Annotated in this window: 89 protein-coding genes and 3 tRNA genes (1 of these 92 running past the window's edge); 39 read left to right on the top strand and 53 right to left on the bottom strand. The window is 54.9% G+C overall.

From position 1 onward, the window contains the following. From M0G74_RS05635 to arsH, 6 genes are all read left to right on the top strand, one after another. A protein-coding gene (locus M0G74_RS05635) for a carboxy terminal-processing peptidase (protein WP_160153692.1) crosses the window boundary here: on the top strand, positions 1-1,539 show its 3' portion. The gene continues 564 nt to the left of window position 1, outside the view; only the last 1,539 of its 2,103 coding nucleotides appear in the window; its start codon lies off the left edge, out of view; its stop codon occupies positions 1,537-1,539. Positions 1,540-1,665: 126 nt separating this feature from the next. After that, positions 1,666-2,481, top strand: coding sequence for an exodeoxyribonuclease III (gene xthA, locus M0G74_RS05630; protein WP_160153693.1), 816 nt, complete (start codon positions 1,666-1,668; stop codon positions 2,479-2,481). A gap of 234 nt (positions 2,482-2,715) precedes the next feature. Next, positions 2,716-3,060, top strand: a complete 345-nt coding sequence (locus M0G74_RS05625) for a metalloregulator ArsR/SmtB family transcription factor (protein ID WP_201276815.1) — start codon at positions 2,716-2,718, stop codon at positions 3,058-3,060. 46 nt (positions 3,061-3,106) lie between these two features. Next, positions 3,107-3,580, top strand: a complete 474-nt coding sequence (locus M0G74_RS05620) for an arsenate reductase ArsC (protein WP_248215495.1) — start codon at positions 3,107-3,109, stop codon at positions 3,578-3,580. A gap of 2 nt (positions 3,581-3,582) precedes the next feature. Then, positions 3,583-4,608: an ACR3 family arsenite efflux transporter gene (arsB, locus tag M0G74_RS05615; RefSeq protein WP_248215493.1), complete on the top strand. Its 1,026-nt coding sequence runs from the start codon at positions 3,583-3,585 to the stop codon at positions 4,606-4,608. A gap of 17 nt (positions 4,609-4,625) precedes the next feature. Then, on the top strand, positions 4,626-5,345 hold the full coding sequence (gene arsH, locus M0G74_RS05610) for an arsenical resistance protein ArsH (RefSeq protein WP_282450044.1): 720 nt from the start codon (positions 4,626-4,628) through the stop codon (positions 5,343-5,345). A gap of 93 nt (positions 5,346-5,438) precedes the next feature. Here the strand turns inward: arsH and M0G74_RS05605 are convergent, their stop codons facing one another. Then, entirely contained in the window at positions 5,439-6,245 is an 807-nt protein-coding gene (locus tag M0G74_RS05605; RefSeq protein WP_248215489.1) for a S1/P1 nuclease, read from the bottom strand. A 380-nt stretch (positions 6,246-6,625) separates the two neighbouring features. On the opposite strand from M0G74_RS05605, the gene M0G74_RS05600 reads away from it, so the two are divergent. Beyond that, positions 6,626-9,763: a TonB-dependent receptor gene (locus M0G74_RS05600; protein ID WP_248215488.1), complete on the top strand. Its 3,138-nt coding sequence runs from the start codon at positions 6,626-6,628 to the stop codon at positions 9,761-9,763. Positions 9,764-9,858: 95 nt separating this feature from the next. Here the strand turns inward: M0G74_RS05600 and M0G74_RS05595 are convergent, their stop codons facing one another. The 17 genes from M0G74_RS05595 to M0G74_RS05515 all read right to left on the bottom strand — a co-directional run bounded on the left by M0G74_RS05595 (position 9,859) and on the right by M0G74_RS05515 (position 26,368). Then, positions 9,859-12,063 (bottom strand): hybrid sensor histidine kinase/response regulator, encoded by a 2,205-nt coding sequence (locus M0G74_RS05595; RefSeq protein WP_248215486.1) that lies wholly within the window; start codon positions 12,061-12,063, stop codon positions 9,859-9,861. Between the two features lie 69 nt (positions 12,064-12,132). Next, positions 12,133-12,339 (bottom strand): DUF2788 domain-containing protein, encoded by a 207-nt coding sequence (locus M0G74_RS05590; protein WP_160153701.1) that lies wholly within the window; start codon positions 12,337-12,339, stop codon positions 12,133-12,135. Positions 12,340-12,651: 312 nt separating this feature from the next. After that, positions 12,652-12,921 carry an acetyltransferase gene (locus tag M0G74_RS05585; protein WP_248215484.1) on the bottom strand — a complete coding sequence of 90 codons (270 nt, stop codon included), beginning with the start codon at positions 12,919-12,921 and terminating at the stop codon, positions 12,652-12,654. Between the two features lie 344 nt (positions 12,922-13,265). Then, complete coding sequence (locus M0G74_RS05580) at positions 13,266-13,823, bottom strand: type II secretion system protein M (protein ID WP_248215482.1); 558 nt, start codon at positions 13,821-13,823, stop codon at positions 13,266-13,268. Continuing rightward, the gene (gene gspL, locus M0G74_RS05575) at positions 13,824-15,197 is read right to left on the bottom strand and encodes a type II secretion system protein GspL (RefSeq protein ID WP_248215480.1); all 1,374 of its coding nucleotides are present in this window, start codon (positions 15,195-15,197) and stop codon (positions 13,824-13,826) included. Further along, entirely contained in the window at positions 15,198-16,181 is a 984-nt protein-coding gene (gspK, locus tag M0G74_RS05570) for a type II secretion system minor pseudopilin GspK (RefSeq protein ID WP_248215478.1), read from the bottom strand. It abuts the gene before it with no gap. Next, positions 16,178-17,065: a type II secretion system minor pseudopilin GspJ gene (gspJ, locus tag M0G74_RS05565; protein WP_248215475.1), complete on the bottom strand. Its 888-nt coding sequence runs from the start codon at positions 17,063-17,065 to the stop codon at positions 16,178-16,180. The genes gspK and gspJ overlap by 4 nt, the downstream gene beginning before the upstream one ends. Further along, the gene (gene gspI, locus M0G74_RS05560; RefSeq protein ID WP_248215473.1) at positions 17,062-17,496 is read right to left on the bottom strand and encodes a type II secretion system minor pseudopilin GspI; all 435 of its coding nucleotides are present in this window, start codon (positions 17,494-17,496) and stop codon (positions 17,062-17,064) included. The genes gspJ and gspI overlap by 4 nt, the downstream gene beginning before the upstream one ends. Then, a complete protein-coding gene (locus tag M0G74_RS05555; RefSeq protein ID WP_248215470.1) occupies positions 17,480-18,088 on the bottom strand; it encodes a type II secretion system protein in 609 nt (202 codons plus the stop codon). Before M0G74_RS05555 ends, gspI begins: the two co-directional genes overlap by 17 nt. A gap of 17 nt (positions 18,089-18,105) precedes the next feature. Then, positions 18,106-18,534, bottom strand: coding sequence for a type II secretion system major pseudopilin GspG (gene gspG, locus M0G74_RS05550; RefSeq protein ID WP_160153708.1), 429 nt, complete (start codon positions 18,532-18,534; stop codon positions 18,106-18,108). A 62-nt stretch (positions 18,535-18,596) separates the two neighbouring features. Next, on the bottom strand, positions 18,597-19,814 hold the full coding sequence (gspF, locus tag M0G74_RS05545) for a type II secretion system inner membrane protein GspF (RefSeq protein WP_248215467.1): 1,218 nt from the start codon (positions 19,812-19,814) through the stop codon (positions 18,597-18,599). Between the two features lies 1 nt (position 19,815). Further along, positions 19,816-21,294: a type II secretion system ATPase GspE gene (gene gspE, locus M0G74_RS05540; protein ID WP_248215465.1), complete on the bottom strand. Its 1,479-nt coding sequence runs from the start codon at positions 21,292-21,294 to the stop codon at positions 19,816-19,818. Continuing rightward, on the bottom strand, positions 21,294-23,180 hold the full coding sequence (gene gspD / locus M0G74_RS05535) for a type II secretion system secretin GspD (protein WP_248215464.1): 1,887 nt from the start codon (positions 23,178-23,180) through the stop codon (positions 21,294-21,296). The genes gspE and gspD overlap by 1 nt, the downstream gene beginning before the upstream one ends. Positions 23,181-23,347: 167 nt before the next feature. Next, positions 23,348-24,031 carry a type II secretion system protein N gene (locus tag M0G74_RS05530; protein WP_248215458.1) on the bottom strand — a complete coding sequence of 228 codons (684 nt, stop codon included), beginning with the start codon at positions 24,029-24,031 and terminating at the stop codon, positions 23,348-23,350. Between the two features lie 233 nt (positions 24,032-24,264). Next, positions 24,265-25,194, bottom strand: coding sequence for an FAD-binding protein (locus M0G74_RS05525; RefSeq protein WP_248215456.1), 930 nt, complete (start codon positions 25,192-25,194; stop codon positions 24,265-24,267). Further along, on the bottom strand, positions 25,194-25,943 hold the full coding sequence (locus M0G74_RS05520) for an electron transfer flavoprotein subunit beta/FixA family protein (RefSeq protein ID WP_248215454.1): 750 nt from the start codon (positions 25,941-25,943) through the stop codon (positions 25,194-25,196). The genes M0G74_RS05525 and M0G74_RS05520 overlap by 1 nt, the downstream gene beginning before the upstream one ends. A 245-nt stretch (positions 25,944-26,188) precedes the next feature. Then, positions 26,189-26,368, bottom strand: coding sequence for a hypothetical protein (locus tag M0G74_RS05515; RefSeq protein WP_160153715.1), 180 nt, complete (start codon positions 26,366-26,368; stop codon positions 26,189-26,191). 30 nt (positions 26,369-26,398) lie between these two features. Between M0G74_RS05515 and M0G74_RS05510 the strand changes: the two genes are divergently transcribed. Then, positions 26,399-28,021: an electron transfer flavoprotein-ubiquinone oxidoreductase gene (locus M0G74_RS05510; RefSeq protein WP_248216163.1), complete on the top strand. Its 1,623-nt coding sequence runs from the start codon at positions 26,399-26,401 to the stop codon at positions 28,019-28,021. A gap of 154 nt (positions 28,022-28,175) precedes the next feature. Here M0G74_RS05510 and M0G74_RS05505 read toward each other — a convergent pair whose 3' ends face one another. The 4 genes from M0G74_RS05505 to M0G74_RS05490 form a co-directional block, all read right to left on the bottom strand. After that, positions 28,176-30,908: a TonB-dependent receptor gene (locus M0G74_RS05505; RefSeq protein WP_248215452.1), complete on the bottom strand. Its 2,733-nt coding sequence runs from the start codon at positions 30,906-30,908 to the stop codon at positions 28,176-28,178. Between the two features lie 114 nt (positions 30,909-31,022). Beyond that, positions 31,023-32,660, bottom strand: coding sequence for a serine/threonine protein kinase (locus M0G74_RS05500; protein ID WP_248215446.1), 1,638 nt, complete (start codon positions 32,658-32,660; stop codon positions 31,023-31,025). 269 nt (positions 32,661-32,929) lie between these two features. Continuing rightward, positions 32,930-33,484, bottom strand: a complete 555-nt coding sequence (locus tag M0G74_RS05495) for a DUF1285 domain-containing protein (RefSeq protein WP_248215444.1) — start codon at positions 33,482-33,484, stop codon at positions 32,930-32,932. Beyond that, positions 33,477-34,175, bottom strand: a complete 699-nt coding sequence (locus tag M0G74_RS05490; protein WP_160153720.1) for a TetR/AcrR family transcriptional regulator — start codon at positions 34,173-34,175, stop codon at positions 33,477-33,479. Before M0G74_RS05490 ends, M0G74_RS05495 begins: the two co-directional genes overlap by 8 nt. 477 nt (positions 34,176-34,652) lie before the next feature. Between M0G74_RS05490 and M0G74_RS05485 the strand changes: the two genes are divergently transcribed. The 3 genes from M0G74_RS05485 (at position 34,653) to M0G74_RS05475 (ending at position 42,345) form a co-directional block, all read left to right on the top strand. Further along, complete coding sequence (locus M0G74_RS05485) at positions 34,653-37,253, top strand: M9 family metallopeptidase (protein WP_248215442.1); 2,601 nt, start codon at positions 34,653-34,655, stop codon at positions 37,251-37,253. A gap of 153 nt (positions 37,254-37,406) precedes the next feature. Further along, positions 37,407-39,218, top strand: a complete 1,812-nt coding sequence (locus M0G74_RS05480; protein WP_248215441.1) for a collagenase — start codon at positions 37,407-37,409, stop codon at positions 39,216-39,218. Positions 39,219-39,507: 289 nt separating this feature from the next. After that, the gene (locus M0G74_RS05475; RefSeq protein ID WP_248215438.1) at positions 39,508-42,345 is read left to right on the top strand and encodes a TonB-dependent receptor; all 2,838 of its coding nucleotides are present in this window, start codon (positions 39,508-39,510) and stop codon (positions 42,343-42,345) included. A 251-nt stretch (positions 42,346-42,596) separates the two neighbouring features. On the opposite strand, the gene M0G74_RS05470 is transcribed toward M0G74_RS05475, so the two are convergent. Beyond that, positions 42,597-45,551, bottom strand: coding sequence for a TonB-dependent receptor (locus M0G74_RS05470; protein ID WP_248215437.1), 2,955 nt, complete (start codon positions 45,549-45,551; stop codon positions 42,597-42,599). A gap of 169 nt (positions 45,552-45,720) precedes the next feature. On the opposite strand from M0G74_RS05470, the gene M0G74_RS05465 reads away from it, so the two are divergent. Continuing rightward, positions 45,721-47,067, top strand: a complete 1,347-nt coding sequence (locus M0G74_RS05465) for an MFS transporter (RefSeq protein ID WP_248215435.1) — start codon at positions 45,721-45,723, stop codon at positions 47,065-47,067. 64 nt (positions 47,068-47,131) lie between these two features. Further along, on the top strand, positions 47,132-48,232 hold the full coding sequence (locus M0G74_RS05460; protein ID WP_248215433.1) for a Xaa-Pro peptidase family protein: 1,101 nt from the start codon (positions 47,132-47,134) through the stop codon (positions 48,230-48,232). Here M0G74_RS05460 and M0G74_RS05455 read toward each other — a convergent pair. Together M0G74_RS05455 and pepQ are read right to left on the bottom strand one after the other, a co-directional pair. Next, positions 48,216-49,481 (bottom strand): FAD-dependent oxidoreductase, encoded by a 1,266-nt coding sequence (locus tag M0G74_RS05455; RefSeq protein WP_248215431.1) that lies wholly within the window; start codon positions 49,479-49,481, stop codon positions 48,216-48,218. The genes M0G74_RS05460 and M0G74_RS05455 overlap by 17 nt on opposite strands. 4 nt (positions 49,482-49,485) lie before the next feature. Next, positions 49,486-50,865, bottom strand: coding sequence for a Xaa-Pro dipeptidase (pepQ, locus tag M0G74_RS05450; RefSeq protein WP_248215429.1), 1,380 nt, complete (start codon positions 50,863-50,865; stop codon positions 49,486-49,488). Positions 50,866-51,160: 295 nt separating this feature from the next. Between pepQ and M0G74_RS05445 the strand changes: the two genes are divergently transcribed. The 3 genes from M0G74_RS05445 (at position 51,161) to M0G74_RS05435 (ending at position 54,698) form a co-directional block, all read left to right on the top strand. Then, positions 51,161-52,060 carry a dihydrodipicolinate synthase family protein gene (locus M0G74_RS05445; protein ID WP_160153729.1) on the top strand — a complete coding sequence of 300 codons (900 nt, stop codon included), beginning with the start codon at positions 51,161-51,163 and terminating at the stop codon, positions 52,058-52,060. A gap of 4 nt (positions 52,061-52,064) precedes the next feature. Then, a complete protein-coding gene (locus tag M0G74_RS05440; protein ID WP_248215427.1) occupies positions 52,065-53,660 on the top strand; it encodes an aldehyde dehydrogenase (NADP(+)) in 1,596 nt (531 codons plus the stop codon). Positions 53,661-53,729: 69 nt separating this feature from the next. After that, positions 53,730-54,698, top strand: coding sequence for a proline racemase family protein (locus tag M0G74_RS05435; RefSeq protein ID WP_248215426.1), 969 nt, complete (start codon positions 53,730-53,732; stop codon positions 54,696-54,698). 56 nt (positions 54,699-54,754) lie between these two features. Here M0G74_RS05435 and M0G74_RS05430 read toward each other — a convergent pair whose 3' ends face one another. Next, a complete protein-coding gene (locus tag M0G74_RS05430) occupies positions 54,755-55,627 on the bottom strand; it encodes a GntR family transcriptional regulator (RefSeq protein WP_160153730.1) in 873 nt (290 codons plus the stop codon). Positions 55,628-55,728: 101 nt separating this feature from the next. Here M0G74_RS05430 and M0G74_RS05425 point away from each other — a divergent pair, with 101 nt between their 5' ends. From M0G74_RS05425 to M0G74_RS05390, 8 genes are all read left to right on the top strand, one after another. Then, positions 55,729-56,577, top strand: a complete 849-nt coding sequence (locus M0G74_RS05425) for an acyl-CoA thioesterase II (RefSeq protein ID WP_160153731.1) — start codon at positions 55,729-55,731, stop codon at positions 56,575-56,577. Between the two features lie 143 nt (positions 56,578-56,720). Further along, positions 56,721-56,797: transfer RNA gene (locus tag M0G74_RS05420), tRNA-Pro, on the top strand. 279 nt (positions 56,798-57,076) lie between these two features. Then, entirely contained in the window at positions 57,077-58,201 is a 1,125-nt protein-coding gene (locus tag M0G74_RS05415) for a proline racemase family protein (protein ID WP_248215425.1), read from the top strand. Between the two features lie 31 nt (positions 58,202-58,232). Continuing rightward, on the top strand, positions 58,233-59,207 hold the full coding sequence (locus M0G74_RS05410; RefSeq protein WP_248215423.1) for an ornithine cyclodeaminase family protein: 975 nt from the start codon (positions 58,233-58,235) through the stop codon (positions 59,205-59,207). Positions 59,208-59,337: 130 nt separating this feature from the next. Continuing rightward, complete coding sequence (locus M0G74_RS05405; RefSeq protein WP_248215421.1) at positions 59,338-60,609, top strand: hypothetical protein; 1,272 nt, start codon at positions 59,338-59,340, stop codon at positions 60,607-60,609. A gap of 452 nt (positions 60,610-61,061) precedes the next feature. After that, positions 61,062-61,135, top strand: a tRNA-Cys gene (locus tag M0G74_RS05400). Positions 61,136-61,206: 71 nt separating this feature from the next. Further along, positions 61,207-61,292 (top strand) — tRNA-Leu (locus M0G74_RS05395). A gap of 88 nt (positions 61,293-61,380) precedes the next feature. Then, entirely contained in the window at positions 61,381-62,763 is a 1,383-nt protein-coding gene (locus tag M0G74_RS05390) for a serine hydrolase (RefSeq protein WP_248215419.1), read from the top strand. On the opposite strand, the gene M0G74_RS05385 is transcribed toward M0G74_RS05390, so the two are convergent. The 13 genes from M0G74_RS05385 to M0G74_RS05325 form a co-directional block, all read right to left on the bottom strand. Beyond that, a complete protein-coding gene (locus M0G74_RS05385) occupies positions 62,764-63,276 on the bottom strand; it encodes an HNH endonuclease family protein (protein ID WP_236250359.1) in 513 nt (170 codons plus the stop codon). 252 nt (positions 63,277-63,528) lie between these two features. Further along, positions 63,529-64,095 (bottom strand): CDP-diacylglycerol--glycerol-3-phosphate 3-phosphatidyltransferase, encoded by a 567-nt coding sequence (pgsA, locus tag M0G74_RS05380; protein ID WP_160153736.1) that lies wholly within the window; start codon positions 64,093-64,095, stop codon positions 63,529-63,531. Between the two features lie 80 nt (positions 64,096-64,175). Continuing rightward, positions 64,176-65,990: an excinuclease ABC subunit UvrC gene (gene uvrC / locus M0G74_RS05375; protein WP_248215417.1), complete on the bottom strand. Its 1,815-nt coding sequence runs from the start codon at positions 65,988-65,990 to the stop codon at positions 64,176-64,178. A 99-nt stretch (positions 65,991-66,089) separates the two neighbouring features. Continuing rightward, positions 66,090-66,734, bottom strand: coding sequence for a response regulator (locus M0G74_RS05370; protein WP_160153738.1), 645 nt, complete (start codon positions 66,732-66,734; stop codon positions 66,090-66,092). Between the two features lie 565 nt (positions 66,735-67,299). Continuing rightward, on the bottom strand, positions 67,300-68,316 hold the full coding sequence (gene murB / locus M0G74_RS05365; protein ID WP_248215411.1) for a UDP-N-acetylmuramate dehydrogenase: 1,017 nt from the start codon (positions 68,314-68,316) through the stop codon (positions 67,300-67,302). A gap of 100 nt (positions 68,317-68,416) precedes the next feature. Further along, on the bottom strand, positions 68,417-69,205 hold the full coding sequence (gene kdsB, locus M0G74_RS05360; protein WP_248215409.1) for a 3-deoxy-manno-octulosonate cytidylyltransferase: 789 nt from the start codon (positions 69,203-69,205) through the stop codon (positions 68,417-68,419). Between the two features lie 5 nt (positions 69,206-69,210). Beyond that, positions 69,211-70,266, bottom strand: coding sequence for a tetraacyldisaccharide 4'-kinase (gene lpxK, locus M0G74_RS05355; RefSeq protein WP_248215408.1), 1,056 nt, complete (start codon positions 70,264-70,266; stop codon positions 69,211-69,213). Positions 70,267-70,351: 85 nt separating this feature from the next. Next, complete coding sequence (msbA, locus tag M0G74_RS05350; protein WP_160153741.1) at positions 70,352-72,190, bottom strand: lipid A export permease/ATP-binding protein MsbA; 1,839 nt, start codon at positions 72,188-72,190, stop codon at positions 70,352-70,354. A gap of 114 nt (positions 72,191-72,304) precedes the next feature. Beyond that, complete coding sequence (locus M0G74_RS05345) at positions 72,305-72,724, bottom strand: biopolymer transporter ExbD (protein ID WP_248215406.1); 420 nt, start codon at positions 72,722-72,724, stop codon at positions 72,305-72,307. Positions 72,725-72,764: 40 nt separating this feature from the next. Beyond that, positions 72,765-73,388: a MotA/TolQ/ExbB proton channel family protein gene (locus M0G74_RS05340; protein ID WP_248215404.1), complete on the bottom strand. Its 624-nt coding sequence runs from the start codon at positions 73,386-73,388 to the stop codon at positions 72,765-72,767. A gap of 277 nt (positions 73,389-73,665) precedes the next feature. Then, positions 73,666-74,469 carry a hypothetical protein gene (locus tag M0G74_RS05335; RefSeq protein WP_248215402.1) on the bottom strand — a complete coding sequence of 268 codons (804 nt, stop codon included), beginning with the start codon at positions 74,467-74,469 and terminating at the stop codon, positions 73,666-73,668. A gap of 42 nt (positions 74,470-74,511) precedes the next feature. Continuing rightward, positions 74,512-75,348 (bottom strand): hypothetical protein, encoded by an 837-nt coding sequence (locus M0G74_RS05330; protein WP_248215401.1) that lies wholly within the window; start codon positions 75,346-75,348, stop codon positions 74,512-74,514. Positions 75,349-75,543: 195 nt separating this feature from the next. Then, entirely contained in the window at positions 75,544-77,922 is a 2,379-nt protein-coding gene (locus M0G74_RS05325; protein ID WP_248215399.1) for a DNA internalization-related competence protein ComEC/Rec2, read from the bottom strand. 485 nt (positions 77,923-78,407) lie between these two features. On the opposite strand from M0G74_RS05325, the gene M0G74_RS05320 reads away from it, so the two are divergent. Beyond that, the gene (locus M0G74_RS05320) at positions 78,408-79,343 is read left to right on the top strand and encodes a porin (RefSeq protein WP_248215397.1); all 936 of its coding nucleotides are present in this window, start codon (positions 78,408-78,410) and stop codon (positions 79,341-79,343) included. 87 nt (positions 79,344-79,430) lie between these two features. Here the strand turns inward: M0G74_RS05320 and M0G74_RS05315 are convergent, their stop codons facing one another. Continuing rightward, positions 79,431-81,620: an OsmC domain/YcaO domain-containing protein gene (locus M0G74_RS05315; RefSeq protein ID WP_248215395.1), complete on the bottom strand. Its 2,190-nt coding sequence runs from the start codon at positions 81,618-81,620 to the stop codon at positions 79,431-79,433. A gap of 212 nt (positions 81,621-81,832) precedes the next feature. On the opposite strand from M0G74_RS05315, the gene M0G74_RS05310 reads away from it, so the two are divergent. Then, on the top strand, positions 81,833-82,261 hold the full coding sequence (locus M0G74_RS05310; RefSeq protein WP_248215393.1) for a hypothetical protein: 429 nt from the start codon (positions 81,833-81,835) through the stop codon (positions 82,259-82,261). A gap of 242 nt (positions 82,262-82,503) precedes the next feature. Here M0G74_RS05310 and M0G74_RS05305 read toward each other — a convergent pair whose 3' ends face one another. The 4 genes from M0G74_RS05305 to M0G74_RS05290 all read right to left on the bottom strand — a co-directional run bounded on the left by M0G74_RS05305 (position 82,504) and on the right by M0G74_RS05290 (position 87,300). Beyond that, the gene (locus tag M0G74_RS05305; protein WP_248215391.1) at positions 82,504-83,571 is read right to left on the bottom strand and encodes a lipocalin-like domain-containing protein; all 1,068 of its coding nucleotides are present in this window, start codon (positions 83,569-83,571) and stop codon (positions 82,504-82,506) included. After that, on the bottom strand, positions 83,564-85,957 hold the full coding sequence (locus M0G74_RS05300; protein WP_248215388.1) for an ABC transporter permease: 2,394 nt from the start codon (positions 85,955-85,957) through the stop codon (positions 83,564-83,566). Before M0G74_RS05300 ends, M0G74_RS05305 begins: the two co-directional genes overlap by 8 nt. Further along, positions 85,933-86,619, bottom strand: coding sequence for an ABC transporter ATP-binding protein (locus M0G74_RS05295; RefSeq protein WP_248215386.1), 687 nt, complete (start codon positions 86,617-86,619; stop codon positions 85,933-85,935). Before M0G74_RS05295 ends, M0G74_RS05300 begins: the two co-directional genes overlap by 25 nt. A gap of 102 nt (positions 86,620-86,721) precedes the next feature. Beyond that, complete coding sequence (locus M0G74_RS05290; RefSeq protein WP_248215384.1) at positions 86,722-87,300, bottom strand: tRNA-uridine aminocarboxypropyltransferase; 579 nt, start codon at positions 87,298-87,300, stop codon at positions 86,722-86,724. Between the two features lie 65 nt (positions 87,301-87,365). Between M0G74_RS05290 and M0G74_RS05285 the strand changes: the two genes are divergently transcribed. From M0G74_RS05285 to M0G74_RS05275, 3 genes are all read left to right on the top strand, one after another. Further along, the gene (locus M0G74_RS05285; RefSeq protein WP_248215382.1) at positions 87,366-87,758 is read left to right on the top strand and encodes a GNAT family N-acetyltransferase; all 393 of its coding nucleotides are present in this window, start codon (positions 87,366-87,368) and stop codon (positions 87,756-87,758) included. A 107-nt stretch (positions 87,759-87,865) separates the two neighbouring features. After that, positions 87,866-88,819, top strand: coding sequence for an MlaD family protein (locus M0G74_RS05280; RefSeq protein ID WP_248215381.1), 954 nt, complete (start codon positions 87,866-87,868; stop codon positions 88,817-88,819). Then, the gene (locus tag M0G74_RS05275; RefSeq protein WP_248215379.1) at positions 88,816-89,454 is read left to right on the top strand and encodes an ABC-type transport auxiliary lipoprotein family protein; all 639 of its coding nucleotides are present in this window, start codon (positions 88,816-88,818) and stop codon (positions 89,452-89,454) included. Before M0G74_RS05280 ends, M0G74_RS05275 begins: the two co-directional genes overlap by 4 nt. A gap of 9 nt (positions 89,455-89,463) precedes the next feature. On the opposite strand, the gene M0G74_RS05270 is transcribed toward M0G74_RS05275, so the two are convergent. Further along, positions 89,464-90,024, bottom strand: a complete 561-nt coding sequence (locus M0G74_RS05270) for a cytochrome b (protein WP_248215378.1) — start codon at positions 90,022-90,024, stop codon at positions 89,464-89,466. Between the two features lie 275 nt (positions 90,025-90,299). On the opposite strand from M0G74_RS05270, the gene M0G74_RS05265 reads away from it, so the two are divergent. Further along, positions 90,300-90,734 carry an OsmC family protein gene (locus M0G74_RS05265; RefSeq protein WP_248215372.1) on the top strand — a complete coding sequence of 145 codons (435 nt, stop codon included), beginning with the start codon at positions 90,300-90,302 and terminating at the stop codon, positions 90,732-90,734. 541 nt (positions 90,735-91,275) lie between these two features. Here M0G74_RS05265 and M0G74_RS05260 read toward each other — a convergent pair. Next, positions 91,276-92,199: a M14 family metallocarboxypeptidase gene (locus M0G74_RS05260; RefSeq protein ID WP_248215358.1), complete on the bottom strand. Its 924-nt coding sequence runs from the start codon at positions 92,197-92,199 to the stop codon at positions 91,276-91,278. A 175-nt stretch (positions 92,200-92,374) separates the two neighbouring features. Between M0G74_RS05260 and M0G74_RS05255 the strand changes: the two genes are divergently transcribed. The 3 genes from M0G74_RS05255 to M0G74_RS05245 all read left to right on the top strand — a co-directional run bounded on the left by M0G74_RS05255 (position 92,375) and on the right by M0G74_RS05245 (position 94,704). Beyond that, on the top strand, positions 92,375-92,794 hold the full coding sequence (locus M0G74_RS05255; protein WP_248215356.1) for a MerR family transcriptional regulator: 420 nt from the start codon (positions 92,375-92,377) through the stop codon (positions 92,792-92,794). Between the two features lie 3 nt (positions 92,795-92,797). Beyond that, entirely contained in the window at positions 92,798-93,736 is a 939-nt protein-coding gene (locus M0G74_RS05250) for an NAD-dependent epimerase/dehydratase family protein (RefSeq protein ID WP_248215353.1), read from the top strand. Between the two features lie 137 nt (positions 93,737-93,873). Further along, positions 93,874-94,704, top strand: a complete 831-nt coding sequence (locus M0G74_RS05245; RefSeq protein ID WP_248215351.1) for an alpha/beta hydrolase — start codon at positions 93,874-93,876, stop codon at positions 94,702-94,704. A 58-nt stretch (positions 94,705-94,762) separates the two neighbouring features. Here M0G74_RS05245 and M0G74_RS05240 read toward each other — a convergent pair whose 3' ends face one another. Beyond that, positions 94,763-95,767 carry a hypothetical protein gene (locus tag M0G74_RS05240; protein WP_248215349.1) on the bottom strand — a complete coding sequence of 335 codons (1,005 nt, stop codon included), beginning with the start codon at positions 95,765-95,767 and terminating at the stop codon, positions 94,763-94,765. Positions 95,768-95,784: 17 nt separating this feature from the next. Here M0G74_RS05240 and M0G74_RS05235 point away from each other — a divergent pair, with 17 nt between their 5' ends. Further along, positions 95,785-96,729, top strand: coding sequence for a tRNA-dihydrouridine synthase (locus M0G74_RS05235; protein ID WP_348983698.1), 945 nt, complete (start codon positions 95,785-95,787; stop codon positions 96,727-96,729). 39 nt (positions 96,730-96,768) lie between these two features. Here M0G74_RS05235 and M0G74_RS05230 read toward each other — a convergent pair whose 3' ends face one another. Together M0G74_RS05230 and M0G74_RS05225 are read right to left on the bottom strand one after the other, a co-directional pair. Then, the gene (locus M0G74_RS05230; RefSeq protein WP_248215345.1) at positions 96,769-99,174 is read right to left on the bottom strand and encodes a DNA polymerase II; all 2,406 of its coding nucleotides are present in this window, start codon (positions 99,172-99,174) and stop codon (positions 96,769-96,771) included. Between the two features lie 303 nt (positions 99,175-99,477). Continuing rightward, positions 99,478-103,464 (bottom strand): cadherin-like domain-containing protein, encoded by a 3,987-nt coding sequence (locus tag M0G74_RS05225; protein WP_248215344.1) that lies wholly within the window; start codon positions 103,462-103,464, stop codon positions 99,478-99,480. 951 nt (positions 103,465-104,415) lie between these two features. Here M0G74_RS05225 and M0G74_RS05220 point away from each other — a divergent pair. Then, positions 104,416-105,267, top strand: a complete 852-nt coding sequence (locus tag M0G74_RS05220; protein ID WP_248215342.1) for a hypothetical protein — start codon at positions 104,416-104,418, stop codon at positions 105,265-105,267. 198 nt (positions 105,268-105,465) lie between these two features. Continuing rightward, positions 105,466-106,065, top strand: coding sequence for a hypothetical protein (locus M0G74_RS05215; RefSeq protein ID WP_248215340.1), 600 nt, complete (start codon positions 105,466-105,468; stop codon positions 106,063-106,065). A gap of 30 nt (positions 106,066-106,095) precedes the next feature. Here M0G74_RS05215 and M0G74_RS05210 read toward each other — a convergent pair whose 3' ends face one another. Beyond that, the gene (locus tag M0G74_RS05210; protein WP_248215339.1) at positions 106,096-107,127 is read right to left on the bottom strand and encodes a hypothetical protein; all 1,032 of its coding nucleotides are present in this window, start codon (positions 107,125-107,127) and stop codon (positions 106,096-106,098) included. Between the two features lie 286 nt (positions 107,128-107,413). Between M0G74_RS05210 and M0G74_RS05205 the strand changes: the two genes are divergently transcribed. Next, on the top strand, positions 107,414-108,130 hold the full coding sequence (locus tag M0G74_RS05205) for an AHH domain-containing protein (RefSeq protein WP_248215337.1): 717 nt from the start codon (positions 107,414-107,416) through the stop codon (positions 108,128-108,130). Further along, positions 108,127-108,705: a hypothetical protein gene (locus tag M0G74_RS05200; RefSeq protein WP_248215335.1), complete on the top strand. Its 579-nt coding sequence runs from the start codon at positions 108,127-108,129 to the stop codon at positions 108,703-108,705. Before M0G74_RS05205 ends, M0G74_RS05200 begins: the two co-directional genes overlap by 4 nt. A 110-nt stretch (positions 108,706-108,815) precedes the next feature. On the opposite strand, the gene M0G74_RS05195 is transcribed toward M0G74_RS05200, so the two are convergent. Beyond that, positions 108,816-109,454 (bottom strand): hypothetical protein, encoded by a 639-nt coding sequence (locus M0G74_RS05195; RefSeq protein ID WP_248215333.1) that lies wholly within the window; start codon positions 109,452-109,454, stop codon positions 108,816-108,818. Between the two features lie 146 nt (positions 109,455-109,600). Next, a complete protein-coding gene (locus tag M0G74_RS05190; protein WP_248215331.1) occupies positions 109,601-110,593 on the bottom strand; it encodes a competence protein CoiA family protein in 993 nt (330 codons plus the stop codon). A 306-nt stretch (positions 110,594-110,899) separates the two neighbouring features. Here M0G74_RS05190 and M0G74_RS05185 point away from each other — a divergent pair, with 306 nt between their 5' ends. Next, a complete protein-coding gene (locus M0G74_RS05185) occupies positions 110,900-111,829 on the top strand; it encodes a DUF5655 domain-containing protein (protein ID WP_248215329.1) in 930 nt (309 codons plus the stop codon). A 495-nt stretch (positions 111,830-112,324) separates the two neighbouring features. Here the strand turns inward: M0G74_RS05185 and M0G74_RS05180 are convergent, their stop codons facing one another. After that, positions 112,325-115,198: a DNA methyltransferase gene (locus M0G74_RS05180; protein WP_348983697.1), complete on the bottom strand. Its 2,874-nt coding sequence runs from the start codon at positions 115,196-115,198 to the stop codon at positions 112,325-112,327. Positions 115,199-115,343: the final 145 nt, after the last annotated feature.

The raw sequence follows: 115,343 nt of genomic DNA, 5'->3' as shown, positions 1-115,343 counted from the left end.
GACCTGCTGCAGCGCCGTTATAAGGGTCAGCTCAAGCGCCTCGGCCAGCAGAATTCCGACGATGTTTTCGAGCTCTACATGAACTCCCTGACCCGTCTGTACGACCCACACAGCAACTACCTCTCTCCGCGCTCGCTGGAAAACTTCAATATGAGCATGTCGCTGTCGCTGGAAGGTATCGGCGCGGTGCTGCAGATGGAAGATGAGTACACCAAGGTTGCACGCCTGGTCGCAGGCGGTCCCGCCGACCGTACTGGCAAAGTGAAGCCCAACGACAAAATCGTTGCCGTGGGCCAGGACAAAGAAGGTGAGATGGTCGACGTCGTCGGCTGGCGCCTGGACGATGTTGTGGACCTGATCCGCGGCTCGGCCGGCACCTATGTGCGCCTTGAAACCATTCCCACTGGTGGCGACGGCACCCATCGCACCATCACTATCCAGCGCAGCAAAGTGAAACTGGAAGACCAGGCGGCCAAAAAAGCCACCTTCGAGTTTTCCGATGGTGAGCAAAGCTACAAAATCGGTGTAATCAATCTGCCTACCTTCTACATCGATTTCGAGGCCTATCGCCGCCGCGACCCCAACTACAAGAGCACCACCCGGGATGTGGCGCGCCTGCTGGACGAGCTGCAGAAAGAAGGCGTCGATGGCGTGATTCTGGATCTGCGTAACAACGGTGGCGGCTCCCTGCAGGAAGCTACCATGTTGACCGACCTGTTCATCGACCAGGGGCCGGTGGTTCAGATTCGTCATGCCAATGAGCAGATTTCCCGTCACAACCGCTCGCGCTCCCGCGCCATGTACCGCGGTCCGTTGATGGTACTGATCAATCGACTGTCCGCTTCCGCGTCCGAGATTTTTGCCGGTGCGATTCAGGACTACAACCGCGGCCTTGTGGTCGGTAATCAGTCGTTCGGTAAAGGCACCGTACAGACCATGGCACCGCTGAAAGAAGGCCAGCTGAAAATTACCCAGTCCAAGTTCTACCGGGTTTCCGGCGACAGCACCCAGCACGCAGGGGTATCCCCTGATATCAGCATGCCGCAGCTGATCGATAGCGAGAGCGTGGGTGAAAGCGCTTATGACACCGCCCTGCCCTGGGATCGTATCCACGCGGTACGCCACGCCAAATACTTCAATCTGAAAGAACTGGTACCGGAGCTTTCCCGTAAACACGAGAAGCGCACTTCCGTTGACCCGGACTTTGTATTCCTGCGCGAGCAGTTCAAATACCAGACCGACCGCGCCAACAAGAAGTTTGTATCGCTGAACGAGCAAGCCCGAATCCAGGAGCGAGAAGACCTGAACCAGGAAGTTCTGGCGATGGAAAACAAGCGCCGGGCAGCCAAGGGACTGGAGCCCTACGAGAGCTTTGAAGCACTCGAAAAAAGCGAGTCGGAAGATACTGAAACAGTAGGTGGCCCTACCGAAATCACACTGGAAGATGATCCGGTACTGAATGAAGCGGGCTTTATCATGGCGGACTTTGTCGGCCTAAAAAAGCACAAAAGCGCCCCTCAGGTAGCTAATTTCGATTAGCGAACCTGCGCCATAAAACGAGCTGGCCGGGCATGTTTGCCCAATAAAAGAAGCCGGTAACACACCATATCGCCAAAGCCCACGACCCTTGTGGGCTTTGGCTTTTATCATTTCCGGGGAGGGAAAATGAAAGTTGTATCCTTTAACGTAAACAGCATCCGCGCTCGTTTGCACCAGCTGGAAGCACTGGTACAGACCCAGTCGCCGGACATCATTGGCCTGCAGGAAACCAAAGTCACCGACGAGGACTTCCCGGAAGACGTGGTGCGCGACCTGGGTTATGAAGTGATTTACTTCGGCCAGAAGACCCACTACGGCGTCGCCCTGCTCTCCCGCTATCCCTTCCTGAAAAAACAATACGGTTACCCCACCGATGCAGAAGACGCTCAGCGTCGCCTGGTGGCAGGCCAGTTTGATATCGGCGCGGCACAACCACTGACTGTGATCAACGGTTACTTCCCGCAAGGGGAAAACCGCGATCACCCGATCAAGTTTCCCGCCAAGCAGAAGTACTACGCTGACCTGGACAATTACCTGAACAGTGAGTGCGACAAGAATGCACCGGTACTGGTAATCGGCGATGTGAATGTTTCGCCGACCGACCTGGACATCGGCATCGGTGAACCCAATCGCAAACGCTGGCTGCGAGATGGCAAATGTAGCTTCCTGCCAGAAGAGCGCGAGTGGCTGGAGAAAATCCAGAACTGGGGGCTGGTGGATACCTTCCGCGCCCAGAACCCGGAAACCAATGATCTGTTCAGCTGGTTTGATTACCGCAGCAAAGGCTTCGACCGCGAGCCCCGCCGCGGCCTGCGTATTGACCTGATCCTGGCGAGCCAGTCATTGGCAGACAACTGTATCGCTACCGGTATCGACTACGATATTCGCGGTATGGAGCGGCCTTCTGACCACGCGCCGGTATGGGCTGAGTTCAAGGTCTGATCCGCCCTTTCAAGAGCACGGGACTTACCTGTGCTCTTGCCTCCATCTCAATATCTTGTCCTGGCGCTCTGTCCTAGCGCGCCCTCTAACGCCCTCTACAAGCACCCTCCCTCACTCACTCACTCACCTAACAAAACAGTTGAAACTTCACCTATTCAATTTTTCGCACATCTGATATTTCATATATCTGAATTTTCATATATGGTTGCCCAGCATCCTGAGATGAGGCCCAGCGTGAACCCAGTTTCGATCTACAAATGTCTCGCCGATGACACCCGGCTTCGATGCCTGCTACTGATCGCCAGCGAAGATGAACTCTGCGTATGCGAATTGATGGCGGCGCTGAACGAAAGCCAACCGAAAATCTCGCGGCATTTAGCGCAGCTGCGCCAGTGTGACCTGCTTGTGGACCGGCGACAGGGCCAGTGGGTTTTCTATCGCCTGAACCCGTCGTTACCATCCTGGGTAAAACAGGTACTGGAGACCACATTGGACGCGAATCCGGGCTTTATCGCACCAAATGCAACGGCCCTCACACAAATGCAAAGCCGCCCTACTCGGGATGGCCTTTGCGGCTAACGCCACCCCCGATTCAATACGCAAAATCTAAAGGAATGACCAATCCGTGAAACTGCTGTTTATCTGCACCCATAACCGCTGCCGCAGTATTTTGAGTGAAGCGGTTACCAATCACGCTGCCAGTGGTCGACTGGAGGCGCGCAGTGCCGGCAGCCAGCCTTCTGGAGTCGTGCACCCTCTATCACTGAAATACCTCCAGGCACGAGGTATCGCGACCACAGGTTTGCACAGTAAATCCTGGGACGATCTGGAAGACTGGAAGCCGGATGCTGTCATCACCGTCTGCGACAGTGCTGCCGGCGAGGCCTGCCCAATCTGGCTGGGCGATACAGTGAAAGTCCACTGGGGGCTCTCCGACCCATCCAAACTCGAAGCCAGTGACGATGAAGTGGCCGCGGCCTTTAATGAGACAATCGATATTATCGAGACTCGAGTCGCTCGCATGCTGGAAGAAAATTTGGATCAAAAGTTTGGCTCGGAACTGCTTGAGGCCCTGCTGAAATTGACTCAGGAGCAATAAGCATGGGGATCTTCGAACGCTATCTCTCGGTTTGGGTGGCGCTGAGTATTTTCGCCGGCCTGTTGCTTGGCAACCTTGCCCCGGGCCTGTTTCAAGCCATCGCGGGAATGGAAATTGCCCACATCAACCTGCCAATTGCAGTATTCATCTGGGTAATGATTTTTCCGATGATGGTCCAGGTGGACTTCTCGTCCATTCGCCATGTGGGAGACAAGCCGAAGGGCCTGGCGCTGACCCTGGTCGTCAACTGGTTGATCAAACCCTTCACCATGGCTGCCCTCGGCTGGCTATTTTTCCGGGTGCTGTTCGCCGATCTGGTGGATCCTCAAACCGCATCTGAATACATCGCCGGTATGATTCTCTTGGGCGTTGCGCCCTGTACCGCTATGGTCTTTGTCTGGAGCCAGCTGACTCGTGGCGATGCCAACTACACCCTGGTACAGGTATCGGTGAACGATGTAATCATGGTGTTTGCGTTTGCCCCGATTGCCGCCCTGCTCCTCGGGGTCAGCAATATCACGGTACCCTGGGATACGCTGGTGATCTCCGTTGTACTCTATGTCCTGCTGCCGCTTGTCGCTGGAGTTCTGACACGGCGAGTCCTGGACTCGGCCAATGACCACGAGAAACTGAACGACTTTCTGCATAAGGCAAAACCCTTCTCCGTGGCCGGTCTGCTGGCAACCGTCGTTCTGCTGTTCGGCTTCCAGGCAGAAACAATCATTGCGAATCCACTGGCCATCGTACTGATTGCCATACCGCTGCTGATCCAGACCTACGGTATTTTTGCCATCAGTTATGCCGCAGCGCACCGGATGCAATTGCCCCATAAGATCGCAGCGCCCGCCTGCATGATTGGCACTTCTAATTTTTTCGAACTGGCCGTAGCGGTAGCCATCTCCCTGTTTGGACTGCACTCCGGTGCCGCGCTGGCCACGGTGGTTGGCGTGCTGGTAGAAGTTCCGGTCATGCTATCACTGGTCGCTTTTTCAAATCGCACCCGCCACTGGTTTGGCGCGGAAGCTTGAATCCTGAGGCAACCAAGATGGACGACAAGATGGACGACCTGTTAAATATTCAACCGGACTGTTTTCAAGACACCAATCTCGGTCAATTGCAGTCGCCGATCCTTGAGAGCAAGCCCAAGATATTGCTGCTCTACGGATCCCTGCGCCAGCGCTCCTTTAGTCGCCTTGCGGCGAAGGAATCACAACGGATACTGGAGTCACTCGGCGCGGAGACTCGAATATTCAATCCTTCCGGCCTGCCATTACCGGACGATACCGATGCCGAGCACCCCAAGGTACAGGAGCTGAGAGCGCTGGCAAACTGGTGTGATGGGATGGTGTGGTCGTCGCCAGAGCGGCACGGTGCCATGACCGGGATTATGAAAGCGCAGATTGACTGGATTCCCCTCGCCCTGGAAGGCGTTAGACCGACTCAGGGTAAAACCCTCGCCGTGATGCAGGTCTGTGGCGGCTCGCAGTCTTTCAATGCCGTTAATCAGATGCGGATACTTGGGCGCTGGATGCGCATGGTCACGATTCCCAACCAGTCTTCCGTACCCAAAGCCTGGCTCGAGTTTGACGACAACGATCGCATGAAGCCTTCATCTTTCTACGACCGGATTGTAGACGTGATGGAGGAACTGATGAAATTCACCTACCTGCTGAAAGACAAGCGGGACTACTTTACCGACCGCTATTCCGAACGCAAAGAAACCAGTGAGGAATTCCGCAAGCGTATCGATCAGCGGTCGATGTAAAGATGTAAACCATTGGGAAGTATCGCCAGATATGGATACTTCCCCCTCTTTCAGCCCACATCAGCCACCAATCAGCCACCAATCAGCCACCAATCAGCCGTCTTTCAAGGCGGCAGTGAGCACCGCCGCCAGTCGGATTCCTCCCTGGCGCAAACGCAATTCAACCACTGGCTTGTTCACCTGGTAGTAGGCTTCTCCGATTACCTTCTGGTCAGTATAGGCATTGCGATGCGCCAGCCGGTGGGATTCCTCTGCCCAGCTTTCCGGTGTCCCCGGAGCCATAGCGGCCAGATCCTTCCTGCTCAATTGATCAACCTGGGCACCGGCAAAATCCTGCCAATCTCCCAGAAAGCCTGCCGGCAAATAAGTGTCCCAGAGCGCGTGCAAGTTGGTTTCGAATCCGTAGAAGGTGCGCTTCGCATCATTCCCGCCGCGATCTTCCCGCAACCCCGTGTGCATTGGCTGATGCAGATCCTCAATAAAATGCACCAGGAAGAGTAACGCTTCTGCACGCTCACTCTCACGCAGGTTCTTATCCGACAGCTGCTGGCGATAGTGGTGGATTGCTTCGATGATGCACCCCTGTGAAGGGCAGTCCTGAGATTTATTGTATCCCTCCCAGGTTGTAGGCAGGTTGATATAGTGGAGCGGCGCCGCCCAGTTGTAGTTTTCGTTACTGCGAATTCGATCTGCCCAGGTGCCGGCTTCCGCAAGTGACGACTCCCCTTTCACCGCAAGTAACGCAACCACTGTACGCTGGGTATCCGCATCCAGTAATCGCCAGGCAATTTCTCCCGTTGCCCGATGCGCGTCAGCACCCCAGCCAAACCCCGGCAGTGGCAACGCCACAGTCAGAACCAGAGCCATAGCGAATAGCGCTTTTCGAATAAGGTTTTGCATGGTTTCCCCGGTATCGATAACAGGTGAACGGTAAGTAAAGAAACCAACACGGATTATTTATCGTGCGTTTCAAAAGTGGGGCAACCTTACGGAGGATTTATTACAGTTTCGGTGCTCTCCATGAAACTCCTATCGGAGTAACCATTTTGCGATATCTCTGAAATTTTCCCGTCATGCCACTGCAATGGCATTTCGGAAGAATGGGCGCGCCGTCATACGGCAAGACCAATTTGAGATACACACAGGAACTGGCCGCTCGGTTCAATACAGATTTGTCGAATACCGACACGTTGATTGAGCGGATTTTCGAACAGCAGGCGCGAGACCCGCTCGAAGTCCAGTCGCAACCAAGGCCTTTCTCGGCCTAAATGGAGAGTTTCATGAAACACAGCTTTTTTCCCCGAGCCCTGTTATCGGCCGCGGTGATCACCGCCCTGGGCATTGCGCCCTCGGTTATGGCTCAGCAAACCACCTCGTCCATCCGCGGTATTGTGACCAGCGAAGATGGAAAGCCGGTGGAAAATGCCACGCTAACCATCATTCACCAGCCCTCCAACAGCCGCAGTGTTATCCAGAGTAACAATAGTGGCCGCTTCAGCGTTTCCGGCCTGCGGGTGGGTGGCCCCTATAGCGTACAGGTCCAGTCCGATTCCGGTGAAGAAGTGCTGAAAGGCATTTACCTCAGCCTCGGCAATGCCCTGGACCTGCCCATTGATCTGGACAGCGATCGTCTTGAAGTCAACGCCGTTGAAGAGGTTGTCGTTACCGCGGAAGCGCAGGTTTATGCGAATCGCGGTTCCAGCAGTATTTTTGGTGAAGACCAGATTAACAATCTAGCCACCTTCAGCCGCGACCTCAAAGAGATAGTGCGCGCCAATCCGCTCGCCGTTGTCAGCCCGGACGGCAATGAACTGAGCATCGCCGGCACCAACCCCAAGTACAACTCCCTGACCATCGACGGTGTGGGCATCAACGATACCTTCGGCCTGCAGTCCAACGGTTATCCCACCAATCGCCCGCCGATTTCCCTGGGCGCGGTTGAGCAGATATCTATTTCTTATGCACCGTTTGATGCGCGTATGGGCAAGTTCACCGGCGGCAATATCAATGCGGTAACCAAGTCCGGCACCAATGAATTCCACGGCAGCGCCTACATGGAGTCTGTACCCTGGAGTGGAACCGCCAAGGACGACAAACTGCCTGCCGATGGCGCTGTGACCGAGTACGATATCGACAGTGAGGCGGAAACCTATGGTGCGACCTTCAGCGGCGCCATGATTCAGGACCAGCTGTTTTTCTTCTCCTCCTATGAAAAATGGGAGGAAGATGTTGCCTTCAATTACAACCTGAACACACTGGAGAACCACGACGTTACGCCACAGGAGCTGCAGCGCGTACTGGGGATCATGCAGGACGTATACGGCCTGAGCGATTCCGTAGGCTCAGCCCCCCGCCCCGACAGCGATGAGAAATTCCTGGTAAAAGTGGACTGGAACATTGGCGACAACCACCGCGCCGACTTTACCTACAGCAATCAGGAATCCCGCTCTGCACGCAACTATACCGATAGTGACAGCACCCTGAACCTGTCTTCCAACCTGTGGACTCTGGCTCAGGATACAAATTACTACACCGGCCACCTTTTCTCCGACTGGAGCGATGTGTTCAGCACGGAAGTCAATCTGTCCTACAAGGAATACGAGCAAGCCTCTCTGACTAACTCCAACTGGGGTGAAATCAATGTAAGAACAGCCAACGGCACCATCGTTGCCGGCCAGGATGAAAACCGTCATGCCAACGTGCTTGCAAATGAAGTCTGGAACTTCGGCGTACACGGTACCTATATGGCCAATGAGGTCCAGTATCGCTTCGGTGCAGAGCTTGAAGATACCTGGAACTACAACCTTTATGGTCGTCACGCTGCCGGTACCTTTTCATTCGATAGCATTGACGATCTGGAAAATCGCGAAATCGCCAGTTACCAGTACAGCAATGCCTATACCAACGACATTCAGGACATTGCCTACGATGTAAACGGCCAGACCTACTCCCTGTATGCCGACGCCACCCTGGAGCCCTTTGCGGGTTTTGAGTTGGTTGCCGGCCTGCGCTATGAAATGCTGAGCGTGGAAGATTCCCCTAACCGCAACAGCAACTTCGAAGACACCTACGGCTACGCCAACACCGAAAACCTGGATGGCCGCGACATTCTGTTACCGCGGGTTGGATTCAACTGGGATCTGCGTGAAGACCTGACAGTGCGCGGCGGTGTCGGGCGATTCAGTGGTGGTATGCCACTGGTCTGGGTGTCCAACGCCTATACCAATGACGGCGCTACCAAAGATTCCTTTTACACAACGGGCCTGGACAGCAACTCGGTCGACCCTGCTGGTATTCCCCAGGTCGCACTGGACGCCCTGGCACCCGGTGCCGGCAGCACTAACAGTATCGACCCGGACTTCGAGCTGCCTTCCGACTGGCGCTACCAGATCGCGGCAGACTATATGTTTACAGTGCCAGGACTCGGCGACGACTTCACCTGGAGCACCGAGCTGACCTACGTGGACCGGGAGAACTCTGTTTACTGGCGCGACCTCTCCCGTGTAGACAGCGGTGAGCGCGTCGGTGACCGCATTATCTGGGATAACGTTTATGCCGGCACCGAATTCGAAGATAACTACGATCTGGAGCTGACCAACGTCGACAACAGTGGCCGCAGCATTATCTGGTCCACCGCCCTGGACAAGGCATTCAGCAATGGGGTTTCTCTCAACCTGTCCTATACCCATCAGGACATTACGGAAGTAAACCCGGGCACCAGCTCCACGGCCGAGTCCAACTATCAGTACGAGGTGGTTGAAAATCGCAACGTACCACTGGAAGGCACCGCCTACTACGAAATCGAACACCGCCTGGTATTGAACCTGGGTTACCGCAAGGAGTTCATCCAGGGCTACGAAACCAACTTCAACCTGTTCGTCGAGCGCCGTTCCGGGCGTCCCTTCTCCTGGACCCTGGACTCCTATCGGGATGCCGCTTTTGGTGACCAGACCAATTTCGACGATTCCGATGTATACCTGGCATACATTCCGTCCGGTGCTGACGACCCCAATATGGATTTCGACAATGGCCTGAGCTACGCCGAGATCATGGAAATGGTGCGCGCGGCCGGTGTCGAAGGAGCTGCTGGGGGATTCGTGGAGAAGTATTCTGACAATATGCCTTGGGTAACCACCATGGATCTGGCCATTACCCAGGAAGTTCCCGGGTTTATGCCGGAGCATCGGGGGCTGGTCTACCTGACCGTCGACAACTTTGCCAACCTGCTCAACGATGACTGGGGCAAAGTGTACGATCTGGAGTTCCCGCAACAGAAACTGTTCGATTTCACGGTCAATGAAAACGGACAGTACATTTATAACGAGCCTTTCGGCGGTCTGAACAGTAAGAGCTACGCGCGCTTCCAGACTGCGGAATCTACCTGGCGAGTAAAACTGGGCCTGAAATACGATTTCTGATTCGGCTTTTACTCAGGATAAAAAAATGGCCTGTCTGAGACAGGCCATTTTTACTTACACCTCTAGTTGAGGCTCTGATTCGGACTTATTCCGGCTTACTCACCCAGCCAACGCTCCAGGGCTTCCGACAGACTGTCCTTACTGAGGGGCTTGGTCAGGAAGTCATCCATTCCTGCCGCCAGACAACGCCCTTCAAACTGCTCCTCAGTGGTGCTGGTCAGGGCAATGATCGGCAGGCGGTCATCCGGGGAATACTCACTCTCCCAAAGACGCAACTGTTCGATAATTTCAGCGCTGTGCGCGGTGTTCTGCTGGCAGTCGACCAACAGCAGGTCATAGTTGTTATCCGGCATCAATGCCAGTGCGGATTCTATCGAAGGCACGACTTCCACTTGATAACCGAGGGTCTGCAGCATCTCTTCGGTCACCCCCTGGTGCTGACGAGACTCCTCGATCAGCAACAGCTTTCGCTTGCGGTTGCTTTCCGCATTGGCGCACACGACACGACGGTTGCTTTTCTTGAGTCCGCCGAAGAGACGCAATACCAGCGCATCATGAAATTCCTTACGGGTGACCGGTCTAGGTAAATACTGTGCTTCTGGCTCGGCTGCCGCCAGTGCCGCAAATTCCAGTTTGTGACCATAACCACCGAGACACAGTAGCGGAAACTTCAGCGGGTCGGCTCGCGACGATGTGATTACCTGAGTCACTCCCCCGATGAGGCGGGAATCCCCCATTGCCGGCGCCAGAATAACCAGCTGCCCACGGTCCATCGCCTGCATCAGCTCGTCCGCGGGCTCGGTGCTGCCGTCATCCCAGTGCTTGCAAGTGACGTTCATCGCGAATGACTGCAGCATCTGGGCAATGCCATTTACGAATAGCCCTTTCTGGTGCAGCAGTAATACATCGGTATCCTGCAGCCGTCGATCCGGGTTCAGGTAAACCCGCTGATTGGGCTCTATCTCAAATTTGATCACCGCCTGATAGCGGTTGCCGTCGTCCGACGAGTGCAACTGCAGATATCCACCCATGGCCTCGGCCAGCCCCTTGGCAATGTTCAGGCTAAGACCAGTGGTTACCTGTGTCGTGTTCATTCTGGAGAAAGCACCAAAGAGTTCGGACTCATCCGGAAGGATTTCACCGCGACCATTATCCAGGAGCTTGAGCGTCAGTTGCCCTTCATCGCTACTGATCTGCTCGAACGTAGCTTCACCCCAGAGCTCACCGGTCTGGGCAATGATGGTGGCGGAGTCCACCAGGTTACGGATCAACTGTGCGGTCTTGCGGTTATCGCCCGTGACCATAACCGGCAAGTCTTCACTGATCTGGAAGTTGAACTCCAGGCGCTGGCGCTGAGCCGTGCGCGCAGCGAACTTGAACGCCTTCTCCATGGTGCGGACAAGGTTGAAGGGGGCGCGTCGCAATTGGATATCTTTGCGGGCAACGCGGGTGAACATTCCCACGTTATCGACCAGCTTTAACTGCTGATTGCTGGCATTTTTGGCCAGCTTGATCCACTCGCGTTGGCGCTCCGACAGGCGATCGCCTTCCAGCAACGCCAGTGCGCCGAGGGAATCGGACAGCTGGCTGCGAAACTCCTGGCCTACATTGGCCAGAAATTCATTGGTTACTTCTACGGCCGCTTCCGAATGCTTGCGCGCAGCGGCCAGATTGCTGGCTTTCTGCTGTAGCGCCTGCATCGCCGCCACCCGGTCCCAGTAATTTTCGGATTCCCGTCGCGCCTGGTGTGCCATCAACCAGACAAACGCCAGGGTCAGTGCACCGTAGATAGCGCCGATGATGTCGGTAGACAGGAACCCCTGAAGCGCAGCGGGCACCAGTGAGCCAGCGAGAAACCAGGTAAGAAAACGGTGATAAGGGGAAAAAACGGACGCAATACTGGCGCAAAAAACAACAGTGTAAAGCCAGAGAAATTGCGTAGCCGGAGAAAAGCCCAGCAGGAAAGCGTGGCTCAGCAATATGGCGCCCCACCAGATGGCACCGATCGTCGAGGCAAGAAAATAGCGATGCCGCCAGCGTTTGGGGCCCGTGGCGTAGATTTGCTCGAAACGGAATACGTAATAGCCACGAATCAGAGTTACCAGTACGAGGCCGATGGCCAGTACCAGTATCAGCTTTGGCGAATTGGTACGTAATTCGCCGATGGCTACCGCGACGGCAAAGGCAACCAGCGAAAACAGCATCCCGCGGCGACTGTACTTGGCAATACGGGTATCGGTATTGCGACAGACCCGGCGATCTTTCTGTACTTTCAGCTCGGGGTGATCAAATAACGGCATAAGACGAATCCGGCGAATGCTCCATATGTTCGAAATTGGCATCCCAATTTGGAAGGAGCCGCAACGGTTTTACTGACCCAACCCCATGACTTCAACCAGCACGGTTTTGATCACAAAGCCCAGCAAGCCTAGCCCAAGGGCGGTAAACAGAATGAAAGTACCGAACCGACCAGCTTTGGACTCTTTGGCCAGATTCCAAACAATAAACATCATGAAAAGAATCAGACCACCGATACCGAAGAATAAAGAATACTCTTCAAACAGCTCAAAGCTCATGGCACAACATTTCCGCAGTTGGTTCCCAGAAGCCCAGCAGATGGGGGACGCATAGCAGCAGACCGCGAACCGGATACTGCCCAATGCTTACCGGGAAAACACCCGATAACCCCGCCCTGAGGGCCGATGAAAATTTGGCGCGTATTGTATAGGAGGTATTGGTACGAAACCACGAGTTAGCGCTGCCGTTTGCCAGATCAACGGCGGCGAATAGTAGGCGAGCCAGATGAAACACCTTTAGCCCGTGCTGGGCTTGATCTCCAAGGATGGACGAATCAGGACAAAATAACGCCAGTGACGGCCTAGCGGCAGCTAGGCGCCCTGATAATAGTCACTGTCATTGATACGTGTGCCGCATTTGATCCGACGCACTTCGCGGTCCCGGTAGCGACTGTCGTGCCAGCACCTGGGCAGGGACTCCCCGGACAGGAATTGCAAACTGGATTTATCGAACACCTCGGGGTCCTGTACCTCCTCGCCCCAGAGGTGGCGCCCCACCACCGTAAGCTCGTATGGGTTCGCGAGAGTGACGATATCGGCAACCTCAATCAGGTGCTTGGATCCGGAATCTCTTAACAACATTATCAGCCCCTGTTTTCTCTCTAGCTAACTATTTGATCGCTAAAAGTATAGAGAGAAACAGCGCCATTCCTGAGGGAATTTGTCGCTCAAGGAGAGAGCGCAGACAGGGTGAGCCGGTCGAACCCACACGCAAATAAAACCACTAAATCGAAAGATTTATCAAAATATGAAGATAAATGGCCCGAAAATCAGAATGCTAGATCAATTTTGGGTCTGGAATATGTGAAAGCTTTAAAGTCGAGGGAACCTCGCCCCACATCAGTGAGGCTCGGTAGCACGATGTGGCGCCACCCTTTTTTATGGCAGCGCTATCACTCGTAGGTTGCCTAGGTCAGCACTAAAAATTAGCGCTCCAGGGTCAGCCGGACGGAAACCATGCCCTCTTCGCCCAGTGCGTCCACACTGACCGTGCGAATGACAAAACGCTGCTGCAGGAGCGTGTTCAACCAGGGCTGCAGATCCTGATAGCGGACCTCATCAATCCAGAGACGGATGCGACCGCTGCCCTCCGGCTCAAAGCGCTTAATGGTGACTTGATGATTGTTGGCAGCCGCTGTGACCCTCTGCAACAAGGTGCCTTGCGCCTGGGACTGGCCGCCACTGGAACGCTGGATACGCTCCAACTGTGGCCTCTGTTTCTCTATCCAGCTGACCAACTCACGGGACTGCTCCGCTTCACTACGGGCCGTCTCAAAAAAAGACTGGGTGGGCTTGAACAGTCCAAACACAATGATCATTACCCCCAGGAACAACCCGAGCAGCCCCAGGGCCCGCTGGTCATTGGGAGGTAGCGCAGCCCACTTGTGGCGCCATTGTTCAATTGTCTGCTTCATATTGGTTATTGGCTTGGCACTGTTATTGTCGATGCCTGGCAAGGCAACTGTCGATCCTGCTTTCATCATTTATTTCAACCGGATACGCCCGGATACACCCTCTTCCAGTTCATTGGCCGCCAATAGCTCGGCCTTGTACTGGCTGCTGCTGAGCTTGCCGACCACTTCGTCTAGCTGGCCAAGATTGGCCGCCCTCAGCTGCAATACCAGCTCGCCGCGATTGCCATCAAAACGAAGGGACTGCAGTTTGAGATCCCCCGGTTTACCGGTACTCCAGACCTTACTCAACTGCTGCAACTGACCGGCAAACTCACCGCCACCACCGGAGGCTTGATTGAGATAACCGGTGACCTGGCGCCGCAAGTCTGCACTCGGGGTATCCCCGGGAAAAATTTCGGTGAACAGGTTACGCGCAGTGTCGTCCGCCTTGCTGGCCTGCAGGCTGTAATAGGTCCCAGCCCCCAGAAAAAACAGTAACTGGAGCGCAAAGCAGGCGGCCACGGCGATCGCCGGCTTTTTCCACCAGGGACCCTGAGCGCTATGCAGTGACACCTGGTATTCACCACTGAGCAAATTGCCTGGCACTTGCGAGGGTACGGCCTTCAGCAGCCCTGCAATCGGGTCTCCGGTAGCGCAATCCACGCTACCCAGTTGCTGGAATGTCGCCAACTCAAGATCCGTCGGCTCACCCAGCAGGCGCAGGCTGGGAGCCTCTCCCTCACTCGCTGCCACGATCGGCTCGGCGTCGTCACCGGTGTCCTCTGGGGCAAACAGGCTTTCCGCCACAACGCCTGCCAGCGGCCGGTTTACCGTGAGGCCCCGGCCCGCCGCCTGCCAGAAATGCGCGCGATCACGCTCCAACCAGAGTGCCGACTGGCCGGGAGTCGCTGACATAGCGAGTAATCGGTATTCGGGAATAGCCGCTATCACGGGCCACTGGAGGCGCTCAATCTGGCTTTTGAGGGCGCTGAGCTTGTCCGAGGCAACGGCCATGACACTACAGAGGTCGCCAAGGACCGGCTCGCAGACAAAATGCAGGTCTTCCACATCTTCCGCGAGCTGCTCTTCCACCATATAACCAACGGCGCTACTTTGCCGGCGTGCTGCACGCGGTACCGTTTCAAGCCCATTCCAGACCCAGCCGCCCGGCAGCAAAATCAGGGCTCGCTGTCCTTCGTCAAACGTCAGGGCCTCAGCCGTCACATCGCTCGCTGACGGATCCAACGGAGTGCCCCGCTGGTCGGCAGTGTCCAGAGTGAAACCCTGCTGCTCGCCACTCTCCGCCGCAAAGGCACGACGAAACTGGTCATCGACGGAAACTGTTTGCCACCCGTTCTCGGTCCAGCACTGTACGACAACGCCATTGGGCGCCACTGCATGTTCGCCATCGAGCGACCCGGCTCCAGCCTCTCGCAGCCGCAATAATTTCAGTTCCTGGCTCAATTATTCCCCCAGTAATTCCTGCAAAAACTGCCCGGAAAATTCGCGCCTTTGGCGCTGTATAACTTTTACACTGCCGGTGGTGGTGTCGAGCTTCAGAACCGACTCCCAGTATTGCCGATGCTCCAGGCCCAGCTGCACCGCGATATGCGCAACATAATACGCGCTGTTGAAATCCAGTTCTCCCCCGCCGGTGATACTGAAAGCGCTCAGGTCCGCCATCTGGGTAAATACGGTTCCGGACTCTCGCTGGTTGATTAACCCCGGGATATTTGCCGACGGGAACATGGCCGCGAGCAACTGCTCTGAGGCTGTGTTCACGTTGACCTTGGTTCCCGATTCGGGCAGTGCGCATAGCTCCGGCGCAATCAACTGCCACTCTTCCGGTTCAATACCCTGTACCGCACTCAATTCAGATTCGTCAGTAATGAAAGTATCCGGGGTGCGGTAAGCCAGCTCCAGACCGAGATAACCCGTATCTTCCGTGCCCGATGCCAGGGGTGTATCGCCAGGATCGAGCCAGTCTTCAATCGCGAGCGCAAGGTCCGCGCGGGCACCGAGATTGCGCACCAATCGCTGTAGCACCGCGGCGTCGCCGGTGCCTTTGGCCGCAGAGCCCGAAGTTCGACCGAGGGTTAAATTATTTACATTAAAACAGGACTGTAAGTCTTTGATTTGTATGCGGATCTTACCGTTATCCGGATTGAATTCCGTAAGTCGCTGTGCCCAGGGTTCCAGCAGGTTATCGCTGGCAGTACCGGCGGTGCGATCCTCTTCGAAATCCTTCTCCAAAGCGATGATCGCCCAAGCCTCAGCGCCGTGAACGAATTCCGCCAACTGGGTATTGGCCAGGATGGCACTGGTACGGGATATGGCCAGGCGATTGCGGGTCACCGCATGGGTGACCGCGGCGATCGCAATGACCATCACCAGCAGTACCGTAATCAGCGCGACACCGCGCTGGCGCTTCAGGCTTAAGGGGGTCATTGCCTGCCCTCACCGTCGCGGCCGTTGCCATCGCCAGATCCGTCATTCTCTCGGCCCGAGTCACTGCCCGAATCATCACGTGAGTCACCGCCGCCAGCGTCGCTGCCGTCGGAATCCCCGTTGTCGTCGCCCGCCTGTTCGTCATCGTCCCTGCCGTTGCCGCCACCAGAGCCGCCCGACCCGGTACCTGCGACCACGGTATATTCGGGGAGCTGAAAAACGCGGAGCATTTCACCCCCGGTTCTGGTGACCAGCCTGACCTCGATCGCTTTCGGCAAGCGCAAATCCACGGCGCCGGGCGTCGTCATGGAAGACGCCGGAGGCCACTGCGACAGCCATGCCTCGGTATCCCGATCAAAATAGCGCAGGCTGAGATCCATAACGCCGTCGAGAATGGGTTCAGCTACTGGCTCTGAATCTGGACCGCGGTCCAGAATTCGCCAGCGACTGCGCAGCAACAATGCTGTGTCATCGTCGACTTCCGGCTGGTAGCGTTCCCGCTCCTCTTCCTCCGGGTAGCCAATGCCGTAGTGCAAACGCTGCAGGTTACCGCGGGGCTCCCCGGTCAGATTGGCGGCGCCAAGACGTGTAAATTCAAATTCATTACTGCCCCCCTGAAAGGCCGGCTCGTAGCCGCTATACCCGTTTTTGATTGGGCGAACCGTTAGCTGGCGCAGGTCGTCATCCAATCGGTACATGGCCATCGACAGGCGGCGCAGTTCATCCGCGCGTGCGGTCAGCACCCGGTCTGTGGTGAAAAAGGTTTCCAGTAGGGAGTAGGAACCGATACCGATGATAGAAACGATCACCAGTACAACGATGACTTCAATCAGGGTAAAGCCCTGTGACGGGCGCAGTGGCGGCTTTCGCACTTGTTGCTTCACGGCCCCGTACCTCCGGAGCTGGAACTGGACGCCGCCGCAATGGATTGCGCTACCCAGGAGTCGATGGTCAGTATTGGCGGTTTTTCAGGCCAACCAACCTGCACGATGATATGCCGCATGCGCGGTTCACTGGTGCTTTTGACTTCCGCCGAGACTTGCCACTCGCGCCCGGCCAGCAGAACCTTCTCGTTTTTTTTGCCCAGGGGCGGCCAATCAGTGCGCAAGCGAATTTCCGCAAGCGCCTGCTGGGCCACCCAGTTGGCCGTGAGGCGCTCTTCCAGTGCCGTCTGCTGGCGTACGCTGTCCTGTAGGGTTTTGAGGACACTGGCGGCAATCACCCCGAAAATGACCAGGGCGACCATCACCTCAACCAGGGTGAAGCCGCGCTGGCCACGAGCGCCGGTGACTGCTGACTCAGTAATCATCGGCATCCCACTCAAGCTCCATGCCGTGCAAAGTACTGTAGGAAATGATGGCGCCACGGCCTATATCGCCGCTTTTCAAAAGGAATAAGGCAATTTCCACCGGTAACACTTCACCGCTGGAAAGCGCGGCAAACTGGGGAAGTACTTCGTCATCCTTGCCCTTCTTGCCAACCTTACTGTCCTTACGACTGCCGCCGAACGTCGTATCTTTGCTGTTGGCACCGGGAAGTTCGGTTTGCGAGAGGATTTCGAGCCGCATATTTACGGGCAGCTCGTGGGCACTGAAGCGTCGGGCATTGGCAGCATTCGGGGTCGCCGAAAAATCAATCGGCTGCCATTTCATCGTCGATGTGTCATAACGCACAACCTGATAGCTGTTTTCCTCAAAAACAACACCGTAGTGCGCCTTATCGATCAACGCGCGATCGGCAACCAGCTGCAAAAGATTGCCGAGCCGCTGAACTTCCCCGGTCCAATGACGGGTGTCCGTATTTCCCAGGGAAAGCGTCGCCATACCCGCCAGCGAGGCGATGATCACCATCACCACCAGCAGTTCGATCAGGGTAAATCCCCTTTGGCGGCGGGCTGTGACGCGCATGAGGCTTCCCGTCAGCCTCAGAGTTCTGAGGCAAACAGGTCGGCGGCCTCGCCTTCACCACCGGGCTTGCCATCCGCTCCGAGGCTGAACAGGTCGTAAGCGCCAGCGCTGCCCGGGCTGATGTACTGGTAGAGATTACCCCAAGGATCCTTGGCTTCACGCTTCAGGTAGGGCTCGTTCCAGTTTTTGGCTTCCGGGAAACCGGAAGGCTTGGTTACCAGAGCCTGCAGCCCCTGCTCGGAGCTGGGGTAGACAAAGTTGTCCATGCGGTACATGTCCAGCGCCGTTTCAATGGTCCGCAGGTCGGACTTGGCCGCTTTAATGCGGGCTTCACCGGTTTTACCGAGAATACTCGGAACCACCATGGCGCCCAGCACGCCAAGAATCACGATCACAACCATGATTTCGATCAGGGTAAACCCCTGACTCTTGCGCAGATTTTTCATTCCTCACCTCGCGAGTTCAAACGTAAAACATTGTCCACTAATTGACCGTGCTGAACAATTTATCAACCAACCAACTGGTTCATATTCATGATCGGCATCATGATGGCCATCACAATAAACAGCACTATAGCCGCCATGACCAGTAGCATGATGGGCTCAAACAGACTCACGAAGGCGGTCACCGCCCCCTGCAGGTCCTGCTCCTGATTTTCCGCTGCCCGCACCAGCATCTGGTCGAGCGTGCCAGAAGATTCACCACTGGCGATCATATAGATCATCATTGGAGGAAAATATTCCACATCCTCCAGGGCGCGGCGAAGACTGCCGCCCTCCCGTACGAATTTCTGCGCAACCTGAAGCCGCGCTTTCAAATAGTCGTTGCTCATTACGCCACTGGCAATGCCCATCGCCTGCACCAACGGCACACTGCTGCCCGTCAGGATCGCCAGCGTACCCACGTAGCGCGCGCTCTGCCCGCCCCTCACCAGCCAGCCAATGACCGGCATCTCCAGCAGTCGGTGATGGTAGCGGTAACGGAAACCGTCACGGCGCAATAACAGCATCCAGCCAACCACTAGCAGCACAAGGACCGGGGGAATCAGCCAGCCCCAGGCGGAAATGAAATCACTGAGGGAAACCAGAATTCGGGTAGCGAGTGGCAACTGCTGGCCGGTTCCAGTAAAGACTTCGATGACGTCTGGGACGACGTAGACCATCAGGCCGGTAACCACCAGCACACAGATCACCACCAGAACCAGCGGGTATATCAGGGCCAACTGAACCTTCTGCCGGAACTGTTGCTGGCTCTCGGTGTAGTCGCCAAGACGCTCAAGTACCTCGTCCAGATGTCCGGAGTGCTCCCCCGCCTCTACGGTGGCGCGATAAAGCTTGGGAAACGCCCGCGGAAAGCTCCCCAGGGCCTGGGCGAAACTGTGGCCTTCCAGCACCTTGGCGCGCACAGCCAGCACGATACGCCGCACCTTCTGATTGCGGGACTGGTTGGCTATCGCACTGAGGGTTTCTTCCAGGGGGATGCCGGCCCGCAACAGGGTCGCAATCTGACGGGTAAGAAGGGCCAGGGGCTTGATACCCAGCCCCGGGCTACCGGAGAGCAGGCTGGCACCGCCAGCAGCTGAGGTTTCTGCAGCCGCGCTCACTTCCAGGGGAATCAACCCTTTGGCGCGCAACTGCTGGCGCGCGGCTTTGGCACTGTCGGCTTCCAGCGTGCCACGATTTTTGCGGCCGCCGCTGTTGAGGGCGGTGTACTCGAAAGCACCCATCTCAGGACTCCTGGGTTACCCGCAGTACTTCTTCCAGTGAAGTGATTCCGGCCAGTACTTTGGCCATGCCATCGTCGCGGATGCTGGGCCCCAACTTGCGGGCCTCTTGAACCAGCGCGCTCTCAGAGGCGCGGTCGTGCATCATTTGCCGTAGCTTCTCATTCACTGGCACTAATTCATAGATACCTATACGACCGAGATAACCACTGTGGTTGCATTTGTCACAGCCGCCAGGGCCGTAGATGGTACCCGGTGCCCCCTCTTCCAGCCCAAGCATCCTGCGCTCGAACGCATCCGCTTCGTGTGGCTGGCGACAATCAGGGCACAGCACCCGCACCAGGCGCTGTGCCAGTACGCCGATAATGCTCGAAGACAGCAGGAAGGGCTCAATCCCCATATCTACCAGTCGGGTAACCGCACCCAACGCGGTATTGGTGTGCAGGGTGGAAAGCACCAGGTGACCGGTCAAACTCGCCTGAATGGCAATCTGCATGGTTTCCAGGTCGCGAATCTCACCGACCATCACCACATCGGGATCCTGGCGCAAAATGGCGCGCAAACCGCGGGCAAAGGTCATGTCCGCTTTGGTATTCACCTGGGTCTGCCCAACGCCCTCCAGGTTGTATTCCACCGGGTCTTCCACGGTGAGAATGTTCTTTTCGCGGTTATTGATGCTTGAGAGGCCCGCGTACAAGGTGGTGGTTTTACCGGAGCCGGTAGGGCCCGTAACCAGCAAGATACCGTGGGGCCGCCCGAGAAGCTCAGTAATGACCCGCAGATCCCGGTCTGCCATCCCCAGCTGACGCATATCCATCTTGCCCGCCTGCTTGTCCAGCAGACGCATGACCACCCGCTCTCCGGCAGACGATGGCATGGTTGAAACACGCACATCCACCTCGCGGCCACCCATCAGCAGGGAAATACGGCCGTCTTGGGGGACCCGCTTCTCCGCGATGTCCATTTTCGCCATTACCTTGATCCGCGACACCAGTAGCGGTGCCAGTGCACGGCGCGGCTGCAACACTTCCCGCAGTACGCCATCCACTCGGAAGCGTACGACCAGGCGCTTTTCAAAGGTTTCAATATGAATATCCGAAGCGCCCTGCTTGAGGGATTCGGCAAAAATGGCATTGATCAGACGGACGATAGGCGCATCGTCCTCTTGCTCCAAAAGGTCTTCTGTTTCCGGCAGTGAATCAGCGACTGCAGCCAGATCCAGGTCGTCCCCTAACCCTTCAACGTCGGAAAGATTACCGCCTTCGCGGTTTTCGTATTGCCGCTGCAACGACTGCTGGAAATCGTCGGCGTCTACCGCTGCGATCCCGAGCGGCAATTCACACAGGCGCTGAACTTCTGCGAGCACAGTGGGATTCAGTGGCGCCACGTACTGGCATACCGGGGTGCCATCCACCTCTGCCAGCAATACCTGGTGGCGCTTGGCAAAGGCGTAAGGTAGTCGCTTGAGCGTGACTTCTGTCATCACTTGACCGCCTCAGGCTCCAGCGGAAGAGTCTCTTCCTGTTGTTGCGCACTGGCAGGCGGCGGCAGTAGATCCGGCAGGATTTCACCGCGGTTCCAGTCCCAGATGTTACTGGTATTGTCGCGCAATCTGAGCTGACGCTCCTGCATCGCGCGGTAACGGCGACGGGTTTCTTCATAGCCTGCAATCTGAGTGCTCAGAATTTTCGGACGCAGGAATACCATCAGGTTGGTCTTATCCACCGACTTGTCGGAATTGCGGAACAGACGACCAATACCCGGGATGTCGCCGAGCAAGGGGACTTTTTCGTTGATTTCCGTCACTTTGTCTTCGATCAGGCCACCCAACACCAGGATGGCGCCGTCATCGATCAGTACCTTAGTGCGGATTTCGCGCTTGCTGGTCACAATATCCGAGGCTGCGGAACTGGCAACCGGCAGCACGTTTTCAACCTTCTGTTCAATTTCCAGGGTGACGGAATTGTTGTTATTGACCCGGGGAATTACCTTGAGGGTGGTGCCCACGTCCTGCCGCTGGATGGTGGTGAAAGGATCGTTGTTACTACCGGACAGCAATTGCTCACCGGTAATGAAGGGTACGTTCTGACCAACCAGAATCTCGGCCTCTTCATTGTCCAGGGCCATGATGGTTGGTGTAGAGAGAATATTCGCGTTGTTTTCATTCGCCAGCGCATTGATCGCAACACGCACATCCGTGCCGCTGAGGAAACCGAGGTTCAGGCCCTGGCGGACCAGATTCGCCGGATCCAGCGAGAACGGATTGACCTCGGACAGCACATTGCCGTCGGCATCAATAATCGGGGTTTCCGCAAAATCGTTCTGGAAGCCCGCGAAAACATCGTCATCGTTACCGGCAATCCATTTGACCCCGAGCTTGTTGCCCGTGCCTTCGGTCACTTCGACGATGATGGCCTCAATCAGGACCTGCGCGCGGCGCACATCAAGTTTGGCAATGACGCCTTTCATGGTATCCAGCAACGAGGGCGGCGCGGTCAATACCAGTGCATTCAGTTCTTCATTAACCTGGATGCTGACTTCAACATCCGCGACCTGCTGATCTTTTTCGGTTTTCTGGATACTGCCGCTCATCCCTTCAAGAATAGGCTTCAAGTCGGCAGCACTGGCGTACTGCACGTAAACCACGGCGGTATTACCCTCACCGGTCAACGGCTGGTCAAGGCGCTGAATCACTTTTTTGAGCTGGGTGCGGGTTACCGGGTCACCGGTCAGCAGAATACTGTTGGAGCGTTCATCCACGGCGATGCGTAGCGGCTGTACATCGTTGCCCGCCTGTTTGCCGCCACCCTGAAGCAACTCATTGATGACCTGCTTGACCTCTTTCGCAGAGGCAAATTCCAGCGGAACCAACTCGATATCAATGGCACCCGCGCGATCGAGCTGCTTGATCAGGCGTACGATCTGCTCAATGTTTGCCGAGCGATCCGCCACAATCAGGGTATTGGTGTCGGCGTAGGCAGCCAGGTGGCCGGTTTGAGGAATCAGCGGACGCAGCATCGCAATCAGCTGTGCCGCGGAGATGTTTTCGACCTTTACCGTACGCACCACCAGCGCTTCGCCAGGTGCTCGGGTCGTCTCATCAACAACGGGGATTGCCTGCTGTTTCGCAAGGGCATCCGGGACCACTTTCCAGGCATCCCCCTGCTCCACCAGACTGAAACCGTTCACCTGCAGCACCGACATAAACACGTCGAACGCCTGTTCATGGGTCATGGGGTCACCGGCAACGACGGTCACCTTGCCCTTAACATTGGGGTGAACAATGATATTTTTGCCAGTGAAGTCCGCAGCCCAATTGATCAGGTCACGGATATCGGCGTTATCCAGTGAAAGGGTTACCCTTTCCACGGGAGACTGAGCCAGCACCGAAAACGACAACAAAAAACCCAAGGCGACTGCAACTAGCCGTCGGTGAAACAAGCTCATCATTATAATTCTGACTCTGATTCTTATGTGTTCAGTAAGTTATTGGTCTTCAAAAACAGCTGCTACCCAAAAAACAGCCGTTGCCTACTTTAGCGAGTGTCCCGCCCCCCTTGGCGCTCACGGGCCATTTCACGCAGTTGCTCCAGGCGCTCCTTGATGGATTGCTGTCGATCCGCGCGGTCGCTGGTTGCATTGGCACTGATGACCTTGGCAGCCTCGCGCGCGTAGTTAGCGTACTGTTTGGGAACTGTCGGACGCCCATCGGCATCGGGGTAGGTCAATTTCTCCATCTGACCGTTACGGCGTAGGATAATATGGTCAACCTCGACAGAATAGACCTCAGCGCCACCAGGCAGTGACTGTCCTACGTAAAAACGTTCTGCAGGCTTACCCCGCTCAGCGACCAGGGCGCTGGCATGGTCACTCAGGCTGCTGCTGAGCACACCGGACAACACCAGATTCAGCTGGGTAATGGGAATGTTGGCCAGATCCAGATCCGGCTCCGCCTCACTCTTCACTTCTGCGACACCAAAAAATGCCGTAGCGGGCAAAGACTCGGCGGTATTCGCACTTACAGGCCGCGCATTGCGCTCAACCAGCAGCCCGCTACCCGACTCTGAGGGCATTACCAGATGCCCGTATGCCATCAGATTGACGGCCAGCCAACCACCCACAACCGCAAAGGTGGCGAAAAGACTATGCCGTGCGGTGCTGCTACCCGCAGCGCCAGGGGCCTGCAGAGCAGATGAAATTGTGCGCTTTACCAAAGACATGACTAAACCCGTCTCGGCTGTACCACAGACAGCTTGTTTCTCTTAATTGGCGCCTATTCTCTAGGCTTGCCTCCCGAAAGGCAATGTTATGGGGCGTAAAGACCAAAAATTAGCCAACCATTCCCCTGAATCTAGTACTCAAATACCAATTAAACCGCGGATTATGAAGTTTCCACCAAAGAAAAAGGCGGCTTTCGCCGCCCTTTTCCCAGTCAGAGTATATGTACCAACTATTACAGTTTGGTTTCCAACTCTGGCACCGCATCAAACAAATCGGCTACCAGGCCGTAATCAGCCACCGAGAAGATCGGCGCCTCTTCATCTTTGTTGATGGCCACAATCACCTTGGAGTCCTTCATACCCGCCAGGTGCTGAATGGCGCCGGAAATACCCACTGCGATATAGAGGTCCGGAGCAACGATTTTGCCGGTCTGACCAACCTGCATATCATTGGGCACAAAACCGGCGTCTACCGCTGCGCGGGAGGCGCCAACTGCAGCACCCAGCTTGTCTGCCACCTTGTTCAGCAGCTCAAAGTTTTCGCCGTTCTGCATGCCGCGGCCACCAGAGATCACAACACGAGCAGCGGTCAGCTCCGGACGGTCGGAAACGGCCAGCTCTTCACCGACAAACTTGGAAACACCCGCGTCATCCACCAGCTCCACGGTTTCAACAGTTGCGCTTCCACCTTCTGCAGCCACTGGGTCAAATGCCGTGGTACGCACAGACGCAACCTTGATGGCGTCAGAGCTCTGCACGGTAGCAATCACGTTGCCCGCATAAATAGGACGCTTGAAGGTATCGGGACCTTCCACCGCAATGATGTCGGAAATAGGCTGAACATCCAGCAGCGCAGCTGCGCGCGGCAGCATATTCTTGCCGGTGGTGGTTGCCGGGGCCAGCACATGGCTGTAGTTTTTGCCCAGATCGGCGACCAGCTTGGCGACATTTTCTGCCAGCTGGTGTTCATAAGCGGCGTTATCAGCCACCAAAACCTTGTTAACGCCTTCTACTTTGGCCGCTGCTTCACCAACGGCACCACAGCCGCTGCCGGCAACCAGAACATCGATATCACCACCGATGGCTTTGGCCGCTGCGACTGTATTCAGGGTTGCGCCTTTCAGCTCGGCGTTATCGTGCTCTGCAATTACAAGAATGCTCATCAGATTACTTTCGCCTCGCTTTTCAGTTTTTCTACCAGTTCCGCTACATCGGCAACCTTGACGCCTGCCTGGCGCTCGGCCGGCGGCTCAACTTTCAGGGTTTTGGTGCGCGGGGCGATGTCCACACCCAGTTCGTCCGGGTTGGTCACATCCAGAGGCTTTTTCTTCGCCTTCATGATGTTGGGGAGAGACGCATAACGCGGCTCATTCAGGCGCAGATCGGTGGTTACCACTGCAGGCAGCTTGAGCTCAACGGTCTGCAGACCGCCGTCGATTTCGCGGGTCACTTTCACCGAACCCTCTTCGACGTTGACTTCAGACGCAAAAGTGCCCTGACCCATGCCAGTCAGCGCTGCCAGCATCTGGCCAGTCTGGTTGTTGTCGCCGTCGATGGACTGCTTGCCCAGGATAACCAGCTGAGGCTCTTCCTTCTCGACGATGGCCTTCAGGCACTTGGCGACTGCCAGCGGCTGCAGCTCCGCGTCAGTTTCCACCTGGATACCGCGATCGGCACCCAGTGCGAGAGCAGTACGAATCTGTTCCTGACACTGTTTGGGCCCCATGGAAACAGCGATGATCTCGCTGACCACACCCTTCTCTTTCAAGCGCACCGCTTCTTCAACAGCGATCTCACAAAAGGGGTTGATGGACATCTTTACATTGGCAATGTCCACATCCGAACCGTCCGCCTTCGGGCGAACTTTCACGTTGTAATCGACAACGCGTTTCACAGCTACAAGAACTTTCATGAAAATCCCGTCTCAGTAGTCTACTTAGAAGTTGCGACCCGGCAGCCAAAACGACTGGGGCACAACATGGGTAACTCGGGCAGCCTCCCGGCCGAGTCCTATGGCGGCCCTGCCAAACCCGCCACAAGCGAGCAAATTCAGGCACCTGTGAGCCAGCCTCAAGTTCAAACAGTTGTTTGAGCGGCGTGTATGTTGGCCCTTTCACAATCCAAAATCAATAGTTGAATAGTAAGCCTAGCAGCCATTCACAGGATCAATTTCAGGCCATAAATCCGCCCTATTCCGAACCGCAAAAAACGCGCAATTACGCCGCTTTTGCCAGCAGAAATGAAAACTCCTGCAATTGGTAGGCCCGGCTGTTCACCGATATAATGCGCCAGCTTATAAATTGCCTGCCATAATTCGGCGGCTGAATAATTAGACATGCTGAGGAGTGACCTGTGGAACGCGAGTCAATGGAATACGACGTAGTCATCGTCGGTGCGGGCCCTGCCGGACTTGCCGCTGCGATCAAGCTGCGCCAGATCAACGAAGACATTTCCGTCTGCGTGGTGGAGAAAGGCTCCGAAGTGGGCGCGCATATTCTTTCAGGTGCCGTGTTCGAACCCACCGCCCTGAACGAACTCTTCCCCGACTGGAAAGAGCGCGGCGCCCCACTGGAAACCGCGGTCAACGGTGACGACATCTACGTCCTGCGCGGCCCGGAAAAGGCACTCAAAGTCCCGAACATGCTGGTTCCCAGCACCATGCATAACGAGGGCAACTACATCATCAGCCTGGGTAACCTGTGCCGCTGGCTTGCCGAGCAGGCAGAAAACCTGGGAGTGGAGATTTTCCCCGGTTTTGCCGCTGCCGAAGTCCTCTATAACGAAGACGGCTCCGTAAAAGGTATCGCCACTGGCGATATGGGCGTCGGCATCAATGGCGAACAGAAAGATTCCTTTATGCCGGGCATGGAGCTCCATGCCAAATACACCCTGTTTGCCGAAGGCTGTCGCGGCCACCTGGGCAAGCAGCTGATCGCCAAATTCTCCCTGGATGCCGACCGCGACCCGCAGCACTATGGCATCGGCATCAAAGAAATCTGGAAAGTTGACAGCGCCAAGCATAAGCAGGGCCTGGTGGTACACACCGCGGGCTGGCCGCTGGATGAATCCGGTAGCGCGGGCGGTGGCTTCCTGTACCACCTCGAAGACGACCAGGTTGTCGTAGGCCTGATCACCGATCTTTCTTACAGCAACCCCCATGTCAGCCCGTTTGACGAATTCCAGCGCTACAAGCACCACCCGGTAATCAAGCAGTACCTGGAAGGCGGCCAGCGTGTGGCCTACGGCGCGCGCGCCATTGTCAAAGGTGGCCTGCAGTCGCAGCCCAAGATGACCTTCCCTGGCGGCCTGCTGATTGGCGATGATGCCGGCACCCTCAACTTTGCCAAGATCAAGGGCAACCACACGGCAATGAAGTCCGGCATGCTGGCGGCGGAGTCTGTGGCCGAGGCATTGAAAGCGGAGCGCGGCAACGACGAGCTGGGCGATTACAGCGAGCGCTACAAAAACAGCTGGGCCTGGAAAGAACTGCACATGCAGCGCAATTTCGGCCCTGCCCAGCACAAGTGGGGCAATATCTTTGGCTCCGCCTATGCGTTTATCGACATCAACCTGTTCAAGGGCAAACTGCCCTGGACCCTGAGCGATAGTAAAGCAGACCACGCACAACTGAAGCCGGCTGCGGACTGTAAAAAAATCGCCTATCCGAAACCGGATGGTGTTTTGAGCTTTGATAAGCTGTCTTCGGTGTTCATTTCCAACACCAACCACGAAGAAGACCAGCCCTGCCACCTGACCCTAAAAGATGCGGATATTCCGCTGAACCACAACCTGCCGATTTACGATGAACCGGCTCAGCGTTACTGCCCTGCCGGTGTCTACGAAGTCATCGATGAGGGCGACAGCAAGCGCTTCCAGATCAACGCGCAGAACTGCGTCCACTGCAAAACCTGCGACATCAAGGATCCGACCCAGAATATTGTCTGGATCACACCGGAAGGTGGCGGCGGTCCTAACTACCCCAATATGTAATCCAGTCGTTTGTATTAAGGGCACCCTAGGGTGCCCTTTTTTGTACCCGACTATCGCCAATAAAAAAGCCGGACTCTATTGCTAGAGTCCGGCTTATTAAGCATTCCGTGTTGGTTTAGCTATTTGCTTCCAGGAATCTTGTTTTCGTGTCGCATCAGAACTGGTACTGCGCGCTCAGAGCAAACGTCTGTCCCGGCTTCTCTTCAAACACGATTACGCCAGAGCGCTCAATTTCGATCGCCTCATCCAGAATGTTCTGCATCTTGGCCTTGACCGTAATTTCCTGAGTCGGGTACCAGGAGTAAGTCAGATCCAGAGAGTGAAACGGTTTCTCGAAGGCGTCCGGGGCACCGTTACGGCCAGCCAGGTAGAGGCGATCGCCGAAAACGTTGTAACCCAGTGTTGCAGAGTGCATGCCATCGGGAGAATCAAAGCCCAGCATGCCGTTTACCACATACTCGGAAGCACCGGTCATCTCACGCACCGGATTGGTCGGCGCGTCCGCTTCGATACCGGCTACCAGCTCGGTTTCCTGAACGGTTACGTTACCCTGCAGGAAAAAGCTCTCCATGAAGGATCCCATGAAGCCCAGGTTTTTCAGGCCTTCGATTTCCATACCGGTGATTTCACCAGATTCTGCATTGATGATTTCACGAGCCACGTTGGTATCACTGGAACCCGCTTCGAAGAATTCGATCGGGTCAACGATATCCTTGTAGTAGGCGGAAAGCGTCAGGCTGTCGCCCTCGTCGAAGAACCACTCGGCACGGATGTCGAAGTTGGTAATCTCGGAAGGACGCGCATTCGGATTACCCTTGATCTGCTCATCAGTGATGGGATCAATGTAGATAGCATCGGTAATTTCACGCAGGTCAGGGCGAACAGCCGTCTTACTGGCACCGAAGCGCAGCTGGAAGGTTTCCGCCCAGAAAGCCCCCATATACGTCAAAGACAAAGACGGATACACAGCGTCATCAACGTAAGTTGCTTCTGCGAGGGATTCTTCGTCGGTGGCAATCTGCGGATTGTCGACGGTATAACCGTAGGGGTTCCAGTCGAGCGCGACCTGATTGTACTCTTCCCAACGGGCACCAGCGGATGCGCGCCAGGTCTCATTCAGAGTCCAGTCCACCTTACCAAAAGCTGCTTCGGTGAGGGTTGCCGCAATATAACTTTGCTTGTTGGTATTGGCACCCACGCGGTCGAAGACGAAGTTGTTGTCCGGATTGGTAATGTTCTCATCACCAAATACATCACCGAGGTCACCGGCCATGGATCCAGAATCGGCAACGTCAAAGGCGTCGAGGCGCAGCTGGGTCTGTTTATAGGTACGACCTTTCTCGGTACGGGCAAAGCCACCAATCAGCTCGAGCCTGGAGCTCGTAAATTCCACCGGCAGGGTCGCGGACCAACCGTAGTTGATGACATTGTCTTCCAGTTCGGTAAAACGATAATCCGCACTTTTGGTACCCACACTGACGCTGGAGCTGCGAGTGTGCCCAGTATTCGGGTCGGTAATCGTATCGGCGTACACATTCACTTCACTGGGGATATCCGTGGTCGCCACCGCATCCGAGTAGAACCAGTCGACCGTCAACTCTTCCGGCGCCCAGTTCAGCAGGCCACCGGGAATCAGCGCCTTGGTTTCAGGGCCAATGGAGTGCTCACCATTGACCTGGTTTACACGCATTTCACGCTCTTCAAACTTCAGGGAGTATTCACGATTGCCGCGGCCATCGGAAAGCTGGCGGTTTTCGTCGAAGTAATCCCGAATGGAAGTCTCGTCGTCGGTATTGCGAAGGAACAGGCTGGTGGTAGAAATGCTGTGCTCGTCGGCAAAGCGGATACCCAGATTCAAGTTGCCGCTGGCATCTACGGAGTAGGTAGATTCTTTCTTGGTATCAATCTGCTCTTCCGGCTGGCCGTAATCCCGCGCGAAGCGCGTGCTTTCGTTCCAGCGGCTCTTGTAGGATGCACCTGCCAGGAAACCGATTTCCCAGTTGTCGTTCAGGTAGAAACGATTACCCACCGCACCTTTGGCATCGTACTGCGGGTCAACGGTATCTTCCTCGATGCTGATATCGCGGTTCAGGTTCAGAGCCAATTCGCGGTTCAACGCCTGAGCAGCGGCAGTCGCCGCGGCGTCGCTGGCGAACTGCTGGCCTTCCTGCACCAGTGTTTTGCGGATGTTGCCGACACTGATATCGCCCTTGAAGCGCTGCAGCGCAGAGGCAATGCCTTCTGGCATTGCGCGGGTGCCATCGTCAGTTCCGAGGTTGTCGTCACCGCCACCCTGATAGCTCAGTACACCACCACTGGTTTCAGTGTTGCTACCGGTCCCGAGCTCCACGAAATAGGTCAGGTCATCGGGGATGGATTTCGTACGAATGTCGACGTTACCACCACCGAAGGTAGCGGCCTTGTCTGCCGAATAACTTTTCTGTACCGCAAGTGAATCCACCACCGAGGTTGGAAACACGTCCAACGGCACAACGTTGCGGGTCAAATCCGGGGACGGCACAGTAGCACCGTTCAGGGTGGTGCTTGAATAGCGCTCACCAAGACCGCGCACGTATACAAACTTATCGTTCACTAGGGACAGACCGGACACACGACGCAGTGCGGCGGCCACGTTGGAGTCCCCTACTCGGCCGATCATTTCGGAACCGAGAATATCTGTGACCACTTCTTCTTCCAGGCGCTCGAATACCAGAGACTCGGCAGAGTCCTGCAGGCGACCTTGCACCATCACTTCTTCTAATTGCTTCGCTTGCTGCGCCGCCATTTCGTCGGTGGCAATCTCTTGCGCCCAAAGTTGCGGAGCAAAAGCTGAGGCCGTGGCGATAGCCAGTACCAGCGGCGCTCTCTGAAATTTTGCGTTCTTCATTTTCCAGGCCTCAGTTTTCCTGTTATTTACTGTGGTAGAAGCAAACAGGGCGCCGGCTCCCGTTTTGAAAGCGGCGCCCTGTAGATCAGGGCATAAGCCCTAATCTTTTACGGCTTATTCAAACCACAGCGGCTTGGCACGGCTGCCCTGGTGCAGACCATAGGTCCAACCTTGGGTCCAGTCGCTGCCACCCTGAGACAGCGCACCCAGGTAAGCGCGCTCTACCGGGCTTACAGTGGTAGCGGCGTCGTCAACGATCATGCCGTTGATGGAGAAGATGGCCGGAGTACCTTCCAGCAACTGCAGCTGGGTAGCGATGCTGGCAGTCGGGTTTACCGCCGCATCAGCGAACTGGTTGCCATTGGCTTCTGCCCAGGCTTCCAGGTCGGCCATGTCACCTTTGGTCTTGTCTTCACAGGCGAAGATGTTGGAGGTGATGAAGGCTTCATCGGCTTCCAGAGCGGCGACCGTCTCGGCGCTTTCTACACGCAGGCAGTAGTTGCTGCCTTCAACACCGTTTTCGTCCGCTTTAAAGGAAGCGACAACCAGAGAATTGGTAATGGTCGGGTAGATACCCTCACGGAAGCGCCAGCCTGCACCCGGATCGTGAGTACCTTCAGACTGTGGAGACACGATGCAGGTCAGACCGTCGATTACCGGACGGCTGTTGATGCCTTTGGCAATCAGGTCGGCGTTGCGCGCTTCACCGTCTTTGTAAGAACCAATACCGTCGGATTCAATACAGTGGTTGCCGTCGGTTTCGCTCTGGATTACCAACGCATTGGTGATGGTGCCGCGGTAGCCTTCATCAATGTCGATGGAGTCGTCGCGCACGTACAGCGCCACGTAGTTCTCAATGCTTACAGCACCGCCGAAGAACTCGATACCGTCGTCGTATGTGGAGTAAGCCTGCAGGTTTTTAACCACAGTGCCGCTACCTACGGCGTCAAACGCAATGCCGTTCAACTCGTCGCCGTTGGCAACCTGAGCACCGGTGTGCTTGACGCGAACGTAAGTCATTTCACCAGAGCTATCTTCGTTGTTGGCGCCGCCGTAGTTGGACTGGTCGTCGCCGGCAGCGCCTTCCGCCAGAATGTGGCATTCGCCATCCAGCGCCAGAGTGCCCGCATCCAGGTTACCGGTGTAGGCACATTTGTTGGTTACGCCGAAGCCGTTGATGACCATGCCGCCCCACTGGGAAACATCTTCAGGACCTACCGCGCCGCGAACATCGGACTCAGAAGTAAAAGTAATCGGGGCAGATTCAGTACCGCGAGCAAACAGCTGAGAGCCGCGGTTAACGACCATAAATGCGGAGTTGTCTTCGAAGGCTACGGTGGCGCCGGCCTGAATTTCCAGAGCCACACCGTCACCGCCCTTGGCGATACCGGCGGCAGCCATGTCGGCGTCAGAGTCAAAGTTTTGACCAACAAACAGGCTACCAGAAAAAATGTGCGCGCCGCCGTTCGGCAGGGCCGGCAGATACAGATCTTCAACCAGTGGGTTGGCGGAAGATACGAAATCAGTGCCGTAGCTACAGTGAGTACCGTCGTAGGAACCCTGAACGCCTGAGCCAGCCATGGTGGCACAAGGGTTATTGCTATCATCGCCACCGTTGTCCGGATTGGTCACGGAGTTATCAACGGAATTATCGTTGGTTTCAGGCGCAATATTGATACCGCCGCTATCACAACCAGCCAGCAAAGCAGAAATCGCAGCTGCCAGCAGCAGCTTGTTGGATACAAGTTTCATGAATCCCCCTAACAAGGATGAAGTAAATTAATCCGTGACTATTTTTTTAAATGCCAAAGCAATTTGGACGAGGGGGAGTCTAGGAATGGAGTGTTGCGAAAATGTTACGAATGAAAGACGCGAAGAAGAAATTCGAAGAATTTATGCAAAAATATTTCATTGTGAAATATTAATGACAGATATATTTATTTAGTGTTTCAGGGATATTTCAAAGACATCCCGAAGGGACAAAAAACAGACAGGAAGGTGGCGCGGAACTAACAGGAACCTCAATACTCACCGAGCAAAAATTCTTCGCCATTACTTTTCAGCCATAACTGGCACAATCGCGCTGGCGGCTCCTGTGGCGCTCTTGGCTCTGCCCAGTCTATTAGCTGATAGTAAACATCCCGCGACATGCGCCCCTGCAAACCTGGACGTACATCAATATAGGGTATGGGTTGCGGAGGGTCACCAAATGGCTTGAGCAGCAGCGGGTGATCTTTATCCAGAGATACAACCTCACCGGTATTAGTGGTGAGCAAGATTTGATCGCCTTCGCGGGCAGCCTGGGTGATCAAAAAAGGAACATCTTCAACGCGGATACGCCACTTTTCGACCGGAGTCACCAGATAATAGTGGCGCCCTTCCCGCTTGAGGATACTGGCAAACAGTTTCACCAGAGGCAGGCGCTTGATTTCGCTACCCTCGTGGATCCAGTGACCATCGGCCTGAATGACCAGGTCCATATCACCACAGAGATCAGGGTTCCAGGCCTCCACCGGAGGTAGGCCCGGAAATTCCTGCTGGAGCTTCTCAAGCTGCTTGAAGAGCGGTTCAGCCAAAACTACCGCCCGAAGCACTGGGAGGGGTTTGTGCGACCTGCGAGGATTGCGGTTCACCACTGCTGCGGCGGCCAGACATATCGCCGATATGCACGCCCACATCCATAATGAACTCCATCAGACCCTCGCGATCCTCGATCACATCCGAGAAGGACTTGGAGTGATACAGCTCAACGGCCCCCTGAACCAGCGCCCAGTAGGTGGAGTAGTAGTAATAGGCGGGCACTTTCTTCAGCACCCCCTGTTCCATCCGGCGCTCAAAAACACGGTTTAGCGCCGAAGCGTTGGAGTTCCGCAGGGCGTGTAGCTCGGCGATCATCTCCGGGGCAAGATTCAGGGCAATGACCTTCTCTTCCAGGCGTTGGAACAGGCGATCACGCGCCGGATCCGCCATTCGCGACTCGAAGTAGGCCCGGGCGGGCGCGGTAATATCGCCCTGCTCCGCAGTCGCCACGGCACTCTTGAGGCGTTCAGTCAGGGACTTCTCGTAGTCCATCAGTAGCCGCATATAAATCTCTGTTTTAGAGATGAAATGCTTGTAGATGGTGCCCTTGCCGATATCAACGCGCTCGGCGATCTGCTCCACAGTGACCTTTTCTTCACCATGCTCAAGCAACAGCTCCAACGCCGCATCCAGGATACGCTGCTCCCGTGCGCGGAACCGCTGAACCTTCTCTTTTGCCTTATCCATACTTCCGACCTTAGCTGTCCGTGAATTTGGAGACTGAAATTGACTATTCATTCATGAATGATAGGCAATTCCCCCGGAATGGAAAAGGATTTCCCAAATTCGACAAGGGACTCCGCGCCTAATTGATAGGAGAAACCTGCGCCAATAGCACAATTTCCCGCCGGTGCGACCAAAAAGCTGGATCCCAGCCTCTTCCGCCCTTCTTAAATTTAGCGCTTATAGCTCAGATCACCTGATCTTTTTTTGAACGACTTTTCTTCCTTCATACGCTGCCCGTCCCACCGGGAAGCTTTGTCCGCCAATGCCCGCCAAAAGTGTGCGCCAGGACCAAAAAAAACTCTGGGCGCAATGGTATGTTTTTGCACGCACAATAACAAAAGGGCCCGCTATGACGTTATCCATCTGATGACCTGTGGGGCAGTTGGCCACTTTCGCAACTGTCGCACCGCTATAAATCCTTATAAAGAAAGAGAGAACATGAAAAATAATCACATAACCCTGTCCATACACGGACTACTGACGGGGCTTGCAGCAACGCTGCTCGGGGCAGCACTCCAGGCTCATGCAGCGCCGATGCCGGCCACGCCAACTACCAGTACGGCTTCCGATTTCACGATCAGCGCCCCGGTAGAGCCCAGATACAACCCAGAGCAGTTGCAGCAGGCAACACCTCAAGTCGCCACCTTACAACTCCAGAACTTCTCGCTTCTGGCTGTCGAGCCACTGGCCACATGCGATGCAACAGGTTATGCGCAATACAGCGGCCAGGCGCTGGTGGATCATATCCTCCAGTCTGAAAGTAGCTGTATCAACGACCTGTACGACGGCAACAGTACGAGTTTTGCCAGCTTTACCAACCAGAAGATGGTCACGGTCGCCAATGCTGCACAGCAAATGGCGGCAGACTATAGCGCCGCCGATGGCGATGCCAGTATCAACAAGCTGTTCTACTTTCTCCGCACCGGTTACTACATCGAGTACTACTACCCGGATGAGGTCAGCTTTTCCAGCAATGTACAGTCCGCCGTTGTCGGAGCGCTCGACACGTTTATCGCCAACCCGGACTTCTATGCATTGTCGAGTACAAACGGTAGCGCCACCATCGATGCCATTGTCCTGATCGATAGCTCTGAAGAAAACACCCGCTATCTGCCCATGGTCAAAGAGTGGCTGCAGCGGTGGAATGCGCAGGCGGCCGCCATCAGCAGTATGCGCGCGTCGGTTAACGGAATCTTCACGGTGCTCTTTCGCGGTCACTATTCCAGTACCTTTGTGAGCACAGCCGGTAGCGATACCCAATTGATGCAATTGCTGGGTAACTTCGCACGCTCTGACTGGATGCTGGATTCCGAAGCGCAGTTCATGCAGGAAAATGCTGCCCGAGAATTGACCCGCTTCCTGCAACACACAACCAGCCCGGCCTACGATACCGTGGTCGCGCAAACCCAACAGGTTCTCGACCGCTACAGCATGATGGGTACCGGTCAGGGTGTCTGGATCGCCGCAGCAGGCAATGCGGATTACTACGGTGATTGTGCAGACTTTGACATTTGCGGATTCGAAGAAGACCTACAGCAACAGGTACTGGCCAATAACTACACCTGTAGTAGCAGCCTGAAGATCCGCGCCCAGGATATGAGCACGGTGGAATTTGCGGATTCCTGTGATCAACTGGCCGACCAGGAAACCTACTTCCACCAGTTGCTCAATACCAACTACAACCCGGTCGCCGATGATCTGAATACAGATCTTGAAGTTGTCGTATTCGACGATTGGGATGAGTACAACACCTACGCCTCCCTGTTCTATGGCATCAACACCAATAACGGCGGCATGTACCTGGAAGGCGACCCCGCCACGGAAGGCAATCAGGCACGCTTTATTGCCCATGAAGCCGACTGGCTGCGTCCGGATTTTGAAGTCTGGAACCTGACCCACGAATATGTCCACTATCTGGATGGACGCTTCAATCTCTATGGTGGTTTTGGCGATGCACAAACCGGCAGCCACAAAATCGTCTGGTGGATCGAGGGTCTGGCCGAATATGTGTCCAAGAAAGACTACAACGACTCTGCGGTAGACCTTGGTCGCAGCGGCACCTATAACCTGAGTGAAATTTTCGGGAATACCTACAGCAGTGGTCAGGATCGAGTCTACCGCTGGGGTTACCTCGCCGTGCGTTTCATGTTTGAAAAACACCACAACGACGTGATCCAGCTGCTCAGCTACCTCCGCGCGGGCAACTACGATGCCTACCTGAACTACGTAAACAATATCGGCACCAGCTACGACAGTGAGTGGCAAACCTGGCTACAGCAGGTCGAAAGCACCACTGACGGTGACAATGGTGGTGATGACGGCGGTGATGACGGTGGTGACAATGGCGGCGGCGACGATGGCGGCGATACCGGAAGCGACACCCCCTCCCCCATTGTCAACAATCAGGAAATCACCGGCATTTCCGTCGCCACTCAAGGCGAAGATACCCTCTACTACATTGACGTTCCCGCCAATGCCGAGAGCCTGAGTATTGCCATCAGTGGCGGCACCGGCGATGCGGACCTCTATGTACGCCACGGCAGCGAACCCACCGACAACAGCTACGATTGTCGCCCCTACATTGGTGGCAATACGGAAGTGTGCGATATCGCCAGCCCGCAAGCCGGCCGCTGGTACATCCGGTTAAAAGCCTATTCCGCGTTTTCCGGGGTAAACCTGCTCGCAAGCTTTACCGAGGCAGCGACACAAGCGTGTAGCGGTACTCCCGTCGGTTACGGAAACCTGGAGCTGAATACCAGTACCTGTATTACGGATGGCAATAGCATCAACTATTACTATACCTACATCCCCGCAGGCACGAGCTCCCTCACCATCAAACTGTTCGGTGGTGAAGGTAATGGCGACTTGTATGTCAACGATGCAACCTGGGCCAGTAGCAGCGACTACGATCAAAGGTCCACCAACAGCGACAACAACGAGTCGATTACCATAAACAGTCCCGACAGCGGCTGGTATTACTTCTCGGTGCTCACCAGCGAAGGCTTTAGCGGCGCCGGTATTCAGCTGATTGCCAATTGATCGCTGGCCATCCTTTATTGTCTTGATTCATTTTATCCCGGCCCTGAAGGCCGGGATTTTTTGTCTTGCGCCACCACGAAAGAACCACTTCTCTCTATTCGCCGCCCCCACACTTTGTTATTGTGCATACAATAACAAAAAGGAGCTAAGCGAATGCTGAAACACCATCGACCCCCATCCCGTGCATTGCGACTGTGGACGACAGCCGCCATCGTACTGCTGGCCCTGACTTCCGGGTGTGACCAAACCAGCACCAATCGATTAACAACACAATTGAAGAGCCCGGATACCGAACTCTGGTCAACCGGCGATCTCCATCAAACTCATCAGTTCACCGCTGCACTGGCGCAACTCGATCAGCTTTCTGCAGATTCGACGGCGAATTTTGATGACCTGGACGCACTACTCTATTATCTGCGCGCCTACAGTTACTTCGGGCCCCTGGAGAGTATTGATGATTTACAGTGGTTCACCCTGGATAAAACTCTGACCCAACTGCGTCAGCATCAATTATTTGTTCAGCAAAATGATCAGGGGGCGCGGTTACAAGAGCATTTCGCGGTTACCCTCTACCGCTACTACAACCGCGCGCCACTCTCGGCCCGGCTAGCGCCGCATCTCGACACGGTATACGCCCTCCTTAACCGATACGCGCTGAACGCCCCTAAAACAAAAAGCCCGCAAAGTGCACAGGAGCGCTACACCCTCTGGGAGACCTACCGGAGCATCGGGTTTCTCGCCTACGAGGCGCGAAGCAAACCGCTCGTCAAACAGGCGCTGCTTGCCAACACGCCATCCACCGAGGTTCTTATCCGCAACGCGCAAGCGACACCGGACGCTGCCGAAATCGGTCTCTGGCGCCTACAGCATGCTCTCTGGGCTTTAGGCAACCTTCAGGTCATTGTTGACGAAGACGAAAATCGCACAGCGCTGGATGAAACCGTATGGCGACTGCTGTCGAAAGACCTTCCATTTCTCACAACAGAGGATCAGCGCAAGCTCTATACCCGGCCCTATCTGGTTACCTCCTTTCGTGGAAAAAGTGCCTGTGACGACGAGTTTCCGGGGCGCTGCCATTACCCCACGGAAGAGCAGGCACTGCCGATCCAGCACAGTTGTTCACCCACCCTGCTTATCCGCGCGAATAGCATCAGCAATCCTGCACTGGCTGCGGCCTGCGAAACCCTGCTTGCCCAGGAGGGGGACTTTCACCACAAGTTGCAAAGCGATCACAAGCCCGTGGATCAGGACCATAACGATCGCCTGGAAGTCGTGGTTTTTGATAACTACAGCCAGTACAACGAGTACGCGGCCCTGCTGTTTGATATCAACACCAACAACGGAGGCATGTTCCTGGAAGGCGACCCGGGCGAAAAAGGTAACCAGGCACGGTTTATTGCCTTTGAAGCCTTCTGGATGAATCCCGATTTCAGTATCTGGAACCTGGAGCACGAATATGTGCACTATCTGGACGGCCGCTTTAACAAGTGGGGTGGCTTCGGGCATTTTCCCAGTCATATGGTGTGGTGGTCCGAGGGGCTCGCCAATTACATTGCCCAGGGACAGCACTACGACAGTGCGGAACGCGACCTCCACAATACCCGCCCTTCGGAATACCCAACGCTGGAACAGATTTTCGCGACCACCTATGACGACGGTGGAGCACGGGTGTATTCATGGAGCTACCTGGCCATCCAATTCCTGTATCAACAGGACCCAGACAGTCTCGCTACACTGGCCAGCTACCTGCGCAAAAATGATTTCGACGGTTATCGCAAGCAACTCGATCAATATTCAGGGCAGTGGCAAAGTGAATTTTTTGCCTGGCTCGGCCAACTGACACCATCGGAACTGTCTACTCCCACAGAGGAGAAGCTGCCCCGCAAGCTTTACCGCTATCTCTACCGGGATTACCTGCAACCCGCTGATCTTCCCGAAACACCTCAGCACCGCCACCACAGCTGAGGCCGTAAAGCTTTACTGCCCTAGCGTACTTCCCGGGACCTGAAGGTCCCGGGATATTCGAACGCCTTCCCATCTGCGCACGCCTTTCCAACTGCGCACGCTCTCCCAACTGCGCACGCTCTCCCAACTGCTCACGCCTTCCCTACTGCTATTGCCTTACCCACCCTGCGTATTTTGCACATGAGCTATTTACAGCTATTGCACACAAAGTAATTATTGGTTAGCCTTAATTTGATCTTGTGTACCAAGTAAATAAAAGTTGAACATAACAATAATCGGGTAAATCACGATGCAGACATCAAAGAAGTTACTGGCTCTCACTATTGCTGCCGCCGCTGGTCACGGTGGACTGGCACAGGCTCAAACTCAGGATAACGCGCTGGGTGATGCAAGCCTTGAAGAAGTGATTGTTACCGGCTCACGTATCCAACGCAGCACCTTCGACAGCCCCTCCCCCACCTCAGTGATCGACAAAGAGTCCATCAAAATGACCGGGGAACTGAACCTCAACGAGGTCCTGTCCACCATGCCGCAGTTTGGTGCCGGCTATGATTCCACCTCTGGCAGCTACTCCTTTGGTAACTCGGGACTGAATGCACTGGACATGCGGGACATGGGCGTAATTCGCACCCTTTCCCTGGTCAATGGACATCGTCCGGTCCAGATCACCACCGACAGCAATACGATGGTGACGGAGATCGGCATGATCCCCAGTGAACTGGTAGAGCGTGTTGAGGTACTCACCGGAGGCGCCTCCGCGGTATACGGCGCAGACGCTGTTGCCGGGGTGGTGAACTTCATCCTGAAAGACAATTACGAGGGCGTGTCCATTCGCTCGCAACTGGGCACATCGGAAGAAGGTGGTGGCGAAACCGGCGGATTGACGTTCACCTTTGGTGAAAACTTTGCCGACAACCGCGGCAACGTGGCCTTCTCCCTGGACTACTTCGAACAAAAACCACTGCTGTTTCGCGACCGCGACAATGCTGCTGGCCGCACACGCTATATACCCAACCCCAAAAATACCGGCCCGGAAGATGGCATCCCGGATTTCATCATCCACAACAACATCACCTACCCGGATTTCAACATCGCCGGCAACGTCTTCGGCATGTGGAACAATGAATACGGGGATCTCGACTGGTATGGTATTGACGGTGACACTGTCCGCTTGAGAACCCCGGCATCGGCACTCTCACAAGGCTGGATGGCGACCGATGGCAGCGGGTTTGACCCCAATGCCTATAACTTCGCACGCAGTCCGTTCGAGCGATTGAACGGCTACAGCCGCGTGACCTATGAAATTACCGACCGCACCCGATTGTCGGCGGACCTGATGTATTCCAACACCAAGTCCTACGACGAAATTGACCCGGACTTTATCTGGGGCACCTGGGTAACACAGGAAGGCCTTGAAGCCAGCGGTATCACGGTTCCCAATTCCGTGCAGCAACTTCTAACCGACTACGAAGACAACTGGCTGCAAATCCCCTACACCTTTGCGAGTGCCGGCCCTCGCTGGCACACGAACGACCGCGAGTACCTCGCGCTAAGCGCCACTCTGGAGGGCGAATTCGATAACGGCTGGTACTGGGATACCTATATCAACAGTGGTTACACCGATACCCAACTCACCCAGGGCAACAACCTCCGCTACGACCGCATCGACACCAGCACCTTTACCCTGATCGGCCCCTGTGCTGTAGCGGGTAATTGCCCGGAATTTTCTCCACTTACACAGGCCTCCCAGGCGGTCAATGACTATGTCATGACCAACCACGACACCAACACTCAAGTCGTGCAACACGCCTTCGCCGCAAACATAACCGGCGATCTGTTCGCATTGCCTGCCGGAATGGTGAAATTCGGCACGGGCTTTGAGTCCCGTTACGAAAACCTCGACTACCAACCTTCCGAACTGTGGCAGTCCGGTCTGCTCAGCTCGCAACAAACCCCCATTGACGACAAGAGTCGCACCGTTCACGAGGTATATAGCGAGCTGCTGGTACCGCTGCTGGCAGACCTTCCTCTGATGGAGTCACTGGAGTTTGAAACCGCCGTGCGCGCCGCCGAGTACTCCACCGAGGCTGCCAACTTCACCAGTTGGAAAGCCGGCCTGAACTGGGCGCTGAATGACAGCGTACGATTCCGCAGCGTCTACTCCCTCGCTGTGCGTGCACCACAATTGGGGGAAATGTTCCTGGGTACCAGCATCGGCTATTCCGATCTGACAGACCCCTGTGATGCCGATCAAATCGATGGTGGTCCGGACGACGGGCGGCGCAAAGCAAACTGCACAGCGCTCGGCATCCAGGAAAACTGGGATTCCAACCTGAAAGGACAGCGCGGCCAGGTAATCTCCGAAGGTAACGATGCACTGCGTGAAGAAGATGCCACTACCTTTACCGCAGGGTTCGTGTTCACGCCCTCCTTCGCTGAGGACCTGAAATTTTCCATCGACTACTACGATATCGACCTCACCGATATGATCGTACGCTTCGGGGCCAGTAACACGCTTGCCTTGTGTGTCGATTCCGAGAGCATCAACAATGACTTCTGTACCCAGGTAACCCGACTGGCGAACGGTGATGTAGAGTCGGTGCGCGACACCTTCATCAATGCTGACGGCGCGCGTCGCACCGGTATCGATATTGAAGCCGACTACCGCTTCAATCTGGAAGATACCCTGGGTCTACCCGGTGATCTGCATTTCAACCTGGTAGCCAACCGCCAGCTGGAAAGCTCCTACACCTCCACCAACAACCTCACCGGTGAGCTGGAAACAACGGACTACGTTGGCGAATTTGGCACTCCCGAATGGAAAGCCGATTTCACGACTACGTATTACATCGATGACCTGTCCCTGCGCCTCACCAGCAAGTACACCCAGGGTGGCCCGATTGATCTGGACGGTCGCAGTGAACGTTACGAAAGCAGCGTCGTCGAAGACTCCCTGTACTTCAACCTCTGGTCCGGTTACCAGGTAACAAAGTCCACCCAGCTCTACCTGGGCCTGAACAACTTCACCGATGAAACCTGGACGGATCATCCCTCTACCTCCTACGGATCCGCGAACTATTCCTTGCTTGGTCGCTACCTCTACGCAGGTGCCAGCATCAAGTTCTGAACCCGGGAAATCACAGGAAAGATCAAATCACCTTCAAGAGTCGACTCCTAGTCACCCTGTACTCACAGGACCTTGCCCCAAAGGGGATTGTCGGAGAATGTTGTACCTCTCTGCTTACGGCGCCGCTCTGCGGCGCTTTTTTTTGGGCAGCAAACTTCGATAGCGATTTATTTCAATACCTTTATTCGAGACAAAAAAATCCCGGCTTGTGGCCGGGATTTTTATTTGCCTTACGGGTAGCAAGGTCAGGTCTAGAAGTCGTAGCGAGCAACCAGGCTGAAGTAGCGTGCGCGGCTTCGCATTTCTGTCAGACCATAATCCGGGTTGGTGATCAGGCCATTGGTACCCTGAACCGAGCGGATTTCATTCACATCCAGCGCGGCATCGTCATTCAGAGCGTTGTAGATGGTGCCCTTCAACAGCAGGTCACCATCCAGCAGCGGCATGCGATAGGCCAGTGACAGATCCAACTGTTTGCTCCAGGGCAAGTTGCCGGCGGAGCCACGCGGTGCGGGATTGCCATTCTCGTCGTAGAAAGAGACCTCACCGTAGTACTGGCTAATACAGTCGCTCCAGGGACTACCCTCGGCACAGCTGTCTACACCCACCGGATGGATACTGAAGTAGTTTTGCGGGCGCCCGGATACCACAGAGGTAACAAAACCAAAGGTCAGGTCATCGGTCAGGTCGTAATAGCCGTTCAACTTGAAGGCGTGGCGGTGATCGTTGGGCAAATCACCATAACTGTGGTCCATCAAGTCAGCGTAGTCGTAGGAGGTTGTCCAACCGGGATCCGCCTGATTGTTGTCCGTACGTACCAGGCCCTCGGTGTTACCGTAGCTGTGGGACCAGGTGTAGGAAGCATCCAGGAACAAGCGCTCGGTATACTGACCGCGGAGAGACGTTTCCAACGCGAGATAGCGACGTGAAGCCTTCGGTAACGCCAGCTCCTCAGCGGAAAGGTTTACGCTATCCAGCTCACCATCGCCGTCAAAGTCGTAACGGATGTTGACATCCTCACCCGGGTTTAACAGTACGTAATAGCTGCTCTGCCCAACGTTGTCTTCAATCCCATTCGCTTCCAGGTAATTGCTGAGTACCGGGCCGATATCGGCGTCTTCCACCGAGCGTTTAAGATCCCGGTAAACACCGCGAACGCCCAGCACCATGCCATCCAGTACCAGGGTTTCCATACCCAGCGTAAATTCGTCGGCATACATGCCTTCGAGATTTCCACTGGCGATCAGCTCCGGCTCTACAATACCCTGCTGGCGCACCCAGCTATGGAGCAGCGCACCGCGGCTGGGAGAGCCGTCTTCATTCAACAGCACACGTTTATTGGCGTCCATTTCGCCTGGGGCATAGTAATCAAACGTTTCCCGAGAATAGGAACCCTGAGTGATATTCATGTTGGCAGATACCGGCTGGTAGTAACGACCAAAAGTCGCAAACGCCTTACTGTTGCCATCCCCATTGAAATCCCAGATCGCCTGAATACGCGGAGAGATACCGTCGTTTTCTACAAACGCTTCACCGCCGGTTACGGTATTTTCGAATTGCTCATAGCGTGCACCGAGATTCAAGGTGAAGTCATCGGTGACCGACCAGGAATCCTGCAGGTACAGCGCTGTTGCAGATACTGTGGAATCGGTACCACGCACGCGAATTCTGCGCTGAACGAGATTGGTGCCTTCAGGCTGCAGTGATGGATCGTTTACCGTCGCCAGACGTTGTTGCCACCAACCGCGAGCGTCGCCCTCCCCGTTCTGGTTTTCCTGATAGAACACATCCACACTGCTGTAATCCACCCCGACTTTGATCGCGTGATCCAGCAAGTCGTAGCTCAGGTCGAGCCTTACCTGATCACGTACGTAATCTTCATCGTAAATGGTCGAGTCACTGTGATTACTGAAGCTGACACAGGTTGCGCGACAGTCGTACACGGAAGGCAGGTTATTGAGCGCGGAGTTGTAAATCGTTTCCTGGGTACGCCCAGCGGTAACATCGAGTATCAGGTCGTCGCTGAGGCGTCCGTTATAGTGTGCGCCGTATACCTGCCCACCTTCACGGCTTTTCGTGCGCCCCAGGCCGCTGCCAACCTGATTTTCTTCCGGATCATAGGCGAAGCTGTGGTATTCCCCGTTTTCCTCGTTATTGATCGCGGTAAAATCAATCGCGTGGTCATCATTGATGAACCAGTCCAGCTTCACCAACCAGCGATCTTCCTCCCGGGTACGATCGTAATAGCTTGAGCCGCTCGCCCAGGTGTCGTCTGTTTTACGTGGGCTATACAGGGCATAGAAAAAGGCCTTGTCCTGCACGATAGGGCCGCTGGCCCACACTTGCGCCTCCTGGAAATCCATAGCGCTTTGGCGCGTATTGATCGAGTAGGCACCGGCTGCGTTAGTTACGGAGTCATGCTGACTGCGGAGCGAATCCGGATCCATGCGCAGCTGCGAACCGAAATTGAATTCATTGTTGCCGGATCTGGATACGGCATTGATGATCCCGCCCAATGCACCGCCGAATTCCGGGTCGATTGCACCGGTCTTCACCTGTGTCTGGCTGATTGCCTCCCATGGCAGTGCAATGGAGCCGAGACCGGTTTTGATGTTGGAAACATTCAAACCATTCAGGTAGTAGCCGTTTTCCGCAGACGAGGCGCCACCGAAGCTGGAAGCCCCGTTGAAGCTGCTACCACCGGGTATTACCACACCCGGAGCCAGCTGCGCCATGGCCTCGAAGCCAGTATTCACCGGCAGCAATTCCAGCTTTTCCTGGGTGATTACCACACCTGCAGTGGAGGAACCGGTATCGACAGGCCGCTGCATGCTCCCGGTTACTTCCACCACTTCTAGAACCTCGCCAGGTACTGCGAGCGTGCCATCAAAGACAACCGCCTGCCCTACCCGCACCAATACCTCTGGCACATTCGCGCTTCCATAGCCCTCTTTTTCGAAACTCAGGGAATATTCACCGACCGGCAAATTGCGGAGGCTGTATTCCCCCTTTGCGTTACTGGTCACGGTTCGCGTAAATCCCTTGCCCGTATGGGTAACCGTAATCTCTGCGCCCACAAGTGCTTCACCGGTGGAACTGACTATCTGCCCCTTCAGCGTACCACCGGAAGTATCAGCGGCCAGCACACTGGCACTCGCCAGGGTAGCGCTGACAGCCAGGGCTAATAGCTTCTTCTTGATTTCCATGATCTCTAAACCCTCTTTCCTAAGTTTGTTTATAGGTTTCGTTATCTGTTTTGTACGAGGTCTGCGCCAAATATTTTTGCACGCAATATCAACTAAAACATATTGTGTGTACAATGACAACAAATGAGGAGCGCCCGAACAGTGAATAAAAAACAGCAAGAGGTGAGCGATGACGTCTATTTCAACAACAATAAATACACAGACAGAAACCCCGCAGAATCGAGGCTATTTCCCGTCGAGTTTCTATGTCGCAAATGTGATGGAAATCTTTGAGCGGTTGGCGTGGTACGGCTTCTTTACCCTCTCATCGCTCTATATGACAAACAGTGTGAGCCAGGGCGGACTCGGACTCAGTGACGCGGAGCGCGGGACCATTCAGGGCGTGATTCCCTTTTTGCTGTATCTGCTCCCGGTATTCACCGGTGCCCTCGGAGATCGCTACGGCTACAAACGCATGTTTTTCCTGGCCTTCGCGATCATGACGCCGGGTTACTACCTTCTCGGTCAAGTCTCCGGATTCTGGCCGTTTTTTGCCGTTCTGTTGTTTGTTGCCATCGGCGCAGCGATATTCAAACCACTCGTGGTGGCTACGGTCAGCCGGAGCACAAACGACGGTAACCGCGCCCTGGGGTTTGGTATTTTCTACACCATGATCAACGTAGGCGGTTTTGTCGGGCCGATCGTTGCGGGCCTGGTGAAGGGGATCAGCTGGGACTGGGTGTTCTCAGTCGCCGCCTGCTGGATTGCGGTGAACTTCCTGCTATTGCTGTTTTATCGCGAACCCCGCATCGCTGACTACACGCCGGCATCCCAGTCGCGATCAAGATCAGATCAGAGCGTATTCAGTGATATTGCCCAGGTACTGAAGAATCGCCGTTTTGTGGTGTATCTGCTGCTGATGTCCGGGTTCTGGGCCTGCTATAACCAACTGTTCCTGACCCTACCCCTGTACCTTCGGGATTTTGTCGATACAGCGCCACTACTGGCCTGGGTTAAATCCTTCAGCCCATCCGTCGCCGGCGCCATCAGCGAAGGAAACCAGGGACAAATCAGCCCGGAATTTATTACCGCATTCAACTTCGGCAGCATTCTGATACTACAAATCGGTATCAGCCAGCTCAGCAAACGGTTTGCATCACTACAGGTTCTGATATCCGGAACCTGTGTAATGGCCGCCAGCTTCTTATGGATGGGATTCGGCCCCGCCATCGGCGGCGCCGGTATCGTGCTCGCGGTCATTGCCTTCTCGGTAGGTGAAATGCTGACCTCACCAAAAAGCCAGGAGTATGTGGCTGAATCCATGCCTTCTGCGCAGGCAGCCCTGTTCATGGGCTACTACTTCCTATCCATGGCACTGGGCTTTCTGGCAGCCGGCTTACTGTCTGGTTGGGGCTATGGCTATGTAGCAAAAACACTCGGCAGGCCCGACTGGATGTGGGGTGGTTTTGCCGCACTCTCTGTCTGCTGTGCCTGCGCATTACTCTGGTATCACCGGTGTTTACCCAAAATCAGTTAAACGCAAGCAGTAACCCGAACAGACGTCACTTCAATCCTAATGACCGAATAATCCAGGTACACACATGACCCGCCTACAAAAACTGCAGAAAACATTTTTCGGACTCGGTATCGACGGCATGCTGATTACCAGTATGCCCAACCTCCGATACCTTACCGGCTTTGCCAGCGATGAACAGGGCGTTGCAAGCCTGCTGCACGCCGGAGATCACGCTTTCCTCATTACCGACTATCGCTTTGGTGAACAGGCACAGGAACAGTGTGCAGGCAAAGAAATGGAAATTATCGTGCGCGACCGCGCGAAAGAATCCCTCGGCCAGACGATTCAGCGGCTAGCACTCGGTTCGGGCCGAGCCAGACGGTTGGGCTTTGAGCGCGACCACATCAGTTACAGCCAGTGGCAGGCCATCGCCGTGGATCTGGCCCTGGACCCCGGCGGGTTTAAGCCACTGAGTGGCATAGTGGAAAAGCTGCGCCGAAAAAAGGAGCCATCGGAGCTCGAGCATATGCAAAAGGCCGCGCGCATCGCCGATGCGTCACTGGAGCAACTGCTCAGCAAACTTCGCCCTGGAATGACCGAACGCGAAGCTGCCGTGGCACTCGAGCACGCATTGATGACCTCGGGCTCAGAAGGTACCGCCTTCCCTACTATTTTTGCCTCTGGCCCACGCAGCTCGCGCCCACATGGCATGCCGTCTGAGCGACAACTGCGGACCGGCGACATGATTACCATCGATTTCGGTGCCGTGATTGAAGGGTACCGTTCCGACATGACACGCACAGTGGTACTCGGCAGAGCCAGTGAACAACAGCGGGAAGTGTACGGATTGGTAAAAGACGCTCAAAAGCTGGGCGTGGATAGTGTGATGGCTGGAATACCCTGCTCTGAACCGGCAACCATCGTGGCTGAATTTCTAAGCAAAACCCCTTATGCGCGCTTTGCGGGCGACGGGCTCGGGCACGCCATTGGCCTGGAAACACATGAGAAGCCATATTTCACTGCGGGCGACGACACCATCATTGAGCCCGGCTTCGTCATGACGGTAGAGCCGGGAATTTACATTCCCGGCTGGGGCGGCGCGCGCATTGAGGATGACATTGTGGTTCAGGCCGAGGGAATCGAGATGCTAACCCAATTCCCCCGGGACCTTATTGAAATCGCTTAATACTGAATGGGGAAAGGTCAATTTCCGGGGCCTTTCCCTCCAGCTCGTCGGCAAGTAACTCTGCGGTTATGGCCGCTTGCGTAAGACCCAGGTGTTGATGTCCAAAGGCAAAGGCGACGCGAGGATGATGCGGTGCAATGCCCAGTACCGGCAGCGAATCTGGCAATGAAGGCCTGAACCCCATCCAGCGGTGCGCCCCGGTGTTACTGATGTCCGGCAGTAGCGATTGCGCATGGTCAAACAGAATATCCGCACGCGCAAAATTGGGCTCTGCGTCCAGGCCGCCCAGCTCGACGGTACCCGCCAGGCGTAGCCCTTCCTCCATCGGAGTCATAACGAAAGACCGCTCGAAGGACACCAGCGGGCGCGAGATATTGGTCCCGGGCTGCGGCAGCATCAGGTAATAGCCTCGCTCGGTATCCAGTGGCACCTTGTATCCCAGTTGTTCCGCGAACACTTTCGACCAGGCACCGGTGGCAATCACCAGCCGTCGGGAACGGATACTTCGCCCGCTGGAAAGACGCACATCCATGGCGTCTGCCGTTTGCTGCAGGCCAACGACCTCTTCCTGTAGAATTTCCCCACCGCTGTTTTGAAATCTATCGGCGAGCGCGGTGACCAAACGGTACGGATTCGCAGTGTGTGCAGTACGCGGAAAAAACAGGCCACCGACAACGCCCTTGCCAAGAGCAGGCTCCAGTGCCCGAACTTCATCGCCTGACAGAGACTCGATTTCAACGCCATACTCCCTGAGCAAATCAACCGTCGCCCGATTCCTGCCAACGGAGTCCGGGCGTTCGTAGACGGTGAGTGCTCCGCGTTTGGTCATCAGGTCCGTCAGCCCGGTGCGTCCCAGCAACCGGTCGTAACTTTCAATAGAGCGACCGTTCAGGGCCCGCAAATGCTGGCAGGACTTTTCGACATTGGCGGGCGCCGCGGCAACGGCAAACCGCAGCAGCCACGGCAAGACTTTGGGGAAATAACCCCAGCGAATAGAGAGCGGCCCAAGCGGATCCAGCAACAGCTTGGGTACCGACAGGATCGTTTTCATATTCGCCAACGGCAACACCACATCCGTGGCGAAATGCCCTGCATTTCCGTAGGAACAGCCGCGCCCGGGAGAATCCCGGTCAACCAGTGTCACCTGATGCCCGCGGTGCTGCAGCTGCTCTGCCAGGGCTACGCCGATAATGCCCGCCCCGATAATAACCAGTTCGCGGGGATCGGTTGAATTGCTGTCTAGTGGCATCTGCTCAACCCACAGGCTCAATGGCGGTGACTTTCAAAGCATTGACCCCGGCTTCACGCGCCAGCGCCGCAAAGGCATCACGGGACTGGTTTTCAACCCGGTCTTCGTGCACCAATATGCAGTCTTCCACTCGTACCCCACCATATTTCTTGAACGCGTCGACCTTTTCCCAGTTGACCCTGTAACTGTGCTTACTTCTGGATAATTCGCCGAGCAGCATATCCATAAAATAGATTCCCGGTTCAATGGTGAGCGCCTGCCCGGCTTCGATATTTCTCGCATTTCTCAGGTATGGCGCACGCGGGTCACGCAGGCGCGGGCGCTCACGGGGAGCCATCAAGTAGCCGCCTACGTCGTGCACCTGCAGGCCAATAAAATGGCCGAGACCACAAGGGAAAAACACATTGGTAATACCCTCTACCACCATATCTTTGGGCGACATCATTACAAAGTCAAAATCCCGCAGGATGCAGGCGATCAAGTAATGGGCTCGCCAGTGCAAATCGGCAAAGTTCTGACCGATTGCGACTTCGGAAACCAGCGTCTGTTGTGCGGTGTCCAGAGCTTCGAGCAGTTTCGCATAATCGCCGGATCGAAACGCATAGCTGCGGGTAATATCACTGGCGTAACCGAGGTAATCCGCCCCGGCATCAATCACCAGCGAATGGATATCTGCAGGCGACATTTTTTCACGATCGGCACCGTGGTAATGCAATACGGAACTATGAGAATTCACCGCCACGATATTGCCATAAGGCAATTCCGCTTCCAGCACCCCGGCGCCTGCGAGGTATGCGTGATGAATGCCCAGCTCTGTTGCGCCACCCATAAAGGCATCCTTCGCGGCCAGGTGTCCTGCGGCACTCAAGCGATTGGCCCGACGAAGGCACTCCGCTTCATAGGAGGTTTTGTACGCGCGATGGTAGTGGAGCTCATCGATTAACCCCGATGGGTTCGATTGTGACTTGGGCAACTGCGGAAAGCAGGTGCTGTCTTCCCCAATCAAGGCGCAGCCCTCGGTATCACCTGCGAGCGCGCTGATGACATCGTCGAAGGATGTGGCGAGCTCAATGTCAAATGCATCTACCCAGTAACCTTCCGGATCCGCGGGTGGCTTGTGCCAATAATCTTCCGGCTGAAAGTAGATCAACCTGGGTTTTTCCCCGGGGCGAAAATCAATTGCGCAGTGCGGATGTTCGAGCAGCGGAACCCAGTGTTTGAAATGGGGGTTCACTTTGAAGGTGTAGTGGTTATCGTCGAGAAACGGCAACTTGGGCGTGCCCGAATAGATGACCAGACGGCTAAAGCCGTGAAACGCCATCGCGCGGCTGTGGCGCCGGATAATTTCCTCAATATGTAGTTGATACAGGTTAGCCAGTGACATGGGTCGCTCTTCCGGTGGTGGTTAGCAATTTACTGTTGTTCTTTGCCTTCGACCTGTCCGCCGTTTCGCCGCCCATTCCCCCCGGGAGAGGACAAAAAGCGAAATTAATGTTGACAGCCTTCGAAAACTTTATTTATTGTACACAATAACAACTAAACGCAAAGGGCTTTTTTAAAAGTACGTTGATGGACAGTTGATTCACAAAAGTGCCGAGACACTTTTGCCGCGTCCCTTGCTCGGCCCTTGTTGCCCCTTTGCACCACTTAGCACCCCTAGCCCATGATGAGGAAGTCACATGCAAATCGATTGGAGCGGCGTTTTCCCCGCAGCAACCACACAGTTCAACGCCGATGAGAGCCTGAATATTCCGGCCACCCTCAAGCATCTCGATGTGATGCTTGAAGCAGGAATCAATGGCCTGGTAATGCTGGGTACCGTGGGAGAAAACTGCTCTCTCAGCCAGGATGAAAAAATTGAAGTACTGGCGGCCACTGTGAAACACGTAAATGGCCGGGTACCGGTACTCACCGGGGTGTCTGAATACACCACCACCCAGGCCGGCAACTTTGCACGTGCGGCAAAAGAAGCCGGTGTCGATGGCCTGATGGTATTGCCGCCCATGTCCTACAAAGCCGATGCGGATGAGATCGTCGCGCATATTCGGGGTGTTGCCGCTGCAACGGATCTGCCGGTGATGGTGTACAACAATCCCGCCTGCTACGGCGTGGATGTGTCCGCAGCCGCAGTCGCCGAGCTGTCCCAGGTGAAAAACATCGTCGCCGTGAAAGAAGCCTCTGACGATCCCCGGCGCCTGACAGACATCGCCAATCTCGTCAGCGATGATTTTGTTCTTTTCTGTGGTGTTGATGACCTTGCGCTGGAAAGTATTGCCCTGGGGGCCCACGGCTGGATCTCGGGACTGGTCAACGCCTTCCCGCAGGAAAACCGCCTGATGTGGGACCTGGCCACCAGCGGAAACTACGACGAGGCGCGTAAGGTGTATCGCTGGTACACCCCCCTGCTCCACCTGGATACCAAGCCCAAACTGGTGCAATACATCAAACTCGCGGTGCAGGAATGCGGACTCGGCAGCGAACAGTGCCGCAACCCGCGCCTCGCGCTTACCGGTGCCGAGCGGGAGTCTGTGCTGGAGATCATTCACACCGCGATAGCCACTCGCCCGGCCATCCAGTAACACCATGAGTGGAGAATTCGCCATGTACACGGCCCCAGTACTGATCGCGGGCGAGTGGCGACAAGCGGCCGAATCCGGCCGCTTTCAGCCCACCAACCCTTCCACCAAAGAGACCATTGCACGCCTCTACCCGGTCTCCAACTGGCACGACTGTGAGGCAGTGCTGGCCGCCGCTGCCGATGCCGCGGCAACGCTGAGAGCCATTCCCGCAGAAACCCGTGCCCGCTTTCTCGACACCTTTGCCGATGCCATTGAAGCCTCAGCAGACGAGCTCAGCCTGCTGGCCCATGAGGAAACCGGGTTGCCATTGAACCCGAGGCTGCGTGACGTCGAGCTGCCACGCACAACAGGCCAACTGCGAGCCGCAGCTAACGCCGCTCGTGACGGCTCATGGGCCCAGGCCACCATTGATACCGCTTTGAATATTCGCAGCATGCGCGGCCCCATAGGCCCGGTGGTCATTTTTGGTCCCAACAATTTTCCGCTGGCCTTCAACGGCCTCGCCGGTGGCGATTTCGCCGCCGCCATCGCCGCCGGTAATCCGGTGATCGCCAAGGCGCACACCTCCCACCCCGGCACTTGCCACAAACTGGCGAGCCTGGCACGCCAGGCACTGGAACAAGTGGGATTACCCGCTGCAACCGTGCAGATGCTGTATGCCATCAGCCGCGAAGACGGTTATAGACTGATGGGCGACAAGCGCTTGGGTGCCGGTGCGTTTACTGGCTCGCGCACAGCAGGTATTGCCCTCAAGCAGGTCGCAGACAGCGTAGGTACACCGTTTTACGCCGAACTATCCAGCATTAACCCTGTGGTGATGCTGCCCGGCGCTCTGCGCGAACGCGGCCCCGAGCTTGCGGAGGAATTTGCCGGCAGTTGCCTGATGGGCAGCGGCCAGTTCTGCACCAACCCTGGGCTGGTCATCGTCCCCGCTGGTGATGACGGTGAGCGGTTTATCGCCCGATGTGGAGAGCTGTTTGACGGCAGCCAACCCGGCACCCTGCTGAGTGCCGGTACGCAAATGGGTCTGCAGAGGGCCATCGTCGAGCTGCGCGAAGCCGGCGCAGCCCTGGTCACCAGAGTTACCAGCGCCGACGACACCCGTACCTGCGTCCCCAACACCCTGCTGTGCGTGTCCGGTACCGGATTCCTGCAGGCCCCGGAGGCCTTCCAGACGGAAGCCTTTGGCAATGCGGCACTGGTCGTGGTGAGCGAAAATACCGAACAGACGGCAGCCATTCTTCAGCAGCTGGAAGGCAATCTCACCGGATGTATTTACTCATCCACTACCGATGTAGATGAAGAAGCTTACAATGCACTGGCACCCATACTGCGCGAGAAAGTGGGCCGACTGCTGAACGACAAGATGCCCACTGGCGTCGCGGTTTCCCCGGCAATGAATCACGGCGGCCCCTTCCCGGCGTCCGGTCACCCGGGATTTACTGCAGTAGGGATACCGGCATCGCTGACCCGCTTTGGCAAGCTCGACTGTTACGACAATGTGCGTTCCCATCGGCTGCCGCCACTGTTGCAGGATCACAACCCATTGAACGCCTGGCGATCGGTGGATGGCAACTGGACTCAAGGGCCAGTGCAGTAACAAAACCTCTACCGTCAGCACGCGGACAATTATTGACCGCAAACGATAAGAACAATCTGGAGAGTAATTTTGGACGGCAATCAGAACCACACGATTTCCGTGGTGGATTCCCACACCGGTGGCGAACCCACCAGAGTCGTCGTCGGCGGCGGCCCCGATCTTGGTCGCGGCAGCATGGCAGAGCGACTGGCCGTGTTTCAGGAAAAATTCGATTACCTGCGCACCGCGCTTATCCGCGAACCTCGGGGCTCCGACGTTGTCGTCGGGGCCCTGCTTTGTCCGCCACAAAACCCGGACAATGCCGCCGGTGTGATCTTTTTCAATAACGTCGGCTATCTGGGCATGTGCGGCCACGGCACCATTGGTCTTGCGGCCACACTGGCGCGAACCGGGGCCATTACTCCCGGAACCCACCGGCTCGAAACGCCGGTCGGCGAGGTCAGCTTTGTACTGCACAACAACCACCGTGTAAGTGTGGAAAATGTGCCCAGCTATCGCTATCGCAAAGGTGTGCCGGTATATGTGGAAGGCGTGGGTGGATTTAGCGGGGATATTGCCTGGGGCGGCAACTGGTTTTTCCTGATTTCAAACCATGAGCAGCATGTCAGTGTGGACAATACCGACCAGCTCACCGAGTTTTGCTGGCGCGTGCGCCAGGCACTCCGCGAGCAGGGCATTTGCGGTGCGAACGGGGAAGAGATCGACCATATCGAGCTGTTTGCTCCACCGTCCGATCCGGCCGTCGCAGACAGTCGAAATTTCGTGCTCTGCCCGGGCAAAGCCTACGACCGGTCACCCTGCGGCACCGGCACCAGTGCCAAACTCGCCTGCCTGTATAGCGATGGAATCATTACCCCCGGCCAGACATGGCGACAGGAAAGCATCATCGGTAGCGTTTTTGAGGGTTCGGTCCAACCGGTACCCGGTGCGGGGGCGGCACGCGGCGAAGTCATTCCCACGATTACCGGAAGCGCCTATATCAGTGCTGAGTCCACGATTATTTTCGATCCGGAAGATCCATTTGCGCACGGATTCTGAACAAAAAAGGCTTGCCCGGTGGCAAGCCTTTTTTGACTCGAATACGCTGTTCAGAGTTACGTAAACTTTTTCTCATTCAGGTATTCAATCATGCGAGAAACCGCTTCTCGCTGATCCCGGATATGGTGGGTAAGTGCTTTACGTGCGCCTTTCCAGTCCTTCGCCAGCAAACACTCGACAATTTCGCAGTGCTCGCGCGCCATTTCGCGCTTTACCTTTTCATCAATCACGGCGTAATTGAACAGCGCGTTGTAGAAAGGACTATAGCGCTTAAAAAACTCTGAGATATAGCGATTACCACAGCGCTCGATCCAGTAATCGTGCAGGTCGAAGTCCAGCTCCGATGTGGAACTTCCCCGCGCTGGCTTGTTCGCCTTGAGCAGGTTTTCCAGCTCGTTATCGGTAAAATGCCCGCGGGCCAGGTCGAGCGCCTTCAGCTCCAGCATTTCGCGGATATCCAGGTAATCGTGCATATCCTGTTCGCTGAACGGATGCACCCGCCAGCCGCAGCGGGGGACATGCTCAATCAACCCCGCACCCGCCAGGCGAGAAAATATCTGCCGTACTACGGTGCGGCCCGCGCCGTATTGCTCAGCGGTCGCATGCTCGCGAAGGTACTCGGTATCTTGCTTTAAACTGCGCGCGATCACATCCTGGCGGATAATGTCATACAGTTTTTTCTCGGTGGCGTCTTCTTTCGGGGGCTCAAGCTTTACCCCCTTCAGCACCTCTGGCTTCGCCTCCAGGCGACCGTTGTCCTTCCGGTGAATTACGCCTTCGTCCACCAGCTCATCCACCGCGTGGCGCACCGGAGTCAAACTCACCTTATAGTGCTCAGACATGGCACCCAGGGTCAGCTTGTAAGGTAACCGTCCCTCGGCTTGAAGGACGGCTTTTACATCGGATTTGATAAATTCAGTAATGGTCATTTAGCCAGCGCTTGCTATTATTTTCGGTCCGCACCGCGGCCGTTGGCCCCTGCGGCGCAAAATTCAGGTAAAAATTTTACACAAGACAGGCAGTATCGCCCATGTTGGAAAAGTTGAGCAAGCTCCTCGATGTCGAGCAACTGGACACCAATTTGTTCCGTAGCCGGGAGCATGTCGAGAACTACCGCAAAGTGCTCTTTGGAGGCCAGGTACTCGGGCAGGCCCTGATGGCCGCCGCCCGCACCGTTGAGGATCGCCTCCCCCACTCTCTGCACGCCTACTTCCTGCGCCCAGGGAGCAGTGAAAAACCCGTCATTTACGATGTCGACCCGATTCGAGACGGTGGCAGCTTCACCACCCGTCGGGTGGTCGCCCGCCAGAACGGCAAAGCCATCTTCAATATGTCCGCCTCCTTCCAGATCGAGGAGCCGGGTTTCGACCATCAAGCGGAGATGCCCACTGAGAGCTTGATTCAGCCCGAAGAACTGAAAAACACCCAGCAGCTCGCCGAAGAGGCCGGCATGAAAGGCGCCGCCCAGAACCAGCGCCGCTATATGGTGGATTTTCGTCCGCTGGACCCCATGAGCTACTTCGACAACGCCGTACGCGAACCCCGCTGCATGTTTTGGTTCAGGGTCGACGGGCAGCTGTCCGACAGCCCCATCGAACACCGAAGCGCTCTCTGCTACGCATCCGACATGGCGTTGCTGGGTACCGCCCTGCAGCCACACCCCATCAGCCTGTTCGACCCACACCTGATGCCTGCCAGCCTGGATCACGCCATGTGGTTCCACCGGCCCTTCCGGGCGGATGAGTGGCTGCTCTACGTCACCGACAGCCCCTCTGCCAGTGGCGCCCGCGGCTACTGCCGGGGGCAGATCTTCTCAAGGGATGGACGACTGGTTGCCTCCACCACCCAGGAAGGTCTGATCCGCCAGATCAATAAGTAAAACGGCCTTGGGCGCCTTTCGGTGCCCGGCAGTTAAAATTAAATGAAATCAGTGGTTTACAGAGGCGGAACGGCTGTTATAATGCCGCCCGCTTCCCAAGGAAGCCCAAGCAGATTCCGCAACGGAATCAACGCTGTAAAAGTCGGTGAGTAGCGCAGCCTGGTAGCGCACTTCGTTCGGGACGAAGGGGTCGGAGGTTCGAATCCTCTCTCACCGACCATTTCTTGATACATCCCCACCTCAGAAAATTTCACACCCGCGACGCTTCTAGTTTTGTGCGCTGGCACCGTCTAGACCGATCTTATTTTTCCCTCAACTAAGTACATTTGGGGTACTTCTGGGGGTACCGATAAAGGCCCGCGCCCGCTCCCCAAAACCGTCCCCCTGTCACCTGCCCTGCCACCTCCCCCTCAACCCACATCCAACTTTCTTTCATTGCACCCAAAAACATATATTGTTATTGTCCGCAAAGTAACAAATGCATAACGGGGGGAGTAAGATGGATTCAACAGTCGAGGCTGGTCCGTGGGAAATTCTAGATTCTGAAATCCCAGCAAAACTGATCGCCAACTGGCGAAGTGTCGATACCATCGACATGCACACCGGGGGCGAACCGCTTCGGGTTATTTTACGAGGCTTCCCCACGCTCGAAGGCGATAGCGTGCTGGCCAAACGGCGCTTTGCGCAGCAACATCACGACGAATTGCGATGCGCATTAATGTGGGAGCCGCGCGGCCATCGGGATATGTATGGGGCCATCGTTGTTCCCCCGAATGACCCGGGTGCAGATTTTGGAGCCCTGTTCATTCATAACGAAGGTTTCAGCACTATGTGTGGCCACGCGGTAATTGCCCTGGCAAAACTTGCGGTTGAATTGGGCTGGGTTAAACCGGGTATTCCCGGTTCTGAAGCGCCGGTAACGATTGATGCACCCTGCGGGCGAATTCATGCATTCGCGCAAACCGATAGTAGCGGCCGCGTTATTTCGACCCGCTTTCACTGTGTACCCTCCTTTGTTTTCGCTCGCAATCAACGTATCGACGTTCCGGACCTAGGAACCATTCGGTACGACATTGCTTACGGCGGTGCTTTTTACGCGTATGTCGATGCGGCGCAGCTGCCTTTCTCACTCGACTCGAAACACGCTGAGCAATTGATTCACGCAGGTCGTGCAATCAAACAATGCATCCAGGCCAGCGGGCAAGACATTCGGCACCCCACAGAGCCGGATCTGGGATTTTTGTACGGCACCATATTTATGGATATGGCGCCTTTTCAGGCGCCACCTTTGGACACCAATGAATTGCCCAATTCGATTCACAGTCGCAATGTCTGTGTCTTCGCCGATGGCGAACTGGATCGGTCACCAACGGGTTCCGGGGTCTCCGGACGTATGGCACTGCACCTGGAGCAAGGACTGATTGGCCCTCAGCAGACACTGATTGCCGAGAGCATTACCGGCAGCTGCTTCAGGGGAAGCGTCGTGCAATCCCTGCAGTACACGGGGATTCCTGCGGTAATACCAGAGATTTCCGGCACGGCTCACATTACCGGCCAGCACCGGTTTTACATCGATCCAGCAGATCCGCTGCAGCAGGGTTTTCTGCTGGGGCACTCACAATAAACTTCCGATTGACCGACACCGAAGACTTCCAATGCACTTTATTTCTGCCGAAACCGTTCGCGAAACCATTCACTACCCGCACTTGATCGAGGCATTGCGCCAAGCCTTTCGCAGCCAGGACATCGAAGTGCCGCAGCGACACCACCATCACTATCAGTACTCCCGTGACCATCAAAATGAAAACACGCTGCTGCTGATGCCCGCTTGGCAGGCTGACGGCTTCCTGGGAGTTAAGACGGTGGTCGTCGCCCCGGATAATCGTGAACAACCTTCTATTCAGGGACAGTATGCGCTGTTCGATGCGCGCACAGGCACACCACGGGCGATTATGGATGCCGCCAGTATTACGGCCATGCGCACCGCGGCCGCGTCAGCACTTGCCGCCGACTTCCTGGCCCCGGCTGACGCCAGTGTTCTGTTGATGGTGGGGACAGGCACCCTGGCTCCAGAGCTTATCCGCGCACATGCGAGTGTCCGGCCGATCAAAAACGTGTTGGTTTGGGGGCGTTCGCAGGAAAAGGCGCAGCGTATTGTCGACGCCCTTGCCGGCGCACCCTTCTCCATATCCGTATGCAGTGACCTGCAGGAGGGTATGGCACAAGCCGATATCGTGAGCTGCGCCACCCTGAGTAAAACGCCACTCATCTATGGGAAATGGCTCCGGCCCACCCAACACATCGATCTGGTGGGAGCTTATCGACCCGACATGAGAGAAGCGGATGACCTGCTGATCAAGCGAGTCGCCCTGTATGTGGACGTGATGCCCCACGCAATTACGGAGACCGGCGACCTCAGCCTGCCGATTGAAAGTGGCGTGATCAGCCCCAGCGCGATACTGGGCGACCTGCCGTCTCTGAGCCGACTGGATGCCCCGGTCGACCGTACCGGGGTGACCTGCTTCAAATCCGTCGGCCACGCGCTGGAGGATCTGGTTGCGGCGAGCCTTGTATTCAACAAGCTCAACGGGCTGGAACCCGCTGAAGCCCAGGGGATGAGCAAGCAATAGCCTGCGTAGGTCACAATACCGAAGCCGGGGCTCGTACCCTGGCAGATTGAGCGTTACTCTCTGGCACTGTTACTAGAATGTGTTGTCAAACCAACACTCACAGACCACCAAACAGAGCCAGAAAGTATTCATGCATTATTTTTGGAAAGCTTGGTCCTCTCGCGAAACGGCGTCCTTCGGCGCCCTTTTGACGATGCTCAGCCTGTTGTGCGCCCCGCTCGTGCACGCCGCCGCGAACAACACCACTTACGACATCAAATACCAGGTAGAACTTCGCCCTGGCGATGATGCCGCCAGGGTCCGTATCGCCCTGTCCGGCGACGAACTGCCCGCACAGTTGACGCTCCACCTCAACCCCGATCGGCATTCAAAAATATCCGGAGAAGACGTCACCCTGGATGGTGACACTGCTACCTGGAAACCGGGAGCGGGTCACAGTGAAATCGAGTACCAGTTCAAAATTGATGAGAAGAAATCGTCTGGTCGCTACGACTCCCTGATGACGGATAAGTGGACCATTTTGCGCAGCGACAAGCTAATCCCGCCGATATCCGCGCGAGCGCCCAAAACTCTCAAGTCCAGGGCGACACTTCAGGTGAATACCCCGGAGAACTGGAATACGCTCGCGCCCTATGCAAAAGATGAAAACGGCATTTTCCAGCTGAAAGATCCTGGCCGCCGCCTTATCCGCCCCAAGGGGTGGCTGATCTCCGGTCGCATTGGCAGCCGCCAGGAATTCATCGATGGCACAGATACAGTCGTCGCTGGCCCGCGAGGAAAAGGTATTCGCCGACAAGACACATTGGCCTTTCTCGGCTGGACGCTTCCAGAGCTTAAGAAAGTTTTCCCTGAGTTCCCGGACAAACTGCTGATCGTGATGGCGGGCGACCCCATGTGGCGCGGCGGACTTTCCGGCACCCGCTCGCTGTTTATGCACGCAGACAGGCCGCTGATTTCCGGTAACCGAACAAGCAGCCTGCTGCACGAACTTGTTCACGTCGGTACAGGCATCCGCGGTGACAAGGAAAGCGACTGGATCGTCGAGGGCATTGCCGAATATTACTCACTGCAAACGCTGCGCCGCACCGGTGGCATCAGTGAGCGCCGCTTTCAGGAAGCACTGGAAGAACTTGCCGAATGGGGCAAAGACTCCCCCAACCTTCTGGTGAAACGATCCTCAGGCCCAATTACCGCAAGGGGTACCGTGGTACTGCACCAAATCGACCAGCAGATTCAGAAGTCCAGCGATGGAAAACACAGCCTGGACGAAGTGGTAACGGCGATGGCCTCGGAACGGGGAGAAATCACGCTGGAAAAATTCCGCACGCTGGCCGAACAAGCGGCTGGCGCCCCGATTCCGCAACTGGAAAGAGCATTTCTTACAGGCAAAAAAAAGCCCTGACGACGGGGGGGGGGAGAGCGTCAGGGCCAAGACCATTAGGAGTGAAACTTGGAGGATTTCATCCTTACAACACACTGGGCGCCCGTATGGAGGGAGGCGCCCGGCCGGCACTACTAAACACGACGTGGGGGAGATGTGTGCTAGCCAGCTACATTGAGTATTGGACACTCCCCGAGGATTGCCAGTTTTCGTCGTGGGAAAACTTAGAACAATTGGCAATAGAAATCCCGCAACCATTGCTATCTGTTATTACACAAGCGCGGGGGCCCTTACTGAACAATAAGTGAACGAGTTTCTAAGGTTGCACCTTGCCCCTTGACTAATCGTGAACAAACCATAGAATAGCGCCCTCTTACACGCCCAAGGGCACGTAAGTATCAGAAAATGCTAGGATTTTTCAGGGTTATCCGATAGAATCCGCGGCGTTTTCACCGCTATCACAGCGGCACCTAGGCTAGGTGGCAGAGTGGTCATGCAGCGGACTGCAACTCCGTGTACGCCGGTTCGATTCCGACCCTAGCCTCCATTTTCTCTCCGGACCCATCTGTGGGCCGGTTTTATCACTGGTCAATTCCGCACCAGCTGATTGCCCTATCTGCCCGGGTGGTGGAATTGGTAGACACAAGGGATTTAAAATCCCTCGACTTCTGGTCGTGCGGGTTCAAGTCCCGCCCCGGGCACCAACCACCACTTCAGCAAATCCCTCCCTTGATCGCCCTGCCCTACAGCTATATTTAGCCGGGAATAGTGTGAAACAGGCGACCCAACCCCATGGCAATTACACTCCTGGTTAGTGCTGCCTTCATTGTTACTGTTACTATCGTTTTCGCTGCCGCCAGCACCCGCCACCTTACGTTACGCAAGCACCGCATCCGCGCCTCAGCGCAAGAAGCTATCCGTACCCTCCTCAATATGAGCGCAAAACTGGCCTGTTCTGCGCGACACATTTCCGGATTTAGTGACAAGCAGATCCAGCAGGATCTACGGAGCTATTCGCTGCTTTTTTCGCTGGTACGCATTTCTCACGAAAAGAATACGACTACTGCGAAGCTGTGGCGTCGCCTTCGCGCTACCGCCGAGTTTCACCCGGAGTACGGCGCCCGACTCGAGGACAGACCGCCGTCAGGCACCACGCATAACACCACACTCTTCAAAGATCCGAATCCTACACAGACACGCACACCAAATAGCGGCAAAAAAGCCTGCTGCCACAGGAACCAGAAGCTGCAGGCGCTCCTGCAGACACAGCTGCACGAGGACAACCGGCAAGGCCTGGAGACCCGTGCGCTATTGGTGATACATCGGGGACTTCTCCTGGCCGAGGCCTACGGCCCTGCCATCACGCCGTCGACACGTTTGCTGGGCTGGTCCATGACCAAGAGCCTGCTTGCAATGCTGTGGGGCAGAATGGAGGCTCTCGATTTGAGCGAGCGCTCGGAGAGAAACCTGTTTTCGGAATGGGAAGACGATGAGCGCAGCGATATTACACTGGAACACCTTCTGCAAATGCGCGACGGGCTCGCCTTCGACGAAAGCTACCGGACTGGATCGGATGCCACACGCATGCTGTTCAACAGCAACCGCCACTCCCGCTACGCGCTGCAACGCCCCCTGACCCACCCGCCAGGCACCCACTTTTCTTATTCATCGGGCAGCACCAACCTGTTAGCGCGCTGGATGCACCAACGCCTGGGAGGGACGGAGGCTACAGCGCATTTCCTGCACAACGAATTTCTCGAGCCGCTGGGGATGCGTGACACCCTACTGGAGCGCGATGCAGACGGGGTGTATATCGGCAGCTCTTACGGCTACGCCACCGCGAGAGACTGGGGGCGCCTGGGGGCGCTACTACTCAATGAAGGGCGCACAGGCAACCACCCTCTTCTGGATCCCCGCTGGATCCAGCGGGCTACGGCGCCGAACGGAAGCATCAACGATCCGCGCTACGGCTACCAGTTCTGGCTGAATCACGATGCCGGCCTGCCAGCGCTATTTAGCCAGCTGCCAGCCGATAGCTATTTCATGCTGGGCAATCGCGAACAGAAACTGATGATTGCCCCCTCCTGTGAGGCGGCCATCCTTCGTCTGGGCTGGTCTGCAGCCCACTACCCGGTAGAGTCCCGCTTTGGCGAAATACTGGCGCAGCTTCACTGATTAACCGTGACGGTTTTCCAGCAGCGCGAGAAAAATCTGTGATTCCTCAGGGCTCGTCGCCAGTCCGTATTTCTTCGCAATCGCCATAAACCGCTGAATGTAGATGCGGCGAACAGGACCGTATGGCGGCATCCACTGATCCGGCCCCCGGTGCCCCTTGCTCTGATTGCGGCCGTCGTCCACCAGCCAGAGGTTTTCCGGGTCTTCCGCAAAACGACGCTTCTTCTCTCGACTCCAACCAGCGGCGCCATGATCATGGGCCCATTTGAGCGGCACTATGTGCTCGACATCCAGGTCCGAGGCTTTATCAAAGAACTCACCAGTGTAAGGATCCAGCCACAGGCCAAACGCCACCTTGCAATCTTCACGACTGGTAAAGACCACCGGGGCAAGCGAATAGCGAATCAGCAGTTCGTGACGGGTATCCTGGCAGTCTCGATCAAAATCCGACCAGCGCGGCAGCCACTCGTTGCGATCATAGTCCTGTGCGAGGCCGTTACTGCCTGTAAACACGGTGAACAAGGTTAGAAAAATAACAGGGAATCTGGGTCTGGTTACTGCACGCCCGTACACGGGTCACTCCATTGGCGAAATTATTTTCCGAATGGAACGATCGTACAGCACAGTGTGTGGCGCGAAAATCACCGCGCATGAAATGTTGCGTATTTGTGAGGAGTTTGTGAAATGAGTCCCGAAGACAATCGGGACTCGAAGGCGGCGCGAGAATTCAGCGCGTAAGCAAGGCGGGCTATTTATCGACGAGGACTACTCTTCCACTTTTGCGTCGGCCGTCAGCGCGGGCCATGCAGCACGCAGGTACACCACCATGGTCCAGAGCGTCAGCGCTGCGGCGATATAGAGCAGGATATAACCAATGGTCTCCATGACCGGGAACTCCCGGACATCAAAGGCCAGAAGCACGATGATTGCCGCCATCTGCGCGGTGGTTTTGATCTTCCCGATATAGCTGACGGCAACGCTACTGCGCAGACCAAGCTCCGCCATCCATTCTCGCAACGCCGAAACAGCAATTTCCCGCCCGATAATGACTGCGGCCGCAATGGTGAAATAGCGATGGTCGTGCAGGTCAACCAGCAACACCAGGGCCGTTGCCACCATCAACTTATCGGCTACAGGATCCAGGAAGGCGCCGAAAGGCGTGCTCTGATTGAGCTTGCGGGCAATGTAACCATCCAGCCAGTCGGTGGCGGCGGCAATGGAGAAAATCAGCGCGGAAGCAACGTAACTCCACTTGTAAGGAAGGTAGAAGACCAGCACGAACACAGGTATCAGCGCCACGCGCAGTAGGGTTAATTGGTTGGCGAGAGTCATGCTGATCCTTTTACATTCGCTGAACACACTTCGTCGGCAGTGCGTAACTTAGCAATCTGGCACCCAAAAATAAACGCCAATCATTCATTGTGCAGGTTCGAGTATATATCCTGCGCGAGCTTGCGGCTCACACCTTCCACGCTGGCCAACTCATTCACGGAAGCGCGCTTGATTTCCTGCAGTCCACCAAAGTGATGCAGCAACGCCCGCCGCCTGGCCGGCCCCACCCCGGGAATCCCCTCCAGAGGCGATTCCCGTCGCTTCTTGTCCCGTCGCTGACGATGACCGGTAATGGCAAACCGATGCGCTTCATCGCGCACCTGCTGGATCAGGTGGAGTGCCGGTGAATCGGACTCCAAAACCAACTCGCGATTATCGGCAACCACATGCAGGGTCTCAAAGCCCGCTTTTCGGGTAGTACCCTTGGCAACGCCGACAATTTGGACCCCCGTAACACCCAGCTCGTTCAGGGTGTCCACCGCCTGGTGTACCTGCCCCTTGCCACCATCGATCAGCAGGATATTGGGGAAGCGCCCTTCCCCACTGGAAAGACGGGTATAGCGCCGCTTCAGTGCTTGCCCCATAGCGGCATAGTCATCACCCGCGGTAATCCCCTCGATATTGAAGCGCCGGTAATCGGACTTGACCGGCCCACCGGTATCGAACACCACACAAGATGCCACCGTCGCCTCACCACTGGAGTGACTGATGTCGAAGCACTCAAGGCGCTCCGGCAACTCCCCGAGACGCAGTACTTCCTGAAGGTTTTCAAATCGATTGTGCAGCTTCTGCTGGGATGCCGTGCGGCTCTGCAGGTTCTGGGCGGCGGCCTGTTGTGCCATTTCCACCCAGGTAGCCCGATTGCCGCGCAACTTGCTGGCCAGCTGCACGTCCTTTCCAGCCTGCTCGGACAGTGCAGACTGCAGTAGCTGCAAGTCCTCCAGTTGCTCGGAAACGAGAATCTGTCGCGGAATTTCGCGCTTGGCCCCGAGATAAAACTGCGGAATAAAGGCCGCCAGCAACTCATCCGCCCCCAGCCCCAATTTCTCACTGGGATAATAACTGCGACTTCCGAGAATACGCCCCTGGCGAATAAACAATACATGGACACAGCACAGCCCGCCTTCGGTCGCCACACCCAGCACATCCACATCGCCACCGCCGCTTTCCGCTACCTGATCCGACTGTAACCGACGCAGGGCAACAATCTGATCGCGCAAACGCGCGGCCTTCTCAAATTCCAGCGCCACCGATGCACGCTCCATTTCGCTGGCAAGCTCGCGAATGATGCTGTCGCTTTTGCCCGCGAGAAACATCTGCGCGTGCCTGACATCCGCCTGGTAATCTTCCGGGCTGATAAAGTCCACGCACGGCGCAGTACAGCGCTCAATCTGGTACTGCAGACAGGGGCGTGAGCGATTGGCGAAGACACTGTCTTCACAGGAGCGAATACGAAACGTTTTCTGCAGAAAGTTCAGGCTGTCACGCACTGAAGAGGCATTGGGAAATGGACCGAAGTAGTCGCCCTGCTTGCGCTTGGCACCGCGGTGTAACGCAATTCTGGGGAAGGTGTCTTTGCTGGAAAGAAAAATATAGGGGTAACCCTTATCGTCTTTCAGCATAACGTTGTAGGTCGGACGCTGGGACTTGATCAGGCTCTGTTCCAGCACCAGCGCTTCGGTTTCACTGCGGGTCACCGTCACTTCGATATCGGCAATTTTCTCCACCAGCGCCATGGTTTTTACAGTGAGACCGCTGGCCCGAAAATAGCTCGACAAACGATTGCGGAGATTTTTTGCCTTCCCCACATACAACACCTTCCCCTGCCCATCAAACATCTGATAGACGCCGGGTTTACGAGTGACGGTGGAGAGAAAGCGTTTACTATCGAACATCAGGCGCTATTACGAATACTATTTCAGGGAGAAAACCGCCAGATAAAAAAACAGGGGCCGGAGCCCCTGTTTTTGGAATTACTGGTACCAGGGAAGATTTTACACTGCTTCTTCCGGGTCCAGTACATTGTGCTTGACCGCCAGCAAGGTCAATTCCACATCGGAATGCAGACCCAGCTTTTCGAAAATCCGGTAGCGGTAGGTATTGACCGTTTTCGGACTGACCGAAAGCGTTTCGGCAATTTCCGCCACCTTATTGCCGTTGACGATCATGACCGCTGTTTGCAGCTCACGCTCGGAAAGGTCTTCAAAGGGAGACGCACCACCACTTACACTGCGCAATGCCAGCTTGGTGGCCATGGAGCTGCTGATATAGGTTTCACCGGCGACCACAGAGCGAATGGCGCGCACCATTTCTTCAAGGTCCGCACCTTTGGTCACGTAGCCGAGTGCACCGGCCTGAATCAGCCGAGTAGGGAAAAGGTCGTCATCCAGCGCACTGACAGCGATGACTTTGGCGTGCGGGAAGCGCGGAATCAGCTTGCGGGTAGCCTCCAGCCCTCCCATACCAGGCATTCGAACGTCCATCAGCACGACATCGACTGCCGTCTCCCGTACGAATGCGATGGCATCTTCGCCGCTCTTGGCTTCGCCTACCACCTGGATATCGTCGACGTCACCCAGCATGCGCGAAATTCCCATGCGCACCAAGTCGTGATCGTCTACCACTAAGACTTTTATCAAATTAGCCCCAACCACGGATTTTGAGACAGTCTTTTGCAAACTTTTCCTAGTAAATCGACCTTGCAAAAAACTGTGTTTTTTTGTTATCGCCCAGCGGGAAATACCCGCAAAGATCCATCCACAGAGCCCTTAGAGAACATACCAGACAAATGTCTGGATGCAAAGCAAGACTGTACCAACTAGGGGAGGTAGAAAACGGGAGGATTTTTGCAATTTACGGATCAATATAACGGAAAAGCACTGATGTCCGGATATTCCTTTTGGGGAGACCTGCCAGCCCCGGAGAGACGACTTACCTGTCGGGTAATTTGGGGCAGCGGCAAACGCGCAATTCGGGCAATCACTACGTGAGCATCATTTCCTCTTGCCCGAAGAACAAGCAACTTTGTTCCTACCGATCCTTACAGATCGGTAACAGGGATTAACCAATTTCGCGGGAAGTGAAATGCCCTCAGCATTACCCGGGCAGCCCTGGTGGAACAACATGCGCACAGGCTAGCAATGTGCTCAGGGCTGGCAACTCGACTCAATGACAGCAACGCGGCTAAAGGATAAAAAACGTGGCTCAAGGATAGAAACGCGGCTCAGGCTCAAGCACCACGCCAAATTTTTGCTGGATGTCCCGGGCGATATCCTGCGCAAGGTCGACGACCTGACTGCCACAACGATGCCCGGGATTTACGAGCACCAGCGCTTGCCGGTCGTGCACCCCTACCCCATCTCTCGCAAACCCACGCCACCCGGCCTGGTCGATCAGCCAACCGGCGGCAAGCTTCCAGTCATTACCCGCGGCGAAGGCGACAAGGTCCGGGTGCTTTTGCTTCAATTCGGCGTATTGGGACGCGCCCACTACCGGGTTTTTGAAAAAGCTCCCGGCGTTGGGAATCTCGACCGGGTTCGGCAGCTTACTGTTGCGAATCGCGATAACCGCACCGGCAACCTGCTCTGGCGTCAGGTCTTGCTCCCCTTGCTGATGCTCGGCAAAGTATTGCTGAAGCGCTGGATAAGATACCTGCGGCTGCCACCGGGCCGGCAATTTCAGCACCACCTCACAAATCAGGAACCGGTCTTTCGCATCACCCTTGAACAGGCTGTCGCGGTAACCAAACTGGCAGGCCTCTGCGGTGAATGTGACCAGGTTTCCGGTCGCAATCTCCATGGCCGTCAATTGCTCAAACGTGTCTTTTAGTTCGACACCGTATGCACCGATATTCTGAATGGGCGCGGCACCGATATTGCCCGGAATCAACGCCAGGTTTTCCAGGCCGCCGTAGCCAAGCGCCACACTGTGCATCACCAGCTGGTGCCAGTTCTCACCGGCGGAAGCGCGCAGGCGCACACCATCGTCCAACGGCTCAAATTCATGCCCCAACAGGCCAATGTGCAACGCCAGCCCCGGAAAATCGCCGGTCAGTACGATGTTACTACCGCCCCCTAATGGCAAGATCGGAAGTTGCTGCTTGCGGGCAAACGCCAGTGCTTCACGCATTTCGTCATGTGAGGTCGCCGCGCAAAAGTACTTGGCCCGCGCGGCTATGGTCATGGTGTTGAAGGGCTGTAAATCGACGTCAGACTGAATCATGTATTGGCGTTTTCTTCCGGTACCGATAGTTCCAGCTAGGTGAGAGTTCCTGCTAGGCGAGCGCGACGGCCGGCGGTTCGACGGCCTCGGTCTGCTAACTCTATTGGGCAAATAACGCGCGCATCCGGTTGAGATCCTGCTCGGTGTCGACGCCACCGGGCACCTCCTCGCAGGCATCCGCCAGGTGAATCGCGTGGCCGTTGTACAGGAAGCGAAGCTGCTCCAGGGCCTCAAACTGCTCGATTGGCGCCATCGGCCAGCTGACAAACAGGTTCAACAACCCTGCCCGGTAAGCATAGATGCCAATGTGGCGGCGCGGGTTCAGTCCCTCAGGCAGTGGCCCCGGCTCCCGGGCAAATGCATCGCGCGGCCAGGGAATCGGCGCTCGGGAAAAGTAACGCGCCAGCCCGGAGGCTTCAGCCACGACTTTCACGATATTGGGATTGAGGAAATCTTCGGTGGAAGTAATAGGCTCCGCCAAAGTGGCAACGCCGGCTGAAGTATTTTCCGCCAGATTACGCGCGACCTGATCGATCACCGCCGGTGGAATCAGCGGCTCATCCCCCTGAACATTGACCAGAATCCGGTCATCCGCTACCGCCAGGTTGCGCGCCACTTCCTGCAAACGATCGGTTCCCGAAGCGTGCTCCGGGCTGGTCATGCAGACCTCACCACCAAAAGCCCGCACCGCTTCCGCCACCCGCATATCGTCGGTTGCAACCACTACCCGCTCGGCACTGCTTTCACTGGCACGCTCATACACGCGCTGCACCATGGGTTTACCGGCGATTTCCGCCAGAGGTTTTCCCGGCAGGCGACTGGAGGCGTAGCGGGCAGGAATGATGACATCAAAAGCCGGCGCCACCGGCTCTTTTTCTGTTGAATTCATGAGTTCTACTGGGCCTTACTCGAATCAGCTGCATTCGAGGAAAAGTTTTCAAGGTGCTGGTGTATGCGTTGATAGAACAGATCCGGAAACTGTGCCTGAACCTCGATGGCCCACCAGTGCGATTGCCAGAAATCGCGGCATTTGACCGCATCTTTCATGGTCATGATCACCGGAGTAACACCGTCCAGCTGCAGCTCCTGCTGGCTGTACTGGTGATGATCGGGGAACGCCATTTCCATAACCGTATAACCAAGCGCACGCAGTGCATTAAAAAAGCGCTGGGGGTTACCGATGGCTGCCACCCCATGGCAGGGCCCCACCTCCGGCCCGGACTCCAACTTGAGTGTGGACGTTTGATCCAGATTGAACTGGTGCCAGCGGGATGGTGCCAGCTCCATCGCAAAGTCGATCTGTTCTCCGCACTGTGACAGCACCAGCTCACTGGGCTTGCCATTAGCAACCACCATATCCACATGGGCAAGGCGGTCAACGGATTCACGCAGTGGCCCGCGCGGCAGCAGGTGCTCATTGCCGAGCCCCCGCTTCCCATCCACTACACAGATCTCCAGGCTGCGCCAAAGTTCGTAGTGCTGCAGTCCATCGTCCGAAAGAATGACGTCGCAGCCGTGTTCGGCAATTAACGCCTCAGCCGCTTCCGCCCGCCTGGGTGACACCATCACCGGCAAACCGGTCATCAAGTGCAGCATCAACGGCTCATCACCGGATTCCAGGGGGTGAGATTGTGCGGTGACGTTATAGGGATAATGCTTGGCGCGGCCGCCGTAGCCCCGGCTGATAATGCCCGGTTTACGCCCACGCTCCTGTAGCCAGCGGCCGAGCTCCGCCACGATCGGCGTCTTGCCCGCGCCACCAACGGTGATATTCCCCACCACGATGACCGGAACCGGCAGTGGTTTCGCCTGCTTGCGTTGCTTGCGCCACCGACTGCCATGACGAAACACCAACTCCAATGGCGCCAGCAACGGCAGTTGCATGCCGTCACTGTCGCCGCCGTCCGTCGCCGGATACCAGCGTTTGTTCAACCAGTCTTCAAGAGACATTGCGCTGTGCGCCCCCTGTCCAAATCCCTGATGTCATCTTTGTGCGGAGCAGTGTCGAACGTCACCGCTTCCCAAGACACTACCCTTAACCGATTGCGCCGCCTGACTGCTGCTGTAACAGCAGAGCGTATCGACCACCAAGAGCCAGCAGCTCACTGTGGGTTCCACTTTCCACGATACGCCCCTGGTCCATCACCAGAATACAGTCTGCGTTTTCAATGGTACTGAGGCGATGGGCGATGACAAAGGTCGTGCGATTTTTCATCACCTCTGTCAGCGCCGCCTGAATATTGCGCTCGGACTCATTATCCAGGGCCGATGTCGCCTCATCCAGAATGAGCAGCGGAGAATCCTTCAGCAGTGCGCGGGCAATCGCCAGACGCTGGCGTTGGCCGCCGGACAGGATCTGGGCATTGTCACCCAGCACCGTTTGCAGGCCGTCGGGCAACTCTTCGATAAAACCGCGCGCATGGGCCAGATCTACTGCCCGCTGCACTTCCTCTTCCGAGCGGTTTTCCAGCTCGCCATAGGCGATATTGCGGTACACCGTATCGTTAAACAGTACGATATTTTGCGAAACCAGGCTGATCTGCTCACGCAGTGCGGTCACCGGTACCTGGGTAATATCCACCTCATCCAGCAGAATTCGCCCGGAGGTCGGGTCGTAGAAGCGGGAAAGCAGGCTTACCAGGGTACTCTTGCCGGAGCCAGATGCGCCGACCAGTGCCACTGTCTGCCCGGCCGGTACAGAAAAGTCGATATCACTCAACACCGCCGGGCCGTCATCGCTGTAGCGGAACCCGAGGTGGTCAAAGCGCACGGCGCCAGTCACCGGTTTCGGCAGTGCCAGATTGCCTCCGACCGGCTCCTTGGGAGCATCGAACACTTCGAAAATACTCTCCGCCGCAGCAATGCCTTTCTGGATTTCCGCATAAACCTCGGACAGATTCCGAATAGGCTTTGCCAGCGAGGCAGCAGCGCCGATATAAGACGCAAACACACCGGCGGTCATTGATTCGACCATGCCCGGCGCCAGGGCAAACCACACCAGCACCGCCGTGGCCAATCCGACCATTATCTGGATTACCGAAACACTCGCGTTGTCGGCAACCACCAGCTTCATGAACTGCTGGCGGTTGGCGTTACTGGCAGCCTGGAAGCGCGCATTCTCGTAGGTCTGGCCGCCGTACATGCGCACGACCTCATAACCGTTGATCGCTTCCTGGGTGACATGGGTAACATCTCCCATGGTGTTTTGAATACGATGACTCAGCTTGCGGAAACGCTTACCCACCACACTGACAATGACGGCAATAATCGGCACGAACAGGAAAAACGTGAGCGTAAGCTTCCAGTTCACCAGCAGCAGATAGGTCAACAATCCAATCGCTGTAAATGACGAGCGGAACACCGTCTTGAGCGCTTTGGTGATGGAATTGGTAACCTGCTCTACGTTGTAGGCCACCTTGGAAATCAGGTAGGCACCGGTGTAGCGGTCAAAATAGCTGCTCGGCAACTGGCCGATATGCGCAAATAGTTCGGTGCGCAACTGATGAATCACCGCGCGCGCGACATACGCCAGACCGTAGCTCCCGATAAAATTACCCACGGCCCGCAATCCAACGATGACCAGCATCAGTACCGGCACCAGCCAGCGGGCGGTTTCCTGGGGCATAACGCCGCCCGGGAAATATTTGGCGACAAATTGCGCGAGAAACCCCCGCCCAGAATTGATGCCAGAGCCGACGGCATCGAGCAACAGCTCAGTCACCGCAATCAGCGCGACTTCCATGAAGGAAAAGAGGAAAAAGCCGAAAACCGCGACAACAAACAACGGCCACTGGGGAACAGCGTAAGAAAGCAGACGGCGGTAAGTTTGCGCGCCGTGTTGGGGCTTCTGCGCAGGCAGGGGGGATTTTTGCATAAATATCTTGGCAGCGTGTTCTCCGTAAATGGCCACAACCGCAGGTGAAGTACTCGCTGCGGAGGGCGCCGGGGAGCGCGGTTTACGATCCCCGACGGTTCAACACTTTATAGATTACTGTTCGTCCGGCTGCCGGGTGGTAATACTGAGATGCACAAATCCCAGTTGGCCGGCCGCGTCCATCGCACGAACCACCGCCTGGTGTTGTGCGGTGGCATCGGCAGTAATGATCAGCGGGCGATTGTACTCGCCAGCAGACACTTCCGACAGGGCAGATTTCAGCGTGGCCAACTTCTTGTTGATCAGCGCCCGCCCATCGACGGAGTATGAGCCATCTGCGTTAATCAGAATTTCAATGGTTAAAGGAGGACTCTCAACCTGCGGCCCCGCCGCTTCCGGCAGGTTCAGCTGGAGATGGCTCTCCTTGGTAAAGGTGGTAGACACCATAAAAAAAATCAGCAACAGGAATACGACATCGATCAACGGTGTGAGGTTGACCCCTTCCTGCTCGGTATTCTGGCGACGAAATTGCATCTAGCGCTCCTGCCTATATAGCGTAATTGGCGTTGAGCGCTCAGGCTGCAGCTTCAATGCGGCGATCGCTGTGCAGGGCGTCGACCAGTTTGACGGCCTCCTGCTCCATGGTGACCACAATGGAATCGACACGGCGCTGGAAGTAACGGTGCGCCATCAAGGCAGGGATGGCCACACTCAGGCCCGCTGCGGTAGTAATCAGTGCCTGGGAGATACCTCCAGCAAGTACACCGGCGTTGCCGGTGCCCTCAAGCATAATCGCGGTAAATACCTGGATCATGCCTACCACGGTACCCAGCAACCCGATCAGGGGAGCAACTGCGGCGATAGTACCCAGCACATTCAGGAAACGCTCCAGCTCGTGTACTACCTGGCTGGCAGCTTCCTCGATACTGTCTTTCATGACCTCACGGCCATGACGGGAGTTCGACAGACCGGCGGCAAAAATGCGCCCCAGCTGGCTGGAATCCCGCAATTCCTTGATTTTCTCAGTGGTCAACTGGTTGTTTTTTAAACCGCTCCAGACTTCACCCAGCAGGGCGCGGGGGGCAATCTTGCGCTCGTTAAGCGTCCACAGGCGCTCGATGAAAATAGCGATAACAGCAACGGAACAGAGCAGGATTGGCAGCATTAGCCAGCCGCCGGACTTTATTATTTCTAACACTTTTTTTAGGCCCAAAACAACGGTACAAAATGTGACCAACCCCAAGGGTAACGGGTTAGGTAGTAGCGGGAGACTCTACCACAGCTCATCCCGGTGAGCTAAGTGGCCGATGGGCATGTTTTTCATCCTTGTGAACCGGATTGCAATTCCAGCCACGCTGTCAAAAGCGGGCCCGGGCCGTTGATATGGGGCACTTCTGTAGCAGATCAGCGAGCAGATAAAAAAAATAGCCGCACAAGTGCGGCTATTTTTAATACTACGCGAGCTTACCAGCGCATTACTTTCCCGGGCGTTCGGGGCGCTGTGGTTTTTCTGGTCGCTCAGCTTTTTCCGGGCGTACCGGCTTCTCAGGACGATCAACCTTAGCAACGCGCTCGACCTTTGCAGCACGCTCCGTGTTTGCAGTACGTTCCGCACGAGCCAAATCACGGTCTGCATGCTTCTCGGCACGCATGGACTTTTGTAAGTCCCGGCTAGCCAGTTTTTCCGTCATATCGGGACGGTTAGAGTGTATACCGCTCATGATCTCGCCAAGGTTTACGCCCAGCTCCTTGGCAATATTGCCCCAACCCATACCGTCAACCTGGCGCATACGCAAGATTTCGTTCAGGGACTCATCAGCAGTCATGCCAAGCTCGCCTTCCAGCGCTTGTGCCTGGGACATACCTGCCAGTTGCTCAGCCAGTGCCATGGTGATCAGCACATTGCCGTAGCCCATACCGGCGCCCGCGGTGGCCCCTTCTTCAATTTCTACACCGTCTTCAGTTACTTCTACTTCCACACCGTCTTCGGAAACTTCGACGTCAACCACTACGTCCCCCTCGCCCTCTACAACGGGCTCGACATAGTGAATGCTGCCGTCACGCAGACCGGCCACAACACCTTGCGATGCTTCGTCACTACCAAAGAAATCACTGAACATACCCGCGATACGATCGCCTGATACGGTATTGGCAACTTCAACCACCTCAACCTCAGTGGTGTCCGTTTCCGGCATATCTTCGTTTGCCCACACGTGAGAAGCACAGGCAATGCCTGCAAGCACCGCAGCCAGCGCGGTCGTTTTAAAAGGAATATTCATGGTATTTCTCCTGCTTGGCTAATATTTGCACTCGCCAGCACGCTAGTCGCGCGGGCGGTAACTGATCTGGAAACCGACTCCCTGATCGGGACTGCTATCCGTGAGGCCGATGTACCCGTACACCATGCCCGTCCATTGATCGCTGAGCTTGTGGCTCAAATAACCAAAGATTTCCGTTTGTGGATCACTGGCCGACGTCACCGCCTGCTGATAATCCAGCGAGGCGCCGATACTTGAAATTTCGCTAAGGCGATAGCCCGTTCCCACCGAGGTGTACCAGACATCCCGCAACTCGGTTTCCGGAAGGTCACCCTTGTATTTTTTTGCCAATGTAAAAGAGGGCGTCAGGTCGCCAATAACCGTGAAGACTTCCGCCTGCAGCGTGTAATCCGCTTCACCGGTTCCCAAGCCTTTATTCTCATCCGCCAGTGGCAATTTGTATTTGGCAGACAGGTCGACAAAATACTGCTGGGCAATCGGCTCCAAGCTGTAGGTACCGGTCAACCACAAGTCGCCGATACCAGACTCCTTGATCAACAGGGTTTCTTCGCTCGTCTGCCCTCCCCCATTTCCGTTGCCATTGCCGTTACCGTTGCCATTTCCAGGACCGACAACTATTCCGCCATCCCCGCCGGGGATTACGCCACCCGGGCCCTCCATTTGTGTCCAGGGCAAGGACGCCTTGAATGTCCAACTGGCATTCGGTGAATAACTGGCGGTGAAAGGTGTGGAAACGATATCGGTGTCAACGGAATCACCATAGCTTCCGCTACTGATGTCTGTCCCGAGGGAATACTTCCACTCCGATGCGGACGCGCCCCCGCAAGTAACGAGACTCACGACCATTACGGAAGCCGTAGTCAACTGATTAAATTTCATGCAAATAACCGGTACTTCTGTTTGCTGAATGTTGGCGCAACGGTACCACCGCGGCAGAGGCCAAACCTTGACCCAGCTCTCACAGATCCGTCGATTGGAAGACAATTTTCACAGATGGGAAGTAACGGACGGCAAACAGGATTCAGACGTCGCAACCACAAGGCGCACAGGCGCACAAACAGGCGCACACATCCGTCACTCGCAAAGCGCCAAGCCACCGCCATGGTCAGCGCCGAGCCAGAATTTTGGCGCACGCCGTGCGCACTGAGTGTCCGGTGCTCGCGCAACCGAAGACCAGGAGAACGTTATTCCACCCGTTTCTGCGGTATTGAATTGCTGTACCTTTCTCGACGCATAGCGCTCCACCACCTCCGGGTGCGGATGGCCAAAATGGTGTCGAAAGCCAGCACTGAAAATGACTTTGTCGGGGCGGGCCCACTGGATAAAGCCCGCTGAAGAGGAAGTCCGTGAACCGTGGTGCGGTGCTACCAGCACATCTACCGGCGCAAAATCCGGGTACAGCGCCTGCAGCTGAGACTCTACCCGGCTGGAAATGTCCCCGGTCAACAGGATCCGCGCGCCGCGCCAGGCAAGCAGGCCCACGCAACTGTGATCGTTTTCTTCGCCGCTCATTGCCCCCGAGCGCGGCCAGAGCCAGGTCAGCGATAGTTCGCCGAAGGTTTCGCGGTTCCCGGCAATGCAAGGGGAGGCTCCTGGCAAACCCGTTGCGTGATCAATCGCCGCCAATCGATGCGGCAGCCGTCCTGGGCCAATAAGGCGCCGCGCCGGCAGCCGCTGCAACAAGCCAGCAACCCCGCCCGCGTGATCCCGGTCGCCGTGGCTGACCACCAGTGCATCCAGGCTCTGTCGCCCCTGCCCAATCAGGTAGGGCGCCACAACACTGCTACCGCCACTCCAGCCACCTGCGGAATCCGCCCCGCTATCGAATACCAGCGTATGGCGCTCGGTCTCCGCGGCGACCGCGAGCCCCTGTCCCACATCCAGTACCGTGAGCTGGAAATACGGCGCAACCGGCCGCTGCCAGGGCAACAGGCCGACGGCCACCACCGGCAGCAAACACCAACCCAAGTGTCGCCCGGGCACCCCTCGTGGCAGCAGCAGGCAGAAGCAACTGACTGCGAGCATCCCCGCCAGGGCCACACCCGGTACAGGCAGAGATTGCCAACCGGGTAATACACGATCGGCCCACTGCAAAAAGTCCATCAGGCATCCCAGCTGCCAGTCGGAAAACTGCCACAGCGCCGTCTTCAAAGGTGCCAGAGGTACCGCAGCCCCAAGCAAGACGGCAGGGAGAATCAGCAGGCCCAGCCAGGGAATCGCAATCAGGTTCAGCACCAGCCCGCTGACGCTGACTCCAGAAAAGATCAGGACTGAGGGTAACAACAGGCCAACCAAAATGGCCCACTGGCTCTGCATGGCCCCCCGCCCCCAATCCAGCAGCCGGTTAAGTGCGCCTGAATGCGACGAACCGCTGCGCCCCTGAAAGCGCAGTATCAGAACCCCCACCGCCACAAACGAGAGCCAGAACCCGGCGTTCAATACCGCCAGGGGCTGCAGCAACAATACCGCGGCGAGCGCCAGCGCATAGGCCAGATCCGCGCTGATCCTGCGGCGACTCAGCAGTGCCAATATGCCCACCGCCGTCATGATCAAAGCGCGCTGTGCCGACAATGGGGCACCGCTGACCAGCGTATATCCTGCAGCAGCGACCAGCGCAGCCACCCCCGCCAACAGCAACGGGTTCTGCGCATAGCGCCATCCCGTCAAACCCAGCAGACGACCAATCAGTCCACCTAGCATGAAAAAGCAGCCAGCGACCATTCCCACATGCAGACCGGAAATGGCCAACAGATGCGCGGTACCGGTGCGCTGCAGCAGCGCCTGATTCTCGGTATCTAGGCCAGTCTTGTCCCCCAACAGCAAGGCCCCTACCAATGCCTGGTGGTCGAGCCCGCGCTCTTGGATTTGCGCGCGCAACGCTTCGCGCACTGCATTCAGCCCGGTACCCGGAGTTAAAAATTGCGGCGCCCCATCCTGGTCGCGCACATAACCCGTGGCATAAATTCCCTGCTGCAACAGCCAGGCTTCATAATCAAATGTATGAGGATTGGCGCTGCCGCGGGGCCGCTTCAGGCGCACCGTCATTTGCCATTGACTACCTGCAGACAAGTCCCTGAGGGCGGCGCTGTCGGCCCGATACCAGCTCAGGAGCAGGTCCTGCCCTACCAGCCCCGGCTCTGACGCCTCAAGCACACGCGCGCGAAATCGAGCATCCAGGTAGCCGGTAACGGACCTGGGTTTCGGACCAAATGAGAAAGTTGCGGGGGATTTTTGCGGGAGGGAGCGGAGCTCTACACGAACCTTGAAATCGGCTCCATGCAGCGGAAGTGGCAGCCTTTGCGAAAGCGACTGATGATTCGCGGAAAGGCCCCAGCAAGTACCCAGCAGAAACGGCAGGACAAACGTGCAGAGCGCCCCTCGCATACGCCCAGGCGCGGGTACCACGCCGAGGACAACAAGGGTCCCCACGACCAGCACGCATACGCCGGCCATTCCGGTAATGCCCGCCTCAAAAGGAAGTCCTGGCCAGAGAGCTACCTGCCCCACCCCCGCGGCCAATGCCCATAGCCCGAGGCCCGGTCGGGCCTGTTTCCGGCACAGACTTCCCCGGTCGGGCACCATCCTAAGCCCTCCATGCATACCCAATCCGCCCTTCCCTAGGCCTAAAAAACACCAGCACGCCCTTGGCTACCCCACCAAGTCGCGATGCATCAAGCACGTCTGATTTAACTGACCAGGCTGATGAGACACAAGCAGTAAGGCCAGCCAACGAGCGATGAACCCTCCCACCGGCGCTGCCAATCAGTCATAACCTGACTTTGCAGCACTGCACAGTCACAATTCCTTCAAATCCCTGCCCCAATTCCGTCAAAAAACTTTCAAGAAGCTTACACATTTAACCTTTTTGTAACATTTGGTGTGCAAACTGCGCCGCATCTGAACTCAAGCTTACTTCTTAACACTTTTACGAGAAGCATATGAAAAAGACGGCGTTGACACTGGCACTGGCTGCAGCCCTCCCCTCCCTGGCAAGCGCAGAGGTATTTACCTATTACGGTAAAGCCAATGCATCATTCCAGTCCAATGATGAAGGTGACGGCGCAATCACCGATGTCAAAAGTAACGCTTCGCGCCTGGGCGTGAAAGGTGAGCTGGACTTCGATGCCGGAATCCAGGGCATTTACAAAATGGAGTACGAAGTCGACATCGCCGGAGAATCCGACGAAACCTTCAAGCAGCGGGATATCTACGCTGGCCTGCAGGGTGGCTTTGGCCAGATCATCGGTGGCAAATTCGACACGCCGATGAAACTGTCACAAAAGCGCGTTGACCTTTTCAATGACTACGAAGGCGATATCAAAAGCCTGATCACCAAAAGCGACAACCGGGTTTCCAATAGCCTGCAGTACACCACGCCGACTTACGCTGGTTTCCGCCTTGCGGCCGATTACATCAGCAACAGCAAAGCGGATATTTTCGATGACGAAGGCAATGTGATCGATACTCGCGACAACGGTACCTCCATTGCGCTGTCTTACGAAAACAATGGTGTTTACCTGGCCTATGCCATAGACAACGGCGTTGAGGCCAACGATTGGCAAGTATCCCGTTACACAGCCCAATACAATCTGGGTAACTGGCAAGTGGGCGGGCTCTACGAAGAGCAGGAAGATGATGAAAACATCAAAAAGGACGGCTGGGTAACCTCCGTCGCCTACAAAATCAACCAGTGGACTGCCAAGGCCCAGTACGGTCAATCCGACATCATCAAAACCGACGGTGAGACCTTCAGCCTGGGCTTGGACTACAAATTATCCAAGGCCGCCAAGGTTTTCAGCTTTTATACCAACGAAACGGCCGCAGGCGATTTTGAACGCAGCTACGTAGGTATCGGTACCGAATTCAAGTTCTAAACCGCGCTGGTACCAGTAATGTAAAGAGGCCGCCTGGCAAGACGAGAATTCTCGCATTGCCAGGCGGCCTCTTTGCGTTTGGATCACTTAACGAGATGCGCGGGCGGCATGCAGCTTTTTATAGCTCTCGATCAAACGCAGGTGTTTTTCCAATCCTTCCAATTGCATATTGGTCGGGGTAAGGCCATAAAAGCGCAGACTGCCATCCACCGAGCCAACCACCGCATCCATGGTTTCACGTCCGAACATGCGCTGCAGATTGTCAATGTAATCCGCCAGTTCAAGCTCGTCGTCCAGCGCAATTTCCAATACCGCGCGCACTGCCTGATAAAACAGGCCCCGCGCTACGGTGTTGTCGTTGTACTGCAGGAAACTCTCCACCAGCTCCAGCGCCTCCTCCTGCCGCTGCAGGGCCAGGTAAATCAGCAGTTTCAGCTCCAGTACGGTCAGCTGTCCCCAAACGGTATTTTCATCGAACTCAATACCGATCAGGGTGATGATGGTTTCGTAGTTGTCGATCTGACTCTCTTCCAGCCGCTCTACCAGGTCTTCGAGCTGCGCTTCGCCCAGTGTGTGCAGGTTGAGAATGTCCTCGCGGTAATCCAGTGCCTTGTTGGTGTTGTCCCAGATTAAATCTTCCACCGGATACACCTCGGAATAGCCGGGCACAAGAATCCGGCACGCCGGCGCACCCAGATCCTCGTAGGTGGCCATATACACTTCCTTGCCCATCTCTTCGAGAATCCGGAACAGCCGATCCGCTTCGGTTTCGTTGGTATCCGCGTGATTGCCGGAGAAATCCCATTCGACAAATTCGTAATCGGAGCTGGCACTGAAGAAGCGCCAGGACACCACGCCAGTGGAGTCAATAAAGTGCTCCACGAAATTGTGTGGCTCGGTGACCGCGAGGCTGTTGAAGGTGGGAGGCGGCACATCGTTCAGGCCCTCGAAACTGCGCCCCTGCATCAGTTCCGTCAGGCTACGTTCCAGCGCCACATGCAAGCTCGGGTGCGCACCAAAAGAGGCAAAGACACCACCGGTGCGGGGATTCATCAGGGTTACACACATCACCGGGAACTGGCCACCGAGAGAGGCGTCCTTGACCAGAATCGGGAAGCCCTGCTTTTCCAGTTCTTCAACGCCCTCGAGGATTGCCGGGTATTGCTCCAGTACCGCCCGGGGCACATCGGGCAAGGCGATTTCGTGCTCGAGAATCTCCCGCTTCACCGCGCGCTCAAAGATTTCTGACAAGCACTGGACCTGTGCTTCGGCCAGGGTATTGCCGGCACTCATACCGTTACTGAGGAACAAGTTCTCGATCAGGTTCGACGGGAAATAGACTTCCTCACCATTCGATTTGCGCACGAACGGGAGAGAACAGATACCCCGATCGGCGCGACCGGAGTTGGTGTCGACCAGATTGGAACCACCCAGCTCCCCTTCCGGGTTGTAAATGGCAAGGGTGTAGTCATCCAGAATGCCCTCTGGCAGCCCGTCGTCCTCCTCCAGTGCAAACCACCGCTCATTCGGGTAATGCACAAACGGCGCATTGGCAATTTCCTCACCGAAAAACTGGTCGTTGTAGAAAAAATTGCAGTTCAGCCGTTCAATGAATTCACCCAATGCAGAGCAAAGAGCGCTCTCTTTTGTAGCACCCTTGCCGTTGGTAAAGCACATGGGTGACGCCGCATCGCGAATGTGCAGGGACCACACATGCGGCACGATATTCCGCCACGAGGAAATCTCGATCTTCATCCCGAGATCCGCAAGAATCCGGGTCATGTTGGCAATGGTCTGCTCCAGCGGCAGATCCTTGCCCTCGATCATCGTCTGATGCGACGCATCCGGCTCCACCATCAGCAGTGCCTGGGCATCTTCTGCCAGGTTCTCCACCGTCTCGATCTGGAAATCCGGCCCCGTCTGAATCACCTTTTTGACTGTGCAGCGGTCGATAGAGCGCAGAATCCCCTGCCGATCCTTATCTGAAATATCCTCCGGCAGCTCCACTTGGATCTTGAAGATCTGGTTATAGCGATCCTCCGGGTCGACGATATTGTTCTGCGACAGCCGGATATTGTCCGTGGAAATGTTGCGTGACAGGCAATACACCCGTACGAAGTAAGCTGCACAAAGCGCAGAAGATGCCAGGAAATAGTCAAATGGACTCGGCGCCGAACCGTCACCCTTGTAGCGGATTGGCTGATCAGTGATGACTGTGAAGTCGTCAAACTTGGCCTCAAGGCGCAGGTTATCGAGAAAGTTGACGTTGATTTCCATGGAAACTACCGGAATTAGGGGAATTGGAGTGGGCAAATACAGAAGCGCGGCATTATCCCGCTTTTAAGGCCCCTCGTCTTGCTGGGATCGGTTAAAGCCCAGACCTTGCTTCAATTGTGATCTGACGCAAAGCAGCAAACGCGCGTATCTCTATACTCGCCGCCGAGTTTTTAACCAAAAACACCCACCTAAGAGTAATAGACGAGGTACCGATGAAATTGCTCCGTATTGCCCTGCCCCTTCTGGCAACCCTGTTTAGCGCCCCCTCTCTCGCCAACAATAACTCGGGCTTCGGGCTCGGCGTCGCCTATGACCTGGGCGCAGGCGTGACCGCACAGTTCCGGGGAACTTCCATCTTCGTCAACAGCGATGCTATTGCGGTAGATATGCGCCTGCAGAACTTTTACAACGACCGCCGCACTATGCACGCGTACATTGACGCGGGCGGCTTCTTCGTGGGTGGCGATCACGACGATTACAACGACAAAGCCGGTGTCCGCCTGCCAATCGGCCTGTCCTTCGGTATTGCACCGAGCCTGCAAGCCTATATCCAGGCAGTACCAAACTTTGCTTTCAGTGATAACGATCGCAAAGAAGGCTTTGGCGTCGACGGTGCACTCGGTGTTCGCTTGCGTTTTTAACAGCATTTGAACGACTACTGGACACAAGGACGTGTCCTGAAATTATCTGTCCACTGACTACATCAGCCCCGGATAATTTACTCAGAACCCACACCACACCCCCGTGGCATCTTGGATTCATCAACTTCGATTAACAGGTGATCATTCTGGGCGCCCCCCAAAGGCTCCCCCGTGATGGCACCAGCTCCCTATTTCATTTAATACCAACACCTGCTGGGACCTGGAAATTGTGCCGCACGCATTCACTTTCCATAGCCCGTCATTTCCAGGTAACCCTCCCCGGTGTGACTGCCACTGACTGTCACCGGACCCTCCCAGTATCGCAAAGCACCGGAATTCCAGTATTCGCCGGGCCAGGACTGTATTTTGAGATCAATCTTTTCCGAAGGCACCTGTAACTGCCAGACGACCGGCACTTCGCCATAACGCGTGGCGCGGCTTTTAATTGGCCGTAGGCTGAATTTACTACTACCCAGTGTTTGCGCAGCGCCATCGGCGGCAACCAAGGTGCCGAAGAAATAGTCCTCCGCTCCGCGCACCCGAAACAACATCAGGTGCTGGCCGTCGTCCAGGTGCAGTGCCATCCAGTCCCAGCCCTCTTGATCTGATTTCAGGTACTGACTGCTCCACTCGCGATCGAACCACCCTTGCCCACTGACGTTATATTTTTCTGTACCTATTTGTACTTCACCACCGGTTACCTGCAACGGAAAACTGAAATACATCGAACCACCACCCCCGGCAGACTTGGCACTGAACCCGCGGTCGCCATTCAATACAACGGACGCCGATGGCTGCAGTTGAAGACGGTAGCGGAAGTCCTCGCCATCAACGCTCAACACCCAGTTTTTGTCTTCCAGGCTTTCGAGCTGCCAGTGATCAATCCAGGCTCTGAAAGGTTGTGTGTCTACCCCGGCCTGGCCAGTACCTCCCCGGGCTGCGCGGTCAGCGAAGTGATGATCGTCGGGGCGGCTCAGGGCTGCATGGGCGAACCAGACTTCGTTGCGCTGCCAGCCCGGTTGATTGTCACCGTAGGGACCGGGACGAATACCGGTGCGAAACAATGTCCATTGCACACCGAATAGTTCCCCATCCACCGTTTTCAGATTCGCGGTGAGATACCACCACTCGAGACGGAACTCCGGATGCGCCCCCATATCTCGTGGCAGGTTTACGGTCATACCTGGAACCGCCTGACGAAAACCCTCCGGCGAAGCACTCAGCGCTTCGACAGAGGCATCGGTTGCAGGCTCTTTGGTACAGCCCGCAAGCATGATGAAAATCAAAAAAATGCAACAGCGGTTATTCACTTTTCAACGACTCCAGCCGCACTGGATTCCCCACCAGCGCGCCCACAACTGCGCCAATGGACAGACAAAGTACCCACACCTGCAGCCAGAACCCTGGGTAGAAATGCAGCGGCAGTGCCCAGCCGAACGCAGCGGGATTAACCCGGGCAACCAGCACCCAACCCAGAAATATTCCCAGCGGTATCGCCAGAAGGCCCAGTAAACCAGTCACCAGCATACTGTGGGCGATCAGCCGACGGCGCAGGCTGGTGCGCTGTACGCCGTACACATACAGCAAGGTATAACTGCCCTGCCGCAGCCGGAAAATCGCCAGTCCCATCAGTGCCAGCGCGGTCCCCGCCAGTGTTAGAGTCAGCGTGTTTAACAGACGAGTCATCTGGAAGGTTCGTGCAAACGCAGTGTTGGCAGCCTGCTTCAGTCCCTGCTGATCGCGCAGGCGACTGCCCGTGAGCCATGGGTATTTATCCGGCCACTGCTGCCACCGTGTGTTGCCGGGCTCTTGGCTGCCCAGCACAAACGTGGTGTAGCGATTCGGGAGTCCAATTGGCAAAGCCGCGATGGGCAAAAGTAACTCGCCCTCTGGCCGGCCGTAATCGGCGTAGATGCCGAGCACTTTACGGTTCAGTGTCTCTGAACCAAGCCGCAGGGTTACCTGATCGCCAATGCCCAGCGCCTGCCTTCGTGCCAGTTGTTCATTGATCATGACCCCGCCATTCGGCAGTGCAGCCCATTGGTTCGCTATCGCATCAAGAAATGGCCAGTCTTGCAAAAGTGGCGACGAGGGATCGACGCCCAATACGTCCACGGGCAGCGCCCCCAGCACGCCGCGCCCACGCACCATCGGCAGGACGCTGTTCACCCCTGGCAATCTACGCAATCTTTCACTGAATACAGAAACGTCGACCGGGCGCCCCGGGTCGAGATAGAGATCCCCCTGCAAACGCTGGTCGAGCCAGCGCGCAAACGTGGATTCGAAGCCGGTCACCATTGCCTGCACCCCAATCGCCGCAGCAATCGCGAAGGCCAGTGCCGTGAGTGGCAGTTGCAATAGCCGGCACAGGGCGCGCATTTCGGATATGGACCACTCCAGTAGATGCCGGCGATAGTGCCGCTCGGCTCTGCCCAACAAGCACCTAAATAGTCCGCTCAATAATTCAGGTAGCAACAGACCGGCACTCACCAGGCAACCGAGTGTGGCGAGAAAGATCAGCCAGAGCTTGCCCGTCAGCAGCAGGCAAGCCAGTGACACACAGCCAATGGCGATGGCTCCCCACCAACGCCAATTTTCTGCCACTTCCCTCTGCCTCGCTTGGCCGACACGCAAAGCCGGGCGCCCCCACAAATCTGCGCAGGCCCAGGCAACTACTATGGCGAGAATTAATACCAGGCCGAGCCAGGTTCCCGCAGTGGGCGAGTGCTGCGCCAGTGTCTCAACATCGAAAAGACCACTGAGCGTTCCCCGGAATCCATCGCGCATCGCCGCCGCCAGGCGGCCACCCAGCCACAGACCCAGGCTGCCACCTATCAGGGCAACCAGCAGAATTTCGGTAATCAGGGCCAGCCGCAACCGCGTCGAGGGAACCCCGAGCCGTATCAAAATATCCAGGGTACCGCGCCGCTGCTCCGACGCCAGGCGATAAACACTGCGCACCAGCAAAGCGGCCACCAACAGTGTCAGGGCACCCAGCGCGTTGAGGCTGAGGAGAAAGGCATCTACCAGCGGGTCCGGCTCCACGCCATAGTCCTGCACCTGAGCGCGATATTCCGCGGGGAGCGCCATTCGCTGTAATTCCGCCGCCGGCAATAGAATCGCAAGTCTGCCGTGTCCGTTCACGGCCAGTTCTGCCGCAACAGAAATGTCAGTCACTAGTTGTCCCACCGGCAGCCCGTCGATTACCTCCAGCGACAAGTCATCGGTGTTCGGCAACCCAAGTTGCTGCCAGCGCGCGAAGTCTTTCGTGCTGCCAAAAAATCGCGGGCGCTCGAAGGTGGCGATCATTCGCTCCACCAGTTGAATAGCGGCATCACCCCTCTGTCCCGAGGTCTCGGCGTACTGGCGCAGGCAGGCGGCACTGAAGGGGTCAATCCCGACCACCACAGGCGTGTCACTGGCCGTAAAACGCACCTCCATCCGTGGTGACACACAGAGCCCAGCGCGGCGCAACTGCGCGAAGTCCTCCACCGTGAGCTTGCGTTGATCCACACGCTCGATACTCAGTAACGGCTCCAGCGCTGCGCGGGAGCGGACAACGGCATCCTCTGCCGAGCCGGTGAGCGATCGGACGCCACTCCATAGTATGGCGGCACACACCAGGATCAACAGCAGTCCGATCAATTGCCCCGGGTGACGCTGGTAATGGCTCAGGAAGACACGGCCGAGTCCCATGGACGCAGGGCTCCTTCCCGCAGTTCTAGGATCCGGTCGCAGCGCTGGGCCAGCTCCGGATTATGGGTAACGATCAACGCGCCCAGCGCGCGCTCGCGAATCGCGTCAAAAAACAGCGGTGCCACGCGCTGGGCGGTGGCGTAGTCGAGGCTGCCGGTGGGTTCGTCGGCAAGTATCAGGGCCGGGCGCATGGCAAAAGCACAGGCCAGCGCCGCACGCTGGCGCTGGCCTCCGGAGAGTTGATCGGGATAGCGGTGTGCAGTGTCCGCTATATCCAACTGCTCCAGCAGCGCCCTACCCTCATGTTCTTGCAGGCCGGCGAGCCCGGCGCGAAAAGCAATATTGCGGGAAACCGTGAGCGTGGGGATCAGGTTGCCATCCTGAAACAATGTGGCGATACGGGTGCGACGCAATTCGGCCCAATCGCTATCCGTAAGCAGAGAATGCGTGCGGCCGAACAGCTGCAGTTCGCCGCTATCCGGTGGAAGCAGACCGTTCAACAGGTTCAACAAGGTGCTTTTACCAGAGCCAGAAGGGCCGATCACCGCCACCGACTCACCAGCGCGAAGTTCGAGCGATAACCCCTGCAGCACGCAAATCTGTTCGCGTCCGTTGTGGTATGCGCGGCTGAGGTTACGGGCCTGTATTAGCACATCGGTCATTGATCGCCACAAACACTCTGATAGGTACTTCGGGGACGGGTATTTCAGGCTAGCTTATACGACGGGTAATACGACCAGCCAGATACTGTCTCCGCGTAAATGTCACTCGCCAACATTCATTGTTTGCAGCGCGACCATCCTTTTGAAGGGGCGCAGAATTCGCTGAAAGTCCCCCTCCGGCTCAAACTGCGCCATCGCCGCCGCAATGCTTTCGATGGTCGACAAACTGTTCTCTAGTGACGAGTGACGAATCTGGTATTCCGAACTCAGCGCACCTTCAAAACTGACCCGGGGCAACTGCTGTAGCACAGGGTGTAGATGCAATATCTTCTTAGACTTGCGCCAGGTGGCATCAATGACCACCAGCTGTTGCAACCCCTCAGCCTGTGGCGTTCCCGCTTCCATCTGCGGTACTTCCGGCAGCCAGCTCAGGGACGGATAGAGCAACGCCGACCCGGGCTTCAACAGCCGCGCCAGCTCTTGCTCCGGCAAGGTCTCTGCCACAATCAACTCACTGTTTTCCAGACACAGGTGCGCCATGCGCCCGGTGTTGAACGGGTGCTTCTCCTCTTGAGGGTGCTGTATGATGAGCACCCTGATTCGATTGGGGATGTGCACCAGCACGCTGCAATAGCAGACCTTGAGGGGGCGCTGGCAGCTCGGGCAGATTTCGCGTGGCATAAAGAGATATGGACCCAGACTTTTCGATTAATGCATTGACTGCCCATTGGCTCTCCGATGCGGAGATGCCATTAGCCAATAAATTCTACCGCACCCACAAATTCCGCGGCAAAGCACGGCGGCACGATCCCTGTATGGTGATCCGGGATGCCCAAAAGCAGATTATTGCCTGCGGTTCGTTGCGCAAACTGACAGACAGCCAGCTGCTGACCGGCGTTGCGGTTGTTGAAAACTACCGCGGGCACGGCGTGGCACGACTGTTACTGGAACGCATGGCTGAAGCCTACGACGACAGTACATTCACCTTCCCCTATCTCCACTTGGTGCCTTTCTACCAGTCGCTGGGCTACATCGAGGCGGATGAAGCCGGTTTGCCATCGGCGATCGTAGATCGCTTCCATACCTACCAAAAGCAAGGCCGTGATATTGCGCTGATGCACTACCAGCCGCATCCGTAGACCAAGGCCCCCTCCAATTTGTCCGCCAGCGTTTTGATCTAGACTTGGAGTGGCCGCAATTTGGGCCATTTCCCCTGTCGCCAATCTCAATACCGGAGGAGCGCTCGATGACGATCAGCATTGCGAATCGGGCGAGATTGGTATTTGCCGTTGTGGTGCTTCTAAGCGTTGTAGCGGCGGCCATCTGGTACTACCAGAGCGCCGGACGGCATGCGACGTTTCAGATACTCACCGAAGATTCCGTATCCGGATTAATTGCGGGCGCGCCGGTGGAATTCCACGGGGTAGACGTCGGCCGGGTTACCGAAGTGGAACTCACCGGCCCCAGTTCCGTGCGCATCCTGCTGGAAGTTGAAAAAGATGCACCGGTAACCAGAGCGACCGTCGCCACCATCACCGCGCGCGGCCTCGCCACCCGCGGCTTCACCGGCTATGTCTACATACTGCTGGAAAATGTGGGCAACGAGCAGGGCCCTCTCACCGCCGCCCCCGGCGCCCGCTATCCGCGGATCCCCAACACCCCTTCCCGCTCAGTCAACCTGGACACAGCGATCAGCCAGGTCAATCAGAACGTGCAATCGCTGACCGACTTGTTGCGCACTGTGCTGGATACAGACACCATCGCCTCCATCCAACAAGCGGTTGGCAACCTGCAGCAAGTTACCCAGATGCTTGCACAGAATCAGCAGAAGCTCAGTGCGATCATCGCCAATACCGAGCACGCCAGTGGTCGGCTCGGACCGCTGCTGGATTCCAGCAGTGACACCGTCAATGCACTCCGACAGGTGAGCCGAATGCTCGCGGGGAATCAGCAGAGACTCGACTCCATTATCGCCAACACCGAACAGGCGAGCGGCCGGCTGGGGCCGTTGCTGGAATCAAGCACCAACTCCGCAAATGCACTTCAGCTTCAGGTGTTGCCCGAGGCTTATCGGACCATGGCCACCCTCAACCAGCTGAGCCATTCGATGACCCGCCTTACGGACAAGATCAACCGGGATCCTTCCATTCTCGTGCGTGGCAGTGCCGCGCCACCGCTGGGTCCGGGCGAAGCCGAATGAGCGAAAACGGCTCCGCCAGCACACTATCTCAGGCACAAACAATCTGCCGTCTGCTGTTGGCCATTGCCGTCATGTTCACTGCCGGATGCACGCTGTTTTCCCCAGTGGAAAACGACATGCGAGTAGCGGTAATCGATAAAATCCCAGTGGAGCTTCCCCAACAACAGCGCCATTCGGCAACACTGCTGGTACTTCCCACCGCCATCAATCCCGTCTACGACACCATCCGCATGGCCTACCAGACACAACCGCATCAAATCGACTATTTCAGTCGCCATCAATGGGGCGCAACCCCGGCGCAGATGCTACTCCCGCTGCTCGCCCAGACACTGGAAAACACCCATTACTTCAAGGCGGTCACCACACCACCCTATTTCGGGCCGTACAATTACGGACTGCGAACAGAAATCCTTGAATTCATACAGGACTTCACCGCCACACCCGCACGTTTCCACCTGTCCTTGCGGATACAGCTCATGGATGGCACATCAAATCGGATCATCGCCAGCAGAGTGATTACCGTGCGCGAACCCATGATTCAAGTCACCCCAGTCGCGGGGGTAGCAGCCGCCAACGATGCCTCTGCGAACGTGTTACAGCAAGCGGCCCAGTTTGTACTGGAACAGATGCCGTAAAGAATTCTTTTAGTAGCCTGCGCCGGGCAAGATTTTCTTCAGGGTATTATCCCGGCAGATGAAGTGGTGCCTTAGTGCGGCAGCGGCGTGTACGACAATAAATCCAACCAACGTATACCCCAGCCACATGTGCACTTCGATCAGCAGCTGGAACCGGTACTCGTTGTGCGCGATTAAGTCCGGCAACCGCAGACCAAAGAAATAAACCGGAATACTCGCCGCAGAAGACATCAACCAACCGGTAATCGGCAAGGCGAACATCAACCCGTAAAAGCTCAGGTGGACAAAGCGTGCGGCGACCTTCTGCCAGTCGGGGAGCTGATCCACCAGCTCCGGCAGCACATTGCCGACACGCCAAGCCAGACGCAACATGGCCAGCCCTAACGCCAATATGCCGTATTCTTTGTGCAGTAGAATTAGTCGGATTTTCTGTTTGTCGAAACCGACATCCGGCAGGCTGGTCACGTACAGCCCCAGAGCGATGAGTGCGATGAGTAATACCGCCATCAGCCAGTGAAGCAAAATGGCAACTGCGCCATAATGCTGACTAGTATTTGTTATCTTTGTCATTCGACGCGGCTGACCGTCAAGCAGAGTTCACGCACATTCTTTTCACAAAATTGCGCCAAATCTCAACGCGACCAGGTAGCCGCTAAGCCTGGGACCTGACATCTGAAGTACCCTCATCGTATTTTACTTAAGCATATTAGGTGGTTCGCGAAAATTAACTGCCACCTTGAGACAAACCACACGACAAGAATTTATTCTTTCGAGGCCCCATGCATAATATGACCCGACTAAGCTGTTAACGCGCGAGAAAAAACGGCTCGTTAAATGGAGACCCCATGCAAGCCCTGCCCCACCATTACCACGTCACTGCAAGAGCAACCGCTGACGGCAACGTCAACCTGACCGCCGAAGGAGTCGCGCCGCTGCTCTCAGCGCCGCCAGTACAATTTGGGGGCCCCGGTGACCAATGGTCACCGGAAGATCTGTTGACCGCCGCTGTAGCCGACTGCTTTATCCTGACGTTTCGTGCCATTGCGAAGTTCAATCAACTTGAATGGACATCCTTGGAATGCAGCGCCACGGGTACCTTGGACAAGGACGGCCGCAAGACCTGCTTCACGGCGTTTGAAGTGAATGCGAAACTGGAAGTACCGGCAGGCTCGGACAAGGAAAAGGCACACCAGCTGTTGGAGAAATCTGAGGAAAGCTGCCTGGTAACCAACTCTCTCAGTGCCGCGGTAACGCTGAATGCAGAGGTCACGACTAAGTAACCTCTGATTTCACCTTTTACCACTGGCCCACTAGCACCAGGCCTAAGCATTAGTTATCGGTCAGATAGCGGCTTATCACGTCGCGTCTTCTGCGCCGACATCATAGAAGTTCTGCGATATTGCTCATCACAATAGATAGCGTTTCTCTGCCGTTCCTGAGCACCTACCGACGCTGCAAAATAATTTTTTTGACACCAATCTGTGCTTTGTTGAGCCGGAAAAGGTTGTTCGGGTCCATAGCTACTCGCTGCCGGTGGAGAGCTAGAACAGCCCGCAAAACCAATCGACAACAAAATGCAGCCGCAAAACATTCTTATATTATTCATATCTTTCCTCCTTGGAATTTAATGAACCTAAAGAAAAACCGTTTACCTCTGCTTCACTGAAGGACCATTGCTTCGATTACTTGGTGCCACCTGATTTCAACACGTCCGTCTCAAATAGTCACCCCTATACCGTGAACCAGGTCACCCTTTCAGGCAACAGTGCGATCTTCCTGCAAAAGGCACGCTTTTTCCGCGCTCCTTTTGCGCGCTCCTTTTTATCGATGCCCCAGCGCGAAATCGATCGCCGCACACACCGCGACCGCCTGTGCGGTATTGCACTGTTCCGGGGTCGCGCGGGGGCTGTCGGGATAGACCTCGGTGGTGGTCTTAAAAGGTGCATTGGTGATACTGGCACACAACCCCAGTTGCTTGAGCGGGTATTCGATAACGCCGCGCGCCACCACCGGCGAGCCGATGATCTCGTTGTTGTCATCCGCCGGGGCGATATGGGTGACCTTCTCTACGGCTGCGATCACCGCCTGCTGAAACTCCGGCTGCGGGTTTTCGCTGTCGTCTACCAAGTAAAAACCGTCGGGAATACCGCCCGGCGCGAACGGCTTGCCGTCACGAGCGGCCAGCGCGGGACGGAATTCAGATTCGTCGGTATCGGTGGTTTCGTGCAGGTCGATATGCATCACTGCACGGTCGCGGATGGGGGCCACCAGTTCCAGCAGCGCCGCCGACTCTTCCGCCGGGCTGTTTTCGTAAAAAGAGCGATTCGGGTCGATGGCGTTCGGGTTCCAGCGGTTGATGCGCTCGTAGCCCCAAGGGCTAACGCAGGGCGCCACCAGCAAGTTGACTCGGCCCGCGTAGTCCGCGGCATGCCGATCCACGAACTGCAGCGCACCATGTACGCCGCTGGTTTCGTAGCCGTGGACCCCACCTGTCACCAGCACGACCGGGAGATCGTCATTCCAGTCGCGGCTGCGGATCGCCAGGAGCGGAAAACTCTCGCTGCCATACTCCAGACGTCCGTACTCTTCCAAGTCAAAGCGATCGAGCAGGCGCTCAACCTTACTTACCACCTCAGCCGTATAGCTGCGGTGACAGGTCTGTCGCGACAACCACTCGGCGCGTTCAGCACTGCCCCAGGGCGTACCAGGGGTACCGATTGGATAGAATGCGGGAGCTGTGCTCATAGTGCTTATTCTCCGTTGATGAGCGAGATAGGCGGTATTCTAGCACCCGGCCTAGACATCGCACCGGGGACGCGCGGCTTCCGCAGTCTGACCACCTCGCCCAACAACCACCGTTGACCTTAAACTTAACTTCAAGGTTACAGTCCACCCCGTACTGACGAAGAGCCAAGCAGACATGAACATCGGCGAATTGGCAAAGCGTACCGGGCTCGCGCCCTCTCGCATCCGTTTCTATGAGCGAATTGGCCTGCTAACGCAGGTTGAACGCCTACCTAACGGCTACCGCAGTTATCCGCCCGAGGCGGTAACAGCGCTGGAATTGATCGCAACTGCGCAGACGGCAGGCTTCAGCCTCGACGAGCTGCGCGCACTACTGCCCGCAGACTTGGCGGATTGGGACCACAACTCCCTGGTGGAAGCCCTCCGTCAGAAAGTGCGAGACATCGAGGAGATTCAGGAGAAGCTCGCCCAAAGCAAGGCGCAGCTGCTTGAGGTACTGAGAGAAATTGAGGCCAAACCCGAGGATATGGACTGTGCAACCAACGCGCGACGGGTGTTAGCGCGGTTTGGGCTTATGCGGACTAAGGAGCAATAACAGATGCAAACAATACTGGGCGCGAGCGGGCAAATCGGGCATGAATTGGCCCTACACCTGAAGCGTGACTTCACCAGCGATATCCGCCTGGTGAGCCGCCGACCACAAAAGATCAATGAAACGGATGAGTTACTCAGCGCGGATTTACTGGATGCCGAGCAGACCCTGCGGGCCGTCGAGGATTCAGAGATTGTCTACCTGACCGCGGGGCTACCCATGGATACCCAGCTCTGGGTGGAACAGTGGCCCATCCTGATGCGCAATGTGATTGATGCCTGCGCGGCGCATAATGCCAAGCTGGTGTACTTCGACAACACCTATATGTATCCGCAGACGGACCAGCCGCAAACGGAAGACTGTCCGTTTGAACCGAATGGAGCGAAAGGCAAGGTCCGGGGTGAAATCGCCAAGGCGCTGCTCAATGCTATGGAGCGAGGCCGCGTACAGGCAATGATTTGCCGGGCACCGGAGTTCTATGGGCCTCGAAAGACGCAAAGCATTACCAATGCGACCGTCATAGACAACCTGTTAGCCGGCAAATCCGCAAAGGTGTTTCTCCGTGACGATGTGCTGCGGACGCTCATCTACACCCCCGATGCCAGCCGCGCCATGGCCCTGCTCGGCAACACACCCGATGCCTATGTGCAAACCTGGCACCTGCCCTGCGACGACGACAGATTGACTTACCGGCAGTTCATTGAACTTGCCGCAGAAGTGTTTGGTGTCGAAGGAAACTACGCAGTGTTAAAACGCTGGCAGCTCTGGTTGGCAGGATTGGTCAACAAAACCGTGCGGGACGCGGCGGAACTGCTGCCGCGCTACAAAGTCGACAACATCTTCGTCTCCGACAAGTTCAAAGCGCGCTTCCCCGATTTTCAGGTCACCACCTTTCGGCAGGGCCTGAGCACGATTGTTGATGAGCGGGCCGGCGCTTCAGATTGACGTTTATCTACCCCTCTCCACACCCTTGTTAGCTTGAGCTTAAAGCCCGGTTTAATCCTACACTGGGAAGCGGCAGTTTTAAGCATTCAGTGCAACGAGAAGACAGGCGTTCAATCGAGCCTAAAGGAGAAAGCGACATGGGATTTGTCACAACCAAGGATGGCGTGGAGATTTTCTACAAGGACTGGGGACCGAAAGACGCACAGGTCGTCTATTTTCACCACGGCTGGCCACTCAGCTCCGACGACTGGGACGCCCAGATGTTGTTTTTTGTGGAGAAGGGCTTTCGGGTAGTGGCACATGACCGACGCGGCCACGGGAGATCGACCCAGGTCTGGGATGGGCATGATATGGACCATTATGCCGATGACGCGGCAGCCGTGGTGAAACATCTCGACCTGAAAGATGCCGTGCACGTCGGTCATTCCACGGGCGGTGGCGAAGTCGTTCACTACATCGCGCGACACGGGGAGGATCGAGTCTCCAAGGCTGTCATCATCGCGGCGGTGCCGCCAATCATGGTGAAAACCGAAAACAATCCTGGCGGCCTCCCAAAAGAGGTCTTCGACGATCTGCAAGCCCAGCTCTTCGCCAACCGCGCGCAGTTCTATTACGATATTCCCGCTGGCCCCTTCTATGGCTTCAATCGCCCGAATGCAAAACCTTCCGACGGCATTATCTGGAACTGGTGGCGTCAGGGCATGATGGGTGGCGCCAAGGCACACTACGACGGTATCGTCGCCTTTTCACAGACTGACTTTACTGAAGACCTCAAGAAAATCACTATTCCAGTTCTGGTGATGCACGGTGACGATGATCAGATTGTTCCCTATGAGGATTCTGGCCCGCTGTCTGCCAAGCTGCTGCAGAACGGTACTCTGAAAACCTATTCCGGCTTTTCCCACGGCATGCCTACCGTCAATGCCGAGACAATCAATGCGGACCTACTGGCGTTTATTCAGGGTTAAAATAAAAAGCGGATGCCAGCCCAAAGCATGACTGGCATCCGCTTATCCTACCGATTACTCACTCCTGCAACATGGCACTCAACGGTTTGGGTACGTATAGAGCGCTTTGAAAATCAGGCACGTACTCATACTTCACGACCGATCCCAAATCCAGTGTTTTGATATAGCGAGAGAGACTACCGTCTGTCAGTGTCAGGTTTACCGCCTCATCACTGGTGCTGGATGCATAACTGAGCTGGCGAGACACCGAATAGCCGTATATCAAGCTCCCCTTCTCGTCGATATTCGTAAAGCTATTGGTGACCATGGCGACATCGCTTGAAAGGTCTTTTAGCTTTGCCCCTTCAAAAACAACATCAACCTCACCCGTTTCACGATCAATCACTTCAAACGTCAAGGATTCATCACCTTCTCGATAGTTGATGTCGGTCAGCCATTTCGGAAGATTGTAGCCCACTACCCCCCTGACCCTGGCCAGCTCCGTATCCACAGGAAGCTTCAACACATAGCCCCAAAAACTTTTCGATCTCGTTTGTCCCAGCATAGTGAAGGGCCCTAGGTTTGACCCTCCGGGCTTGTTCGTAATAATCGATAGCGCGATTTCGTTGTAGCTGTCATTGTCGCAATAGTGGTAAGCATAAGCGGTCAACGCGACTAGCCCCCTATTCGGCCAAATCTGAATTGGCTGAACCTGTTCCAGCACTTCGCTGGGCATCAACTCTCTCAACCCGCTCAGGTCTGCGGTAAAGACCGCAGTGATCCTACTGTTTTCGTAATAGAAGTTTGGCGAGTAGGACTCAAACCCAATATCGACTTTTGTCTTCTCAAGCGTTTTAAACCAGCTCAAGTCGGTTTCAGGCGATTCAGCGGCAACAACGGATAGCGGGGGGTTGGAGCGATAACGGTCATACAGCCCGCCTTTGACTAAAGGTACTTCATGACCGGCAATATTAATAATGGTGCTATCAGGCCGCTCAGTTTCGCCGACGTCTTGCGCATGGGCAGCTCCCGTAATTGCACCCAAGAATACCGCGGCAAGCAGTGTCATATTTCTAACTTTCATACTCGGCATACTCTTCAATTGTCTGGTCGGGGAACCTTAAGATTGAATCCACGTTTAAGGTCAAGCATCCAGGCGAACTTGACATTGAATCTGGCTTAAAGGTTAGGGTTCACGCACAACCACAGGAGGTAATGACCCCGGAAGTGATTGATGACGTGACCGAGCGATTTATCCGGACGGCACAGCTTGCGGAGCAGGCTGGGTTTACCGGGGTACAAATTCATGCGGCACACGGCTATCTGCTGAGTCAGTATCTTTCGCCGCTCACGAATAAAAGAACGGATATGTGGGGCGGCTCTCTGAAAAACCGAGCCCGCCTACTGCTGGATATTGTCAGAGGCGTTCGCGCCGCGGTATCCCCCAGGTTTGCCGTTGCGGTAAAGATCAACTCCGCGGATTTCCAGCGCGGCGGATTCATCACTGATGACGCGCGGCAAGTGGTGGAGATGCTGAATGAACTGCAGGTCGACCTGGTTGAACTGTCGGGCGGAAGCTACGAAGCACCGGCCATGCATGGACGCTCCCGGGATGATCGCACCCTCTCCCGTGAAGCCTATTTCCTGGAGTTCGCCCGTGATATTCAGTCCGTCGCCAGGATGCCCATCATGGTTACCGGGGGCATACGCCGGAAACCGGTGGCGGAACAGGTAATTGATAGTGGCATGGACATGGTGGGTATTGGTACCGCCCTTGCCATAGACCCGAATCTACCTCGAGATTGGATGCAGGGGAAAAGCAGCGCACCGGAACTGTTGCCGATCAACTGGGCCAACAAACCACTGGCTTCTCTGGCCTATATGGCCGTGGTCAAATATCAGCTCCAGAAGCACAGTGTAAATCGCAGTCCCGATCCCGAAGTTTCTCACTTGTGGGCGCTGATCCGGCAACAAATCCGCAATGCAATTCTTGCCCGGAAATACCGGCGTCGAATGGTTGGAAGAGCAATAAAATTTCGAGACTAAAGCGCTGTAGTGATGCGCATTTTCATGGCATGCGGATGTTCAATCGCTCACCCCGAACAGGCCCAGCTGGCCATCCACCAGACTATCAAAATCCAGGTCTATGAAGGGCAATATGGCATCGGCCACCGGCTTGAGCTGTTTGTCGATGTAGTGCTGGTAATCGATCGGCGACTGGAGGTAATCCACCGGCTCCGGGCCATTGAGGGTAATTACGTAGTGAATCCAACCCTTGTTCTGATATTTGGGTGAAAGTCCCTGCTGGCGGCGGTTTTCGTCGGCCAGGCGCGCGGCGCGCACCTGGGGCGGTATGTTTTTTACGTATTGCTCCAGCTTGCGCCGGAGCCGCTTGCGGTAGACCAGCTGCTCATCCATCTCCCCTGCCCGGGTTTTCTCCACCGTCTCGCGGATATAGTCGGATGGATCTTCACTCTTGAACACCATCCCGTAGAGTTGGGTCTGGAACTGCTTGGCCAGGGCGGTCCAGTCGCTGCGCACCGTTTCCAGGCCCTTGAATACCAGCTTTTCCTCATCGCCGTTCACCACGAGGCCCGCATAGCGTTTCTTGGAGCCGGCCTCCGAGCCACGAATGGTGGGCATCAAAAAGCGCTGGTAGTGGGTTTCGAATTCCAGCTCCAGTTCGCACTCCAACGCCAGCTCGTCTTTGAGCTTGTTCTGCCAGCGCGTGTTTATCTCGCTGGCCAGATTCTTGCCGATGGCATCGGCCTCTTCCGGGCTGGGTTGGCCGCTCAGCCAGACAAAGGTGGAATCGGTATCGCCGTAGATAACCTGATGTCCCAGCTCTTCAATCCAGCGGGCCGTCTGCTGCATGATCTCGTGACCGCGCAGGGTGATGGAGCTGGCCAGGCGCGTGTCGTAAAAACGGCAGCCGCCACTTCCGAGCACCCCGTAAAAGGAATTCATGATGATCTTGATGGCCTGGGAGCGCGCTGCATCCTGCTCTTGCTTGGCGATGTCGCGCTGGGCCCAGAGATTGGTAATGATGTCCGGCAGGAAATGCTTGTCGCGGGAAAAGCGCGCGCCGCGAAAACCGGGGATGCTGTTGTCATCCGGCCGGCCCTCGGTCGTATCCTCTTCCGATCCCTCTTTCGCCTCTTCAGCCAGTCCCTCAATCAACCCCATCGGATCGATCTTGAAGGTACGGATAATGCTGGGATACAGGCTCTTGAAATCCAGCACCAGCACGTTGTCGTACAGGCCCGGTCGGGAATCCATCACATAGCCGCCCGGGCTGGCCAGGCCGCCGTCGGCCGGCAGGTTGGGCGCAACATAGCGGCTGCGGTGCAGCCTGGGCAGGTAGAGGTTGGTAAACGCCGCCACCGAACCGCCGCTGCGGTCGAGTTCAAGACCGGTGAGCTGGGCCCGCAGGCGCAGGTAATCCAGCAAGCGGGTGTGCTGGAAGATATCCCAGACCAGGCGGCAGTCTTCCAGGTTGTAGGCCGCCAGCTTGGGTTTGTTATGGCGAAAGTCGTGTTCAATCGCCACCAGGCGGTTGTCCACGTCTTCGGTGTCCTTGCCCCTGCCCAGTAAGGTCTGTGACACAAACTCCAGGCTGAAGCTTTCAAAGCTGTAGGTGGCGTTCTTCAGCCCATCGATGCCGTCCAGCACCACCCGGCCCGGCAGCGTCACGAAGCCCTGGTTGCCTTCCCGGCCATCCCGCCAGCGGGCATCGGTGCCACCGCGCCCCAGCTTCAGGCGCAGGCCGTAGCGGGCGGCCCTTTTCAGAAGCAGCCGGAAATCAAAGTCCACCACGGACCAGCCAATGATGATGTCCGGGTCCAGGGACTGGACCCTGGCCTCCAGCGCCTCCAGCAGAGTCCGTTCGTCATCCACCCAATGGATGCTGGTGTCGGCGGCCTCCGGTTTGCCCTCCGTTAACCCCACCATTAGCACCTCCTCCACGCCATGCCCGTAGAGACCGACGGAATACAGCTCACCCTGGCCGGAGCACTCCACGTCCAGAGACACCACCTTGAAATCCGGCTGCACCTCGGCGCCCTTGAGGCGCACCTGTCGGTATTCCGTATAACCCTCTTTGGCCCGGGCCACGCCTTCAAAGTAGAGGCCTCCTCGGGCAAAGCGCTCCATCAGGTAGCGGTCGTGAAGACGAAAGTCCGCTTCAAACACCTTGATGCCGCGTGCTTGCAACTGGGTCTGGGCCCGGCGATGGGCGTCGATGGTGGGGAAATACAGCATGGCCGCTTCCTCGCGACCAAAGGTCTGGAAGCCCAGCTGCTGCCATTCGTAGGGAACCCCGGCCAGCGCCTCGGTCACTTGGGCGTGGTCCGCCACCTTCACCATAAAGACCGGGCGCTCACCTTCGATGACCAGCTTGACCGGGCCCTCGGACGTGGCCAGCCAGTAGTGGATGCAGGTGCTGCCGCGCTGGTCAAAGCTGTGGCGGCTTAGGAGGAATCCTTGAGGCAAGAGGTAGTACTTCGTTGAGGCTTCGGTTAGAGATTGGCGCCATTCTACTGGATAAATACACAGACACCAGTAGTCACCATAGCTAGATGCCAGGGCTCTGACAGCCAGCATAGGCTATGCCTATACCCCCATCAATCCGACTCACGCAAGGAAAATAAATACAGTAAATAAGTCCTGTGTTAAGGATAGGCCGCAACCACTTCCTGGTTTAACGCGGTATTGCAGGTAATGAGAACTGGGTGATTTCGCCTCAAAAGACAAAGGGCCACTAGGGCCCTTTGTCGGAATGGTTAAGCTTGTACATCAACGAGTTATGTTGATGGCGCCTTGTACCGTAGTCCAAAACAACTCACGGACGCCGTCACCATTGGTATCGACCAGTTTCATGCTGCCAGGCGTGGACGTATCACTTAACTTCAGGGACTCAGAGATGATCTTGCCGCTACTCGGATCCGCCTCAATGAAGAAGTGATCATAGTATTCACCACCGAACTGGACGTTCAACATAATATTATTAGCAGAATCCCCGTAATCCTGCATTTGCATAGAAAGGATTTCAATATCTGGGAAGGACGCAACGCTTCGCAGTGTAAAGTCCGAGTTCAGCAGCAGCAGCCAAGTATCCCCTGCACTACCATTGGTCAGGGCAAGCACGATTTCATTATTACTGTCGCCATCCACATCGCCAGTGGTAACGCCGACCATATTAAGCCGATCAAAATAGAGGCCAAAGTACTCACTACGCTTCGCTTCCGGAATATCATTCAGTGAGAAAGTCCGCGTAATGGAAGCAGAACCTTCCCCAGGAGTGATCAAGTTCAAACTCTGCGGTGTGTAGCTGACAATCTCTGTGGCATTGGTGCCATCGAAATCAACTACTTCAAGGCCTACACCACCGGCGTTTTCCAGGTGCCAAAGTTGCTGAAAGGTTTCACTATCAAAGGCGTAGACGGAGCCCAGCTCAGTCGTCAACACCATTGCAGTATTGGAAGTAGATGCCAGTTTTGCGTGAGCAACCGCTACAACCTTACCGTCCAGTTCTGAGCCGGTCCAGACGAAGGACTCCGAGAAGAAATCATAAATTCTCGGTACCGAGTCCTCGGCATAAAGCAATTGGCTAGTACCGTCGTCCCCCAAATCGGTAATACCCCCAGAAAACGCGGAAGACCTGTGGAGTCTCGGTATTCCGGCTTCCCAAGTCATCTCTCCATTACCGGGGTTCATAAGCCCAAGATAAAAAGCTTCACTACCGAAATCCACTTGGCCCATGGCCGCCAGCTTTACGCCTTCACCATTGAAGTTTACCGTGTGCAGGTTCGACAATTTGCTCGTCAGGTAATTCGGCTGTGGCGTGGTCCATTCCAGCTCAACATTACCGTCACCGGAGATATCCGAGTAAGTCTTGGCATGCCCTCTGTCTCTAAAGAAAAACTCAAGCTCAGGATCATCATCGAGATTGACAATAGCCATCCCTTCACCCCATGCACTAGAGCGCGAGCTGTTCCAGTGCGGAACTAATTGCGGAGACGCTTCGGCATCAAACGAATACAGTTGACCTCTTCCGACACCATTCTCAGTGGTTAAAATTTCTGATTTACCATCGCCATCTGTATCGAAGGCGAATATGTTGGTCGTATAAACCGGGTTTTGCACTTTTACACCCTGCGCAACGGCATCAAACAGGGTGAGATAGTGGGAGCTACCGATTTCTGGATTTTTTAAGGCGCCGATAATTTCGCCAATTCCATCGCCATCAACATCGGCAATTTCAATATCGTGATCATACGACTGCTCATTGAACCCGCGAGTGTAGTGCCACTCCAACTCATAGCCTTCGCCGTTGAGGCCGAAGAGATAGCCATTGTCTGTAGCAATCTCGAGTGTTGGGTCTTCATCAACATTGCCAGTGTCCAGGTTAACCCCAAGCGGTAACGAAGGAGACTGCCATACTAGAGAAAAATCTGATGCCTTGAGTATGGTTAAGCGCTGCTCACTAGAATTGTAAGAGCCAAGCATGTCGACCAACACCACTATCTCTAACTGCCCGTCATTGTCCAGGTCCGCAGTGCGAATGGCGACTACTTTGTGTCCTTCGACGGTCGCCACCTGCCTCGCTTTTTGATCACCATCGAACATATACAGGTTGGTCATTTTCTGCGTTTGGCTTGTGTACGCATCTAAGCCGACCAGTATTTCATCAGCGGAGTCGTCATCCAGATTCGCAGCGACTGCACTGGTAATTCGAAGATTTTTTTCAGTAAAGGCGAAGGGGTACGCCCAGGTTATGCCATAGCCTGTACCATCAAATGCAGTTGCGTAGAGCCGGTTTCGTGTATGACTAATCATTGATTCCGGCGTACCATCACCATCCAGGTCGGCAGTCACTCTCGGGTTTGGCGTGCTTATTCCACCAGAGAGAGGCCATTGGCGGTCGCTATCTACAATCGTGATCGCTCCGCTAACCGGGTGCTGTTCCTCACCCTGTTGGACTGAAATCTCCCAGTACGCATCCATCTGAGTATCAAACATCGGGCCAGTCGGTGTCCAAGTAACTGCACCGGACTCGTCTCTAACCATACCATTAGGACGGGCGAGAAAATTCCAGGTAAAAGGATCATTGTCCGCATCTTCGATCAGAACCTGGAAATTGGCCGCCTCACCATACGCCGCAGTCTCTGGCATATTGAGCACAGTAATTTCCAGCGGACTGTTTTGGATTACCGTATCCTCAGACTTGCTCACCATGAGCTCGCCATCACTCACGATTACGGTGACCATTACTTGATCGTCTTTGGAAAAGTGAGTAGACGGCAAAGTCGCTGAGTCTAATGACTCAATTTCCTCACCGTTAACAAACCATTGATAGTGATTGGTAAGAGCCTGTCCATCAACGTCCGAAGCTTCAACAACAGCACGCAAGTCCGTGTTTGTGTAGGCGGGCAAATCAGTCAGAGTGACACTGCTGAGAACGGGAGGCGAGTTCACTACCTCGACAGTAACTTCCATTCGCTCGGAGGTGGACTCACCATCACTTGCGGTCAGGGCAAACACCAGGTTGCCAAATACATACGGGCTATTAAAAGTGGGTTCTGCAGCGGTGCTATCGCTCAAGGTGACCGGCTCACCAGAAACTTGTACCCACTTATAAGTCAGTGCATCTCCATCAAGGTCGGTTGCACTTCCCTTCAGAGTTACAGCACGGTTGGTTTGAACACTGCCCTCTGAAGAGGCTGAGACTTCAGGCTTACGATTGCCGATGGTTATCTCAGCGCTGCCGGTAGCTTCCCAATTACCGTCAAAGACCGTAGCCGTAACCTCCACCGTGTCACCCTTGACGTAGTGACTGCTGTCTAGCGTGTCGGCAGATTGCTCGTCGAGCAGCTCGCCATTCACACGCCACGAGTAGCTTAGGGTTAAACCGTCTCCATCCGCGTCGCTCGCTTCCAGAATGGCGCTAAGTGTCGTATCGGTATAAGCCATTTCGGGTAAAAGGCTGAGACCATCGACCCTAGGTGCGTTTTCAACCTTAACAGTAACGGTAACGGGCTCGGATTGATCTTCTTCATCGGTAGCCGTTAGCGAAAATATCAATTCGCCGGCCTCATCAGGTGCAATGAAACCAGATTCCGCTGTAGCCGTATCGCTGAGTTCTACCGGATCACCGGATACTTGATTCCACTCGTAACTAACCTCATCTTCATCAGCGTCACTTGCACTACCGTACAAAGTAACCGCACTTCCTGTTTTCACCAGGCTCTCGGCCTTTGCCGTCGGCTGAGGAGCACTGTTCAAGATAAGGGTACTGGCACGCTGCACTGCGGTGCTAGCGCCGTCGCTCACAGTCACCTCTACCGAGACTGTATCTCCTTTGACGAAGTGCTGCGCATCAAGTGTCGCGCCCGTTTCGCCTTCTATGCTTGCTCCGTTGACCAGCCATACATACTCCTCATCCAGCTGAGTACCATCTGGATCATTGGCATCCAATGCAGTAACCAGCGTCGTTTCAGTGGTCGCCATTTCCGGAGTGATAGAAAAACCATTGATGACTGGTGGTTGGTTCGAATCACTTCCAGACGAGCTGCTGCTTCCCCCACTACTACTACCACTGCTACTACTACCACCGCTACTACTGCTACTACTGCTACTACTGCTACTACCTCCGGAGGAATTCCCCCCACCGGAATTACCACCGGAAGAGCCGCCTCCACAGGCAGTAAGCGAAATTGCGATAAATAGAGACCCTAGAATATTCAGTCCCCGAAGGCGGTAAGCCTTTCCTTTCGTTGCCATGTATCCTTTCCTTGTCACCGCTCGTTAAATACATATCGAGCTGTGTTACTTCGAACAAATTAATATTTCAGATCAAGTTACTTTGAGCATGTTATTTTTCATGCGTTTATTATTTGGCGCGATTCTCTCCTATTAAAAGGAGCGGAACAAGTTACAAGAACTCCAATATCGGTGACATGGAACACCATTAATGATGTTTTTTCGTTTGAAACGTAAAAGCTGACCGAAGCCAGCCTCACAAATTGCACGTTAGTGCCATTTAAATTAGAAAATCAATTCAATATTTAATCCGTTGAAAGCAGATTCCGAGTAATTGCAGATCACCAGTGATCTGTTCCAACCCCGATATCGCACTAATTTGGAATTATCCGATGATATTGAATAGCCGAGGGGGATATCACTACACAAAACGTCCAGCGTTTTAAAGCCATTTACGCCGAGGCTCAGATCGCTCCGGCCTCACTGAAAATTGAAAGTGGCAGGATGGGCGCGGATGCAGCGCCTGCCCTTCCCGCCCTTCCCCTCATAATTAACCTGGAACTGGTGCTGTATACCTCGGCCGAGCTTCGGGATTTAAATCAAAAAAGAAAGGCTGCAATACACATTTCTGCACCGCTTTATTCAAAGACCTCCTCACAGAATTCAACCAGATAAGATTGCGATTCGATGAGAACTTGGTGAGCACATTTCAACTAGACGAATAAAACTTGGGTCTTAGTACTTTTTTGACGCTAGCCCCCAAAAAAGCCAATCCTCAATATTTGACTCTGACCCGAATTATTCTGGTACGCATGATACCCGTGATGTCACGGCGCAATTCGTCACGGAGTTGACAAGCGACCCTTGAATGAACGGTCAAGCTGAGAGAATATGACCGCGCCCGAATGAGGAGTGTTCGCGCCGCCGAACAGTAAACATCGGCAACCTAATAACAGCCAGGGAGGCAAGACAGTGACTCTCCATCTCCAAGTTACCAAGCAAACCTTCGCCAACCGCATGCGCGATGTCTGGAAGGACTGGAACCGCCCCGGAGGAAGCCGGACAACCCGTCGGCGGCAGTCGATCGAGCAGGCGATTCGCGGCATGACGACCTTCATGCCCACGCCGGCAGTATCCCACAACAATCTGGGCCCGGGCCTATGCGGCTCCTTCAGCTGGGGCAGCTGGCGCTTGAGGCTGAACGCCAACTACACCAACAACGCCAATCTGATCTACGAGGACTTCATCGAGCTGTGCGCGACGATCTACCATGAGACCCGTCACAGCGAGCAGTTTTTCCGTATCTCGCAGGGTCTCGCGGGCGGCGAAATCGAGTTCCCCGACCAGAGCTCGAGCTCCAAGATAAACGCCCACACCAGTGTCAATGGTATGGGCACGGTCCAGGATCGAATTCGGATGTTCCAGGACGTCAGCCAGGGCACTGACGTGACCGCAACGCCCCAGATGATTTCCAGATGGCTCAGCGTGCCACTGAACGTGTCCAATCAGGCCTCCCAGAACGCGCGCAACAACTTCCGGACCTTCTGCGGGACGGCCCGCCCGATCTGGTTCAAGCGTACCACCATCAAACTCGAGGTCGAGGAGTGGATGCGGGAGTGCTACAAGACCACCCTCTCCGGGGTCGGCAACTTCGCTCAGAGCGATCACTCGCCATGGAATTTCTACGCCAACCAACCCACCGAGCGTGACGCGCACGGCATCGAAGACGACGTGACCGGGCTAATCGAAACCGCCGTCGGCGTCCGCGTCGACCAATACGGCAACCGGCGCCGCAGCAGCAGCAAGTTCAACCACCTCGTGTAGAAGACCGCAGCCAGGATTTCCGAGCCGAATAAATAGGGCCAGTTCAACATTATCGAGTTCATGTTATTGAGCTTATGCGATACAAAAATATTGATCTGGCCCCATTTATTTCAACTGAGAAAAATGGATCATTTCATATTCATCTCAAATCAGACGGATAGAATAAGCTCTTCAGCGATTGGATGAGGATATAAGGACATGTCTATTAACGAACACGCGACCAAGGAACAGGTAAGTCGACTGGTGAACACCGCTCTGGCAGCGATTAAAAACAAGGATAAAAATCCGAACTGGAATCAGACTCTGAATCAGACCATGGATCAACTCGCCTTGATCAGCCGGAACCTGAACACCGCCAAACATGGCGTACAGCACTTTGGCAGAGTGATGGCGACCGAGGCCCATGGACACAACGCCTACCGAGCCAATCAATCCGTAAACTCAAAGCTAGGGACACTCTCATCGCTTGAAGCCTTCCTCGCTAAGGAATGGAAAAAAATTGGTGATGCGATTAAGGCGGATATGCGAAAGCTACCAACGGAAGGAAAGACCGAATTGGAACTCCTGGATATGCTTGCGGGAGAAGTTGAGTCATTCGATAAGTTACTCAAGCAAAACGTCAGCCAGGTTTCAAAGCACCAGTCCAACCCTCATCAAACGATGATCATTCAAAGAGAAATCACCCAATTAAAAGCAATGCCTACTCTTACGGCGCCAAGCATGCTTATTCTCATTTCCATAGGCATTCGGCTATTTGCGATGTTCGTCGGAGCCAAAAGCGTGAACAGCAGTAAATAGTCGCGATTTCTCTCTATTTATTAGACAGGATCAATCGATCTGGCGGCGCGCCTCATTAGACCGGTGGGTGAGCGGCTCACGCACCCGGCTTACTTGATCGCGCTTGTCCGTTTTCTTTTTGGACTTCTTTTCCTTTTTCTTTTTCTTTGGTTGTTCGCTCTTTGGTTTCTCGCTCTCAGATTCCTCGTTCTTTGGTTGCTTGCCCTTCCGGGGCGGAGCTGGCTTCGCGGCAGTATTGCGCCGATCTTTAGGCGCATTGCGCTGGGGCTGGCCGCGCTGGGTTTGCGGTTTGGGCCTGTCGCTTACCGTCCGGCGATCAGTTGCCGGACGCTCTACTGCAGGAACAACTCTTGGGACGCGATTGCCGGTGGGCTTGTCCGCAACTTTGACTACCCGCTCGTCCCGACTTGGGTTCTGACGTGGATTCGGACGTTCATTACGGCGATCCTCTCTCCGTTTATCTAGGCTCCGGTTATCTAGGCTCCGGTTATCTAGGCTCCGGTTATCCACCTGAGACGCCCGCCCCTTTGACTCGGCTGCACCAGCAAATCCATGTTCGCCGCCCCGGCCACGATCCTGGCCCTGCCCACGACGATCATGTCGATACCCGTTGTTTTCATCCCGGTCCCGCTGGTTGTAACCGTCGTCATGATCGTTCCGGCGCAGAGGTCTGTAGTCGTGTCCTCCGGCATAGCGCTGACCGTGGCGGCGCAAGCGCGTATGCCAGCGATCATTGAAGTTTGCCGAGATATAGAAATTGGGGGCCGGATACCAACGGCCACCCCAGTGACTGGCACTGATCCAGTGGTCCTGATACCAACGATAGTAACGCCCCTGTCGATAGAAAACGTCGCTGCGGTCGTAGAATACGTAAACGCCGAGGGTATCGTCGTAGTAGCGATAGCCGGGATCGGTGATCACGGAATAGGAGTAAACCGGAGGAGCCTTGCGGACATAGGTGCTCCCGCCGATTACCGGCGGAGCTGCTGGGTAGGTGACACAGCCACCGAGCGTCAAGGTGATGGTGAGAGCGGCGAGTAATCGGTATGGAAGCTGGCGCATGGTGCGTTTTCCTTGGATTCACACCTGCTTTTTAACCCGGCACAACTGAATCGCCCCTGAATTCACCCGTAAAAGAACAGAGAACAACCAATACCGAGGAATGAACACAACCACATAAAATCAGTTACCGTCCAGAAAGCTCGATTCTTGAGTTATATTCCGGCGACTACCTCTATGTTCCGTGGATGTTCAATCTGTCAGTTAGCTGCGGTAGCCGAAACATTGACTCCGCCGGAGAGAAACTTGAGAATCCCACTAATAGCAACGGAATGCATAGGTAGATCATATGCCAAAACAAGACAGAGCTCCGGGCGCCCCTCCTGTCGCGCCCTCACCGCTGGAATTAGCGATCTATGAGCTAGAGCAAAAAGCGAATAATTACCACCAGAAAAAGGCAGCGTGTGCACCTGCCAACGAGACCCAAGAACAAGCAGACGAAAGAGAGCTTGCAAGAAAAAAAGACTGGGATCACCTGCAGCAGCAGAAACGTCATGTAGAGGTGCTCGCGGATTTACAGGCCAAACTGGATGCCTATCGCGCAGCGAACAAATCGAAATCCCCTAATGAACTTCTCAAAGAGAAGCACCACCCCACTAAACTTCTGGGTAATCACTTGACCGCGGTTAATGAACCAAAGCCGAGTGAACACCATGACGCACACCACATTATTATGGGCATCGGCCGACATCAGAAACCCCGTATGTTGCGGGCTCGCCTCAACTTGCACCTTCATGGGATTGGCATTAATGACCCGCAAAATGGAGCGTGGCTGCCGAGAAAATACGAGCACAAAGGTCACTGGGCTTGCCCTCAAGCCCCCGCACACAAAGAGATCCACCGCTACAACTATGAAACATGGATTAGCGACCTCTTCTCTCTACCCGGCTTGACTGAACTGACCGTCACTAGCCGCCTCAGAGAGGTCAAAACAATGCTCAAGTTTGGCGGTTACCCCGAAAAGATTACTATGCCGAAAGACTGCGAATGGACGGCAGAAGCATGAATACCGTATATCAATTAAAGCAAATGCCGGAAAAATTCATGGGGCTGCAACTGGATGTTGTCAGTTTGGCAGAGCAGCTTGGAGATATGGAGCTGCTAGATAAATTGATGCAATACCCCGCATCAAATGAGCCACTCTCCCCTATCTGGAAAGACTCAGTAACAAGTGAGTTTCAGCCACTTTCCCCCAATGGCACTGAAATTCCGGACATTTCGCTCTGGGATGCGACGTGTATGGTTCTGAATGAAAAAGCCTATGGTGCATTAAAGCGATATTTAGAGCAGGAGGGAGAGTTCCTACCCGTCACTGCGAACGAACAAAAAATGTACATCTTCAACTGCCTGGAATTTGGCAAAGAAGACACGGCAAATACCGTGAAGAAATATGTGAATGGTACTGACTTTGGGCTGGAGCATCTTTCCTTTGACGAAGCGGACGCGGCACAGCGCTTTGTCTTTAAATCAGAAATGAAAGGTTGTAATACACTTTACTGCACTTCTTCTTTCAAAGCGCTTCTAAAAGAATTTAACCTCGAAGGTTTGCGATTCGATGAGGATTTGGTGAGCCCATTTTAAGTGGACGCCGATAGGTCGTACTCAGAGTGGGTGGCTAACGGTATGCATCGGAAAATAACTCGGCGCCAATAATTTACTTTGACCCCAATTATTCCGTAACCCCCCACCTCTCACGCGCTATGCGCCGCTAGGAATGCATCCACCCTGGAAATCAATTTCTGGAGGGGACCCAATCGAGATGGGGCGAGCATTTCAACAACTTGCTTTTTAGACATATACCTCTCAACTTGTATTTTTTGGCCGTTAAGATCATAAACCCTGAACTCACCAGACTCATCTAGGCCGATGTGCTTCAAAGCTTTCAACAGGCTAATTCTTTCACGCTGGAGTACACGTGCCTCACGATTTTCTAGCCTAATCTTTCGATAATCTTTAGCGGAGTTAACCCCACAACGTGAAAAATCTTCCATCAACTTCTCAGCTTTACCTTTCGATTTATCACCTCGCTTTATATTCAAAAGAGGATGGCCTTTGGCCGTAAGTTTTATGATATAAAACTCCTCTGCATCCGAGACCGCATCCTCTTCGAACCGATCCAACTCTTCGAGATCCCAGTTCTCAGCCAATTCTCTAATACGCACGTGGTATGGGTACTCTGAGCCAGTATTAACGTTACTTTTATGTGCGACTCTTCTTTTCTCAAGATTTTTTGTTCTACCGACATAAAAGTACTCGGTATCAGGCGACCTCAAGAGCCAATCTTCCTGGCTATTAAATACTTCTGTACATAGTGCGTATATATATTGCATGGGAAATAAATTCCATTTTTAGCATTAACAATATCCACCACAAAGGTCTATGAACAAACCTTAAGGCAACCAGATCCATCCATTCACCTTTGATATTGTTCGTAACTGTGGATGACCTAACGAACGGGATCACTTCGAATTTTACTTTATGGAACGTAAAGATTTCGCCTAACCACTTTCATGAATTCCGATGTCGCAGAGGCACCGCTTCGTAGATTAATGTGACCTTTACCACTATATGTATGATGAGACAGTGGCATACCCTCAAATGGAGCTCCATCGAAAAGATACAGGTGGTTATCACCCTGAATTACATTGCAGTTTGCACATGTATTTGCCCAGTATGACCCACCCCATTGCTTTGAATACCTGCGTTTGATTGTTTTCGGCTTAGGATCGGATGGTTCAGTTTGACAGAACGGCACCCCCCGCCACCAGAACACAGGAATTTCCATGTTACATTTAAAGCATGTTTCAATATCTGCAATATAAGTAGAACTATTCGCATCTTTTAACGGTGAGTAAACATTGCGATCGATATCAAATCTGTCAGCCACCTCAACTATTTGCTTAACATGTGTTTGGCAGCTATTACAACAGGACTCTTTTATCGCCGCCTGCGTCGGAACCCAGAGGTATGGATTATCAATGGCGGCTTCCGCCGTGATTTCTATCCAGTGGATTGGCAAGCTGACTGACTTTTCAGAGCCAACTTTATGCGTATTGAAAACTTCAATTGCCAATCTTGGTGTTTCATCCCGGTATGCTATTACATCGCATACGTAGTCGCCCGCTTTAACTTCAACGGCTGCTTTTGAGAACGTTCCTGGTGGCAATTCTTTCAACAAATCACTGGAGCAGTTAGCACAGCTGGTTTTCAGGGAAATAGTCTTCTGGCCTCGTGCATTTTCCATAATTGCATGATGAATCATTCGTTTTGCGGTTATATGCAAAATTGATTCAAGGCTGCAGTTAGATTCTGGAGGGTGAGCAAAGTGTTTTGTCCGTACATCACCAGAGCGATGTATGAGCAGTTCCAAACAATTTGGACATTTGTATTGACTACCTGTTTTCGCGAACTCGGCGGGAACCAGTTCACCGGACTCATCTACTCCATATGGAATTTTGAAGCGTTCCATTTCTTCTCCTGACTTTATTTCTCACCTTGCAGCCAACCAAGCAATCCATATAAGTAACCAGATGGATTGGCACCTCTGTATTGAAGCTCAATGGAGTGTATGTCAGTCAACCTGAATCGCAGATTAACCACACCAGAACAAATAATAGCCAAACCGACGTTTTAGCAGCCGTTTATCTCACTAAGATAAATACCGGAAAGCCGATTTCCCCCTTCTCTATCCTGAATTTTATCTACCAGCTCCTCGTATGGTACGTGGCGCAACCTACTGATAAAGTATCGGGCACAGTAGAAGGACACACCGAGAATGAGCGACATTAAGCTATTTTCCCTAAGCGCAGACGCAGCTAGTGAATTACCTGGAACTGCTGCAGCACTCGAACGAGACCTGCAAAACCAGATTGAAGCTCACATGCTAGGATTTCTTGGTGTTCACTTTTTAGCCAGCGAGTATGGCACAGGCAAAACTCACAAGGGGCGTATCGATTCTCTGGGGCTTGATGAGAATGGCTGCCCGGTAATCATCGAATACAAGCGCAGTAAGAATGAGAACGTTATTAACCAGGGGCTCTTCTATTTAGACTGGCTTCTGGACCATCAGGCTGAATTTAAATGGCTGGTAATGGAAAAGCTAGGCAAAGACCAGGCCGAAAGTATTGAGTGGAGTGGAACCAGGCTTATCTGCATAGCCTCTGACTTCAATCGATTTGACGAGCATGCGGTGCAACAGATCAACCGCAATATCGAACTCATGCGTTATCGCTACTTCGGTAAAGACCTCTTGCTACTTGAATTAATCAACGCCCATAGCGCAACTCAATCAGTCTCTACTACCCCACCAGTCCAAGCAGAATTGCCACCCAAAACACGTAGTAACGACAAGAGCCAAGCAGACCGCTTAGCAGAAGCACCACAGAGCCTGAAGAACCTGTACGATGAAATTTGCCAGTTTACAGAGCAATTGGGCGATGAAGTGCAACGAAAAGAGCTTAAGTTATATACCGCATTCAAGCGAATTAAGAACTTTGCATCGTTTTTGATCGTCCATGGAAACAATGATCCGCGTCTGGTGATTTACCTCAAGCTACCTGGCGTGGAAGCAGAAAACTACCCGAATGCGCGTAACGTCACCGAAATTGGTCACTGGGGGACAGGGGATTTTGAGCTCGTCATCAGAGATCCATCCGATTTGGACGTTGCACAAGAGCTCATAACGAAAAGTTATGAGCGTAGTTAATGCCCTCAAAAACGCCAGGAATTTTGAAATTTAGAGTCAGAGTAAATTTTTCGTCCAACCCAAAAGGTTTGGATAGTTACAAAATATACTCTGGCTTCGACTATCTCGATGCTATATCTTGAGGAAACTTCACGCAATTAAATCCCGGGTACATCTTGCCGGTCACAGGGTTCAATTTTGGACTGAAAATTCCTTTGCTCTTGACAAAATCTGAGTAATCCACACCAACATCCTCAACACGCTCTCCAAAAAGCACTCGAAGATTTCCCCCGGTAACGGATCTAACCTTTTCACCCCATACGTCATCCGCCTCAAGATCCACGCCGTCGACGATCCCAAGGACCTGAAAGCCGTGCTCCACTCGACGCTCTTTGGATATCACATAGACAACGTCGTTTAAGTCAATTTGGTGGTAATCATTCCAGCCATGCTGTTTAGGGGATAGATCAAAAAACGCTCCGGTAGCAATTGGGTGACCCCATTTATTTACCCCATTTATTGAGATCTTGATTGGTTTAGTCCGAAAAGCTTTTCTAAAATCTCTTCGTCCGCCAAACTTCTAGACCAACCGTAAGCATCAGCCACAGCGTCATCGAGCTGTTTGTGCGCATTTTTAAGCCAAGTTGGCATATCATTATAAAGATTGGTAAGAGTACGTTTTTTTAGGGCTTTCTCAGCAGCCTTATTGACTGGAATTATTCTTTCGGGAAAGCCTTCGACAACTTCAGGAATCCTCTTTATAGAATCTTCTGGATTTAGCCAGCTCTCCCTAAGCTCATTCAGTTTTTTTGCAGCCTCAGCTATTGCCACCGCCTTTGGATTGCCATCAACTGTCACATCAACATTTGGCTCCATTCCCTTAGGAAAAGGAAAGGTTTCAAAACAGGATGTCGGCGTATATCGAGGATCGTTACCCTTTCCCAGCCACGTACAAAGCCTTAAAGTCCACAGTGTATGAAACTTGCTATGTAGAATACCAAAAGTTAGATCATCGTCTTTGCAAACTGCAACACAAGCACTATCGGGGATGACACTAGAATGTCGCCAGACAAATAGCCTATACTTTGAGACACGTGGAGTTACTATATAACGAGTTAGTTTGGATAACTTCTCCCTCATTTTCTTTTGAGGCTCTTGATACCTCCACCAAATTTCACGGTAAGCCTTCCTCCTTAAGTGATCTCGTTTCGGCTTAACATGTTGCAACACATGCTCAAAAGGAGCCTCATATAATGAAGCCCACTCAAGTGTCCCATCCGGCTTAAAATCAATTATCCACTGTCCTGACGTTCTTCTGGTTATATCCATTCCATTAGTCCAAGGGCGAAGAACATCATTATTTTTTCTACCATTAGGATTTGCGGGCAAGCACAACCACTCTCTAGCCAATTCACCCGATATATTAAAACCGCCATTTTTCATGGTGCCAATAAAGGCAACATCTTTATTTGTCTTTAACTTTCCTGACTTTGTTAAGTCTTCCCCTAGATCTGCCGATGTAAGATCGGAATATACTTTAGATACAGAACTCCCAGACAATCTAACAGGAAGCATTGTGGTGCGGGAAAACGATATCATTGAAACTCGGACAGCAGCACCTTCGTTTACCCACGGCTCATCTGGCCATGCATCATAGATGTGAAAATCTTTGGAGATCTCATCCAACACAAACCTATTCATCCCTCCTCGTATTGAATTAGTAGATACCAACCCACATCTTTCAAGATCTCCATTTTTTATATAATCAAGAGCTTTGGCAAACCAAAAACAAACAAAGTCGGATCCACCAGGTGCCCTACCTTCATATAACTTCCTTATTTTAAATGTGTACTCTTCGCCTAGTTCCGCAATCATCTTGCGATCACCAATAAATGGGGGATTTCCCACTACTACCGTAGCCTTTGGCCACACGTATTCTGTACCGTCCTCATTAATCAATGCATCATGACAAACAATATTCTCTAATTTCTTTAATACAGGATTTCCAGGAAAGGTAAAGCCATGTTTTTTTATCCATTGAATTTCACCGATCCATACACTGACTCTGGCAAGCTCAGCAGCATATGAGTTAACCTCAACCCCATAAATATTAGCTGGACTTATTTCGGGAATTGATTGGGTGAGCTTAAAAGCAGCCTCACCATAAATATTTAACTTTTGCTCGAAATCTTTAAGAACTTTAAGAGACAAATACAGAAAGTTACCTGAGCCGCAAGCTGGATCAAGAACCTTAAAGGACTTAATTTTTGCCTTGAACAAATTATATACTTTTTGCGCTCTATTCCTAGCGGCAGTCGCTTGCCTAGCATTTTGAGTTAAGTCCTTCTTAGTTGTCTTTTCATCAGGCTTTAAGGCTTCATACTGCTCGGCCTTTTTAAGCTCCTCATTTATTTTATTTTTTACTTTATCCCATTCTCGCTCAAGTGGCTCCACAATGACCGGATTGATAATTTTCATTATCATGTCACGGTCCGTGTAATGCGCGCCTAGTTGACTTTGCTTTGAAGGATCGAGTCCCCTTTCAAACAAAGTGCCCATAATTGACGGATCAATATCACTCCAATCCTTGCGCGCTGCTTCATAAACCATCTTTATCTCATTTGGCGTAAGCTCTAGCGCGACATCATCATCAAACAAACCGCCATTAAACCAAAGTATATCTTCTGGCCCCCACGCACCACCGACTCTCATTATTGCAAACAGAGACGATAGTTTACGCTGTAAATCGTCCGAATTCTTAAGGGCACGCTCTAGAAGATCAGTAAAAACCCCCTTAGGTAGAAGCTCTATGTCCTCTGCGAACATGCAAAATATCATACGATTAACGAAATGAGCTACCACATGTGGTTCGTTTCCACGTTGTCTAAGCTCTTCAGAAATAGCTGCAAACTTACCCGCTACTTCTTCTGTCAATTGTTGGCGGGATTTAGCGGGCTTTAACTTTTCGGGCGAGTGAAATGCAAACCTAAGAAGATTTAACGTGTCTGGATCAGACAGATCTTCAAGGGCCACCTTATGCACTTCACTGACAAAATCATTCCAGTTTGTATGAATGATAAATTGATCGGTATCGCATACTATGAGAAGAGGTGGATTTGCTAAAGCAGGGGCATATTGTTGGAGCTGTGCGTAAGCTTTCTGTAAGTCTTTATGTTTACCCTTATATTCAAAAGCAAAATGCCCTTTTTTCCAAACATCGGCAAACCCATTCGATCCCGTAGTCTTCTGTGCTCCATACTCGAACGTAAACCACTCTCCCTCTGGATCAGCCTCGGCAGGCGTCGGATGTTCGAGAAGACGGCACAGATCGATAAAATGTTCTTGAGCAGCAGCACGCTCCTTTAGCTTTGACTTCTTCCATTTATCAATAAATTGGAGCGGTGTTAAATCTCAGTGTTACCCACAGAAAGTAGACACCCTGTATAGTTAGGTTTCGGCCTAACACGGAGGTGTATCATGGGTAAGAAGAAGGTTGCGGCATATACGGAGGAGTTCCGCCGGGAGGCGGTTCGTC

Origin of the sequence: Microbulbifer sp. CAU 1566 (assembly GCF_023156515.1) — a bacterium.
GTDB lineage: Bacteria > Pseudomonadota > Gammaproteobacteria > Pseudomonadales > Cellvibrionaceae > Microbulbifer.
The sequence above is the reverse complement of the archived record's forward strand: the minus strand, read 5'-3'. Positions and strand labels throughout refer to the sequence as shown.

Coding starts and splice junctions, on each gene's coding strand:
- xthA (WP_160153693.1), top strand. CDS start 1,666: ATGAAAGTTGTATCCTTTAACGTAAACAGCATCCGCGCTCGTTTGCAC.
- arsB (WP_248215493.1), top strand. CDS start 3,583: ATGGGGATCTTCGAACGCTATCTCTCGGTTTGGGTGGCGCTGAGTATT.
- arsH (WP_282450044.1), top strand. CDS start 4,626: ATGGACGACAAGATGGACGACCTGTTAAATATTCAACCGGACTGTTTT.
- M0G74_RS05605 (WP_248215489.1), bottom strand. CDS start 6,245: ATGCAAAACCTTATTCGAAAAGCGCTATTCGCTATGGCTCTGGTTCTG.
- M0G74_RS05600 (WP_248215488.1), top strand. CDS start 6,626: ATGAAACACAGCTTTTTTCCCCGAGCCCTGTTATCGGCCGCGGTGATC.
- M0G74_RS05595 (WP_248215486.1), bottom strand. CDS start 12,063: ATGCCGTTATTTGATCACCCCGAGCTGAAAGTACAGAAAGATCGCCGG.
- M0G74_RS05590 (WP_160153701.1), bottom strand. CDS start 12,339: ATGAGCTTTGAGCTGTTTGAAGAGTATTCTTTATTCTTCGGTATCGGT.
- M0G74_RS05585 (WP_248215484.1), bottom strand. CDS start 12,921: ATGTTGTTAAGAGATTCCGGATCCAAGCACCTGATTGAGGTTGCCGAT.
- M0G74_RS05580 (WP_248215482.1), bottom strand. CDS start 13,823: ATGATGAAAGCAGGATCGACAGTTGCCTTGCCAGGCATCGACAATAAC.
- gspK (WP_248215478.1), bottom strand. CDS start 16,181: ATGACCCCCTTAAGCCTGAAGCGCCAGCGCGGTGTCGCGCTGATTACG.
- gspI (WP_248215473.1), bottom strand. CDS start 17,496: ATGCCGATGATTACTGAGTCAGCAGTCACCGGCGCTCGTGGCCAGCGC.
- M0G74_RS05555 (WP_248215470.1), bottom strand. CDS start 18,088: ATGCGCGTCACAGCCCGCCGCCAAAGGGGATTTACCCTGATCGAACTG.
- gspG (WP_160153708.1), bottom strand. CDS start 18,534: ATGAAAAATCTGCGCAAGAGTCAGGGGTTTACCCTGATCGAAATCATG.
- gspF (WP_248215467.1), bottom strand. CDS start 19,814: ATGGGTGCTTTCGAGTACACCGCCCTCAACAGCGGCGGCCGCAAAAAT.
- gspE (WP_248215465.1), bottom strand. CDS start 21,294: ATGACAGAAGTCACGCTCAAGCGACTACCTTACGCCTTTGCCAAGCGC.
- M0G74_RS05530 (WP_248215458.1), bottom strand. CDS start 24,031: ATGTCTTTGGTAAAGCGCACAATTTCATCTGCTCTGCAGGCCCCTGGC.
- M0G74_RS05525 (WP_248215456.1), bottom strand. CDS start 25,194: ATGAGCATTCTTGTAATTGCAGAGCACGATAACGCCGAGCTGAAAGGC.
- M0G74_RS05520 (WP_248215454.1), bottom strand. CDS start 25,943: ATGAAAGTTCTTGTAGCTGTGAAACGCGTTGTCGATTACAACGTGAAA.
- M0G74_RS05515 (WP_160153715.1), bottom strand. CDS start 26,368: ATGTCTAATTATTCAGCCGCCGAATTATGGCAGGCAATTTATAAGCTG.
- M0G74_RS05510 (WP_248216163.1), top strand. CDS start 26,399: ATGGAATACGACGTAGTCATCGTCGGTGCGGGCCCTGCCGGACTTGCC.
- M0G74_RS05505 (WP_248215452.1), bottom strand. CDS start 30,908: ATGAAGAACGCAAAATTTCAGAGAGCGCCGCTGGTACTGGCTATCGCC.
- M0G74_RS05500 (WP_248215446.1), bottom strand. CDS start 32,660: ATGAAACTTGTATCCAACAAGCTGCTGCTGGCAGCTGCGATTTCTGCT.
- M0G74_RS05490 (WP_160153720.1), bottom strand. CDS start 34,175: ATGGATAAGGCAAAAGAGAAGGTTCAGCGGTTCCGCGCACGGGAGCAG.
- M0G74_RS05485 (WP_248215442.1), top strand. CDS start 34,653: ATGAAAAATAATCACATAACCCTGTCCATACACGGACTACTGACGGGG.
- M0G74_RS05480 (WP_248215441.1), top strand. CDS start 37,407: ATGCTGAAACACCATCGACCCCCATCCCGTGCATTGCGACTGTGGACG.
- M0G74_RS05475 (WP_248215438.1), top strand. CDS start 39,508: ATGCAGACATCAAAGAAGTTACTGGCTCTCACTATTGCTGCCGCCGCT.
- M0G74_RS05470 (WP_248215437.1), bottom strand. CDS start 45,551: ATGGAAATCAAGAAGAAGCTATTAGCCCTGGCTGTCAGCGCTACCCTG.
- M0G74_RS05465 (WP_248215435.1), top strand. CDS start 45,721: ATGACGTCTATTTCAACAACAATAAATACACAGACAGAAACCCCGCAG.
- M0G74_RS05460 (WP_248215433.1), top strand. CDS start 47,132: ATGACCCGCCTACAAAAACTGCAGAAAACATTTTTCGGACTCGGTATC.
- M0G74_RS05455 (WP_248215431.1), bottom strand. CDS start 49,481: ATGCCACTAGACAGCAATTCAACCGATCCCCGCGAACTGGTTATTATC.
- pepQ (WP_248215429.1), bottom strand. CDS start 50,865: ATGTCACTGGCTAACCTGTATCAACTACATATTGAGGAAATTATCCGG.
- M0G74_RS05445 (WP_160153729.1), top strand. CDS start 51,161: ATGCAAATCGATTGGAGCGGCGTTTTCCCCGCAGCAACCACACAGTTC.
- M0G74_RS05440 (WP_248215427.1), top strand. CDS start 52,065: ATGAGTGGAGAATTCGCCATGTACACGGCCCCAGTACTGATCGCGGGC.
- M0G74_RS05430 (WP_160153730.1), bottom strand. CDS start 55,627: ATGACCATTACTGAATTTATCAAATCCGATGTAAAAGCCGTCCTTCAA.
- M0G74_RS05425 (WP_160153731.1), top strand. CDS start 55,729: ATGTTGGAAAAGTTGAGCAAGCTCCTCGATGTCGAGCAACTGGACACC.
- M0G74_RS05415 (WP_248215425.1), top strand. CDS start 57,077: ATGGATTCAACAGTCGAGGCTGGTCCGTGGGAAATTCTAGATTCTGAA.
- M0G74_RS05410 (WP_248215423.1), top strand. CDS start 58,233: ATGCACTTTATTTCTGCCGAAACCGTTCGCGAAACCATTCACTACCCG.
- M0G74_RS05405 (WP_248215421.1), top strand. CDS start 59,338: ATGCATTATTTTTGGAAAGCTTGGTCCTCTCGCGAAACGGCGTCCTTC.
- M0G74_RS05390 (WP_248215419.1), top strand. CDS start 61,381: ATGGCAATTACACTCCTGGTTAGTGCTGCCTTCATTGTTACTGTTACT.
- pgsA (WP_160153736.1), bottom strand. CDS start 64,095: ATGACTCTCGCCAACCAATTAACCCTACTGCGCGTGGCGCTGATACCT.
- uvrC (WP_248215417.1), bottom strand. CDS start 65,990: ATGTTCGATAGTAAACGCTTTCTCTCCACCGTCACTCGTAAACCCGGC.
- murB (WP_248215411.1), bottom strand. CDS start 68,316: ATGATTCAGTCTGACGTCGATTTACAGCCCTTCAACACCATGACCATA.
- kdsB (WP_248215409.1), bottom strand. CDS start 69,205: ATGAATTCAACAGAAAAAGAGCCGGTGGCGCCGGCTTTTGATGTCATC.
- lpxK (WP_248215408.1), bottom strand. CDS start 70,266: ATGTCTCTTGAAGACTGGTTGAACAAACGCTGGTATCCGGCGACGGAC.
- msbA (WP_160153741.1), bottom strand. CDS start 72,190: ATGCAAAAATCCCCCCTGCCTGCGCAGAAGCCCCAACACGGCGCGCAA.
- M0G74_RS05345 (WP_248215406.1), bottom strand. CDS start 72,724: ATGCAATTTCGTCGCCAGAATACCGAGCAGGAAGGGGTCAACCTCACA.
- M0G74_RS05335 (WP_248215402.1), bottom strand. CDS start 74,469: ATGAATATTCCTTTTAAAACGACCGCGCTGGCTGCGGTGCTTGCAGGC.
- M0G74_RS05330 (WP_248215401.1), bottom strand. CDS start 75,348: ATGAAATTTAATCAGTTGACTACGGCTTCCGTAATGGTCGTGAGTCTC.
- M0G74_RS05325 (WP_248215399.1), bottom strand. CDS start 77,922: ATGGCCGGCGTATGCGTGCTGGTCGTGGGGACCCTTGTTGTCCTCGGC.
- M0G74_RS05320 (WP_248215397.1), top strand. CDS start 78,408: ATGAAAAAGACGGCGTTGACACTGGCACTGGCTGCAGCCCTCCCCTCC.
- M0G74_RS05315 (WP_248215395.1), bottom strand. CDS start 81,620: ATGGAAATCAACGTCAACTTTCTCGATAACCTGCGCCTTGAGGCCAAG.
- M0G74_RS05310 (WP_248215393.1), top strand. CDS start 81,833: ATGAAATTGCTCCGTATTGCCCTGCCCCTTCTGGCAACCCTGTTTAGC.
- M0G74_RS05300 (WP_248215388.1), bottom strand. CDS start 85,957: ATGGGACTCGGCCGTGTCTTCCTGAGCCATTACCAGCGTCACCCGGGG.
- M0G74_RS05295 (WP_248215386.1), bottom strand. CDS start 86,619: ATGACCGATGTGCTAATACAGGCCCGTAACCTCAGCCGCGCATACCAC.
- M0G74_RS05290 (WP_248215384.1), bottom strand. CDS start 87,300: ATGCCACGCGAAATCTGCCCGAGCTGCCAGCGCCCCCTCAAGGTCTGC.
- M0G74_RS05285 (WP_248215382.1), top strand. CDS start 87,366: ATGCCATTAGCCAATAAATTCTACCGCACCCACAAATTCCGCGGCAAA.
- M0G74_RS05280 (WP_248215381.1), top strand. CDS start 87,866: ATGACGATCAGCATTGCGAATCGGGCGAGATTGGTATTTGCCGTTGTG.
- M0G74_RS05275 (WP_248215379.1), top strand. CDS start 88,816: ATGAGCGAAAACGGCTCCGCCAGCACACTATCTCAGGCACAAACAATC.
- M0G74_RS05270 (WP_248215378.1), bottom strand. CDS start 90,024: ATGACAAAGATAACAAATACTAGTCAGCATTATGGCGCAGTTGCCATT.
- M0G74_RS05265 (WP_248215372.1), top strand. CDS start 90,300: ATGCAAGCCCTGCCCCACCATTACCACGTCACTGCAAGAGCAACCGCT.
- M0G74_RS05260 (WP_248215358.1), bottom strand. CDS start 92,199: ATGAGCACAGCTCCCGCATTCTATCCAATCGGTACCCCTGGTACGCCC.
- M0G74_RS05255 (WP_248215356.1), top strand. CDS start 92,375: ATGAACATCGGCGAATTGGCAAAGCGTACCGGGCTCGCGCCCTCTCGC.
- M0G74_RS05250 (WP_248215353.1), top strand. CDS start 92,798: ATGCAAACAATACTGGGCGCGAGCGGGCAAATCGGGCATGAATTGGCC.
- M0G74_RS05245 (WP_248215351.1), top strand. CDS start 93,874: ATGGGATTTGTCACAACCAAGGATGGCGTGGAGATTTTCTACAAGGAC.
- M0G74_RS05240 (WP_248215349.1), bottom strand. CDS start 95,767: ATGAAAGTTAGAAATATGACACTGCTTGCCGCGGTATTCTTGGGTGCA.
- M0G74_RS05225 (WP_248215344.1), bottom strand. CDS start 103,464: ATGGCAACGAAAGGAAAGGCTTACCGCCTTCGGGGACTGAATATTCTA.
- M0G74_RS05215 (WP_248215340.1), top strand. CDS start 105,466: ATGTCTATTAACGAACACGCGACCAAGGAACAGGTAAGTCGACTGGTG.
- M0G74_RS05210 (WP_248215339.1), bottom strand. CDS start 107,127: ATGCGCCAGCTTCCATACCGATTACTCGCCGCTCTCACCATCACCTTG.
- M0G74_RS05205 (WP_248215337.1), top strand. CDS start 107,414: ATGCCAAAACAAGACAGAGCTCCGGGCGCCCCTCCTGTCGCGCCCTCA.
- M0G74_RS05200 (WP_248215335.1), top strand. CDS start 108,127: ATGAATACCGTATATCAATTAAAGCAAATGCCGGAAAAATTCATGGGG.
- M0G74_RS05195 (WP_248215333.1), bottom strand. CDS start 109,454: ATGCAATATATATACGCACTATGTACAGAAGTATTTAATAGCCAGGAA.
- M0G74_RS05190 (WP_248215331.1), bottom strand. CDS start 110,593: ATGGAACGCTTCAAAATTCCATATGGAGTAGATGAGTCCGGTGAACTG.
- M0G74_RS05185 (WP_248215329.1), top strand. CDS start 110,900: ATGAGCGACATTAAGCTATTTTCCCTAAGCGCAGACGCAGCTAGTGAA.